This is a genomic window from Pseudomonas putida S13.1.2, assembly GCF_000498395.2.
GTDB classification, from domain to species: Bacteria; Pseudomonadota; Gammaproteobacteria; order Pseudomonadales; family Pseudomonadaceae; genus Aquipseudomonas; species Aquipseudomonas putida_Q.
The window spans coordinates 1,761,478-1,875,970 of the sequence record NZ_CP010979.1; the positions used below are offsets into that span (position 1 = coordinate 1,761,478).

A 114,493-nucleotide genomic window follows, 5' to 3' on the forward strand; every position below is an offset into this window, starting at 1 on the left:
GGCGCCAGCAAGCACTGACCTCAGGGACGAACAACCATGTCGGGTAAAACAACAACAATGAACCGCACGCACATCATGTCAGCTGCCTGGCTGGCCACACTCGCCTTGCCAGTGCCGGCGATGGCCGATTTCATCGGCGACAGCCACGCACGCCTGGAGCTGCGCAACCACTACATCAACCGCGACTTTCGCCAGAGCAACGCCCCGCAGGCCAAGGCAGAGGAATGGGGCCAGGGCTTCACCGCCAAGCTGGAATCGGGCTTCACCGAGGGCCCGGTCGGCTTTGGCGTTGACGCCATGGGCCAGTTGGGTATCAAGCTCGACTCCAGCCGCGACCGCCGCAATACCGGGCTGCTGCCCTTCGGCCCGAATAGCCACGAACCGGTTGATGATTACAGCGAACTGGGCCTGACCGGCAAAATCCGCGTGTCCAAAAGCACCCTGCGCCTGGGCACGCTGCAACCGATCCTGCCGGTGGTGGTCTACAACGACACCCGCCTGCTGGCGTCCACCTTCCAGGGCGGCCTGCTGACCAGCCAGGATCTCGATGGCCTTACCGTCAACGCCGGCCGCCTGACCAAGGCCAACCTGCGCGACTCCTCGGGCCGCGACGACATCGGCTATGGCGCTGCCAGCAGTGACCACCTGGACTTTGGCGGTGGCAGCTACGCCATCACCCCGCAAACCAGCGTCAGCTACTACTACGCCAAGCTCGAGGATATCTACCGCCAGCAGTTCGTCGGCCTGATCGATACCCGCCCCTTGAGCGAAGGCGTGAGCCTGCGCAGCGACCTGCGCTACTTCGACAGCCGCAACGACGGCGCCGAGCGCGCTGGCAACATCGACAACCGCAACTTCAACGCCATGTTCACCCTCGGCGTGCGGGCGCACAAGTTCACCGCCACCTGGCAACAGATGTCGGGCGACAGTGCCTTCCCGTTCGTCAACGGCGGCGACCCGTTCACCGTCAACCTGGTGACCTACAACACCTTCACCCGTGCCGGGCTGGACTCCTGGCAAGTGCGCTATGACTACGACTTTGTCGCCATGGGCATCCCCGGCCTGAGTTTCATGACGCGCTACACCGACGGCCGTCACGCCGAAACCGCCACTGTCAGCAATGGCCGCGAGCGCGAGCGCGACACCGACATCACCTACGTCATCCAGAGCGGCCCGTTCAAGGACGTGAGCCTGCGCTGGCGCAACGTCACCTTCCGTTCCGGCAATGGCCTGACCAACGCCGTGGACGAAAACCGCCTGATCATCGGCTACACCCTGGCGCTGTGGTAACAGCGCCCCCCTACATTTGAACAGCATGGAGAACAGCATGTCTGCCGCCCCTACTCTGCAAAGCTTCATCGCCGGCCGCTGGCTCGGCCAGCACGGCGCCCAGGCCCTGCGCAGCGCCCTCGACGGCCACGTACTGGCCTACAGCCACGAAGAGCGCCCGGACTTCGCCGAAGCCGTCGACTTTGCCCGTGCTCGCGGCCTGGCCAGCCTGACGGCCATGGATTTCCAGCAACGCGCTGCACGCCTGAAAGCGCTGGCCCTGTACCTGGCCGAACGCAAGGAACAGCTGTACACCCTGTCGCACCATAGCGGCGCCACCCGTGCCGACAGCTGGATCGACATCGAAGGCGGCAACGCCACGTTGTTCGCCTACGCCGGCATCGGCAGCCGCGAGCTGCCGTCGGGCAACCTGGTGCATGAGGGCCCGGCCATCGCGCTGGGCAAGCAAGGCCATTTCGCCGGCAGCCACATCCTGGTGCCGCGCGCAGGGGTGGCGGTGCACATCAACGCCTTCAACTTCCCCATCTGGGGCATGCTGGAGAAGTTCGCCCCGACCTTCCTGGCGGGCATGCCGTGCATCGTCAAGCCGGCCACTTCCACCAGCTACCTGACCGAAGCCGTCGTACGCCTGATGAACGCCTCCGGCCTGCTGCCAGAGGGCAGCCTGCAACTGGTGATCGGCAGCACCGGCGACTTGCTCGACCGCCTGCAAGGCCAGGACGTGGTGACCTTCACCGGTTCCGCCGATACCGCCGCCAAATTGCGCGTCACGCCCAACCTGATACGTAATTCGGTACCGTTCACCGCCGAAGCCGACTCGCTGAACTGCGCCATCCTCGGCCCGGACGTCACCCCGGACAGCGAGGAGTTCGACCTGTACATCAAGGAGGTGGTGCGTGAAATGACCACCAAAGCCGGGCAGAAGTGCACCGCCATCCGCCGCGCCATCGTGCCGGCCAAACACATCGACGCCGTTGCCACGCGCTTGCGCGAGCGTTTGAGCAAGGTGGTAGTGGGTGACCCGTCGCTGGAAGGCGTACGCATGGGCGCCCTGGCCTCTCACGACCAGCAGCACGACGTAGCCGAGCGGGTGCGCAGCCTGCTGCAAAGCTGTGATCAGCTGTTCGGCGCCAGCGATGGCTTCGCCCCGCGGGGCGATGGTGTGGCCGAGGGCGCATTCTTTGCCCCGACCCTGCTGCAGGCCCGCGACCCGCATGCCGAAGGCGGCGCCCACGATATCGAAGCGTTCGGCCCGGTCAGCACGCTGATGGCCTACGACGACCTCGACGAAGCCTTGGCACTGGCCGCACGGGGCAAAGGCAGCCTGGTGGCGACCTTGGTCACCGCCGACCGCAGCATCGCCGCCAAGGCCATTCCGGTGGCGGCGGCCTGGCATGGCCGCCTGCTGGTACTCGACAGTGAAGCCGCCAAGGAATCCACCGGCCACGGCTCGCCGCTGCCGCAGCTCAAGCACGGCGGCCCGGGCCGCGCCGGCGGCGGTGAAGAGCTGGGTGGCTTGCGCGCGGTCAAGCACTACCTGCAACGCGCTGCCGTACAAGGCTCGCCGAGCATGCTCACGGCGGTTACCGGCGAATACGTGCGCGGTGGCGAAGTGATCGAGAGCGAAGTGCACCCGTTCCGCCGCTACTTCGAGCAGTTGCGCATCGGTGAATCGCTGCTCACCCACCGCCGCACCGTGACCGAAGCCGACCTGGTGAACTTCGGCTGCCTGTCGGGCGACCATTTCTACATGCACTTTGACGAAATCGCGGCCAAGCAATCGCAGTTCGGTAAACGCATCGCCCACGGTTACTTCGTGCTGTCGGCTGCAGCCGGGCTGTTCGTGTCGCCCGGTGCCGGGCCGGTGCTGGCCAACTATGGCCTGGATACGCTGCGCTTCATCAACCCGGTGGGCATCGGCGATACCATCCAGGCGCGCCTGACCTGCAAGCGCAAGATCGACCAGGGCAAGACCAGCCCGCTGGGCCAGCCGCAGGGGGTGGTGGCGTGGGATGTCGAGGTGACCAACCAGCTGGGTGAGCTGGTGGCCAGCTATGACATCCTGACCCTGGTGTTGAAACAGCCGGAGTGATCTGTTGACCTTGCGGGCCGCTCGCGGGTAACCCCCTCCTACAGGAACGTCACACATTTCAAAGGTTGTGCTGTCCCTGTGGGAGCGGGTTCACCCGCGAAGAGGCCCGCAAAAGTTACCCAAGACTAGACCACCGTTGGTCAGCGACTGCCGGCATTCAAAGGACTTCTGTCATAGATCTGTCGCTCTTAACCCATGAGGATCAGAGACGAGGATTGCACGATGGATTACTTACTGCGGATGGGTGGCGGCAATGTGCAGGATGACTGGCCGGAGCTTGAACCGGATCGCCGCAACGACCAAGCGGATGACCCGGATGCCGACCCCAATGTGACCGACGACGAGGACAATCGCCCCGGCGTCCCGGCCAGTGACCCCGAGTCCGGCGCCTGACAAAGCGTTTATCGACGCACCATGCTGCAGCTGGTCAGCCCGCTGCAGCATGGTTGCATGCCCGGCTGAGGTGGTATTACACCATCGCCGCCGGGTCTCCCACCGACTGGCTCGGCTTGCTCCCCGAAATCCGCCAGCTCACGCCGGTAATCCCGTAGCGCTCAGCCATTGGCCGGCTGATCTTCTTGATCTTCTCACGCCCGAATTTGGGAATGATGCCGATGCCCGCATCGCAACTTGCCCAATGCCAGGCTTCGGCATTATCCAGGCGTTCCAGGCGAATGATGAAACTGCGCGGTTGGCCATGCAGTTGGTAATCGATGATGTAAAGCTGTGGGCTAGGCATCGCAGGGGGCCTCCTCTTCTCCATGGATGACAACCTGATTGATCGGGCCATGGCCAGAAGATTCAAAATTTTGTCGAACAATTGGCACAAGCGGCCATTTCAGCGTGCTACGGCATTTTAGTAGCGCGGGTCCGGGGCCGCACCAGGCACCAGAATCACCTTGCGACAGCGCTCCTGTTGTTCATCGAACAGCTCGTAGGCACGCGCGGCATCCTCCAGCGCCATGCGGTGGGTGACGATGGCCTGCGGGTCCAGCCGCCCGGCTTCGATATGTGCCAGCAACTCCGGCAGGTAGCGTTGCACGTGGGTTTGCCCCATGCGAAAGGTCAGGCCCTTGTCGAAGGCGTCGCCAAACAGAAAACCATGAATAAACCCCGCATACACCCCCGGTACACTCACCACACCACCTCTGCGCACTGCCGCGATGCTCTGGCGCAGGGCCTTGCCGCTGCTGCCTTCGAGCTTCAGCGCTGTCAGGACCGTTTCAGTCGTGCTGCCCTTGGCTTCGAAGCCCACGGCATCGATCACCGCATCTACCCCACGCATGCCGGCGGTCTGGCGCACGATGGTATCGGCCGGGTCGTCGTCATGGGCAAAATTGACCGGAATCACCCCATAGGCCTGGTGGGCATAGTCCAGGCGGTAGCCGCATTCATCGACCATGAAGATCTGCTCCACCCCCAGCATGCGTGCGCAGGCGGCAGACAGCAGCCCGACCGGGCCGGCGCCATAGATTGCCAGTGACGAGCCCTTGCCAACTTCGGCATTGAGCACTGCCTGCCAGGCTGTGGGCAGAATGTCCGAAAGAAACAGCACCTGATCGTCGGCCAGGTGCCCCGGTACCTTGAACGGCCCCACATTGCCCTTGGGCACCCGCACATAGTCAGCCTGCCCGCCAGGTATGCCGCCATACAGGTGGCTGTAGCCGAACAGCGCTGCGCCAGACGGGATGGCCTTCTTGTTCAGCAGCGCGCCGCGCCCCGTGTTGGTCGTTTCGCAGGCGGCAAACAGGTCGTGCTGGCAGAAAAAGCAGTCACCGCAGGCGATGACAAACGGAATCACCACTCGGTCACCCGGGCGCACAGCGGTTACCGCGCTGCCCACCTCTTCGACGATGCCCATGAATTCGTGGCCAAGGATATCGCCTTGCTCGACCATGGGGATCTTGCCCCGGTACAGGTGCAGGTCGGAACCGCAGATGGCGGTGGCCGTTACCCGCAGCAGGATATCGTCGTCTTCCTGCAGGTCGGGCTCGGCAACGTTGTCGACGCGGACATCCCCTGCGCCGTGGTAGGTCAATGCGCGCATGCTCGTTTCTCCTGGCAAGTCATGGCGCGATTCCGGGTCGGCAAACCCGAAATCGCTGCCGGGTACCTGGTGGGTACTGGGCATTCAGTGAGTGGATTCACTCAGGGGGTGCGGCCCCCGCCGTGGCTGTTCTGGCCACCCTTGCGGCCGGCTTCCGAGGCACGCTGTCGGTCGTTGGCGAAATTGCCGCCAGACGCCTGGCCCCCCTTGTGACCCGCACGCGAAGCCCTTTCCCGGTCATTGGCGAAGTTGCCCGGGTTGGTTTCCTTGGTACCGCCGCGCTGGCTTGTCCGCTCTTGATCCTGCGCCATGTGGGTTCTCCTTGCGATGGATTGGCTAAGTGGCATCAATCTGTGCCATGCCTAGTTTCCGAGCCGCCGTTGCCCGGCTCTGCTCAATGCGTTTACCGGCAACTGACCAGCGGCACGAAACTTACGCCGGCAAAATGTTTGCGTGGCGGGCCCAAGGCGGTAGTGACAGGTTAGGTGCCTTGACCGTTCGTCGGGTTAAACGCAACGTTTATTGCCGCCAACGGCCGAATCTTCATGCAATACGCTCATCGTCAAGGAGCCTGAATGAAGCTGAACAAGGACCGCGCCACCATCATCTGCCGCCATGGCAAGCAAACTCATAAATGGTTATGGGTGAGAAAATCCAACGGCGCCTGGACTCTACCCGGTGGCAAGATCGAGCCTGGCGAGACGCCTGTGCAGGCTGCGGAGCGTGAGTTGCTGGAAGAGACCGGGTTGCGCGCCGAGTCGCTAACCTTGTTGATGCGCCACGAGGCCCCCGAGCGTATGCATTACGTGTTCGAAGCAGAGTTTGCCGACGCGCCCCAGCCCAAGGCGCGGCATGAAATTGCCGATTGCCGCTTTGCCCACCTGGACCAGGCGCCTGGGCTCAAGGGCGAGATCAAAATGCTGATCCGCTCGCTGTTGGCCTGCGACAGGGCCACCGCCGCGTCAGTTCGGTGAGCCTGGTGATCCCTTGCGGGCGTTTTCGCAGCTGCGAAGAGGCCGGCAAAGGCAAACCCTAGGCATGCACGCTCCACTGAACTGACTGCGCCTCGATCGGCATCTCGTCGATGGCATGAATCATCCCGCTATCCAGCGCCTCATGTGGCCCCAGAATCCGCGGGTAGGCCATCAGGTACCGCGGTACATCCAGCACTTCCGTCGCCCCCTGGGTTCGTTCGGCAACGATCTGCGCATATAACCGCAAATCATAATCCAAACTCATCGCATACTCTGCCATGCGCGAATGGTCCACTGACCCGTGCAGGGTCCAGTGAAACGGGTGGAACAGGAACTTGCTGAAACTGCACGCCGTGCGCCGTTCCCCGGCCAGGAACAGGATATTGCCCATGGACTCCACCGTGCCCAGGTTGTGGGTATGCACCTCGACCGGCAATGCCCGCAGGAAGTTGTACAGGGTAAAGCCATAACTGCACTCGCCACCCATGGTGGCGATGTTCAGTTGCAGGATCTCGGCGCCCTGTTGCAACGCCCGCGAACAGGTGTTGATCAGGTTGCCACAGGTCGAAGAGTTGATCGGCCCGGTGAAGTGGATGATATGTCTGGCCATGCTTGCCTCCAGGGGTGGCAGGTCATTCCTTGGTCTGCTGCGCATCGTCACCCACGCTCAGCGGGCGGGCGGCCCGATTGGCCAGCCAGGGGGCAAAACCGTCGGATTTCATGCTCGCACCCTTCCACAAAGCGGGTATGCGGTGGAAACGCAAGGCGCCGCAAAGTTCAACTCGGCCTGAGTCTTACCCGTTGGTCAAGCGTGATGAACCCTGACCGGTCTTTTCCAGTCGCACCTTAGAGCGACCGAACTAGAACCGGCATGAGGACGGCAGCGTGAGCGATATCCGCATCGGTATCTCCGGGTGGCGCTATGGCCCCTGGCGCAAGGACTTCTACCCCAAGGGCCTGAGGCAGGATGACGAACTGGCATTCGCTTCGCGGGCGCTTAACAGCATCGAGATAAATGGCTCGTTCTACAGCCTGCAAACTCCCGAACGTTATCAGGGCTGGCGTGACGAGACGCCGGAAGACTTCGTGTTTGCGGTCAAGGGGCCGCGCTATATCACGCATGTACGGCGGCTGAAGGAGATCGAAGAGCCGGTGGCCAACTTTTTCGCCTCTGGGCCACTTTTGCTAGGCAAAAAGCTCGGCCCGATCCTTTGGCAGTTTCCGCCCAACATGAAGTTCGATGAAGAGCGGTTTGCCCGTTTTCTCGAACTGCTGCCGCGTAATCACAAGGCGGCTCGTGAATGTGCCGAACACTGCGCGGCCCGCCTGCAAGGCAACGGCAGCCTGAACATTCGAGGCAATGCACGCTTGCGTCATGCTGTGGAGATCCGTAATGAGAGCTTCCTGTGTGAGGCCTTCATCAAGCTGTTGCGCAAGCATCGGGTCGCTTTGGTGGTTGCCGACAGCGCAGGTAAATGGCCCTACGTAGAAGACGTTACCGCCGACTTTGTGTACATGCGCCTGCATGGCGATGTCGAGCTCTACAGCAGTGGGTATACCGCAAACGCACTCAGGCGCTGGAAGCAGCGCATCCAGCGCTGGAGCCAGGGTAGCCAGGCCGATGATGCGCAATTGATCGTCCAGGGCTCCCCGCCACGCCGGGCGACGCGCGATGTCTATTGCTATTTCGACAACGACCAGAAAGTTCACGCCCCCTACGATGCGCGCCGCCTGCTGCAGAAGCTGTCGCTGGACCATGAACTGATGACCGAACCGGGCGTACTGCCGGAGGTGGCCTTGTGAACAAGACCCTGCCCGCCCCACGCTGCATCATCGACAAGGTCACTGCGGTACGCCGGCTCAACGTGCTGACACTGAACGTGCACAAGGGCTTCACCTTCTTCAACCGGCGCTTCATCCTGCCCGAGTTGCGCGAGGCCGTGCGTGCCACTGGCGCCGACCTGGTGTTTCTCCAGGAGGTGCACGGCAGCCACCAACAGCACGCCCTGCGCCACCCGGCCTGGCCAGAAACGCCGCAGTATGAATTTCTCGCCGACAGCATGTGGCCGCAGTTCGCCTACGGCCGCAATGCGGTGTACCCGCATGGCGACCACGGCAACGCGCTGCTGTCGAAATTCCCCATCAGTCACTTCAACAACCTGGATGTGTCAGTCCAGGGCAATGAGCAGCGCGGCCTGCTGCACTGCCAGCTGGACGTGCCGGGCCATGACCAGGTGCATGCGGTGTGCGTGCACCTGGGGCTGCGCGAAGCCCACCGGCAACGCCAGGTAAAGCTGATGCTCGACCTGCTGGCCAGCCTGCCGCCGAAAGCACCGGTCATCATCGCTGGCGATTTCAACGACTGGCGGCTGAAAGCGGATGCTGTGCTGTGCGAACACCTGATAGAGGTTTTCGGCGAGCACTTCGGCACCCCGGCGCGCAGTTTCCCCGCGCGCCTGCCACTGCTGCGCCTGGACCGCATCTATTTGCGCAACGCCATGCCCAGCACTGCGAAGGTGTTGTCGAATTACCCGTGGTCGCACCTGTCCGACCACGCCCCACTGGCTGCGGAGATCAACCTGTGAATCGACCTTGGGTGGACGGCAACAGCGTGCAGTTGCTGATCAATGGTGAGCAATACTACCCCCGCGTATTCGAGGCCATGGCCCAGGCGCGCGAAGAAATACTGCTGGAGACCTTCATCATCTTTGACGACAAGGTCGGCCAGCAATTGCAACAGGTGCTGATCGACGCTGCCCGGCGCGGTGTGCGGGTTGAAGTGGCGGTGGATGGCTACGGTACTGCCGACCTGCCCGCCGGTTTTATCTCGGCCATGACCGATGCGGGCGTGAGCTTCCACGCATTCGACCCACAGCCCCGACTGGTGGGCATGCGCACCAACCTGTTCCGGCGCCTGCACCGCAAGATCGTGGTAGTCGATGGTGAGCGGGCCTTCATCGGCGGCATCAACTACAGCGCCGACCATCTGGGCGATTTTGGCGCCATGGCCAAGCAGGACTATGCCGTGGAGGTCACCGGCCCGGTGGTGGCGCAGGTGCATGCCGCCAGCAAGCGCCTGATGTCGCCGGTGCTGCAGCCACCCAGCGCGGTACGCCCGGTTACCCAACCTGCCGGGGCCAGCACCGCCGTGCTGGTCGAACGCGACAACGGGCTGCGCAGTACCGATATAGAAAACCACTACCTCCAGGCATTTCGTGGCGCCAAGCAGCGCATCGTGGTTGCCAATGCGTACTTCTTCCCGGGCTACCGGCTGATGCGTGAGCTGCGCAACGCGGCCAGGCGTGGCGTGGAGGTGCGGTTGATCTTGCAGGGCCAGCCCGACATGCGCTGGGTCCGCGCACTTTCACGGCTGCTGTACAACTACCTGCTGCGCGACGGCGTGATGATTCACGAGTACTGCCAGCGGCCCCTGCACGGCAAGGTTGCACTGGTGGACGACGAGTGGGCCACCGTGGGCTCCAGCAACCTCGACCCGCTGAGCCTGTCGTTCAACCTGGAGGCCAACCTGTTCATCCGTGACCGCGCCTTCAACCAGCAACTGAACCAGCACCTGCAGGCCCTGGCCAGCGAGCAATGCAAGCCGGTGACCCTGGAGCGCATGATCCGAGGTTACTGGTGGCGCGCACCGCTGATTTTCATGTGTTTCCACGTCATCCGGAATTTTCCGCGCATTGCTGGCTGGTTCCCCGCGCACCGCCAGCGCCTGCGCTCGGTGCAGCCGGAAGTCGAAGCCCAGGGCGACCTGCACGAGGGCAATACGTGATGGCGCGCAAAGGCTGGCAAACCTGGGGCAAACGCCTGTTCACGCTGGCGTTCCTGATTCTCATACCTGTGCTGCTGTTCGTCTTGGCACGCAACCTGGACTGGAACGAAGTGCGCCAGTCATTGCTGGCCTACAAGCCTGGCACCCTGGCCATCGGCCTGGCGCTTGCGCTGTGCAGCTACCTGACATTTGCCAGCTACGACCTGCTGGCACGGGCTTACACCGGTCACCACCTACCCGCCCGGCAGGTGCTGCCAGTGGCTTTCGTGTGCTACGCCTTCAACCTCAACTTCACCACCTGGGTAGGCGGCGTTGCGTTGCGCTACCGGCTTTATGGCCGCCTGGGCCTGGATACCGCGACCATTACACGTATCCTCACCTTGGGCCTGTTGACCAACTGGATGGGTTACATGCTGTTGGCCGGCACTGTATTTGCCCTGGGCCTGGTCGAGCTGCCCAGCAACTGGGCGGTGGGCGCTACAGGCCTGCGCCTGATCGGCCTGCTGCTGTTGGCGATCGCAGGGGGTTACCTGCTGGCCTGTGGTTTTGCCAGCAAGCGCACCTGGCGCTGGCGCGAACACGAGGTGACGCTCCCGTCGCTGCGCCTGGCCCTGTGCCAGGTGGCGCTGGGCGCCAGCAACTGGGCGCTGATGGCGCTGCTGATCTTCTGGTTGCTGCCGGGTGAAGCGTTCTACCCGTCAATTCTCGGCATCCTGCTGATCAGCTGCGTGGCGGGTGTGGTTGCGCATATCCCAGCGGGGTTGGGCGTGCTTGAAGCGGTGTTCCTGGCACTGCTGCACGGGCAGATGGCCCAGGGCACGCTGGTGGCTGCCCTGCTCGGCTACCGCACGCTGTACTACCTGATACCGCTGCTGCTGGCAGTGGTGACCTACCTGATCCTGGAAAAGCGCGCCAAGGCCATGCGCCAGGGCGACAAGCCCGCCCAGACCTGACAAGGGCCGTTGGCCCTGGAGGTGGAAAATGCGTATACATGTCTTGATATTGATGGTTGCCAGCCTGGCCGGTGGCCAGGCCATGGCCGAAGGCTGCGACGTGCTGACCCGCTCGTCCAGCGACGCGGTAACGCCGGTGGAGCGGCACACCTGCTACAGCTACAGCAACCTCCCAGCCGAAGCCATCAACTGGTCGTGCAGCAACGAGAGCAAGGACATGCTCAATAGCGAAAAGAGCAAGGTAGCGCGCTGTGCCGATGGCAGCGTTGGCAGCTGCATTGCGCCTTTGACCCAGGAAACGCTGGCCAATCCCAAATCCATCGGTGGCGACAAACCGGCTTTGCCCAAGGATGCGCGGGTGATCACCTATTACTACGACACCCCCAGCCTGGGCCAGGCCCGCACCGATTGCGAGCGTAATAACGGCATCTGGCAGACCCATTGAATCCTGGGGGAAATAATCTCGCTCAGATTTTGTAAGTCGGTGCAGTCATTGTGGGAGCGGCTTTAGCCGCGAACACCGGCAACGCCGGTGCCATCCACCGCGTTGTAGCCTTCGCGGGTAAACCCGCTCCCACAGGTGCAGTGCCTGCATCAGCCCCGCATTGTTTCATTCACCGGATTGTCTGTCGCACTCTCCCCCGGCTTGTCGCCACAATGGCAGCCCTGCATCCGGCACGCATCACCACCGCGGTGCCCGCTGGCGCAGGCTTCGCAGCAATAGGCCTTGCCGTCGCGCCGCAAGGCAGTAGCATCCACGGTGCAGGAACAATGCGCGCAGGCACAGCGTTGTTCGTTCATGGCTTGCTCTCCTCGTCGTCAATCACAGCGTCGGTCCAGGGCACGCCATCCAGCGGTGCAGATCGCGCCAGCTCGGCCTCGTCCAGGCCTATGCCGCCACCGATCTCGTCGGCGTCCACCTGCCGCAAGCTCTGGTCTGCCGGGCCACCGCTGCCACCCGGCTCGTGCGGGTCGCGGGCACCGGTTTCGTCCAGCAAAGTATCCGGGCTCAGGTCGTCATAGGTGACATTGTCCTCATGCAGGCTGTCGCTCAGCGCCTCGCCGCCGGTCATGCCGCTTTCGGCCACGCGCCGAGGTGGAAACTCCCGGGCGACTTCATCGGCCGGTCGCTCGTCGCCTACACGCCCTTCACGTTCGTCCAGGCGTTCATCGAAGTCGAGCTCATGGACGCTGCCCATGCGGTCTTCGGTGTCGTCGATTTCTGGGGGGGTATACGGCTTTGGTTCATCTGCGCGTGCCATGTGCGTTCTCCGTCAGGTGGCTTCATTAAGTCGACTGCGCCGGCTTGTGGAAGATTCAGAGTTTTTTGAACTACCACCCCGCGCGGCGCCTCCCACCTTAGAGACTGCGAACTGCCCGGAAACCGCCATGGCCAAGCCCCTGCAGGAATATGCGCGCAAGCGCGACTTCAACGCCACGCCCGAGCCCAGCGGCAAGCGCAGCCGTGGCAAACGGGGGCATGCGCTGCAGTTCTGCATCCAGAAACACGACGCCAGCCACCTGCACTATGACTTCCGCCTGGAACTGGATGGCACCCTGAAAAGCTGGGCGCTGCCCAAGGGCCCGTCGCTGGACCCCAAGGTGCGCCGCCTGGCCGTACACGTCGAGGACCACCCGCTGGATTACGCCGACTTCGAGGGGCATATCCCCGAAGGCCACTATGGCGCCGGTGATGTAATTGTGTGGGATCGCGGCATATGGGAGCCCGAAGGCGATGCGCAGGAGGCCTACGCCAAAGGCAAACTGCGTTTCCGCCTGCAGGGCGAAAAGCTCAGCGGCGTGTGGAACCTGTTTCGTACCCGCCTGGACGGCAAGAAAGAGCAATGGATGCTAGTGAAATCGCACGATGACCAGGCACGCAGCGAGGCCGACTACAGTATCGTCGAGGCCCAGCCCGACAGCGTACTCAGCGACCGTACCCTGGTACCGCGCAAGGCCGCTGCGAAAAAGGCTGCCGCACCGCGCGCCAGCCGTAAACGCACCGGTAAAGGCCCGAAAGTGCCCTTGCCTGCACAGCTGCAGCCGCAGCTGGCCACCTTGGTCGACACGCCACCCAGTGGCGACTGGCGCTACGAGGTCAAGTTCGACGGCTACCGTATCCTGGCCCGTATCGACGGCAAGGACATTCGCCTGTTCACCCGCAATCGCCATGACTGGAGCAGCAAGATGCCCCGGCAGGTCGCCGCCTTGCGCGAGCTGGGCATCGATTCGGCCTGGCTCGATGGTGAAATGGTGGTGGCTGACGAGAATGGCGCAGCCGATTTCCAGGCGTTGCAGAATGCCTTCGACACCGAGCACGACGAAAACATCACCTATTACCTGTTCGACTTGCCGTTCCTGGGTGGGCAGGACTTGCGCCAGGTAGCGCTGCAGGGCCGGCGCGACACCTTGCGCCAACTGCTTGAGCACGATGAATCAGGTGTACTCAAGTTCTCCGCAGACTTTGACCAGCCCGTCGAGTCCCTGCTCGACAGCGCCTGCCGGCTTGAGCTGGAAGGCCTGATCGGCAAGCGGGCCGACAGCCTGTACAGCGGCCGTCGCAGCCCGGACTGGGTCAAGCTCAAGTGCAAGCAACGCCAGGAGTTCGTGATCGTCGGCTACACCGACCCCAAAGGCAGCCGCAGCGGCTTCGGGGCCCTGCTGCTGGCCTTGCACGACAACGAAAGCGGTGAGTTGCGCTACGCCGGCAAGGTCGGTACCGGCTTCAGCACCACCACCCTGGCCAGCATTCATGCACGGCTCAAACCCCTGCAAATCGCCAAGCCAGCCTTGGCCAAGCCGCCTACCGGTGCCGAAGCGCGAGGTGTGCACTGGTTGCAACCGCAGCTGCTGGCCGAAGTCGCCTATGCCCAGATGACCCGTGACGGCATTGTGCGTCACTCGGTGTTCCATGGCCTGCGCGATGACAAGGCGGCCACTGCCATTGACCTGGAGCGCGCCATGCCCGCCAAGACCGTGCCCAAACGCAACAAGCAGGCGAAGGCGCCTGAAAACCTGGGTGAGCTGCGCCTGACCCACCCCGACCGGGTGATCGACGCCACCACCGGCGTGACCAAGCGCGAGGTCGCCGAGTATTACGCCAGCGTCAGCCAGTGGATCCTGCCCCAACTCAAGCAACGCCCGGTGGCGCTGGTGCGGGCCCCGGACGGCCTGGCCGGCGAGCTGTTCTTCCAGAAAAACGCAGGCCAGCTGCACATACCTAACGTCGTCAGCTACGAAAAGGCCGAGGCCGGCCAGGCGGCGATGGTCATCAATCGCCCGGACACCCTGCTGGGTGCCGTGCAGATGAACATGCTCGAACTGCACACCTGGAACGCCACCGACAAGGACTTCGACAAACCAGACCGCTTCGTACTCGACCTCGACCCTGACCCCGCGCTGCCCTGGAAGGCCATGCTGGAGGCCACCCAGCTCACCCTCACCCTGCTCGACGAGCTGGGCCTGAAGGTGTTCCTGAAAACCAGTGGTGGCAAGGGCATTCACCTGGTCGTGCCGTTGACTCGGCGGGCGGGCTGGGACGAGGTCAAGGACTTTAGCCACGCCATTGTCGATTACCTGGCAAAACTGTTCCCGGACCGCCTGAGTGCGGTGTCGGGGCCGAAAAACCGCGTGGGGCGGATCTTCATCGACTACCTGCGCAACGGTAAAGGCGCCACCACGGCCTGCGCCTACTCGTTGCGCGCCCGTGAGGGGCTACCGGTATCGGTACCGATCTGGCGCGAGGAACTGGCGCAAATCAAGGCTGCCAACCAATGGAACATCGCCAACCTGCGCGAGCGCCTGGCGGAGGTCGATGACCCGTGGGCCGACATGGGCAAGGTACGCCAGACCATTACCGCGCACATGCGCAAGCAACTGGGGCTGAAGTGATGGCGCAACGGCGATTGGACATGAACCTGGAGACACACCCATGAGCATCATTCAGGATTTCAACCTGACCACCCTTGACCGCCTGTTACGTACCTTTGGCGAGCGCCAGCAACCGCTCAACCTCGATACCCAGCTGCCGCAGCTGATCCAGGCGCTGCAAGCCGACCATCTCGACCTGCTGCCACTGCCGGGGCAAGGCAACACGTTGCGCCGCTGGCAGACCCTGGCACGGGTGGCGGGCTGCGACCTGGCGCTGGCCAAGCTTTATGAGGGCCACACCGATGCCCTGGCGATCCTGGCTGAGTGCGGCGCGGCGCACCACGCCGCCGACGGCATCTGGGGCGTGTGGGCCGCCGAGCCGCCCGATGCCCGCGCGCAGATCACGGCGCGCGAAGGTGACCAGGTGCGCCTGCAGGGCCGCAAGGCCTGGTGTTCCGGGGCTTTGCAGATCGACCGGGCGTTGATTACCGCCTGGGATGAGTCGGACCAGCCGCAACTGGTGGCGATCGAGCTATCGCATCCGAGCCAGGGCCTGTCCATCGAAGATTGGCAAGCGGTGGGCATGGCTACTACCGCCAGCGTCGAGGTGACATTCGACGACACGCCAGGCACCCTCATCGGAATGCCAGGCCAATACCTTGCCCGCCCTGGTTTCTGGCACGGCGGCGCCGGCATCGCTGCCTGCTGGTACGGTGCGGCCGAGGCGCTGGCAGACTACCTGCGCGAGCATTGCCGCAAGCCTCGCCCCGACCCCCATGCCGATGCGCACCTGGGCGCAGTGGATGCTGCGTTGTACGGTGCCCGGGCTGCGCTGCGCGAATGCGCCGCCTGGATCGACCGGCAGCCAGGGGTAGATGCCAGTTTCGAAGTACGCCGCACGCGTGCCCAGGTGGAACAGGCCGTGGAACGCGTGATCAGCCACGTCGGGCGTGCGCTGGGGGCCACGCCGTTCTGCCGCAGCAGCCATTTTGCCCGGCTGATCGCTGATTTGCCGGTATTCATGCGCCAGAGCCACGCCGAGCGTGATCTGGCAGTGCTGGGCCAGCAGTTGGCCCAACTGCCGGCGGGGGTATGGCAGCTATGAGCCAGAACCTGATCCAGTCCGCCACTGGCACCCCGTGGGCCGCCTGGCAGCAAGGTGCCCACCTGGCGCGCGCTACCTGGCTCGATCCCCTGCAACTGTGCCCACCGGGGCGCCGGCTGGTGTTGATTGCACCGCATCCGGATGACGAAATTCTCATGGCAGGCGGCCTGCTGGCTGGCTTCAAGGGCCGTGAGGATGAACTGGTGCTGATTTCCGCCACCGACGGTGAAGGCAGCCACCCCGGCTCCAGCCACTGGACCGAACACCGCTTGCGCCGGCAGCGTCCGCAGGAAAGCCGCCAGGCCCTGTTGCAGCTTGACCTGGACCTTGCCCATCTGGACTGGCGCAGGCTGCACCTGAAGGACGGCCAGTTACCGCGCGAAGAGGCATTCCTGGTCAGTCACCTCACCCAGTTGCTGCGGCCCGATGACCTGTTGATGGCCACTTGGCGTAACGATGGCCATTGCGATCACGAGGCCGTTGGCCGTGCGGCGGCACACGCGGCCGCCGCCCGCCAGGTGCAATTGGCCGAGGTGCCGGTCTGGGCCTGGCACTGGGCGGCCCCCGATGACCCGCGCCTGCCATGGCCCCGTGCGCACCGCCTGCAACTTGATGAAAGCCGCCTGGCCCGCAAGCGCAAGGCCTTGGCCGCCCACGTCAGCCAGCTGGAGCCGGACGCTGAGCAACCGCCAGTACTGCCACCCCGGCTGATGGAATGTCTGCTGCAACCTTTCGAACTGGTGTTCCTGTGAATGGAGCTGTCATGAGCCTCGATCCGCAATATTTCGCCGAGCTGTATGCCACTAACGAAGACCCTTGGGCTTTTCGCACCCGCTGGTACGAGAAGCGCAAACGCGAGCTGGTGATGGCCAGCCTGCCACGCCAGTGCTATCAGCGCGTGTTCGAGCCAGCCTGTGCCAATGGCGAGCTCAGTGCGCTGCTGGCTGACCGCTGCGCCGACCTGCTGTGCCAGGACCTGGACCCCACGGCCGTAGCGCTGGCCCGCGAGCGCCTTGCCGATGTGCCCAACGCCTCGGTGGAAATGGCCCGGCTACCGGCGGACTGGCCGGGCGGGCGCTTCGACCTGATCGTGCTCAGCGAAGTCGGTTACTACCTCGACCCAACAGACTGGCTGCAGGTCCTCGAGCAATCGGTGGCCAGCCTGACCTACGACGGCGGCCTTCTGGCCTGCCACTGGAAACACCCCATAGTAGGTTGCCCACAGGACGGCCGGGAGGTGCACCGCATGCTGGCCCGGCACCTGCCGCTGCATCAGCAGCTCCGGCATGAGGAGGCAGATTTCGTGCTGGAATACTGGTCCTGCCAGCCCAGCGTGGTCGACCTGGATGAGACCTGCCCATGATTGCCGTGGTCATCCCGGCGCACAACGAAGCCCGCCGCCTGGGGCGCTGCCTGCGGGCGGTGCTGATCGCTGCCACGCAAGCGCAGCAGTTGGGGCACCAGGTGGAAGTGCTGGTGGTGCTGGACCGTTGCAGCGATGGCAGCGCCGCCGTGGCGCGGCGGTTTGGCGTGAAGGTTTTGGAGGTTGATGCCGGTAATGTCGGCATGGCTCGCCGGGTAGGAGCGGCGTACATGGTCGAATGTGGTGCGCAGTGGCTGGCGTGCACAGATGCCGACAGCCAGGTGCCGTCGCACTGGCTGGTGTCGCAGCTGGCCTGCAGCGCCGAGGTGGTGTGCGGTACCGTGCATGTCGAGTATTGGCAACCCTGGCAGAAAGCTGCCCTGCGCAAGCTGTACCAGAGCCGCTATGAAGCGCGGGAAGGCCATCGGCATGTACACGGCGCCAACTTGGGTGTGTGTGCTGCTGCCTATCAACGCGTGGGTGGCTTCCAGCCCCTCGCGGCGCATGAAGATGTGCAGCTGGTCAGCGACCTTCAGGCCAGTGGCGCGCAGATTGTCTGGACCGCCAGGCACAGCGTGGCCACCAGCAGCCGCCTCGACAGCCGCGCCCGCGAGGGGTTTGGTGATTATCTGGCGGGGTTGCAGGCACAGGTGTGATCAGCCTTGGTCACACCTGGCTGAACAGCACCCGCTTGAACGCCTCGGCCGCCAGGTGCACCTGCACCGCCCAATCCCCGGCGGCATCGCTGCCGGCATCATCGGAAATGTACTTCAGGCACACAAACGGAATGCCTTCGCCGCGTGCGATCAACGCCAGCACATAGGCTTCCATGTCGACCACGTCATAAGGCGCGTCGCCATGGTTGATTTCGAAGCTGTCACCGCTGCCACAGGTTTCCAGCGGCAGGCCGGGGATTGCTGCGCCATGCTCCAGGACTACCGGGATATCCGACAAGGGGGTTTCGTAACGGGCAAAGCCCAGCGGTGTCACGTCCATATCGCGTTGTACGAAACGGTTACAGCACACCACCTGGCCCTTGCCATGACGCTGGCTGCCAGCCGAGCCAAGGTTGACGATAAGTCTGGGCCTGCGGGTTGCAATCGCCTTGGTCAGTGCGATCGCCGCATTGACCTTGCCAATGCCGGTGAACACGGTGTTCACCTCGGTGAACACATCGCCAGCTTCGGCCTCGAGGGCGAAGACGAACAGCGTGTCATCCAGGGAAATGTCGGGGAATTGCTTGATCAGCATCATGGAGCAGGTGTTTCCGCGTGGCTGCAAGGGGCGCGGCCATTGTCGGCCAACCCAGGCTAATTGCAAGTCCCAGCCGCTACCACGGCTTGTAGCGCCTGTGCCTTGCCGAGCCCGTTAGCGATGGCCTGTGCCAGGCAGTGCAACTGCTGGTCGGCATGGGTGCCGTCGCGCAGCAGGTGCCGGGCATGCTGGCAGGCCCGTTCGGCATCCACGCTGTCGACCGGCACCTGCTCCTGCAACTGGCCAAGCCAGCCCTCGGCCGTGACTGGCTGTTGCTCGTGCATACCAATGAATTGTGCATGGCGCCCATAGCGCATGGCGCGCCAGTAGTTCTCCTGGGCGATCCAGCGCAGTTCGCGGTTGCAGGGCAACGGGTCATGGCGCCCAGTAATGGCGTGCTCCACCAAATGGCGAAACAGCGCGGCGATGCACAGTGCATCCTCCAACTGCGGACAGCCATCGCAGATGCGCAACTCCACGGTCGGGAAGCGCCGCGAAGGCCGAATGGCCCACCAGAAGTCGCCATCCACAGCCAGCGCACCGGTTCGCTGCAACAGGGCGCGATAGCGTTCATAGGCAGCCCAGTCTGGCAAGGCCTCGGGCAACCCCATGTGCGGCCATTCCCCGCAAATCACTCGGCGGTAGCTCATGTAGCCGGTACGCTGGCCAGCCCACATGGGCGATGAGGTGCTCAGCACCAGCAACAACGGCAGCCAGACCAGCAAACGGTTGATCAGCTGCATGCGGTCACAACCTGGCGGAACCCCAACGTGCACATGCAGGCCGTTGAGCAGGCTTCGCTGGGCTACATGCCGGTAATCGTCGAACAGTTGCTGGTAATGCGCCGGGGCAGCGGCCTTCTGCCGCAGCCAGGCGGCGCTAGGGTGGCTGGCTGCGCCGTAAATTCCCATCCCCTCCTCTGCCAGCGCCATGCTCAGCCGCTGCCGCCTGTGCTGGAAGAACTCACGCGCTTCGTGAAGATGGGTAAACACCGGCGAGGCCAGCTCGATCTGGCTGCGGAACATTTCCTGGGCAAAATATTGGCCCAGCGCTTCGCGACAACGCCCTATCACCGCAGGTGGCGGTGTTGCCGGAACCTGCCCCGAGCCCAGCCTCACAAGCAGGTATTCCTCCTCGATGCCGAACGTGCAGGCCCGGGCCATGTTGCCTCAGCGATGACGGGTTACCGTGAGCGCCACGGCGGCGATGCGTTCGACCTGCTCGTAGCCGGGTTCGGCCAGTTGCTCGCCAAACACGTCAGGGTCGATCTCCCGGTACACCCAGGCCCATTGTGGCCCGGCCAGGCGCAAGCGGATAGCTTCGAGCAAGGCGTCGCGGCCATCGACAATGGCCACGCCGGTGTATAGCAGCAGGGTGCCGTGGCGGGTCAGGCGTTCGCATGCCTGCTCAACAATGCGCAGCGACAGTTCGGCGCCCAGCGCGCCACCGCCGTGGCGATAGGTGCGGGCGCTGCGGTCGAGCATGTAAGGCGGGTTGGCGACAATCAGGTCGAACGTACCGCTGATGCCGGCCAGCACGTCGCTGGGCGCTACCGATACGTTGCTCACCCCCGCCAACGCTGCGTTGATCGTGGCGTAGCGCAACGCCAACGGGTTGATGTCCACGGCGCTGACCTGCGCATGCTGGGCGGCGCGAGCGATCAGCAACGCGCCCACCCCGGTGCCGCAGCCGATATCGACTGCATGCTCGACCGGCCTGGGGTTGTGCTGCAGGTGCTGGTGGATGACCTGGGTAAAGCGGTAGCTGTCCGGGCCGAAGAACACCGCATCGCTGGTGTCGGTGGGGAACGCTGAATGCACCAGCAGCAGGTCGTCCAGGCTGGACCAGCGCACCGCACTGCCCAGCAGTTCGCCCCTGGGGACCAGTACCTGCGCGCGTTCGAGCAACTGGAGTTCATCATTTGATACAAGGCCTGGGGCGAAAGGTCGGCTCCAGCCGAACACGTCGCGCAAGCTGCTGGCCTGTCCGGATCCCTCGCGGGCATTGACGCGGCTGTGGGTCGCGGGTGTCACGCAGGTAAATCGGTAGCCGTCGGCGCGTAACCGCTGGCCCAGTTGCAGCAACGCCTGGTCGGCCTCGACGTGTGTGGCATCAAGCATCATCAGCGGGGTTCCTCCTGAAGCAGCCCGGTGGTGCGAATGTATGCCCGGGTCGCCGCCAGGCCCTCAGGTGTGGCATGGCGGTTGCCGGCCATGCGCCCTATCAACGCGGCGGGTGCTTCACTGGGCATTTCGCCTTGTGATTCGCCCGGGGATTCGGGCAGGCCCCAGCTACCGGGCGCTACGCGGCGGATCGTGGGGCGCCAGGTGTCGGCGATCCAGTCGTGCCACAGTTGTTTCTCGTAACTGTTGAACACGCCGAACATCACCGCCGCGGGCCCTTCGATCAGCTTCCACCAGCGGCTGTTGGCCGGGTCCTGGCCCCGCACAATCCAACCTTGGGCCTGCAACGCGGCAACGAACTCGGGCATGGCGCCAGGTGTGGCCAGCCACTGATTGATGGTGCGCTGTTGCAGGCGGCAGCGGTCGGCATGCATGAACTGGCCGTAAACACGCTTGCGTTCCAGGGCTGCGAACAGTTCATCCTGCAGGTCGAACTGGTGGATCAGGTCAGCTGCCGCAATACCCAGCTCGTTCAGGCGATAACCGTTGCGCACTCTGTCGTAGAACGCTTGCTGGTCGTGCTGGGGGCTGAGCTGGCGCAGGGCCTGAAGCGATAGCTGAGCGTGGCCGCTGGCGGCATTGTCGATCGTCACATGCAACTGGAAGTAGTGGCCGTCGATGCCCAGTTCTGCCAGCTCGTTGGTGGTGATCAGCAGGTGCAGCGGTGGTTGTTCATAACCGAGGTTGTAACCAATGACCTCGGGCAGGTGCGTGTCGCAATGCTGCCCCAGGGCCAGCTGCAGGCTGCCTTGGAGATACCGTGAATCGTCCAGTGGCATCGCCTCTACACACCCCAGGCCGCCTAGCAGACGCTGGTAGATCAGCACATGGTTGCAACGCGGGTCGCCGTTGCCAAGCTCTTCCAGGTAAGTCCGGATCAAACCGTGGAAACGTGGGTCCCCCCAGTGATGCAGCGTGCCGTGCAGCCAGGCCCCATCCACCGCTTTGGTCGGTGCAACCTGTTGCAGAAACCACAACGCATGGGCGCGGCTGGTAAAGAAGCGACGTGGTGCGCCTTGCCGGCGTTGCTCCAGGTAGTCGGCATAGCCGGCGGCGACATCGGCAGCGCACCTCGCGCTCCAGGCTGGCAACTTCGAAGGTGAATCAGGCAGGTCATCCGGCAAGCGTGCAGCACGTGAAAGTTGTTCGTCGAGCCATGCGGCGCTGCCGTCATCGTGGCCTGTCAGCATTGCCTGATAGCGCTGTTGCAGGCTGGACCGCTCGGCGGCCATTGGCAAAATTGGAGCGGTGTCGCGGTTCATCACCCTCATGCCGTGCTCCTTGTGGGCCTACCGGCTCGGTTTCTGCCCCGGCATCGGTTCTGGGTCGGGTGCAGGCTGCGGTGCCGGTTTGGTATCGGGTTGCTGCATCTGCAGCGATGGCTTGCTTGGGTCCGAATCCTTGCCCGGGTGGTCGTTGTCGCGGTCGAAACAGCCGCCGACCAACGTCAGCGAGCCCATGAGGATGATGAGTGGAGTCAGTCGCATGGGTACTCCCCTTTGGCTGATTGCAGTGCCAGGTAGCCCCGGCACTGCGCGTCGGTCATTTACGAACGGCCGCCCTTGCGGCCCGACTCGCGATCGTTTGGCGTATTGCTGCCCGAGGACTGGCCGCCCTTGCGCCCTGCTTCGGAAGCCTTCTCACGATCGTTGGCGAAGTTGCCTGGGTTCTTGTTACCGCCCTGGCTGCCTTGTTGATTGCCGGTACGGCTGTTGTCTTTAGTGGCCATGGTGTTCAAACCTCGTATGACTTCGGAATGCACGGCAGGCTGCCGTACACAGATTCGGAGTTCGGCGATATCGCGGGATTCGTTTTATTGCGAAGGGTTCGGACCGGTGGCGTTAAATAAGCGGCGAGCCCATATTTGGTGCACCTGTCAGTCGTGCGGCGGGCTATCCATGCGGGCCTGCTGGCGGCCCAGCCAGCGACCGGTGGCAGCCCAGCCCAGGGCCAGCACTGCGCCAATCAGCATCGCCAGTTGCGGGTGGTCGGCCATCACGTCCAGCACACGCTTGACCCAGCCGCTCAGGGCATCGCCGCCACGGTAGATCACGGTATCGATGAAGTTCTTGGCTTTGTACTTGTCCTCGGCCGGCAGCACGGTGAACAGCATCTCCCGCCCTGGCCGCACCAACGCGTATTCGCCGGCTCGGCGTACCACCATTACCACCACGAAAACCGCGAACACCGGGGCCAGGGCCAGCCACAGGAAGCCTGCGGCCATCACCAGCGGCACGGCCACCAGCAACACCCCCACGCCCAAGCGCCGGGCCAGGCGCCCGGTGAACAATACCTGGGTAAGAATCGCCAAGGCCTGCACCACTGCATCGATCAGGCCGAATACCTGGGTTTGCCGGGTACGGTCGGTAAAAGTTTCACTGACGATGCGCGCTTGCTCGAAATACAGGAAGGTGCTGACGCTGGCCAGCAACACCACGAACAGGGCAATGCCCAGCAGATACGGGGAACGCAGCACGGCGGTAGCGCCGGCAAACGGGTTGCCGCCCAAGGGCCGCGAGCCCGCGCGCTCGGCCTGTTCTGGTAGTGGGTGGCGCAGTCGCCAGCGTTGCAAGAACAGCGCGGCACCGATACTGCCCAGCAGAAACACTGCCGCCAGCACCAGCAGCCCGGCATGGCCCAACGGTGCTACCAGCAAGGCGCCAAGGATCGGGCCGCTAAGCCCGCCCAGGCTCGCCCCGGCTGCCAGCAGGCCGAACAGCCGCTTGCCTTGCGCGGTGGAAAACAGGTCGGCGAGCACGCTCCAGGCCAGCGAGATCGTCAGCAGATTGAACACCGATAACCAGATGTAGAAGGCCCTGGCTGCCCATAGACCGTCCGGGTTACCGGCAAACAGCGCCGCGAACAACAACAGGTTGCTGGCAAAGAAACCGTAGGTCCAAGGCAGGATGTGCCTGCGTTGCACCCTGGATGCCAGCCAGCCGAACAGCGGCAGGCACGCCAAGGTGGCGATGAAGGTGCCGGTGAACAACCATTGCAGGTTGTCCACGCCGCCAGCAACACCCATGGTTTCACGCACCGGGCGCAGCATGAAGTAGCCAGTGAACAGCAGGTAGAACAGCAGCAAGCCGGCGATTACCGCCGGCCCTTCGCCGGGCTGAATGTTCAGCCCTTGGTCAAGGCGCCGCCGCCAGCCTTGCATGACGTCAGGCAAACTGCTTGATCAGCGCCTGTTGCTGCGCCTGGGTGAGCAGGGGTTCATGCCCGGCCTTGAGCTGGTCGAGCTGGCGATCGGGCCGGCCGGTGGCAGGGATGACCGTGGTCACTGCCGGGTGGCTGATGGCAAACTTGAGAAACAGCTGGGCCCAGCTGCCGATGCCCGCTTCGGCGGCCCAGCCCGGCAAGGCCTGGTCCTTGACCTTGGCAAACAGGCGACCATCATCGAAGGCCCGGTTGATCAGCACCGCAACGCCCTTGTCCTGGCACAGCGGCAGCAGTTCGCGGGCGGCGTCGGGGGCATTGACCGAGTAGTTGATCTGGATGAAGTCCAGCGGCTCGCTGCGCACGATACGGGCAACTTCGTCCTGGCCACTGTTCAGGTAGTGGGTGATGCCCACATAACGGGTCAGGCCCTGCTGCTTCAATTCGCGTGCATAAGGCAGTTGGGTCTGCCAGTCACGCAGGTTGTGAATCTGCAGCAAGTCGACCTTGTCGGTACGCAGGCTCTTCAGGCTACCGGCCCATTGCGCTTCGGCGTCGGCCCGGCTGTCGGCGGCGATCTTGGTGGCAATGAAGCATTGCCGGTGCCAACCGCCCTCTTCCAGCAACTGGCCAAGAATGCTGTCGGCACCGCCGTAGTTGGGGGACGTGTCGATCACCCGGCCGCCCCCTTCGAAAAACGCCTTGAGCACCGACTTCAACTGCTGATACTGGGCCGAGTCGGGTTCGACCTCGAAACTGCCAGAGGTACCGGCACCGATCACGGGCAACGCCTCACCGGTGGACGGCACTTTGCGGGTCAGCAAACCCGCCGGGGTGGTGGCGTGCAGCCAGGGGCTGACGGCGGCCAGCAACCCCAGCGTGGCACCCGCGCGTAGGACATCACGACGTGCGTACATGGAAAAGCTCCCGTCATGAAGCGGAAACTTTCAAGGCTAGTCGCACTATCTCGTGCCGGCAGGTGTTTCTGTATCTGGATGTTTAGTGATCAGGCCAGCAGCAGGCTCAGGTCAACACCCGTCTCGCCCATCGGCGGGCACCAGTAATAGCCACCGGTCAGGGGCCGGCTGAAGCGGTACAACCCGTCGATGATGCCGTCTTCGAGGCCGCTCATGCGCCGCAACTGTACTTCAAATGCATCGAAGCTGTGGCCCAGGGCAACGAAGGCAAGGCCGGCGCCGCGCTGGTCCGTCCAGGCCACCGAGCGACGGACCATGAACGCCTCGGGGTCAAAGCTTTCCTGGGCGGTGCGTTTGACGTGCGCGGACTCGGGGGCATCGTCGAGCTCTTCGTTATCGCTCAGGCGGCGGCCGATGATGTTGTCCTGGTCAGCCTGGGGCAGCGACTTGAAGTACTCCAGGTCGTGCTTCCACAGCTGGAACGCGGCAAAGCTGGACCCATCGGCAGCAATGGCCGCCTGCACGGCGTCTTCATCCACCGGGTTTTCGGTGCCGTCTTCGTAGCCCGTCAGGTCATGCCCGCCACGGTGCAGGAAGCCATCGACACTGTCGGCCAGGCGCAAGGCCGGTGCCAATGCCTGCTCCAGGGCCTGGGCACGCAGCAGCAGGTCGCCGCGCTCGTTACCGCGCAGCCATAGCCACAGGGCGTGCTGGGTGCTCGGGTTCTCCACGGCGGCGTCCAGCAGGGGGAAAGCTCGCAGGCCAGGCACAGCACGGCCCAGGGCCTTGGCCAGCGGTGCACCGACACCCAGGATCAGCTGGTCGCCATCGACCTGTGGCAGCAAGGTGTCCAGAGCGGCAGGCAGCGCCTCGGGCGATTGCAGGGTGAAAAACAGGTGACGGGCATGGGCCGGCACCGGGGTGGCAAGCAGCCCTTTCTGGAACGGCATGACAGGCTAATCCTCGGATAAAAGCGGAATGCTACTGCGCCGGCAGGCCTGCTGCAATGCGGCATGCAGCCTCGCCAATTGCCGCAGTTGGTAACAAACGGTTACCAATAGCTGGCCCTTTGCGATTAGCTATCAATCAGGGCCGACCTACACTGCTCGAGATCCTTCGCCCGAGAGACTGCCCATGACTGCCTCGCCCCTGCTCACCGCCTTTCTGCCGCTTGCCTTGGGCATCATCATGCTCGGCCTTGGGCTGTCGCTGACCCTGGCCGACTTCGCTCGCGTGGTGAAGTACCCCAAGCCAGTGGTGGTGGGCCTGGCCTGCCAGATTCTGCTGCTTCCGCTGGTGTGCTTCCTGATCGCCAACGGCTTTGGCCTGGAGTCGGCCCTGGCGGTGGGGCTGATGCTGCTGGCCGCTTCGCCGGGTGGCACCACGGCCAACCTGTTCAGCCATCTGGCCCATGGCGATGTGGCGTTGAACATCACGCTCACGGCCGTCAACTCGCTGATCGCGATCCTGACCATGCCGTTGCTGGTGAACTTGTCGCTGAGCTGGTTCATGGCCTCGGACCAGGCCATTCCACTTCAGTTTGCCAAGGTCTTGCAGGTATTTGCCATTGTCCTGCTGCCGGTCGCCCTGGGTATGCTGATTCGCCGTTACGCCCCTGCTTTTGCCGCACGCATGCAGAAACCGATGAAACTGGTGGCGGCACTGTTCCTGGCCTTTACCATTGTCCTGGCGCTGGCCAAGGATTGGCAGACCGTGGTCGAGTACGCTCCGGTGGTGGGCCTGGCTGCGCTGTTGTTCAACCTGCTGAGCCTGGCCGTGGGCTATTGGGTACCGCGCCTGTTGAACATCCCCAAGCGTCAGGCAATTGCCATCGGCATGGAAATCGGCATTCACAACGGCACGTTGGCGATTGCCTTGGCGCTGAGCCCCTCATTGTTGAACAACGCAACCATGGCGGTGCCGGCGGCGCTGTACAGCCTGATCATGTTCTTCACGGCGGCGGGGTTTGGCTGGTGGGTCAGCCGCGGGCACGTGGCCGCGCAGCCCGAGGGTGAAACCGCAAATTGATGGCGTCAGACCTGCACTGCCCTTTGTAGGAGCGGCCTTGTGTCGCGATGGGTTGCGAAGCAGCCCCAGGATTTCTGCACAGATGCACAGAGGGCCGGGGCTGCTTCGCAGCCCATCGCGACACAAGGCCGCTCCTACAAGGGACCGAGTCAACCCGCCCGGGTCGTTATGGCTGACCGCGCTCGCGCCGAAGCTGCTGCTTCAACACCTTCAACGGCGGCGCATAGAAAAACCCGAACGACACACTCCCCGTGCGCCCCTTCACCGCGTGGTGCAACCGGTGCGCACGGTGCAGGCGCTTGAGGTAGCGGTTGAGCGGCCGTGGTTTGCGCGGCCAATGCCGGTGAAAGAAGCCGTCGTGGGCCACGACATACAACATGCCGTACCCCGCCACGCCGCCACCCACCCACTGCAACGGTGCATAACCACTTTTGCCCAAGGCGACCAGCGCTGTGGCGATGAGCCCCAAAGCCACCAGGTACAGGTCGTTGGTTTCGAGCATGCCCAGGTGTGGCTCATGGTGCGAGCGGTGCAGCCACCAGCCCCAGCCATGCATGATGTACTTGTGAGCCAGCGTGCCAACGCCCTCCATGGCCACCAGGGTGCCGAACAATACGGCGAGATTGAACAGCATGGAACGGTCCGGTGGATGGCAAAGGGAGGCGCAAGGGTACCGGCTGCCTGGTTTTTTTTCCATGCGAGCGTGACGGGTTGCAGGCCACCCACGGATGAAGCCATCGTCATGTTTTCACCCTTGACCTGCTCTGCCACGCGGCGTATGGTCCGCGACGCAATTTTGCCTTCCTCAACAGGAGACCTGCCTTGGACAGTAGCCCCAGTCGCTTGCGACAGGCCCACGTGGCGCGCTAGCCCGGCAGTGACCTGTACTGTCTGGCCGCTCTGGCAAGACGGTGGTTTTCTGTAACCCCCGCTTCTCCTCCCCTCCTCGTGGTCCTGCGCATTTTTCTGGTTTTTCAACCGCGCCAACTGATGGCGTTCATGCGGGCGTGTGCCTGCGGAAGAGGTTTGCTATGGATTGGAAAGTATTTCTGCTGCGCGTCAGCATTGCCCTGCTGCTGGGGGCACTGATCGGTGCCGAACGGCAATTGCGCCAACGCCTGACCGGGCTGCGCACCAATGCGCTGGTGAGTACCGGTGCCTGCCTGTTCGTGCTGATGACCCAGGCGGTGCCAGGCATGGCACCTGCCGATGCGTCGCGCGTCGCCGCGTATGTGGTATCAGGCATCGGCTTTCTCGGTGGCGGCGTGATCATGCGCGATGGTTTCAACGTGCGTGGCCTGAACACTGCGGCCACCTTGTGGTGCACCGCTGCAGTAGGCGTGCTGTGCAGCCTTGGGCTGCTGCTGGAGGCGGCACTGGGTAGCCTGGTGGTGCTGTGCGCCAATATCCTGTTGCGTGACATCGCCCAGCGCCTGGATCGTCAGGACGTGGTGCCGGCCAGCGAAGTGGAACAACACTTCGAAGTGCGCATCGTCTGCCGCGCCGAGGACGAGATCCAGGTGCGCAGCCTGATGCTGCACAGCCTGGGCGATCCGCAATTGCGGTTGCAGTCACTGCAGAGCGCAGACCTGGACAGCCCTGCGCGCCTGGAAGTACGCGCCGAACTGCTGGGCACCGCGCAGGCACCGGCTCAACTGGAGCGGCTGGTCAGCCGGGTCAGCCTGGAAAAAGGCGTAAGCTCGGTGCGCTGGCAATTGCAGCCGCAGGAGTTGGCGGCGGACTAGACCCACAGGAGAGATTCTGGGTGGCAGAGGATCCGGCTGGGCGCATTGTGGGGTTTGCGTGCGCCCGGCTTGCGGGCCGAACGACTCCGGGGCATGCTTGCCAGTGAGCACGTTCACGGTCTGCAAGGGCGATGTGCAATGCGCCGCTGCCTTGCTCATTAGCCGTTGGGGGCGCAAAGCCAGATCACGAATCCACACCCAGCACCACACTCCCCGCCACGCTATACCGGTCCCGCCCCTGCTGTTTGGCCTGGTACAACGCCCGATCTGCCGCCGCGACCAGCGCCTCGGCAGTCACGCCCTCCCGCGCCAGGTCGCCCACTGCGATCCCCGCACTGAACGATACCCGTCCCAATGGGCTGGCCGCATGCTCCAGCATCTGCCGGCGTAACAGTTGCTGCAGCTCCTGCACCAACGCCTCTGCCCCACGGCCATCGGTGTCGGGCAACAACAGCGTGAACTCCTCGCCGCCATAGCGCACAGCCAGGTCGGCGGGCCGCTTCAAGGCCTGTTGCAGCACCTCGGCAAAGCGCCGCAGGCACTGGTCGCCTGCCGGGTGCCCGTAGTGGTCGTTATAGGCTTTGAAGTAATCCAGGTCGAGCATGACCAGCGCCAGCGAATACCCTTGGCGGCGTGCCCGGCGCAGCTCTGACTCGAACACCGCATCCAGCCGGCGACGGTTACCCAGCCCGGTCAGGCTGTCGGTCAAGGCCAGCGCTTTCAGAGTCTGATGTGCCTGGAGCAGCGCCCGCTCTATGGCAATGCGCTCGCGCAACTGGCGCAGCACCACACCTGCGAACGCGGCCAGCCCGACCAGTAACAGCAACAGTACCGCCACCGATTTGATTGCATCATGCCGCCAAGGCGCGACGATCGACTCACGCGACAAGCCCGCCTCCACTACCAGCGGGTAGCTCGATAACGCGCGATAGCCATACAGCCGCGGCGTGCCATCGATCACCGCGACCGCCTCGGCTACCCCTTCTGCGGCATACGGCAGGTGGTTACGGAAAATCTCGCTGTTGGCCAGGCTGCGGCCTACCACCTGTGCCACGAACGGGCGCCGTACCAGGATGGTACCGTCACGCTTGGCCAGCACCAGCGCACCGCGTTCGTCGATCTTGAAGTCGCCGTAATAGCGCACGAACCATTCCACTTTGATGGTGCCCAGCAATACACCGGCGAAGCTGCCGTCGGCATATTCCAGGCGCCTGGAAATAGGAATGATCAGATCGCCTGTCGAACGGCTGCGTACCACCGAACCGATACGTACCCCCCGGTCGGTGTGGTTGCGATGGTAAGCAAAGTAGTCGCGGTCGGCGTTATTGGCGTTGGGCGGGATTGCCGGCTGATCGGTAACGATCCAGCTACCGTCCGGACCGTATACGAACAGCCCGTGCAGTTGCGGCATGATGCTTTTGTGCTGCACCAGCAAGGCATGCAGGCGCGGCCGGTCGATGCGCTCGAAACCGTCGCCTTCCAGGCGTTCGGCCAAGGCAGCGGTAATGGCGTCGACCTGGCGGATAGCGTCCTCGGCATGCTGCGCCGTGGCCCGGGCCAGGTTGCTGACCATGTTCTCGGCATTGCTGTAGGCGTATCGGTAGTCACGCCAGATGCGCCAGCCTTCCACCAGCACAAATGCCAGCATCACGACCAACATGAAAGCCAGTACCAGGCGGAACAGCGCCACGGCGCGGCCCTCGCCTGTTAGCGTGAAAAGTCCGTCGTCATCCTGTTTCCTGGCTGCGCACATTGAAGTCCCTGGCCATACCGCGTTCGCCGCCCTTCACTATAGTTCAGCGTCGTACAGACGAAACCGGCGGCGAAAAAGATTAAACCTTTGCCTCACCCTCACCCTCAACTGTAAGCGACACTGAGGTCGCGCCACGGTTTAAGGAGTGAAGCATGAGCAATCTCTTCATCAAGCGCGTTGGTTTCTCCATGGTGTTGGGCCTGGCATCGGTGCACGCACTGGCGGCGAGCTCCGACGACTTCGTCGATGCGGCCACCGAGGCTGGCATTGCCGAAGTGGTCACCGGCAACCTGGCCAAGGAAAAAAGCCAGAATGCCGAAATCAAGACCTTCGCCCAGCAAATGGTCACTGACCACACCCAGGCAAACCAGAAACTCGGCGACATCGCCCGCAAGCTGGACATTTCCGTTCCGGACGAGGCAGCCATGACCGACAAGGTCAAGAAAATGATCCTGGAATGGCGTGATGAATCGTTCGACAAGTCGTACCTCAACAACCAGGTCGACGCTCACGAAAAAGCGGTGGAACTGTTCAAGAAAGAGGCTGCATCGTCCGACAAGGCCGAGCTGAAGGCCTTTGCCAGCGAAACCCTGCCCAAACTCGAACAGCACCTGGAGCATGCCAAGGCGCTTCAGGCCAAGCACGCCAAGTGAGGCCCCCCATGAGTAACGATGCATTGAAAACCGAAGTGCTTACCCGCCTGCTGCATGCGCACCCTGAAGGGCTGGGCAAGGAAGTGCTGGACAACTACCGCGGTGAGAAAGCGGTGGCTGGCATGCTCAAGACACTGCAGGAAGCCGGCCTGATTCACGACGGCAGCGTGGTGGTGGGGAGTGACCACCAGATCAGCGTGCACTACCCGATCAAGCTGTCGGCGTCGGGTGTTGAAGCTGCGCGACAAGCCGAATCCTGAATACTTGCCCATCGGGCCATAAGGCCGCTTTCATGGAAAACCTGCTAGCTCATTTGAGCTAGCAGGTGCTCTGTTGAAGTGAGCTGGGCGATCTCCCGCACTGACCGCACTCACTTGTCCTTTTCAATGTCCCTGGGCGCCTTGGCCGGACCTTGCGGATCCACCTGCGGGTCGTCGACATCCGGGGAATCAGGGTCGAAACCAAGGTCGTCCGGTTTATCCGCCTGCTCCGTCGAGTGAGGCCCCTCTTTGCGTACTGGCTCTGAATCATGCATGGCGTTTTCTCCCGTGAGTGTCAAAGGAAGAACGCGCCAGCCACGGAAAGTTTGATTAATCTGCAACCGGGGCCAGTTGCGCGCGACATTGCGCCAGTGCCTGGTCACGTTCCTTCAGCTGCTCCTCAAACCGCTGCAACTGCCGCGCCTGTTCAGCGCACACATCGCGCCTGTTCTCCAGGCTTTGCGCTTGCACATCCAGCTGCCGGCGCATTTCCTCACTGGCGCCCTGGGCCTGGGCCAGGATCGTGCGCAAACCCTGAATCTGCGCATCGCGTTGTTCCAGCAACTCGTCCTGCGCCCGGCACTCACTGGCCGCCTGGCGGTGCTCACCTAGCAAGCGCTCGTTATCCCGGTGCAGGCGGGTCAGTTCGTCCTGCTTGACGATCATGCCCTGCTGCAACTGACGTACTTCCACCTGCATCTGCTGCAACTGCGCTTCGTGGCGGCGCTGTTCCTGCTCGCGCTGTTCACGGCTGGCATTGCGATAGTGCTCCAGGGCATCACGGGCATGGCGGTGCTTGTCTTCCAGCGACTTGACCTGTTCGTCCTTGTCGGCCAGGCGCACCTGCAACTCACCCAGCGATTGGTTAAGGCTGGCACTGCGTAGCTGTTCGGCTTGCAGCGTGCTTTGTGTGGACAACAGTTTTTCTGTCTCGGCGGCCAATGCCGCTGCATCGATCTTGTGCTGCTGATGCGCAGCAGCCAGAGCTTGCTGGGCGATTTCCAACTGCGCTTCAAGCTTTTCCCGCTGTTGAGTGAACGTGCTCTCGGCTTGCTCGATCTTCAGGTCGGCTTCGTCCTGCAGCTGGGTTGCCAATTGCCCGACCAGGCGGCTCAGCACATCGCTCAGCGCCACGCCGCCTTCAGAAGCCACCGGTTGCTGGCCGTTCAACTCCTTCAAGTAGCGGTGGATCGTGGTTTTGGAGCCGGTATTGCCCAGCTCGATACGTATGGCATCGATGCTGGGGTTCTCGCCCCGGGCAATCAGCGCCTGACGCGCCTGCTGCACTACCACCTTGTTGATACCGCCCCGGGCCATGCTTGCTCCTACGATTTTGTACTGTGTTATGTACCATGTAATTACGTACTAATTATGGCGATAATTCACCATGCCTGCAAACATTTCCTCAGGCGGAATAATCACGGCTTATCGCATGTGAGAAGCAAAATGCTGTTGTTTTTGACGCAGGCAGCCGTACGGAAGCCGCAGGCGCACGACCTTGTGCCGGTTACGCTTTGCCGCCACCATGGGCGTCCAGCACTGATTACCGACAGAAAATGAACCTGGAAAACTACAAGGCAATCGCCGACAGCATCGCCCTGCTGCTGTACCCGCACGCTGAAGTCATCGTCCATGACCTGCGCAGCCAGACGGTGGTGCACATCGCCAACAACTTCTCCCAACGCAAACTGGGCGATGATTCGGCGATCGACCACGAATTGGGCGATGTGCTTGACGGCGCCAACCTGGGCCCGTACGAGAAGCTCAACTGGAACGGCCAGAAGGTCCGGTCTATCAGTACCGTCCTGCGCAACGCAGAGGGCGAAGCCGAGCACCTGATGTGCATCAATCTGAACGTGTCGGTACTGGAGCAAGCCCGTGTCGCGCTCGATGCGTTCTTCCAGATGGGCCGGCTGGTACCGCAACCTGACTCGCTGTTCCGCAACGACTGGCAGGAACGTATCAACACCTTCCTGCATGCGTGGCTGCAAGCGCGCAACCTCTCGCTACAGACACTGCAGATGAAGGACAAGCGCAGCCTCGTGCAGGCACTGCACGCCGAAGGCGCGTTCGAAGGGCGAAGTGGTGCTGACTATGTCGCCAACGTGCTGAGCATGGGCCGGGCCACCGTGTACAAGTACCTGAAAGAGCTGAAGACCTAGCGCGCCCTTGACCGACAGAACGCCGCCACCGGCTGTGCTCGCGCACTTGTCTACCATGGATAATTATTCTACCGTAGACAGATATTCCATATGGAGCGCAGCATGCCAGTCTTTACAGCTTCACCGACCTTTGCCGACAGCCTTTACCTCGATGCACTGTACGAATCCATCAAGGAAGCACACAGCGCACTGCGCCCAGCCGTCAGCATCACACCGCTCACCTACAGCGCCCGGTTGTCGGCTTTGACCGGCTGCGAAGTCTTGTTGAAATGCGAACACCTGCAGCACACGGGGTCGTTCAAGTTCCGTGGCGCCAGCAACAAGATCCGCCTGCTGCCGACCGAAGCACGCAAGCATGGGGTAATCGCTGCTTCTTCCGGCAACCATGGGCAGGCACTCGCATTGGCCGGCAAAACGGCTGGCGTGCCAGTGACTGTCTACACCGCCACTTCCGCCTCGCCATACAAACTGGAGGCGATGCGTGCGCTGGGCGCCGAAGTGCTTTGCCTGCCCACGGACCCGCTAAGTGCAGAGCTGGAGGCAGGCAGGCAAGCCAAGGCTCAGGGTGTACCGTTCGTGTCCCCCTACAACGACCTGCAAGTCATTGCCGGCCAGGGCACCATCGGCATGGAGTTGTTCGAGCAGGCACCCGACCTGGACGCGGTGTTTGTTGCCGTCGGCGGTGGCGGGATGATTGCCGGCATCGCTGCCGCCTTGCGCGTGCTCAAGCCGGGTACCGAGATAATCGGCTGCTGGCCGGCGAATGACCCGGCACTGGAGCAATCCCTCAAGGCCGGAGAGATTGTCGAGGTGGACGCCCGCGAAACGCTGTCGGACGGCACAGCTGGCGGCGTTGAGCCCGGCGCCATCACCTTGCCACTGTGCCAGGCGTTGCTCACCGATACCGTACTGGTCAGCGAAGACGAAATTCGCGCCGCCATGCGCGATATCGCCAGCAATGAACGCTGGATCATCGAAGGCGCTGCAGCGGTTGCGGTCGCCGGCATGAAAAAGCTCGCCGAGCGCTATCAGGGCAAGCGTGTCGCAGTGATCCTGTGCGGCCGTAACATCGTGCTGGAAAAATTCCTCGAGGCCGTTCAATGAAAGTCTTCAGCAAGGCGCAGATCACCGCCAGCTTCAACCCGGAGCTGGCAGTTAGCCTGCTGGAATAAGGCTTCATCGCCTACTCCAGCGGCAAGGTCCAGGTACCGCCCGTGCAGGCCTTCGCATTTCAAGCGGCGAACGGTGACTGCTGCGTGAAATCGGCCTACATCGAAGGCAGCCCTACCTTCACCGTCAAGCTTTCAACCGGTTTTTATGACAACCCTTCCAAGGGCCTGCCGAGCAACGATGGCCTGATGCTGGTCCTCTCGGCGCTCACCGGGCAGCCGCTGGCACTGCTGCAGGACCAAGGCTGGCTGACCGCCATGCGCACCGCGCTGGCCGGGCGTATCGCTGCCCGGCACTGAGCACCTGAACCCATAGCGAAGTCAGAGCAAACGCTGCACCTGCGCCGGCGTACGCTGCATCAGCATCTTGCCATTGCGTACCGACACCAGTGCATGCCCCTGGGTGCGCACCATTTCGTAATCGTCAGGCGCCGACAACAGCAACAGGTTTGCCGGCCGCCCCACCTCGATGCCGTAGCGCTCGCCCAGGTTCAAGGTGCGGGCGCTGTTATCGGTGATCAGGTCAAGGCAACGCTGAAGGTCTTCGTAGCCGAGCATGTGGCAGATGTGCAGGCCGGCCTCAAGAATGCGCAGGATATTGCCATTGCCCAACGGGTACCACGGGTCGACGATGGAGTCCTGGCCAAAGCACACGTTCATCCCGGCACGGTCGATCTCGGCAACACGGGTGACGCCACGGCGTTTGGGGTAGTTGTCGAAACGCCCCTGCAGGTGAATGCTCTCCGTCGGGCACGACACGAAGTTGATGCCCGACAGCTTGAGCAGGCGGAACAGCTTGTAGCAGTAGGCATTGTCATACGAGCCCATGGCCACGGTATGGCTGGCCGTCACCCGGGCACCCATGCCGCGCACCCGGGCCTCTTCGGCCAACACTTCAAGAAAACGTGATTGCGGGTCATCGGTCTCGTCGCAGTGCACGTCCACCAGGCAACCGGTACGCTCGGCCAGGTCCATCAGAAACTTCACCGATGACACGCCCTGCTCGCGGGTGTTCTCGAAATGCGGAATGCCGCCGACCACATCGGCGCCGATGGCCACCGCTTCGGTCATCAGCGCCCGGCCGTTGGCGTACGACTCGATCCCCTCCTGCGGGAAGGCGACAATCTGCAGGTCGACTAGCTCGCGTACTTCGTCACGCACCTCGACCATAGCCTTGAGCGCGGTGAGTTTCGGGTCGGTCACATCGACGTGGGTGCGCACATGCTGGATTCCGTGGTCCACCAGCATGCCGATGGTCCTTTTCGCGCGTGTCTTGATGTCTTCATGGGTGGTGATTTCCTTGCGCTCGGCCCAGCATTCGATGCCTTCGAACAGGGTCCCGCTCATGTTCCACCGGGGTTCGCCGGCAGTCAGTGTGGCGTCGAGGTGGATATGCGGCTCGACAAAGGGCGCCACCACCAGGTTTTGCCCTGCGTCCTGGTCATGGGCGGCAACGGGCGCTACCACCTCGGTCTGCGGCACGATGGCGGCAATGCGCTCGCCGTTCAGTTCGATGCGGAACAGACCAGGCTTGCCGCGCAGCCGTGCGTTGATGATGTTCATGCTGTTACTCCTTGTCGTGGGCTTCGCTCATGCGCCATACCAGCATGGCGACCGAAGCATTCATGCGAAAAAGCGGGTCATCAATGGACTGCCCGCTCAGTTGTTCGATGCGCTGGATGCGCTGATTGATGGTGTTGCGGTGCAGCCCCAGGCGCTGTGCGGCCTTTTGCCCGTTGCCGTTTTCCATAAGCAGGGCGTCGAGGGTGTGCACCAAGGCATTGGCCTGCTTGCGCCCAGGGGCGATCAACGGGCCGAGCGTACGGCTGACAAAATCGTCGATCAGCGAGCGGTCGATGATGCCTTGTAGTAGGCGCAGCACGCCAAGTTCACTGAAGTTGCAATAGCCGTTGGCTGGGCGCAGGTGCTGCGCGACGTCCAGGGCCTGACGAGCCTCGTTGAGGGCCTGGCGATAGTGCGCGCAATCGTCGGCGACGCTCGACAAACCCATGTGCAAACTCAGTTCACACGTCGTGGCCTGCAACTGCCGGTAAAGCACAGCCAACGCCTCAGGCAAGTCGTGCGTATCTGCCAGCAGTACCACGAACAGATCACCCGGCAGCTGCGCCATCACGCTGCCTGCCCGTTGGCGGCACCAGGCTTCAAGCTGGTCTTCCAGGGCCTGACGGGTAGCTTGCCAGGTACGCTCGCCGTGGGTCAGCCCATAGCGCTCGAACAAGCCATCCACGCCCGCTAGGCGCAAAGCCAGCAACCGCCGCGGTTCGTCCAGTGCCAGTTGCAGGTGCGCTGCCCGCTGCCGGGCAATGGCCAGGCTCGGGTAGTCACCCGTGAGCAGCTGGCCAAGGATATCGTGACGCGAGCGGCGTACCTGGCTCATCTGCACCAGCGCCGTGCCGATCAGGTGGGTCACCACCACCATCTTCAGCGCATAGGGCTGCTCGATCAGCGGCAGGCCAAGTTGCTCGGCTCGCGCAATGACAGACGCAGGCACGCTCTGGATAAAGCTGCCGCCAGTGAGAATCACCATGCCGGCGATGCCCACTGCGTCGCCGTCTTCCACCAGGCTCAGCAGGTTGGCCTCACCGCGCGGGTGGTTGATGCCGGTGACGAACACCAGTTCACCGCCCATTACCCATTCGGCAATGCCTTCGTTTTCCGCCACATACGGCCAGCGCACCCGCCGCTGAAGGTTACGTGCCCCGGCCAGCACACGCATCTCGTGCAGGCCAGGCAAATGCAGGATTTCGTCCAGTGCCAGGCTCACGGCTCGACACCCGCCTGGCCTGGTGCCCTGTGGCGTGCGCCCAGTTCGAGCAGGGCGATGTAGCACAGGGCCGAGGCGCCGATACCCACCAGCGGCGCGACCCACGGCGAGGCATACGCCAGCACCGCGCCCACGGCATAGGCAAACAGCCCGATAAGGTTGTAGCGTGGCAGGCGTACCGTGGCCAGTGCCGGGTACTTGCCGCGGTGGCGATACCAGAAGTCAGCCATGATCACCCCGCCCACTGGTGGAATGATCGAGCCCAGCAGCACCAGGAACGGGATCAGCATTTCGTACATGCCACCGATCGCCAGCACTATGCCAACCCCGGCCGCCAGCAGGGTTGCCGTGCGCCTGCGCTCGCTGCGCAGCAAATGGCAGGCGGCGGCCGACACGTTGTAGATGGTCGGCCCCTGGATGGTCCACAGGTTCAGGCACAGCATCACCACCGCCGCGAACGACAAGCCCTGCAACATCATCACTTCGACGATGTCGGCCTGCTGGTAAACCATCGCGCACCAGGCACCGGCCACCACCATCAGGCCGTTACCCACAAGAAACGCGACCACGCTGGCGATCACCGCCACCCGGCCGCTACGCGACAAGCGTGTCCAGTTGGTGGCTTGGGTGGCGCCACTGGCGAAGGTGCCGAAGACCATGGTCACTGCTGCCGAAAAGGTCATGGTTTCGTGCGGTACTACTGCGGCCAGGCCGGCAAAGCCACCGACATCGCGGGTGGCAATGTACATCGAGACCAACAGCAGCACGAACATCAACGGCACCGAGACTCGCGACAGCACGTCCAGGCCCTTGAAGCCGATGATGGCAGTAATGCTGAAGCCCAGGCCAAACAAAACCATCAACGGCACGCTGAAACCTTCTGCCAACCCCAGCAGCTTGACCAGCACGATGGCCACGGTGGCTGTGCCCCAGGCGTACCAGCCCAGTTCAGCAAAACCCAGCAGAAAGTCCGAAAGCCGACTGCCCGCTTCACCAAAACAGAAACGCCCCATCAACACAGTGTTCAGCCCGCTACGCGCGGCGATGAATGCCAGCGCAGCGGCATACAAGGCCAGCAGGCTGTTGCCAAGGGTGGCCACCCACAACATGTCGACAAAATTGAAGGCCATGCCCAGCTTGCCGCCGGCGAACATGGTGCCCGTGAAAAAGGTAAAGCTGAACAGCACCATCGCAATCGGCAGCAGGCCCTTGCGGGCGGATTGCGGGGCTTCGCTGAGGGGGAATTCGCTGGGTGAGCTCATTGCACGGGGCTCCGGGTGGTAGTTGGGAGCTGGAAGAGCAATATGCGGGCCGCTTTTTCGAGCGCCGTCACCCGGAATCAAATCGGGCAGGCAGCCCAGGTGGTGATGTGCACTGTGAACATTAAAGTCGCATTTCGGCGTTATGAAGGTGTGCTGAACGACTTATTTTGAGGCATTCATGCACCAAAGCGGGCTTGGGCTGGGTAGGATTCACCCAGTCGACCAAGCACTTTGGGCCTGCTGCGCAGCCCATCGCCGGCAAGCCGGGCTCCCACAGGTACGGTGCAACCCTTCAAGCATTGCGCGGTCCCTGTGGGAGCCCGGCTTGCCGGCGATGGGCTGCGCAAAGCGGCCCCCGGGGGCTATGCCACCCCGTCCAGGCCCATCTGCCAGAAGTCCGCCTCCAGGCTGGATGCCTGGCCAAAGATCCCCACCAACTCGGCAAACCGCTGCTCGGTCATGCTCCGCGCCGCCAGCTCATCCAGGTGCTTGCGCGCAGCTGCCGCCACACCCTGATAGCCTGCCCCGGCATATTCGCCAATCCACTCGCGGTACGGGTGGTTGCTCAAATCGCCAATCCGGTCGGCCAGGGTCCGGCCGATCTCGGCATAGCCGATCACGCAGGGTGCCAGTGCCACATGCAGCTCCAGCAGGTCGCCGGCAGCGCCGCAGTCCAGCACGTAGCGGGTGTATGCCACCGTGGCCTGATGCTCTGGCGCGGCCTCGATATCGGCCTGGGTCAGCCCCCAGCGGGCGCACAGGCGCAAGTGCAGTTCGGTTTCATCCAGAATCGCCGCCAGCCCGGCCTGTGCCGCGCGGATGTCGGCCGGGCGACGGCTCTTATAGGCCGCCAGTGCCCAGGCACGGGCGAACTGGATGAGGAACAGGTAGTCCTGTACCAGGTAAGTGCGGAACGCTGCCTCACTCAGCGTGCCCTCACCCATCTGCCGCACAAAGTTATGGTCTACGTAGCTGCGCCACTGTTGGGTGGCTGCGCCCTTGAGGCGCTCGAAGATATCCATGCTCATTTGCCCTCCGGGTAAACGGCATCGAAGAAGGCCAGCTCCAGCGCAACAGTGCGCTGGTAGAAGTCACTGGCCAGTGCGGCGTGCTGCGGGCCGACACGGTCCAGCTCGGTCTGCAGGAATGCAACGAAGCTCTGGAATGCCGGGTTGTCGTGCAGGGTGATCCACTCGGCATGGACAAAGTTGTCCGGCATCGGTTTTGGCGCCTTCAGGGCCCAGTCCAGATACAGGCCTTCGGCAACGTTGAGTACCGCCAAGGCTGCGGCGTATGAGCGGGTGGCTGCCGCTTCGCGCATGATCGCCTTGAAACCTGCGGTTGGCGCGGTATCAGCCGGCTCAATGCGTTGCGCCGGGCTTACATCCAGGGCTTCGAAAGCGCGCAGGAAGTAGGTGTTCTCATCGCTTGAAATCATCCCGGCAAAGCGGCCAAAGCGCAGGCGCGCCTCGAACGTATCGGCGGTGGCGATGGCCGCGCCGAGCAGGGTCAGGAAACTGTCGAGAAAGCGATGGTCCTGCACCAGATAGTCGACCATGATCGGGTCCGGCAGGCTGCCGTCGCACAATTGGGTCACGAAACGGTGGCCAACGGCCGCCGACCAGGTCGGCTCGCTTTGGCGGCGCAGGGACTGGCTGAAACGTTCGGTCATGTTGCTGTCCTTGATGAAGGTGACAGCGAGACCTTGGCAGTTGACATGGATGGGCCTCGCAGTGAGGCCGGCAAAAAGGCAGGTAACAAGCCCCATCCCTTCGCCGGCATGATCCGGATCAGGTTCGAAGGGTCACCGCGCTGCAGCCTTCAGCGGTTTCTCAGCCCTTTGCCGGGCTCCCCTTGGTGACCAACAGATATACCCCAGCGCGCCAGGGGTGTCACGCCCCAATCCCCCCAACCAATGGGCATTGGGTACCCGCTAGTGGGGACTTAGACCCATTTTTGACGCCCCGTCATTTCACGGGCATCAGGCGCCACAAGGATTTGTTTAACAAAGCATTACCGAAATAACTGTTGGCACAGCCGTTGCTCAGGGCCTTTTAACGGGCAAAACGCCATTGATGGCTTAGAGCCATAGAGCCGCGAGCGAGGCACAAGGCAATGAAAACACCTGCCGTGATCCACCCTACAGGGCACGCATGGATGCTGTCTTCCGTCACTGCGCTAATGGTCAGCCTCGGACTGATCACGGCCATGGCCTCACCCATGGACGACAACAGCCAACCGTCGCCGACCGACCCATCGGCCTACACCGATCAGCCTGCCGACCCGACCCCGGCCTTGCTCAACCTCAACACCTTGCCAGAAGCCAACCAGGGCTCGCTTGAACTGATCAATGGCGCATACGGCGACCGCAATACGGTGCGTATAGACAACGTGCTGCCGCCCGCCCTGCAAACCTCGGACAGGTACCCCACCAACGGCAAGCCCAGCCCGTTGTTCGGTGCGCAGCCCTTCACCCAGCAATTGCTGCTGTTCGAAGAATTCGGGCCAGAAAAGCTGGACCCGACCACGCCGGCGCCCGAGCTGACCTTCCCCGTACCCACGCTCGGCGCGGCCCCCGCCCAAGACCCCAACGTAGTCGCGCGCAGCGGGCCAAGTGGCACGGCACTTGAGGCGTTTCTCAAGCAACCCGGCCTTTACCCGTTCCCGGCCCAGTACGCCAATGTGCTGGACCGCAACCCCTGGAAGGCGCAGATCGAGATGTTCCTCAACCGCCAGCCGGTCGGCTCGCCTGCCGAAGGCCGGCCGCCAGGAAAAGCCTGGTCGCACCAGCGCTGGAACGAATTCTACCCACAGGCGGCGTTCAAGACCGCCCAGGCCGGTGCGCGCATCAACCTGGGCCTGCGTGACCGCAAACAGCTGCACAACTATGCGGTTGGCGAGTTCGCACCCGGCGGCCTTTACTACCAGACCTCCGACATCCCGACCACGCTGGGCACCACCAAGGGCATCGACACGCGGTTTCACCCGAACATGCCCTTGCAGAACCATAAATCACTGTGGACATTCGACGGCACCTTCCCGGCCAAGCTGCTGATGGTGCGCTATGGTCAGCCGATCCTGATGCGCCATTACAACGCCTTGCCTATCGACCCCTCTGCCAACGGCGGCTTTGGCCTGCACACCATCTCGACCCACGAGCATAATGGCCACTCCCCGGCTGAGAGCGATGGTTTTGCCAACGCTTACTTCTTCCCCGGCCAGTACTACGACTACAGGTGGCCGGTGCAACTGGCCGGCTACGACACCATCAACACCCGTGCCCAGGATCCGCGTGCGGCCTTCCCCTGCTCGCCGGGTGAAACCTTGTTCGTCAACGACGCCACGCCGGGCCTCAAAACCTGCCAGAACGGCAGTATCAAGATCCGCGGTGACTGGCGTGAAACCATGAGCACGCACTGGTTCCACGACCACATGATGGATTTCACGGCGCAGAACGTCTACAAGGGCAACGCCGTGATGATGAACTACTACAGTGCGCTGGACCGCGGTAACGAGGCCCTGCAGGATGGCGTAAACCTGCGTTTCCCCAGCGGCTCGGGCATGCCGTGGGGCAACCGTGACTACGACGTCAACCTGGTGATTGCCGACAAGGCCTGGGATGCCAACGGCCAGCTGTGGTTCAACCCGTTCAACACCGATGGCTTCCTCGGCGACCAGATTCTGGTCAACTGGCAGTATCAGCCCAAGCTCAAGGTACGTGCGCGCAGCTACCGCTTCCGTATCCTCAACGGCTCGGTATCGCGCTACTTCAAGTTTGCCGTGGTGCGGGAAATTGCCGGGACCAGCGGTGAGTTCAAAGGCCCGTCCGGTTCCAACCTGTCGTATGCGCGGGTGCCGTTCCACATGATTGCCAACGACGGCAACATCATGGAACACGCCGTGCCATTCGACGGCACCCTGGACCTCAACGGCGACGGCAACCTGCAGGACAACAATGGCATCCTGCCGCTGCAAGCCATCGCCGAGCGCTACGACATCATCATCAACTTTGCCAAGAACGGCATCAAGGCCGGCGACAAGTTGTACTTCGTCAACCTCCAGGAGCACCGCACCGGCAAGGGCCCGGAAGCTGCCATTTCACTGGCCGATGTGCTGTCGGGCAAATACAAGGCGGTGATCAAGCAGACCAGCAAAGGCCCGCAGTGGGACAACGGCGACCCAGCAGTCGGCAAGTTCCTGCAATTGCTGGTGCAGCCTTACACCGGCCAGGACCTGAGCATGGACCCGGTGGCCTACGAGCCAGCCAAGCCAGGCAAGGCCGCAGGCCTGAAAATGCTGCCGCTGCCCATTGACCGCAACTCCGCCGCCGACCTGGCCAAGATCAAGGATGCCCGCCACCGCGAATTCATCTTTGGCCGCTCCGACGGTACCGACACCACCCCGTGGACCATCAAGACCGATGGCAGCTTTGGCTACAGCATGGACCCACGACGCATCAGTGCGGCCCCGCAGCTGGCCAACCAGTCCACCGACGGTGGTTTCAGTGGCGACGGCACGCTGGAAGTGTGGAAAATCGTCAACGGCGGTAATGGCTGGAGCCATCCGGTGCACGTGCACTTCGAGGAAGGCGTGATTCTGAGCCGCGACGGCAAGGCACCACCTGAATGGGAAAAATGGGCGCGTAAAGACGTGTACCGCATCGGGCCGGAGGCCGATTCTTCGGAAGAGGTGGAAATGGCCATCCGCTTCCGCGAGTTCGCCGGTACCTACATGGAGCACTGCCACAACACCCAGCATGAGGACTCGTCGATGCTGCTGCGCTGGGACATTGAGCACCCGGGGCAGTTCCAGGTAATGCCGACCCCGCTGCCAGGGTGGGATGGCGTGCAATACATGGCTTCGGTGGGCCTGCCAACCTTCCGTACCAAAGGCCATGACGACAACGACGACCCGGCCAACAAGCCTCCCGTCGCAGCCAATGACAGTGCAGCAACGACTGCTGGCAAGGCAATTACGCTGAACGTGCTCGCCAACGACACCGACCCGGACGGCAACGTACCGCTAACCGTGACCGGCCTCAGCCAGCCGGACTCCGGCCTGGGTAGCGTCAGCACGGACGGCACCACGGTGACTTACACCCCACCTGCCACGGTCGCCACGCCGTTCGCTGCCAGCTTCAACTACACGGCGCGTGATGCCAAGGGTGCCGAGTCGCTGACCCCGGCCACGGTCAGCATCGCCGTAACCGCAGCGGCAGCGGTCGACCAGATCCAGGTCACCAGTGCCACGGTGCAGGTGCGCAGCGGCAACCGCTTCACCTGGGATGTGCAGGGGACGACCACGGTGGCCACCGGCAACAGCATCAGTGTGACTGCGGCAACTACCGGCGGCCCGGTAAGCCTGGGGAACGCCACGCTGACTGCCGCTACCACAGGTGCCCGCTGGCGGGTCTCGGTGACCACCACCGGCTTCGGCCCGGCCACGCCAGCCACGGTCACGGTGAAATCGACGCTGGGGCAGACGGTGACAGCGCCAGTCAGATATCAGTGAGTGCACCGCTCCCACAGAAGTCGCGCAGCTGCGAGCTCTGTGAAGTTCCTGTGGGAGCGGGCGTGCCCGCGAAGGGCTGCACACCATCGAGGACCCTATCATGCCCGGCTCATGGCGTTTCCTGCTGGTACTCGCGGTATTTGCCGCCAGCATCCCGTTCTGGCCACTGCAGCCGCAACAACCGGTGGCCGAAAAAACCGCAAGCCCATGGGGCGCCGACTACTTTCCCAACATCCCCCTGCTCACCCAGGACGGCGAGAAGGTGCATTTCTTCGACGACCTGATCAAGGACAAGGTGGTCGCCATCAACTTCATCTTTACCGGCTGCTCCGACTCCTGCCCGGTGGAAACCGCGCGCTTGCGCCAGGTGCAGAAGATTCTGGGGGACCGGGTCGGCAAGGATATCTTCCTCTATTCCATCAGCATCGACCCCTATAACGACACCCCGGCCACCCTCAAGCACTACGCCGAAAAGTTTGGCATCGGCCCTGGCTGGACGCTGCTCACCGGCGAGCCCGACGACATCGAGCAATTGCGCCGTAGCCTGGGGCTGTGGATCGAAGGCCTGGAAAACGGCCGCTCCAAAGACCACAACCTGAGCCTGATCATCGGCAACCAGGCCACCGGCCGCTGGATGAAGGCCTCGCCCTTCGAAAGCCCATACATCCTCGCGGACCGGCTGGGCAACAGCCTGCACAACTGGAAGCAGGCCAGCGCCATGAGCAATGACTACGCCCAGGCCCCTGAGATACGCGCGCCCAGCAGTGGTGAGCAGATCTTCCGCACACGCTGCTCATCCTGCCACACCCTGGGCGATCACGCGCCAGGGCAGCCCGGCATCGGCCCGGACCTGCTGGGTGTGACCCGACAGCGTGACGCTAACTGGCTGGCCCGCTGGTTGAAAGAGCCCGACCGGATGCTGGCAGAGAAAGACCCGTTGGCCATGCTGCTGTACGAGCAGTACAACCGCCTGGCCATGCCCAACATGCGCCTGGGCGATGCCGAAGTCAGCGCACTGATCAGCTACATCGAGGAAGAAACCGCACGCCTTCAGGCGCCCCTGGCGGATACAGGAGCCCCTTAAAGGCAATTAGCCATCAGTCATCAGCCTGTCATCTGTTTGTCGTATTTTTTGAGCATCGCCCAGGGTCGGGAACTATCAGCAGTGATACGCCGTTCGCTTTCATCCGCCAGCCTTCTGCGGCTGCTGATCCTGATGCTGTGTGCAGCCACCCTGACCTTTCTCTGGGGGCTGCACATGACGCAGAAATCCGCCGCCCGCCAGGACGCGTTGTCGGCCAAGGCCGCCGAGCACCTGAACCTGGCCAGCATCGTCGGCGAAAGCCTGCGCCAGCTGGTCGACCGCGCCCAGGCTGTTGGCCGGGTCACCCAGGACGACATGAAGGTGCTGCGCCAAGGCAACTTCAGCCTGGCGCGGATACTGGCCGAAGACCCGGTGTTCAAGCGCATGAGCCTGTACGACCGGCAAGGCCGGCTGTTGTCGGCCAGCCATGCCGACGAGGCCAGCGCACTGCCCGAGGACTGGTTACGCCAGCTGCAAAGGCACGTTGCCCGCTATGGTTTCAAGCCCTTTTTGCCCAGCGTGCAGCCGCCTGGCCAGGACGCCACCCTGCCCAACTGGCGCCTGCCCTTTATGCTGCCGTTGACCGACCTGCCGGGCCGCGAGATTGAAAACATCCTCGTGGTGCAACTGGATATCGGCTACCTGGCGGTGCTGTTTCAGCATATCGACCTAGGGCGCAGCGGGCTGGTGCGCCTGCTGCAGGATGACGGCCTGGAGCGGCTGCGCATAGACACCAGTGGCGTGGTGGTCGCCGGCGATGCGTTGCAGCCCAAACTGCCGGATACCGGTAGCGAAACGGGCATGCTGGCCCAATACGCAGCCGGCGAAGCGTACCAGAGCCTTTACCGCCATGTACCCGAGCGCGGGTTCAGCGTAGTGGTCAGCCAGCGCCAGGATGAAATCCTCGCGCCTTCGACCCTGGCCTATGCCCGACAATTCTGGTTGAACCTGAGCATGACGCTGATGATCATCGCCAGCCTGCTGTGGACCTTGCGCCTTTTGCGCAAGCGACAGGAGGCCTTTAGCGCACTGGAACAGGCCCAGCAGGAAAACCAGCAGCTTATCGGCCGTCTTGAGGACGAACACCGGCGCAGCAGCCACGCCGCTGCCACCGACCACCTCAGCGGGCTGCACAACCGCCGCCAGTTCGTCGAGGTGGCCGGCCAGGCGCTGACCCGCCAGCGTGGCAAGCGCCGGTTGATGGCAATCCTGTTCATCGACATGGACCGCTTCAAGTCGATCAACGATTCGCTCGGGCACAAGATCGGCGACCTGCTGCTGCAGGCTGTGGCCGGGCGCATCCAGCGTTTGCTGGAGCCCGGTGACGAGGCTTCGCGCTTTGGCGGCGACGAATTCGTGGTATTGCTGGCCGGCGAGCGCAGCGAAGACCAGATCAATGCCTGGGTCCGTGAATTGGTCCAGCGGTTGTCGGCCACCTATGCCCTTGACGGTCAGGAGGTCAACACCAGCCCAAGCGTGGGCGTGAGCATCTGCCCGCGCGATGGCCAGGACATCGACAGCCTGATCCGTAGTGCCGACGCCGCAATGTACTCTGCCAAGCAGGCCGGTCGGGCCCAGTACCGCTTCTTCGACCCCTCGCTGAACCTTGCCGACATCCAGGCCTTCACCCTCGAACAGGCGTTCGGCAGCGCCTTGGCCGAGCGCCAGTTCGTGCTGCACTACCAGCCGCAGATCCGCCTCGACACCCAGCAGGTGCTGGGCTACGAAGCGCTGGTGCGTTGGGACCACCCCGATTTCGGCCTGCTGTACCCGGACCGCTTCATCGACCTGGCGGAGCGCAGCGGCTTTATAGTCGACCTGGGCTGGGAGGTGTTGCGCCTGGCCTGTGAGGCTTTGGCGGGCTGGGCTGCCCAGGGCTGCGGAACGCGGCTGGCCGTCAATGTGTCCGCCCTGCAACTGCGCCAGGGCGACTTCGCTGCGCGGTTGCTCAGCCAACTGCAACGGTATGCCATTGCCCCGCAGCAGCTAGAGCTGGAAATTACTGAAACCACCATCCTCGACCCCGAAGGTCCGGCAGTGGCGCACCTTCACACACTGCGCGGCGCCGGCCTGGGCATCAGCCTGGATGATTTCGGCCGCGGCTACGCCGGCTTCGCCCATCTGCATTCGCTGCCATTGAGCAAGCTCAAGATCGACCGCTCGTTGATAGCGCCGCTGTCCAACAGCCCCGATGACAGCCCGATCGTGACCTCCACCATTATCCTGGCCAAGCGCCTGGGCCTGGAAGTGGTCGCCGAAGGCGTGGAAACCCGCGAACAGGTGGTGTGCCTGAAGCTCGCCGGCTGTGATATCGCCCAGGGTTACCACTTCAGCCGGCCACTGTCGCCGGCGCAGTTGCGCGAGTACCCGCCGTTCAATGGTGTCGAGGAGAGGGCATGCGTGTAATGCGAACCTTGGCGCTGCCCCACTGACCCCAGCTGACGCGTTACCCCTGCAGGAGCGGCCTTGTGTCGCGATGGGCCGCAAAGCGGCCCCGACGATATCTGCTGCGAAGCTGACAATCTGGGCCCGCTTCGCGCGCCATCGCGACACAAGGCCGCTCCTACAGGCACCGCGCTGGCATGCAATATCTCTTGATTCGGTTTATCGTGTGCTCATTACCCACCGACACCCGCACCATGACCGATATCGAGCGCTACCTCCGCGCCGCCACCCGTGACAACACCCGGCGCAGCTACCAGGCTGCCATCGAGCACTTCGAAACCCACTGGGGCGGTTTTCTCCCGGCCACCGCCGAGAGCATTGCCCGCTACCTGGCCGACCACGCCGACCAGCATGCCGTCAGCACCCTGCGCCAGCGCCTGGCTGCGCTCAGCCAATGGCACGTCGCCCAAGGCTTCCCCGACCCGACCAAGGCGCCGCTGGTGCGCCAGTTGCTTCGCGGTATCCGCACCCTGCACCCGACGCCGCCCAAGCAGGCAGCCCCGCTGTTGTTGCAGCACCTGCAAACTGCGGTGACCTGTTTTGAAGAGGAAGCCCGGCAGGCACGTGAACATCACGACCTGGCCGCCCTGCGCCGGGCCCGGCGCGACAGTGCGCTACTGTTGCTGGGTTTCTGGCGTGGTTTTCGTGGTGATGAACTGGCGCGCCTGCGCATCGAGCATATCCAGGCCGAAGCCGGTGTCGGTATCACGTTGTTCCTGCCGCGCAGCAAGGGCGACCGTGAAGCCCTGGGCGTGCAACACCGCACCCCTGCTCTCAAGGCCTTGTGCCCGGTCACGGCCTACCTGCAATGGCTGGAGGTCGCCGGCATTGCCCATGGGCCGGTGTTCCGCAAGCTCGACCGCTGGGGCAACCTTGGGGACAGCGCGCTCAACAGCAACAGCCTGGTCGGCCTGCTGCGGCGCATGCTGGAGCGTGCCGGGGTACCGGCCGCGCTGTATACGGGCCACTCGTTACGGCGTGGCTTCGCCACCTGGGCAACCGCCAATGGCTGGGAACTGAAGTCGCTGATGAGCTATGTGGGTTGGAAAGACGCCAAGTCGGCCTTGCGCTATATCGACTCGGCGCAGCGTTTTGGCGAATTGGCCGTTTTACCGGCCAGCCAGACGCCACGGCTTATTCCTTGAAGCTGTGCCGGGCGACGCCGCCAGTTTCCGGCCGGATGGCATACAGGTCGCCAGCATCGGGGTAATGGTGCAGTTCTTCGGGGCTCATGTCGAAACGCGCGGTGCTGATGTACAAGGTGTTCAAGCCCGGCCCGCCAAAGCAGCAGCTGGTGGGGCACGGCACCGGCATCAAGACCTGGTCGGTCAGGTGGCCGTGGCGGTCGTAGCGCAACAGACAGCTGCCATGGTACTGGCACACCCACAGCCCGCCTTCGCGGTCCAGCGCCAGGCCATCCGGCCGCCCCAGTTCAGCGGGGGTTTCGGCAAACAGCGTTACCGCGCCCAGCCGGCCTTCGGCGAGGTATTCGGCACGGTAGATGGCGCGCGCCGCCGAATCGACGAAGTACACCGTATGGCCATCCTGCGACCAGGCGAGGCCGGTGGGCAAGGCCATGTCGTCGTGGATCACCTGGTCGTTCAACTGCCCGTCGAAGCGGAACAGCGCCCCGGTATTGCCGCTCAAGGCTTCGTCCATCAGCCCGGTCACGAAGCGTCCTTGCGGGTCGCAGGCTCCGTCGTTGAAGCGGTAGGTCGAACGCGGGTGGACAGATGCAGAATGCTGAAGCACCTTGCGCGCCGGCACATCGAAGATGGCCACGCTAGCATCTTCTGTGAAAATCAGGTTGCCCCGGTCGGTCAGCGCCAAGGCGCCAATGCGCGCGGCTGACGCGTAAAGGCTGTGAAATTCGCCATCCGGTGTCAGGCAGTTGATGCGCCCGCCAGAAATATCGACGAAGTACAACGCGCCGCTGCGCTCATCCCAGACCAGGCTTTCACCCAGGTCCGCGCGCGTGTTGGCGACTTTGACTGGCACGTAGTTGCATTCCTTGATGCGGTTCCAGCGCTCTGCCACCTGCGCCAGGTCGTCGGCCTGCACACGGCCCAGGTCCCGGGGGTAGCTGACGCCGCTGTTTTCGTTGAAGCGTGTGGCGGTGAACTGGCCGTTGCTGGCGCGCAAGATGTAGCCGGTGTCATGGCACAGCGCACTGGCCAGGTACAGCACGCCAGGCGTCACCCACTCGGGCTTTAGCTCTTCTGGCGGTTGGCTGATACCCCACATGCGGGTCTTGGCCACCGGCGATATGGCATTGACCAGGATACCGTGCTCCTGGCCCTCCATGCTCAGGGCGTTCATGATGCCGACCTGGGCCATCTTGCCGGCGGCGTAGGCCACCAGGCCAGGCTGCGCATAGCGCTGGTACATGGCGCGGTCCGAGGTGGTCAGCACTACCCGTGGCGCTGCGGAACGCTTGAGGTGGGCCCAGGCATGCTTGGCTAGCCACACGGGGGCCTGCACGTTGATGCCCAGCGCACGGTCCAGAAAGGCGGCTTCCTGATCCTCGATACGCTGGTAATCAACCCAGCCGGCATTGTGGATGAGGATATCCAGGGCACCGAAATGCTCGAGGGCCAGCTCAACCAGTTGCTTGCAAGTGTCCTCGTTCTCCAGCTGGCCGGCGTGCCCAACCACAGCAAAGCCTTTGCCACGCATGACCGCCAGTGCGTGATTGAGCGCCGAGGCGTCGCGCCCTTGCCCGGATCGGTCGGTACCCAGATCGCTGATGACTACCCGCGCGCCGCGTTCGGCCAACGCCATGGCATAGGCCAAGCCAAGGCCCTGTGCGGCACCGGTGATGACCGCAACTTTGTTGTGAAAAGGGTTTGTAACGGGCATTTCAGGTTACCTTCAATTCTCCTTTTTACGATATCAACAAACAAATCCATGACTTAATATTAAAAGCATGCACGTTTGATATCTGATGGATATCACCGCCGAGTAGCCACGCTGTAGGAATATTGGATGATCGAAACACGTTTGCTCAGGCAGTTCATCGCTGTGGCCGAAGAATTGCACTTTCACAAGGCCGCCGAACGCCTGCACATGGCGCAGCCGCCGCTGAGTCAGGCGATCAACCGCCTTGAAGAAAAATTGGGCTTCAGCCTGCTGCTGCGTAACAAGCGCGGAGTGCGCTTGACCGCAGCGGGGGCGGCGTTTCTCGACACGGCCTACCGCACGCTGGCTGAGCTGGAACAAGGGATCGAGTACGCCCGCAATGTGTCTTCAGGGGTCAGCGGCAAGCTGACCATCACCGCCATTTCCATTGCCTATTACGACTCGCTACTGAGTAGCTTGCGGCGTTTTCGCGAGACTTACCCGAACGTGCAGTTGACCATTCGCGAAATGCCATCCGCCTCGCAGGCCAAGGCTCTGCTGGCCGGTGAGGCGGACATCGGCTTCATGCGCAGGCTGCCGCTGCCGACCGGCGCCCTTGAAGCACGTTTGTTGCTTGACGAGCAGATCGTCATGGCCTTGCCCGCCAGCCACCCCAAGGCGCAGCAGGGAGAAGTCGACCTGTGCGAGTTTGCCGATGAGGATTTCGTATTCACCCCGCAAGCCTTGGGCGGTGGCTATCACGCGCAGCTGCTGGCGCTGTGCGAGGCGGCGGGTTTTTATCCCAAGGTCGTGCAGGAGGCGGCGCAGATCCATACACTGCTGGGCCTGGTAGCCTGCGGTTTTGGCGTGGCCCTGGTGCCGGCCTCGTTCGTCGGTTCCACTGCGCGTGAGCGCGTGCAGTTCTGCGCGATCCGGCCGCTCAATGAGCAACCCGCGCCCGGGATCGGCCTGTACATGAAATGGAACGCCCAGAACGCTTCGCCAGCATTGGCCAACTTCATTGCCATGTTCGATTGCCAGCCCATCATCAAGTAGTCCTGTGGGAGCGGGCATGCCCGCGAACACCGGCGAAGCCGGTGCCATGGGTTCGCAGCGGCTGCTTCGCGGGCATGCCCGCTCCCACAGGGTTCAGCGCAGGTCATGTTCGCTTTGCAACGCGCCACAGCCGACCAATGTCACAAGCCCGCGCCTGCAGCAACTGCGCAGCATTGGCACAAGCCTGCTCCAGGCTCATCGGCCCGCTGGCCAACGCAAATGCAGCATCGACCCCATGGGCATACAACTGCTGATAACCTTCACCCAACGTCCCGGCCAGCACCACCACTGGCACGCCATGACGCTTGGCTACCCGGGACACACCCATCGGCGTCTTGCCGCGCAATGTCTGGGCATCGAAACGGCCTTCGCCTGTCACCACCATATCTGCCCCCTGCACCAGGGCATCGAGGCCAGCCAGCTCAGCCACCACCTCCACTCCCGGGCGGAACTGTGCGCCCATGAACGCACGGGCGGCGAAACCCATGCCACCGGCAGCGCCACAACCTGGGTAATCCCGTACATCCTCACCCAGCAGCTGGGCGCAATGGTCGGCAAAATGGCCTAGCGCCTGGTCCAGCGCCTGCACCTGCTGCGGGCTGGCCCCCTTCTGCGGGCCAAAGATTGCAGAAGCACCGTTGGTGCCGCACAGCGGGTTGTCGACATCGGCCGCCACTTCGAATTGCACTTCGGCGAGCCGTGGGTCGAGATCGCTGGCGTCAATGCGGGCCAGCTTGGCCAGGGCCAGGCCGCCCTCTTCCAGCGCTTGCCCGTCAGCGTCCAGCAGGCGCAGGCCGAGTGCACGCAACATGCCGCTGCCGGCATCGTTCGTGGCGCTGCCGCCGATGGCCAGTACCACCCGTTGCGCGCCGGCGGCCAAGGCTGCGGCGATGAGTTCGCCAGTGCCCCAGGTGCTGCTGCGGCAAGCGTCGCGCTGGCCGGTTGGCACCAGTTGCAGGCCACTGGCCTGGGCCATTTCAATGATCGCGGTACGGCTATGCGGCATCCAGCCCCAGCCGGCCTCCACGCTTTGCCCCAGTGGCCCACGCACGGTCTGGCGGCGCAGTTCGCCGTGGCTGGCGGCCAGGATCGCCTCCATGGTGCCTTCGCCACCGTCAGCCATCGGGCACTCGACCAGTTCTGCGTGCGGCCACGCCTCGCGCAGGCCTGCGGCGATAGCGCGGGCAACACCGGCAGCGTCAAGGCTGTCCTTGAACGAGTCGGGGGCAATGACGATTTTCATGGGGATTCTCCTGTCCTGATGAGCGGCATGCTGACAGCTGTTCGCCAAGGGGGCCTCAGTCAAATGCACAAAACGCTGGACGGGTTGTTTGGGCGGATGCCTTTTTGCCTGCACTGGCCCTATCGCCGGCAAGCCAGCTCCCACAGGTTTGATACAGCCCTGAGGGCAGCATGCATCCTGTGGGAGCTGGCTTGCCGGCGATAGGGCCAGTGCAGGTCAATACTTCAGGCTGCTGGCAACAGCTGCAACCCCAAGTACAAACTAAGCATCCCTTCCATGCGTAGCGGGTCGACCTCGCCCAGTTCGGCAATCCGCTCCAGCCGGTAGCGCAGGCTGTTGCGGTGGATGCCCAGGGCATCGGCGCAGGCCTGGCTCTGGCCGTCATGGGCACACCAGGCACGCAGGGTGGTGAGCAACTGGCCGCTGTTGTCCCTGGCGCGAATGCGCTGCAGTGGCTCCAGCAGTTCATCCAGCGCGTCATCGTTGCGGTGGCGCCACAGCAGCGCCGGCAGCCGGTAGCGCTGCAGGCTGAGCAAGCGTTCGGTGGGCAATACCTCGCGGCCGTAGGCCAGCAAGTCACGTACCCGGCGGTACCCACGGCGCAACTGCTCCAGGCTCTGCGCGGCACTGCCCAGGGCCAGCCGCTCCACGTCCCAGCCGTGACGTTGCAGGCGCTCCAGCAGGCGCGGCTCATCCAGTGCCACGCTGGCCGGCCGGCACCACAGTAATGACTGGCGGGCCGGGCTGACACACCAGCTGTCCGGGTAGCGGCTCATCAACCACGCCGACAACGCCTCGGCGGGTGGCCCCGAGGCCAGTTCGAACAGGCAAGGTACCCGCGGCAGCTGAGGCTTCAGGCCCAATTGCCGGGCTTCGTCGAGCAGCCGGGGTGAATCACCGCTGCCGCCCAGCAACAGCGCCAGCAAATCATCACAGCGCTGCCGTCGCCATTGCTGGTCGGCCTGTAGATGGCGCTGGGCCAACAGCATCTCGGCGGTCATGCGTACCAGCTCACCATAGGTGCGTACCTGCTGTGGGTCTCCGGTCAGGCCCAGTACACCCATCAGCCGGCCATCAAGCATCAGTGGCAGGTTCACCCCGGGCTGCACACCCTTCAGGCACTTGGCCGCGTCAGTATCCAGTTCGACGATTCGGCCGTTGGCCAAAACCAGTTGCGCCCCCTCGTGACGGGTGTTGATGCGCTCCGGCTCGCCGCTGCCCAGGATCAAGCCCTGGCTGTCCATGACATTGACGTTGCACGGGAGAATGGCCATTGCCCGGTCAACGATATCCTGTGCCAGGTCATGGTCGAGTTCGAACATTGCGTGGTCCTTTAGGTGTTAGGCTTTTGGGCTCGGGCACAGCAGCCTGGGCCAAGCACTGTGCAAAAGCACAAAGACAGGCTAGCCGCAGTCCCCGAGACTCGTCAGGGCGAGCGCCGGAACAGGCGACGCGGCGAAAACCATAACAACAGAGAACCCGATCATGGCACACAGCCCCGCCCCTGACCAAGGCACGGACACCACCCGCAACGCGCTGTACCGGCGCATCACCCTGCGGCTGATTCCGTTCATTTTCATCTGCTACCTGTTCAACTACCTGGACCGCGTCAACGTCGGCTTCGCCAAGCTGCAGATGCTCGACGCCCTGAAATTCAGCGAAACGGTGTACGGCCTTGGCGCCGGCATCTTCTTCATCGGTTACGTGCTCTGCGGCCTGCCAAGCAACCTGGCACTCAACCGCTTCGGCCCGCGGCGCTGGATTGCGCTGATGATGATTGCCTGGGGCAGCCTGTCCACCTGCCTGCTGTTCGTCACCACCCCCACCGAATTCTACGCCCTGCGTCTGCTCACCGGCGCTGCCGAAGCAGGCTTCTTCCCGGGCGTGGTGCTGTACCTTTCGCGCTGGTTCCCGGCCGCCCGTCGCGGGCGCATCATGGCCCTGTTCATGTCGGCGATCCCGGTATCGGGCCTGCTCGGCGGGCCGTTTTCCGGCTGGATCCTCCAGCACTTCGCCGCCGGCCAACACGGCCTGGCCGGCTGGCAATGGATGTTCCTGATCCAGGGCCTGCCCACCGTCGCCCTGGGTGTACTGGCGGTGTTCCTGCTCAGCGATAGCTACCAGAAAGCTGCCTGGCTTAGCCCGGCCGAACGCCAGCTGGTCGCCAGCGACCTCGAAGCCGACGCTGCGGGTAAGCCGAAAACCACGGGCGATGGCGTGCTCGCCGTGTCGACCAACCCGCTTATCTGGACCTTTGGCTTCGTCTATTTCTGCATCCAGAGTGGCGTGTACGCGATCAACTTCTGGTTGCCGTCGATCATCAAGAACATGGGCTTCGACAACCCACTGCTGATCGGCTGGCTCAGCGCCATCCCTTACCTGCTGGCCGGTGTGTTCATGATCCTTTGCGGCCGCTCGGCGGACCTGCGCAACGAGCGCCGCTGGCACCTTGTGGTGCCGATGCTGATGGGCGCCGTCGGCCTGCTGATTGCGGTGAACTTCGCCGGTAACCCGGCCATTGCCATTCTGGGCCTGTCGATCGCCACCATGGGCGCGCTGACCGGGCTGCCGATGTTCTGGCCGATGCCAACCGCCCTACTCAGCGCCGGTACAGCAGTTGCCGGCCTGGCGATCATCAACTCCGTGGGGCAGATGGCAGGCTTCCTCAGCCCGTACCTGGTGGGGTTCATCAAGGACCAGACCGGTTCCACCGATGCCGCGCTGTATTCGCTGGCGGCATTGATCGTGCTGGGTAGCCTGGTGGCCCTGCGTGTCACGCGGTCGGGTGCGCTGAGTTCTGCACGGGCCAGTTGAGCCTGTTCGCGGGTAAACCCGCTCCCACAGGCATGCCACAGCCTTCGAGTCTGTGGTAATCCTGTGGGGGGCCACAGAGAAGCCGCAATATGCTGGCCTGTGATGATCCTGTGGGAGCAGGTTCACTCGCGAAGAGGCCCGCCAGGCCACCCAACATCTCCCTCCTCCACCGATCGTCGGTTCAACGCACCCCCTCCCTACCCCAGGCGTCAAATGGTTCCAAAGGCCCTTTGGAGAACCCCATGACCCAGCACGCCGTGGCCCCTCAGGCCCAACTCGACGAACGCAGGCCCTTGCGCGTTCAGGCCGGCAATGAAGAGCTCATCATCATTCGTCAGGGCGATCAGGTTCATGCCTACCAGGGCAACTGCCCCCACGCAGGTGCTCCACTGGACGAAGGCGTGGTCTGCGGCGGCTTGCTGGTCTGCCCTTGGCACAAGGCTGCATTCGCCGTCGATGACGGGGTTGTCTGCGAACCACCAGCGCTGGCTGACCTGCGCCGCTACAAGGCTTGGGTGAAGGACGATGAAGTCTGGGTAGACGACCAGCCTCTGCCAGCCATCGAGCCACCCAGGCACAGCGACGCCCGCTGCTTCGTTGTGGTCGGTGCCGGTGCGGCTGGCAGCGCCGCGGTTGCCACCCTGCTGGCCCATGGCTTCGCTGGCCGGCTGGTATGGATCGACCAGGAACGCCAACCGGCGTACGACCGCACCGCGCTGAGCAAATTCGTGATTGCCGGACAGATGACGCCGGATGAAGTGCCGCTGTTGCTCGAAGCCGATGCCCTGCGCAAGGGGCAGTTGGAGCGCAAGCACGGTAAGGTGCGCACCTTGAACAGTCACAAACGCCAACTGATGCTGGCCGATGGCCAACAGATCGGTTACGACGCCTGCCTGCTCGCCAGCGGCGGCAAAGCACTGCGCCCCGCCATCCCCGGCGTCGACTTGCCCGGCGTATTCACCTTGCGCTCGCGTGAGGATGCCGCACAGTTGCTCGACGCAGCCGAACCCGGCCAGCCGGCGGTGATCGTGGGTGACGGCTTCATCGGCCTGGAAGCAGCCTCGGCCCTGAGCAAGTACGGGGTTCAGGTGCACGTGGTGACTCGCCATGAGGTCCCGCTTGCCAAGCAGCTAGGTGATCGCATCGGGCGCAGTATCCGCGAACTGCATGAGCGCAAAGGGGTCACCTTTCATGGCCCCACTGAGGTCCAGCGGTTCGAAGGTCAGGACAAAGTCGAAGCGGTGCTGCTGGCCAACGGTGAACGCCTGCAGACGCCACTGGTACTGCTCGGCACCGGCGTGAAACCGGCCACCGCCTTCCTTCAGGGCGTGCAGCTGAACGAGGACAACTCGTTGCGGGTCGATGCCGAACTGCGCGCCGCTGACGGTTTGTGGGCCGCAGGTGACATCGCTACTTTCCCGCTCTCAGGGCGCCCGGTACGCATCGAGCACTGGCGCCTGGCCCAGCAACACGGGGTGATCGCCGCCGCCAACATGCTCGGCGAGCAGCGCCGCTACGCCGACGTGCCATTCTTCTGGACCTACCAGCACGGCCGCACATATGAAGTGCTCGGCCATGCGCGGGAGTGGAACCGGATCGAGTTCGTCGGTGAGCCGGAACACGGCGATTTCATTGCCCTTCAGTGTGTGGATGAACAGGTCGAGGCCGTAATCGCCAAGGGTTACTCCGATGCCATGGCGACGCTGTCGCAGCGCCTGAAGCGCCCCTTGAGCCTGCAGGAGGCGATCGCGCTGATTGGCTGAAAGCCGCCTTTCAAAGCGCCCCGGTTGTGTGTAAAACAGGTGGATCAGCCGACTGCAAAAGGACCAACGCGCATGATCTACCGCCCTCTCGGCCACAGTGGCCTGCAGGTTTCCGCCCTTACCTTGGGCAGCATGATGTTCGGCGAGCAGACCAGCACCGAGGACGCCCTGCGCATCATCGACAAGGCTTGGGACCAGGGCGTCAACTTCATCGACACCGCCGACGTTTACAACGCCGGGCGTTCGGAAGAAGTCGTCGGTGAAGCAGTGGCGCGCCATCGCCAGGACTGGATCGTCGCCAGCAAGGTTGGTTTCGGCCCGGCCGACGGCCTGCCAAACCGCAGCGGGTTGTCCCGCAAGCACATCTTCAACGCGCTGGAAGCCACACTGACGCGCACGGGCATGGACTACCTGGATATCTACTACCTGCACCGCGAAGACCACAAGGTGCTGCTGGAAGAGACCGTACAGGCCATTGGCGACCTGCTGCGCCAGGGCAAGATCCGCTACTGGGGCGTGTCCAACTTCCGTGGCTGGCGCATTGCCGAGGTCTGCCACATTGCCGAGCGACTGGGCGTGCCCAAGCCCGTGGTCAGCCAGCCGCTGTACAACATCGTCAACCGCCAGGCCGAGCCGGAGCAGCTTGCTGCAGCCGCCGCACACGGGCTGGGCGTGGTGCCATTCAGCCCATTGGCCCGAGGCGTACTCAGTGGCAAGTATGCGCCGGGGGCTGTGCCCGATGCCGGCAGCCGCGCCGGGCGCCAGGACAAGCGCATCATGGAGGTGGAATGGCGCCAGGAGTCGCTGGCTATCGCCCGGCAGATCCAGGCTTATGTAGGGGCCAAGGGCGTGGGAATTGTCGAGTTTGCCATTGCCTGGGTGCTGAACAACCAATCGGTGAGTTCGGCGATTGTCGGGCCGCGTACCGAGGAACAGTGGGATACCTATGGTGGTGCATTGGCGGTGAAGATCACGGCGGAGGATGAAGCGTTCATCGACTCGCTGGTGACGCCGGGGCATGCCTCGACGCCGGGGTTCAATGATGTGGCCCACTATGTGAGCGGGCGGTTGGCCCGTAGCTGATTATTTCCTGTACCGGCCTCTTCGCGGGTAAACCCGCTCCCACAGGATCTGCGTTGATTTCAAGGCAACCACAAGTGGTGCAGGAGCAGTTGCTCCCACAGGAGCATCACAAGCTTGAGGGCTTTGCAGTACCTGTGGGAGCGGGTTTACCCGCGAAGAGGCCGGTACAGGCAACCGCCATTGGGGAGCCCTGCGCCGGGCTTCCGGTCCCCCCTTTCCCCAATCATCTCGGTATCGTGCGCACCATTGGTTGTTACCTCTGGAGCTGCAATGAAACTCTTCCAACCCCTGCAAGTCGGCCCGCTCACCTTGGCCAACCGTGTGTTCATGGCACCCCTCACCCGCCTGCGCAGCCTCGAGCCGGGCGATGTGCCAACCACCATGATGGCCGAGTATTACCGCCAGCGTGCCAGCGCCGGGCTGATCATCACCGAAGCCACCCAGATCTCCTTCCAGGCCAAGGGCTATTCCGGCTCGCCCGGCATTCATAGTGCCGAGCAGATCGCTGCCTGGAGGCACATCAACGAAGGCATTCACGCCGAAGGGGGGCACAGCGCCGTGCAGGTGTGGCACACCGGCCGGGTGTCGCACACCTCGTTGCAACCCGGCGGCGAAGCGCCTGTCGCACCCTCGGCGCTACCGGCCGAGGCCCGCACCACCCTGCGTGACGAGCAAGGCAACCTGGTACGTGTAGAAACTTCCGCACCGCGTGCACTGAGCGAGGACGAAATCGCTGGCATCGTGGCCGACTTCGGCCTGGCAGCGGTCAACGCGCGCGAAGCCGGCTTCGACTTCATCGAACTGCACGCTGCCCACGGGTATTTGCTGCACCAGTTCCTTACCCCGAGCGCCAACCAGCGCGAGGACCGCTACGGCGGTAGCGTCGAAAACAGGGCGCGCATCGTGCTTGAAGCAGTGGACGCGGCGATTGCCAACTGGAGTGCCGAGCGCGTGGGTATCCGCGTGTTCCCGCTGGGCGGCTTCAATGGCGTGGACAATGGCGAAGACCAAGAGGCCGCAGGGCTATACCTGATCCGGGAACTGGCCAAGCGCAACCTCGCCTACCTGCACCTGTCCGAGCCGGACTGGGCCGGTGGCAAGCCGCTGCGTGACGAGTTCCGCCAGGCGATCCGCGCTGCCTATCCGGGGGTTATCATTGCTGCGGGTGCCTACACCGCCGAGAAAGGCGAAGACTTGATTGGACGCGGTTTGATCGATGCCGTAGCGTTCGGGCGCAGTTACATTGCCAACCCGGACCTGGTACAGCGGCTGCGGGTGCAGGCGCCTCTGAACGAACATCGGGCACAGTTCGACTACGCCAATGGGCCCGAAGGCTATACAGATTATCCGTTCCTGCACCAGGCTATGGGCGCCGGTGAAGGTTGGGGTCACCGATAATCAGGGTATTCACCGGGTACAGACGGCCATCCTGCTCCTGGATCTGAAAGGCAAAAAAACGGAGCCCCTTCAAGGGCTCCGTTTTCCAGTGGCCGGGCACGCCTTAGCGTACCGGTCACTCAGGCACCTTACTCGGCGCGCACTTGCGCAGCCTGCATGCCCTTCTGTCCCTTCTCGGCAACGAAAGACACCTTCTGGCCCTCTTTCAGCGACTTGAAGCCGTCCGATTCAATGGCTTTGAAGTGGACGAAAAGGTCGTCGCCACCCCCATCGGGAGTGATGAAGCCGAACCCCTTCTCATCGTTGAACCACTTGACCGTTCCTGATTGTCTGTTGGACATACTCTAAACCCTCGAATGCTGGCTGGTGCGTTTGCGTGGATAGGTGAGCCGCCAGTCGATCGACTGGCATCTTCATACTCCATCTTGGGCGATCTGAAGCCAACTGGCCACTCACACTTTTATCAGTACGCAAAAAAGTCCCTGAAATTACTCGCGCACTACACCAGATCAGCCATGGCCTGAGCAGCAAAAGCGTATGAACGTTGCCGCGCCAACGGGTCATGAATACGGCAGTCGATCATCAACTCATCTGCCCCGGTCTGCTCGATCAGCGCGTGCAGCCCTTCTCGTACCCGCTGTGGCCCACCCGCCACGGTGCAGGCCATAACCTGTTCAAGCACCGCACGTTCATGCCCAGGCAGACGCTCGACATAGCCCTCCTGCGGCTTGGGCAACAAACCCAGGCGCCCTACGTGCAGGTCCAGCATCCACTTGCGGTGAGAGCTGGCCAGGTAGTCTGCCTCGGCATCACTGGCGGCAGCGAACAGGTTCATGCCCACCATCACGTAAGGTTTGGCCAATTGCGCCGACGGTTGGAAATTGACGCGGTAATGGGCAATCGCCTGCAGCAGGTAACGCGGGGCAAAGTGCGAGGCGAAGGCATAGGGCAGGCCCAGCTTCGCCGCCAGGTCGGCGCCGAACAAACTGGAGCCGAGGATCCATACCGGCACATCGTGGCTGCCAGGTACGCCACGCACCCGGCGTTGGCCGTTGTCGGCCAGGTAATCGCGCAGCTCGGCGATATCCTCGCCGAAATCACGCTCTGGCGCGGCACCGCGCAAGGCACGCACGGTCGGCCCGGAAGTACCTGGCGCGCGGCCCAGGCCCAGGTCGATACGGCCCGGGTGCAAGGTATCGAGGGTGCCGAACTGCTCGGCTATGACCAGCGGTGCATGGTTGGGCAACATGATGCCACCGGCGCCGATACGGATGTGCCGGGTGGCATTGGCAATTTCATTGATCACCAGCGAAGTGGCAGCCGAGCCGATGCCGGGCATGTCGTGGTGCTCGGCGATCCAGTAGCGGCTGTAGCCCTGTTGCTCGACATGGCGCGCCAGCTGGCGGGATTCTTCGATCGCGTCGGCGAAAGTCTTGCCTTCGCCGATCATGACCAGATCCAGTACGGACAGTGCAGTCATGGGGTCTCCAGAGGAATTATCAGTGGTTGACAGTTTCCCTGCTGCGCTGCCAGCGATAAACCCAGGTACAGGCCCGGCATAGGGGCCTGGTATTCCCCAATCAGTATTCCCAGGGCACGCCCGATTCCCAACTGGCCACCAACAGGTCGATGAAACCGCGTACCCGAGGGGAAAGGTGGCGCTTGCTCGGGTACACGATACGAATCGGGTCCGCCGGTGGCCGGTAGGCGTGCAGGACTTCCACCAAGGTACCGGCGCGCAGGTCGTCACCGGTGATGTAGGTGGGCAGGTGAATCAGCCCGAAGCCGGCCCGGGCGCCGTCGAGCATCGCCTCCGAGCTGTCGATGTTCAACCGCCCAGGGTCTTCGCACAAGTGCAGGCCTGCTTCAGTGTCAAAGCGCCAAGGCATGGCTTTTTCGCCCGCGAGGAAGGCGATCTTGTCGTGGCCATAAAGGTCTGAAGGCACCAAGGGAATACCTCGCGCTTCGAGGTACGCGGGCGAAGCGCAAGTTACAAACTGCTGCCAGGCCACCGTGCGGGTCAACAGCTGCGAGTCTTCCTTGGGTGCGCCAATACGCACCGCAACGTCTACGCCCTCCTCGACCAGGTCGACGAAGCGGTCTGTGAAGCGGATGTCTGCGCGCAGTTCCGGCCACTGCTTGAGGTACTGGTCCAGCACCGGCAGCACATGGCGCTGGCCGAGCGACAGCGGCGCAGTCAGGCGCAAGGTGCCTGTGGGCTTACCGCGGCGCTGGGCCATGGCGCTTTCCACCTCGTCCAGGTCGTCCAGGATCTGCCGCCAGCGCTCGAATGCCACCAGGCCTTCGTCGGTCAGGCTCAGCTTGCGCGTGGTGCGATTGAGCAAACGCACCGCCATGCGGGCCTCCAGGCGAGCAATGCTCTTGCCCACCGCCGACCGGGTCAGGCCCAGGCTGGCAGCGGCGGCCGTGAAGCTGCCGGCCTTGGCGGCGCTGACGAAGGCGGCGATATCGCCGAAGCGGTTGGGTTCCATGGACGGTTCCTGAGTGTGGTGCGGCCGGTTTAGATGGGTCTGAATCTGTGAATTGCAAGCGCCAGGAACGGCAGGCCTCAAGACAAGCCTTTGATCACGAGCAGATGCACGGGATAGAACAGGTAACCCCACCGCCCTACCGCAGGTACCCGCCAAGCATCATGACGCAACAACAGCCACCCGACAGGGACTGCCAGCGCAGCTGCAACCAGCGTCAGCAGGGTAATTGGCGCCAGAAGATGCTCGCGCAGCCAGCTGTTGGTCAGGTTGCCGCCAATGGCCATCAGGCAAGGCAGCAACCAGGCTAGCCCACCCTGCCTGCGTGCTGTCAGCCAGGCACCAGGTAGCAACACCCCGGGCAGCCCGTACATCAATCGCTCACTGAACAACCACCCCGCCAGCAGGCCTGCAAGGCCAAGCACTCGCGCCGACCGCAGTGGGTGCTGCACACCCCAGGCAACCAGCAACCCCAGCACCAGTGTCGGCATTACACTGAACGTCTGCGAACCACTGTCCAGCCAACGATAGGCAGGCTCCGAGAGCACCGCGAACAGCAGCATCAGCACCAGATAGCGCAGGTTGGCGCGGGTATGGAACACCTCTGCCCTGGCACGCCCCACATTCACGGCAATGGCCAGGCAAAACAGCGGAAACGCCAGCCGACCGAGCACGAACAAGCCATCGGCCTCAGGCCATATGAAGCGCAGGTGGTCGGCAACCATGGTCAGCATCGCTGTCCATTTGACCAGGTCCAGCCCGGCCGAACGCATGCCTCAGTGCCCGCGCTCGACCGCACCTGCCCCCAGGTACCGGTCGGTCCAGGCAGCCAGCGGCAAAGGCGGCTGTTGGTCGACGATACGACGCCAGATCAGCACCAGGTCATGGCCATTGAACATCGACCCAGGCCCGGCGCCGTCCCACGCCGAAGGCACATCGGCAATCCAGTGGCCCTGGGTGTCGCGGTGCGCCATGTTGAAACGGAAGGTGTAGTTGCCCGGGATGCCCATGCGCAGGTCGGTTACCACCAGCGCATCGCCTATCTGGTCATACCGCAGCCAGTCGCCGGTGAACCAGCGCAAGCGCTGGTGCAAAGGGTCGCCTGCCAGCGCTTTTGCCAGTTCCAGGTTACGCGGCAAGCGTTGCATTTCCGGCGCCTGCCGGTCGAACCCGCTGCTGATGCCTTCGTAGTAGTCGCCATTTTGGGTCTTGGCCATTACCCGCCAGACCAGGCTGTTGAACGCGATCGGCACGGCGCGAACCTCGCTCACGACAATGCCTTGCTGGTCCAGTGCCGCCTGAAAGCGTTGCTCAGCTGCCATGCGCCCGGCAAGGCCGAAACCCAGGTAACCGGTACTGAACACCAGTGCCAGGGTCAACAGGCGAGTAGCGCTACCGGTAACGCCCTTGATGATTGCGTAGATGACTACCGCCAGCAGGGGCAAGGTATAGACCGGATCGATAATGAACACTGCGGCCCAGCTTTGGGGGGTGGGTTGCAGTGGCCAGAACAGTTGCGTGCCATACACCGTGAAGGCATCCAGCAACGGGTGGGTGATGAGTACCAGCCAGAAGGCAAGGAAGAGCCTGGGCAAGGTGTAGCCTTTGCCGGGCCAGCATTTGTTGACCAGCCAGGCCAGCAGCAGGGCCAGCCCGGTGAGCACGAACAGCGAGTGCGAGAAGCCGCGATGGTAGGTCATCTGCGACACCGGGTCGGCATAGCGGATGATTACATCGAGGTCGGGCAGCGTGCCCAGGGCTGCGCCATACAGCAGCGAGCGGCGGCCCTGGATACGGCCAAGCACGGTGCCTTGCAGGGCTGCGCCGAGTACGGCCTGGGTGATGGAGTCCAAGGGTAGCATCCTGAAAAGGTGGTTTCCGGAAGCTACCTCTATCTGGTGCCGATGCGCAAATCCCCTCCGGTTGCCCCTAGGTGATTCAGAACAACTGCCAACTGTACACCAGGGTCAGCCGGTTCTCGTCGATATCGCTGCGGTAGTTGGAACGGGCCATCGCGTTCCTTACCCGAATCCCCAGCCCTTTCAGTGCCCCGCTCTGTACCGCATAACCGATGTCCAGGTCGCGTTCGCGATCACGGCCTTCATAGCCCAGCCCGGTATCGACATTGTTACCGGTTATGTAGCGCACGGTCGCCGTCAGGCCCGGCACACCCATGGCGGCAAAGTTGTAGTCGTAGCGCACCTGGTACGAGCGCTCGTCGGTGTAAGCAAACTCATAGGTCGGCACCTCGTTACCCAGCGGCGAAATATTGGCGAACACCCGTGGGAACGGGCTGTCGCCATAGATGCCCTGGTAGCCCGCATGGAAGCTGTGCCCGCCATGCCGGGCGGTGAACATGGAGAAGAACGCCTGGTTGTCGATGTTGCCGAGCAACGCATTGCCATCCTCACGCGCGGTGAAGTAGCCCAGATTGGCGCTGAGCACCCAGTCGCCCACAGGCTTGCTGTGCTTGAGGCCGACAAAACCCTGTTCGTAGATATCTTCCAGTTGCCCGTACCACAGGCTGACGCTGCTCTGGTTGGCATTGAACGCATAATCCCCGCCCACATAGTTGAAGGCATCGCTCTCGGCCTGGCGCATCGGCACATGGCCGAGCATCGCGTTCATCTTGCCGTCGCCGCCTTCGTTGCGCAGGTGGGTGCCTTTCAGATGCCCGGCCTGCACGGTCAGCCCGTCAATTTCCGACGAACTCAAGCTGGCGCCCTGGTAGGTCGGCGGCAGCAGGCGGATGTCGCTAAATGTCAGTACCGGAAGGTTCGGTTGCAGTTCACCGACGCGCAGTTCGGTCTTCGACAGGCGAGCCTTGAAAGTGGGCGCAAGGCGGCTGTACTCGTCGGCAGCACGGCCGTCGCCATGTACCGGTAGCAGGCCGGTGTTGATGCGGTCGGGGCTGCTGTCCAGCTTTATGCCCAACAGGCCGAGGGCATCGACGCCAAAGCCGACCGTACCTGGGGTGTAGCCGCTCTTGAAGTCGAGGATGAAGCCTTGGGCCCACTCCTCGGCCTTGGACTGCCTGTTGGCCCCGACAATATCGGAGAAATCGCGGCTGAAGTAATAGTTGCGGGCACTCAGGGTGGCCTTCGAATCCTCGAAGAAACCGCCTTCGGCGGCCAGCAATGGTTGGCTGAGCAAAGTCAGGCCCAGGGCAACGCAAGGGGTGTGATTCATTCCGAAGCTCTCTTGATCTTGTTTTTATGGATAAAGCGTTGGGAACACGACGGCTCATGGGGTACGGCGCAGCACCTCCCGGGTACGTGGCTGGCGCAACCTGAGCAGCGCATGGGCCAGCAGGCCGAACAGCAGCCCCCAGAACGCCGCCGACAGGCCAAGAAAGGCCACCCCCGAAGCAGTGACCAGGAAAGTGAACAGGCCTGCATCGCGCTCGCCTGGCTCGGCCAGGCTGCGGGCCAGGGCTTCGCTGATGGCGCCATACAGGGCAAGCCCGGCCAGGGCAGCGATCAGCGCAGCGGGAAAGGCTGCGAACAGTGACATCAACGTGGCACCGGCGATGCCCAGCAGCAGGTACAGCGCGCTGCCAGCCACCGCCGCCACATAGCGCCGCCGAGGGTTTTCATGGGCCTCATGGCCGGTGCACAGGCTGGCGGTAACCGCCGCCAGGTTCAGCCCGTGGCAGCCGAACGGCGCCAGCACGGCACCGGCCAGGGCACTGGCGCTGATCAACGGGCTGGCCGGTGTGGGGTAACCCGCATTGCGCAGCACCGCCATGCCCGGCATGAACTGCCCGGTCAGCGCCACCAGCACCATCGGCAGCGCCAGGCTGAATACCGCCGGCAGGCTGAACTGCGGCGTGATCCACTGCGGTGAGGCCAGCTCCAGCACCAGTGCCTCGCTACGGAATGCACCGCTGGCAACAGCCACCAGGGTGCCCACGCACAGCACCGCAGCCACCGCATAACGCGGCTGTACCCGGCGCATCAGCACGTAGGTGACAAACATCGCCAACACCAGCAACGGCTGCACTGGCAAGGCGCGGAACACCTCGATACCGAAACTGAACAGGATGCCGGCCTGCATGCCAGCGGCGATAGACCCCGGCAGCCGCGCGATGATGCGGTCGAAGGCCCCGCTGATGCCGATCAGCAGCAGGACCAGGTTGGCCACCAGGTAGGCACCCACGGCCTGTTCCAGGCCGAGTTGCGGCAAAGCCGTGACCAGCAGCGCCGAGCCCGGGATCGACCAGGCGATTACTACCGGCACACGGTAGCGCAGGCTGAGCAGCGCACCGAGCACGGCACTGCCCATGGACACCGCCCACACCCAGGATGACAACTGCTTGTGGGACAGCCCGGCAGCTTCGGCGGCGTGGAAAATGATCACCAGCGGGCCGGCGTAAGAGATCATCGTGGCGATGCAGCCAGCGACGATGGCGGACAGGGAGCTGTCCTTGATCAGGGTTTTCATGGCGCATCTCGCAAGGCATCGGCCGGCCTTTGTGGCTGGCTCTTGTTCTGGTGTTGGCGTCTTCGCGGGCTTGCCCGCTCCCACAGGTCCGGTGCACTGCCCCGGGTTCCCGCGCCCCCTGTGGGGGCGGGCAAGCCCGCGAAGAAGCCAACTCGGTGTATCAGGCCTCCTGCAAAGCCCGTGGCCGTGCACTGCGCTGCTCATCTGTGCTGCCCTGGGCCTGCTGCAGCTGGAAATCGAACTTCAGCTGCGCATGCCGCCCCGCCGGCCCTTCGACAAACACCACCTCCCCCACCAGCCCATCGCGCGTGGCATAGGCAAAGTCATCCCACAGGTACGTGTCCCCCGACAGGTTGATCTGCGTGGTCAGGTGCCGATGCCCCGGTGCCGAGATGAAGAAGTGCACGTGCGCCGGGCGCTGGCCATGGCGGCCCAGCAGGTCCAGGCACTCTTGGGTCGGCCCCTGTGGGTCGCATCCGTAACCCGACGGCACGATGGAGCGTGCGCGGTAACGCCCTTCGGCATCGGTGACGATGCGACGGCGCAGGTTGTAATCGGACTGGCTCTGGTCGAAGAACGAATAGGTGCCACGGGTATTGGCATGCCACAGGTCGACGGTGGCCCCTGCCAGCGGTTGCCCTAGCGGGTCGAATACCTGGCCTTCCAGATGCATCAGCGTGGCCACGCCGTCTTCACTGCCATCGTCCATGCGCACTTCGCCGTGGGCGATGGGCGCGCCCGCCACATACAGCGGGCCTTCGATGGTGCGTGGCGTACCGCCGGCAAGCCCTGCCTGCTGGTCCTTGGCGTCCTGCAACAGGTCAAGGAAGTGCTCGATGCCCAGGCCCGCCACCAGCAGCCCGGCCTCGCCGCGCCCGCCCAGGCGATTGAGGTAGTCGACGGCATGCCAGAACTCGTCCTCGCTGACTTCCAGGTCTTCGATCAACCGCGCGGTGTCTTGCAGCACGCGTTGCACAATACGCTTCAGGCGTGGGTTGCCATCATTGTTGGCAAAGCCTGCGGCCTCCTCGAAAAACCGCTGGACCTCGGCAGTGTGAGAAATTTTCACGGTCATGCGGGGTTACCTCATCTTGTTATTTTCGGGTTACGCCTGCGCCGTCATGGCCTGGGCTTGCCGACGGCCGCTGGCCAGGTGCACGGCCATGGCCAGGGCGGCAATCGCGCCAGGGACGGCGAAGGCGATGAAGTTGAGTTGCAGGGGCAGGTTGATGCCCATCAGTGCGCCGCCCAGCAAGGGGCCGACGATGGCGCCGTTGCGGCCGATACCCGAGGCCCAGCCAAGCCCCGTGGAACGCACCGACAGCCCATACATTTGCGCAGCGCCGGCATACAGCAGGATCTGCGTACCAATGGTGGTGGCGCCGGCAATGAAGATCAGCAGGTACAACACCGGCATCGGGCTGTTGACGCCCAGCAAACTGATCGACAATGCGGCGGCAATGAAGAACGCCACCTTGACCTTGACCAGGTTGTAACGGTCGCCCAGCCAGCCACCGAGGATCGCCCCGGCCATGCCGCCAAAGTTCAACGCCAGCAGGAACGACAGGCTGGACCCAAGGCTGTAGCCAGCATTGGCCATCAGTTTCGGCAGCCACGAGCTGAGTGCGTAAACCATCAGCAGGCAGCAGAAGAACGCCAGCCACAACGCCAGGGTGCGAACGGCCAGGCCGTTGCGGAACAGCTCCAGTACCGAGGCCCCGCTGCCTTTGCGGTCAGCCGCCTGCAGTACGTCATCGGCCTGCACATCGCAGTCCGGGTCCAACCGCTTGAGCAGTTTGCGCGCTTCATCGCTGCGGCCCTGGCGCACCAGAAAGCCGATGGATTCCGGCAGGTAGTAGAGGATCACCGGCAACAGCAACAGTGGCACTGCAGCTGCGAAGAACATCGACTCCCAACCGAAGCGCGGCAGCATGAAGATGCCAACGCCCGCCGAAAGCATGCCGCCCACCGAATAACCGCTGAACATGATCGCCACCAGCGTACTGCGCAGGCGCTTGGGCGCGTACTCGTTCATCAGCGCCACAGCGTTGGGCATCAGGCCGCCACAGCCCAGGCCGGCAATGAAGCGGTAGATGCCAAACTCGCTCGGGCTAGTGGCGAAGCCATTGAGGATGGTCGCCCCCGAGAACAAGGCGAAACAGATGGCAATGCCCTTCTTGCGCCCGATGCGATCGGCCAAACTGCCGAAAGCCAGGGCGCCGAACATCATGCCGAACAGCGCGTAACTGCCCAGCGCACCGGCCTGCAGCGGGGTCAGGCCCCATTCTTTCATGATGACCGGCAGTACCACGCCGTAGATGAACAGGTCATACCCGTCGAAGATCAGCAGCAGGCCGCACCAGGCCATGACCATCCAGTGGAACGGGGTGAAACGCGCGTTATCGATGATCGGGTGTACGTCAAGGGTTCGCATGGCATCTGTCGCTCTTGTTTTTGTTGTGGAGGAAAGCTGTTGCCGTGAGGTTGCTGCTCAACCGAGGTCGCCGCCCCCTACCGGCAGGGTCACGCCGGTGATGTACGAGGCCTCGTCCGACGCCAGGAACAGGATCGCGCCCACTTGCTCGTCGATGCTGCCGTAGCGGTGCATCAGGCTGCTGTCGAGGGTCTGGTCGACGATCTGCTGGTACCAGTGTTTTTCCTGCTCGCTCTGCTCTGCACTGTTGCGTGGTACGCGCCGGGGCGGCGCTTCGGTGCCGCCGGGCGCGGTGGCGTTGACACGGATGCCACGGCCAGCAGTTTCGAAGGCCAGGCAGGCGGTAAGTGCATTGACGCCGCCTTTGGCAGCGCCATAGGGCACACGGTTAACGCCACGGGTGGCGATGGACGAAACGTTGACGATGGCGCCGCTGCCGCGTTCAAGCATGTAGGGCAGCGCGGCGTGGCAGCACCACAGGGTGGGGAACAGCGAACGGCGCACTTCGGCCTCGATCTGCTCGACCTCGTAGTGTTCGAAAGGCTTGGCCCAGATAGTGCCGCCTACGTTATTGACCAGGATGTCGAGGCGGCCAAAGGTTTCCACCGCACTGGCCATGACCCGGGCGCAGTCGGTGTGTTGCTCCAGGTCGGCGGTGAGGGTGAGCATGCCTTCGCCAGCCAGCTCGTGGACCAGTTCGGAACGGTCGACCGCCACCACTTGCGCGCCTTCGGCCTTGAGCCGCCAGCACACGCCCCGGCCGATGCCTTGCGCGGCACCGGTGACCAGGGCGACCTTGCCTTGGAATCTGTTGTTCATATGTTTTTCCTGCTTGACCCGGTTAATGGCAATTGGGAGGGCTGCGCCCTCCATCGCGACGCAAGGCCGCTCCTACATGGATCGTGTTTCCCTGTAGGAGCGGCCTTGCGTCGCGAAAGGGCCGCAGCGCGGCCCCGGCGATCTGTCAGGCCGCTGCCGCGAACTTCTCGTAGTAGAAGTTGGCCGGGGTAATGCCCTGCTCGCGCACGTACTGGCTGACCGCCTCGACCATCGGCGGCGGCCCGCACAGGTACACATCCACATCACCGTCGTTGAGGTGGCGTGGCTCGATGTGCTGGGTCACGTAGCCCTTTTGTGGGTACTGGCTGTCCGGGTTGGCCACACAAGCGCTGTAGGTAAAGTTGGGGATGCGCGCCGCCAGTGCTTGCAGGCGGTCGAGCTCGACCAGGTCGAAGTCGTTGGTCACGCCATAGATCAGGTGCAGCGGGTGCTCACTGCCCTGCTCGGCGATTTTCTCCAGCATCGCGGTGAACGGTGCCAGGCCGGTACCGCCGGCCAACAGCAACAGCGGGCGCTGGATCGGCCGCAGGTAGAAGCTGCCCAGCGGCCCGGCCAGGCTCATGCTGTCGCCGGCTTTCGCCAGGTTGGTCAGGAAGCTGCTCATCAACCCGCCCGGTACGTTGCGGATCAGGAAGCTGACTTCGCCGCCCTTCTGCAACGAACTGAACGAATAGGCGCGGCTCTGCTCGCTGCCCGGCACCTTGAGGTTGACGTACTGCCCCGGCAGGAAGGCAAGGCGGCTTAACGCTTCACCCTTGATAGACAGGGCAATGGTGCTGGCCGACAGTTGGCGCACATCGCTGATGGCGGCCTCGAAGCTGGCCTGTTCGGTCTTGCACAGCTGCGACGAAGCAGGGATGCGGATGACGCAGTCGCTTTCAGCGCGCATCTGGCAGGTCAGTACGTAGCCTTCGGCAATTTCGTCTTCGTTCAGGGCATCTTCGATGAAGTTGTCGCCCAGGTCATAGCGGCCGGATTCGGCCTTGCACTTGCAGGTCCCACAGGCGCCGTCGCGGCAGTCCAGCGGGATGTTGATGCCCTGGCGGTAGGCAGCGTCAGCCACGGTTTCATGGCCGGCAGCTTCGATGAAGCGGGTGACCCCGTCTTCGAAATTCAGTGCGATCTGGTAGCTCATGTTGCACCTCGCAGGCGAGCCGGCCCGCAGCGCGTCGCATGACGCACCGGGCAGTGCTCGCAAAACCCTGTATCAGATGTGGTAGATGTCGATGACCTGGCGCACGTAATCGTTCTTCAGCACCACTTTCTTGGCCTTGATCAACGGCTGTTCGCCGCGCAGGTCGAGGGTGTAGAAACTGGTGCCGAAGTAACTGTCCGTGGTCTTGTAGCGGAAGCTCAGGGTGTGCCAGTTGAAACGCACCTGGCAGCTGCCCTCGCCCTGCTCGACGATCTCGATGTTGCTGATGTTGTGCGAAGTGCGGGTATCAGGCACGGTCGCACTGGAGCGCTCGGTCTTGATACGGAACACGCGGTCTTCCAGGCCGCCACGGTTGCCGTACCAGATCAGCGAGATTTCGCTTTGCGGGTCTTCGGTGAGGGTGTCGTCATCGTCCCAGCTCGGCATCCAGAAGCTGGCATCGCTGGCGTACAGTTCCAGCCACTGGTCCCACTGGGCGTCGTCCAGGTAGCGCGCTTCGCGGTAGAGGAAGTCGCGCACGGTCTCATAAAGGCTCATTGCACGGCCTCCACAGGGATCAGTTGCTGGTCGTCCTTCAGCGCCTGGATCATGGTGTCTTGCCAGTACTTGTGCTGCAGCACGAACAGGCCTTCGTCTTCGGTGCGCACGCCGGACAACAACGGCTTGAGGTCGATTTCCCTGGCCGCTTCATCGGCGCCGTCCACCCAGTGGGCTGCACCACGGGACATGTCGTTCCAGCCGGTACCACCGCCGTAGCCGGTCTGGCACGAGCGGAACTCTTCCAGGTCGTCCGGGGTGGCCATGCCGCTGACGTTGAAGAAGTCTTCGTACTGGCGGATGCGCTTGGCGCGGGCATCGGCGCTCTCGCCTTTGGGGGCGATGCAGTAGATGGTGATTTCAGTCTTGTTCACCGAAATCGGCCGGGCAACGCGGATCTGCGAGCTGAACTGGTCCATCAGGTACACGTTCGGGTACAGGCACAGGTTGCGCGAGTTCTCGATCATCCAGTCGGCACGCGCCTGGCCGAAGTCGGCGGCCAGCTGGTCGCGGCGCTCATAGGCCGGGCGGTCTTCCGGGTTGGCCCAGCGGGTCCACAGCAGCAAGTGGCCGTGGTCGAAGGAGTAGAAGCCGCCGCCTTGCTTGGCCCAGGCACCGGCGCTCATGGTCTTGATCTCGTCGCCCGCCTCGCGCTGCTTGCGCTGGTTCTGGGTAGCGGCGTAGTTCCAGTGCACGGAGCTGACGTGGTAGCCGTCGGCGCCGTTCTCGGCAGTGAGTTTCCAGTTGCCTTCGTAGATGTACGAGCTGGCGCCGCGCAGCACTTCCAGGCCTTCCGGCGACTGGTCGACGATCATGTCAATGATCTTGGCCGATTCACCCAAGTGCTCCACCAGCGGTTTCACATCGGCATTCAGGCTGCCGAACAAAAAGCCCCGGTACGACTCGAAGCGCGCCACCTTGGTCAGGTCGTGGGAGCCGTCGCAGTTGAAGCTGTCGGGGTAGCCGGCGTTGCTCGGGTCTTTCACCTTCAGCAGTTTGCCGCTGTTGTTGAACGTCCAGCCGTGGAACGGGCAGGTATAGCTGGAGCGGTTCCCACGCTTGTGCCGGCACAGCATGGCACCGCGGTGGCTGCAGGCGTTGAGGAAGGCATTGAGCTCACCGTCCTTGTTGCGCGCGATGAAAATCGGCTGGCGCCCCATGGTCAGGGTGAGGAAGTCGTTTTTCTCGGGGATCTGGCTTTCGTGGGCCAGGTAGATCCAGTTGCCCTCGAAGATGTGTTTCATTTCCAGGTCGAACAGGCGTGGGTCAGTGAACATCTCGCGCTTGCAGCGGTAGATGCCCTTTTCACGGTCGTCCTCGAGCATGGCATTGAGGTAGTCGAATCCCAGGGACATGGCCAGGGTCTCCATTGTTATTGTTTAGACCTGGTCAGGTTAGGGAGACGACTGGCGGGGGACTATCCGGATTGTGCAGAGTGCTATCCAGTTTTTATGTTGCTGCTGCACGAGCTTTGCATGTTCTTGCAACCTGCAAGCGCGTCTTACCCCCGGCGCTTGAATGTCTGCGACGGCAGCTCGCCAAATTGCTGCCGATACACCTCGGAGAACCGGCCTAGATGAAGGAAGCCGTAATCCAGGGCAAGCTCGGTCACACTGCGCACACCGCAAGTCGGGTCGTTCAGGCACGCATGCACCCGTTCCAGTTTGCGCTGGCGCACGTAATGCTTGGGTGTAGTGCCCAGGTGCTGGTCGAACAACGCATACAGCGAACGCAAACTCATGCACGCCTGCTCTGCCAGCACTTCAGCTGACAGCTCCAGTTTCAGGTTGCGCTCGATGTAATCAAGAATGCGCTCAAGGCCGGCCTGCGGTGCGCTCAGGCTCTCGCGACGAATGTTGGTGCTCATCAGGGTGAGCAACTTGCTGGCGACAATCTGGCTATAGTGGCCCTGCACCCTGGGCAGCGAATCGCTCACCTCCGCTTCATGGCAAACCATGGCCAGCAGGTTCACGAACCCGTCCAGTTCATCCAGGCGGTAATGATTGCGCAAGAACCGCACGCCCCCGTCGGGCCGGTGCCAGCGCTGTTCATCACAGATCGAATCCAGCAGCCGGGTTGGCACCTTGAGGATGAACTTCTCGCAGTCTTCCGAATAGGTCAGGTCAACCGGATCATCCGGGTTGATCAGCAGCAGCTCGCCCGGCACCAGGTGCTGCTCGCGTTTGTGCCCGCGCCACAGGCAGTTGCCGTTGAGCAACACTTGCAGGTGATAGATGGTTTCCAGCGCCGGCGAGGTCACGCGCACGCTGCCGCCGTAGCTGATGCGGCACAGGTCGAGTTCGGCGAACTTGCGGTGGCTGAGGCTAGCCTGGGGATGAGTGGTACGGGACAGACCGATGCAGTGCTGCCCTACATGCTGGTTCACATAATCGGACACAGCATAAGGGTCGGCGTGGTGAAACACGCTACTGCGCTCGCTCAGCAGGCGACTTTCCATAGGCAAGGCACTCGGTATCGTTATTGTTCTGGTCGCCGCTTCCTACGGCCTTGTGGGCGGTGGTTGCGGTCGTCACGGTCATTCTATCGGGCCGGTTGCGGATAGCGGGGGCAGGCGACAACCGGTGGATGGGCACACTACAGCAAAATGGCGGGGGTTGAGCAATGCGGCGATGGGATTGGATGGGCGGATAGCGGGCAAGCCAGATGGAGCTGGCGTTCGTTTATCGAACAGTATTTTCCTGTACCGGCCGCTTCGGGAGTAAACCCGCGCGAGACCGGTAATATTCCGGGTCTACCAGAAACAGCTTGCAACCAAACCACCCTGCCATTCGGTCACTTTTTCAACACCCGGCGCAGTGCTTCTGCTAGAAAGCGCACATGTCTACCCTCTTCCTTACCCACCTGCGCCGCCGCTGGCTCACCTGTTTGTGCGCCACCTTGCTGGTCATTGGCCTACCCTCCAGCTGCGCCATGCTGCAGCACAAGGAGCGCGAGCTGGTGTTCCGTATCGAGCCTGGCCAAGCCAGCTGGTTCCGCGGTTTGCCCAGCGACGTGCAGGAACTCGACCTGCGCCCGCGCAGCTTCAGCGATAACCAGAGCCTGCACGCCTGGTGGTGGCCGGCCAAACGCGCCAATGCCCCGGCGGTGCTCTACCTGCACGGCGTGCGCTGGAACCTTACCGGCCAATTGTTCCGCATCGAGCAGCTGCATGCCATGGGCTACTCGGTGCTGGCCGTGGATTACCGTGGCTTTGGCCAGAGCCGGGGCGACCTGCCATCCGAGGCCACGGTGTACGAAGATGCCCGCATTGCGTGGGAGCGCTTCGCCCAGCTGCAGCCGGATGCCGGCAAGCGCCTGATATTCGGTCATTCGCTGGGCGGCGCGGTGGCGGTGGAACTGGCCAGTGAACTGGCCCGTGAAGCGCAGCAAAGCGGCGTTGGGGCGCCGGCACGCGGGTTGATCCTTGAGTCGACCTTCACCTCCCTGGGCGATGTCGCGGCAGCGGTGGCCAATACCTCCCTGCCGGTGCGCTGGTTGATGTCGCAGAAGTTCGACTCGCTGGACAAGATCAGCGACATCGGCCTGCCGGTGCTGCTGGTGCATGGGATGGATGACCGGTTCGTACCGCCGCGCTTCAGCCAGCAACTGTTCGACGCAGCCCGGCAGCCCAAGACATTGCTGCTGGTGCCGGGGGCGACCCATAACAACAGTATGAGCCTGGCCGGGCAGCGTTACAGGCAGGCAATACAGGCGCTGCTCTGAACCGTCCAGTGGCCCTTGGTGGCTGACATCCTGGGGGCGTTGCGCGCCCCTTTCGCGACACAAGGCCGCTCCCGCAAGGGTCTGCGCAACGGCTAAGGCTCACTGCACCGGCAAAAAGTTCATCAGCAACAGGCTTTGCGCGTAATTCAAGCCAATCCGCCGATAACGCTCATCCAGCAACTCGGCCAGCAAGTCCAGCCGCGCCACGATCTTGCCGAACTCCACGGCAAAGCTGAGGTTGCTGCCCTCCTCCGAGATCTCATTGGAGAACAGCAGCAACACCCCATTGGCATCCTGCCGCTGGCTGAGCATCCATGTCGCCTTCTCGATATTGCGCGCTGCGTTGTTGACGAACAGCGGGTCGATGGTATCGGTCATGTAGAACTCGGTACGCCCGCCATGTGCAGTGATCAGCATGCTGCCGATGGCGTAGATGAATGCACCCACCCGATCACCGCGAAACTCCGGGCTCAGGGCGTAGCTCAACGCAGCCAGGTCGCGGCGGTTGCCCAGTTGCGGCAGCGGCAGGCGTTGTTCGATGGCCATGCGTATCTGGCGCTCGGCCGTGGCGGCATCCACGTAGCCCGACATCTTCCACTGGTTGGGGTTGCGCAGGTACAGCTTGTTCATCAGCACGTACAGGCTTTGCAAGTTGTCGCGCATCGACAGCGTGGCCAGGCGGTCGACGCTGGTCTGGAACAACTCACTGGGTTTGCCGTTGCCAAACTGGCTGACAATATCGCGGCCCTGCTCCTGGGTGCAGGCGCACAGGCATGTGAGCGCGCCTGCCAAAAGCAGGCGCGGGAGGAAATTCGGGTAGCTTGCAACCATCGGCACCGGGTCGATATTCGGCGGCCGCACCGGGGGTTAGTGCAGCCTGGCCAAGCATAGAGCCCGGAAATCGTAAAAAGTGCAGTGATCGGGGATTTGTGGCTCACATGGCGTGTCGCAACAGCTCCACTACCTGCGCATGCAGCACTGGGTCCCCGCATGCCACCACGCACCCGCCATTTTGCGCAGAGCTGCCATCCCAGGCCGTAATCACCCCGCCCGCCCCTTCGATGATCGGCATCAGCGCCTGTACGTCATACGGCTGCAGGCTGGCCTCGATGATCACGTCGACAAAGCCCGACGCCAGCATGCAGTAGGCATAGCAATCGCCACCATAGCGCATCAAGCGCGCCTTACCGGCAGCCGCCTCGAACGCGGCTTTGCGCTCGGCGGTGTCAAACATGTCCGGCGTGGTGCACATCAGCGTGGCTGAAGCCAGGTCGGCACAGGCACGGGTTTTCAGTGGCGTACCGCTGCGCCAGGCACCGTCAGGGGTACCGACAAAGCGTTCACCGGTGAATGGCTGATTCATCACGCCAACCACTGGGCGCGTGCCATCGTTCAGGGCAATCAACGTGCCCCACAACGGCAGGCCGGTGATGAAGGCACGGGTACCGTCGATCGGGTCGAGCACCCAGGTCAACGGGCTGCTGCCGACAGCCACGCCTGCCTCTTCACCAAGAATACCGTGGTCAGGGTAGCGGGCCTGGATCAGCTCGCGCATGGCGTCCTCGGCCGCCTTGTCAGCCACCGTTACCGGGTCGTACAGGCGCCCGCCCTTGTCCTCCACATCCAGGCTGGCGCGAAAGTATGGCTTGATCGCCACTGCGGCAGCATCGGCCAACTGCTCGGCGAAGGCGCGAAATTCGTCGATCTGTTCAGCACTCAGGGACATGGGACAGGCCTCGTGACAATGATGGGGCGCGCATCATACCCGACACGCGGCGCCAGCCGCACTCAAGCAGACGCCAGGTAAAAAAACCTGATTGGTTTTATCGGGTGCACACGGGTCTAGACTCAACAGAACCAGCTAACCGGGGGGCTGCCACACGTGGAGGTGTGAGATGAGCCAGTTCAAGCGCTTGTTTGTCATGCTCGGCCCGCAGATGCGCCATACGCCCGCGCTGCAACGCGCGGCGGCGCTGGCGGAGTCCAGCGGTGCACTGCTGGATATCAATGTGTTCGTCGACGATGTCGACACCTTTGGCTTGATGGGCGATGGCCGCGAACGTGAGCGGCTGCTCAGTGACAACCGCCAGTGGCTGGCCGATGAGGCCGAGCAGTTGGGCAATGCGGGCCTGGACGTGTCCACCGAACTGTTATTGACCCGTGACCCGCTGGGCAGCGTGCTGGAACGCGTCGAACGGCAAGGCTGTGACCTGCTGGTCAAGGACGTGCAGCACGAACCGGTGCTCAAACGCCTGCTGGTCACGCCACTGGATTGGCAGCTGCTCAAGGACAGCCCGGTTGCCGTGCACCTGGTCAGCGACATCCGCCTGCCCCTGCCCCGGCAGATTGCCGCCGCCGTGGACCTCAACAGCCACGGTGCTGGCGAGCACCTGGATGAGCAGGTAATCAACTGCGCCCGTGCCCTGGCCCTGCAATGCAACGCCGAGCTTCACCTGCTGCATGTGTGCGACGCGGCCAAGACTCACATCGCCGACTTCGGCGCCGGCACCGTGACCATGCCCGGCTTCGATGGCAGCGTGCGTACTGCGCAGCGTGCGGCGTTCAATCGCCTGGGTGACCATCACCAGATCCCGCTGGAGCGACGGCACTTCCTGGAAGGCGCAGCGATCAGGGCCATTGCCCAGTTTGTCGGCCACAGCCGGGCGGATGTGATCGTGATGGGCAGCCACCGGCATGACGCCATGCAGACCTACCTGGGCGGCACCACAGCGCATGTACTGGAGCACCCGCTGTGCAATGTGCTGGCAATCAAGGCCGTTGGTTGAGTGCTGGTATGCCTGCGCCGGCCTCTGCGCGGTTTGGCCCGCGAGGAGGCTGGCACGGCTTCCACCCGCTGGTATCTGGTACACCAGTGCCACTTAAAAATAATGCATCTGATAATGATTCGTAGTAGTTTCGCGGCGCTTGCCCACCCTTCCTTCAGCGCCCTACTTCAGGATCGTACCGTCGATGCGTCGCACATTCGTTTCGCTTTGTGTGCTCCATGCTGTCTCCCCACTGGCCTCGGCCGAGCCTGAACCGCTCAGCGAACCCGCCCGGATCGAACTTCAGGCCCTCAGCATCACCGACACCGCCGACAGCGAACGCGCCGATGGCCCGGTCCAAGGCTACAAGGCCAGCCGCTCGGCCAGTGCCACCCGTACCGACACGGCGCTGCACGAAACGCCGCAATCGGTCAGCGTGGTGCCCAAGGATGTGCTGCAGGACACCGGCGCCACGCGCCTGCAGGACGGGCTGGACTACGCCGGCGGTGTCGGCCGCGCCAACAACTTCGGCGGCCAGGGCCTGACCACCTTCACTGTGCGTGGTTTCACTACCGGCGAGTTCTACCGCAATGGCTTCCCGATCAACCGCGGCTACCCCAACGCCCCGGACGCCAATACCGTCGAGCGCCTGGAAGTGATCCGTGGCCCGGCCACCAGCCTGTATGGCCGCGGCGATCCCGGCGGCACGTTCAACGTGGTCAGCAAACAGCCACTGCCAGCGTCCAAGGTCACCCTGGGCAGTCAGTTCGATGACCAAGGCATGCACCGGGCAACCCTTGATGCGACCGGGCCTCTGAACCAGGACGGCTCGCTGGCCTACCGCCTGAACCTGCTGGGCGAAGGTGGCGACAGCTTCCGCGATGACGTGCAAAGCGAGCGATATGATGTGGCACCGGTCATCAGCTGGCAGGTCAATGACGCCACGAAGATCATCTTCGAAGGCGACTTCATGCGTAACAACCACCCGCTGGACCGCGGCCTGACACGGCTGCCCGGGCAGCTCGGAACAGCCTCACGCGATACCAACATCTGGGAAAAAGGCAGCGACAACCTGCTGCACAACGACAACAACATGGCCCAGTTACGCTTCGAGCACCTGCTTAACGACAACTGGTCCCTGGGCGGCGGCATGCAGTGGCTGGACGGCTCGCTCAAAGGCAATGCCGTGGAAGCCAATGGCTTGCAGCCCGACGGCCGTACCCTGGGGCGCAACTTCAACTACCGCAAGCTGGAGTGGACCGACCGGGATTACCAGCTCAACCTTACCGGGCACTTCGACACCGCTGGCTTCGCCCATACGCTGCTGACCGGCATCGAGTACGAAGACTACGATTACAACTCGATTATCCAGCGCTCCGCGGCAGGCGCCACCGCCTACCCGATTGATATCTTCGACCCGGTGCTGGGCCAGGCGCGCCCTGCCCTGACCCGTACCACCACCCACGACAAGGAAAACCTCAAGACCTGGGCTTTCTTCGTCCAGGACCAGGTGGCCCTGACCGAGCGTCTGAAGGCCTTGGCAGGCGTGCGTTTCGAACGCTTCGAGCACGACTACGTCAACAAGCTCAGCGCAGCGGGTGACTTCAGCAAGGGCGAAAACGGTGTCACTCCGCGTTTCGGCCTGCTGTATGACCTGACCGACACCGTGGCGGTGTATGCCAACACCGCACGTTCATTCAAGCCCAACAGCGGTGCGCCTGCAGGTGCGACGGGGCGTGGTTTTGACCCTGAGAAGGGCAAATCCTACGAACTGGGCGTGAAATGGGAAGCGCCTGATCGCCAGTTGAGCGTGGACGCAGCGATCTACCATATCGTCAAGGAAAACGTACTGACGCGCGACCCGGCGGACCCCAACTACAGCGTCGCCGCTGGCCAGGTGCGCAGCCGCGGCCTGGACATCAACATTGCTGGCAACATCACCCCAGAGTGGCGGGTGATCGGCGGCTACGCTTATGTCGATGCCGAAGTTACCAAGGACAACCGCTTGCCCACCGGCACCCGCCTGGCAAACATTCCACGTAACAGCTTCAGCCTGCTCAACACCTATGAATTCCAGGATGGCTTCGTCAAAGGCCTGGGCCTGGGGGTCGGCGTGAAATACGTGGATGACCGTAATGGCCAGACCGAGGCGGTCACCTACAACATGGACCAGTACACCGTGGTTGACCTGCTAGGCTTCTACCAGCTCAATGAGCACGTACGCCTGAACCTGGACGTGAAAAACCTGTTCAACAAGGAATATGACGAAGGCGCATTCAACACCTACGCCTACCCGGGAGCACCTCGGACGGTGCAGGCCGGGGTTTCCTATACGTTCTGAAAGGCTGGGGCCGCACAGCGGCCCCCTGCTTCAGAAACCTTTGCTGTAGAACAGCGAGTAGGACTCGATCCCGTCGTTAGGCTGCTTGATCCCCGCATTGGAATAATGCATCGCGCGAATCCCGACTTTCTGCTCCCCAGGCAGCTTCAGGCCGAAACCGATACGGTCTTCGAAGTTGACCGCCGACCCCATGCGCTGGTCACCCACGTCTGTCTTGGAAAACGCCGCCAGGCCGATGCCGGCCTCGATGTACGGCGTGTAGGTGAAGCCACTGAATTCATAGGTGAACACCGGGCTGAAGGACAGCGAGTGCGCGCCACTGGCGTCACCGCCTTCCCAGTAGGTGTAGGCTGCATCCCAGTAACCAGTCACATAGCCGGTGTTGCTTTCCAGCCATTTCTTGTCCCAGTCGAACGACAGGCCGATACGGTAGGTCATGTCACCTTGGCTAGTGGCGCCCACGGCGCCTGACACCTGCGCGGCCTGGGCCAGGTTGGCCCCTGCAAAGGCCAGCACTGCAGCGGCCAGCGAAGCTGCGAAAAGGGTTTTCATCAACGACTCTCCTGATGGTCTACACGGCAAGCGGGGGCTTCGGCCCCTCGATCTTTTTTAAAGGGTGACCGACCGATCCAGAGCGGTCACACGAAGTAATAGTTTTGGATTATTGTCCAGATAATCAGAAAGTTGAAAGTGAATTGCCACTATTGGCGAAATCACTGTTCAAGATGTGCCTTGCCGTGCGCAGGGCTTCATGCGATTGACCCCCATTTACAGTGTTCAGATAGCCCCTTCCAGGCGGGGGTACATCTGTACTCCCGCCTGTTTGTCCATCAACGCCAGTTCAGGTTCACGTTCGTGGGGGCCTTGCCGTTCACGGTCACCCATTGCTGCACCGTCTCACCCTGGGCATTGCCAGTGACTTTGTACTTGCCGGGAGGCAGTTGCACATACAGCAGCGGCCCGGCATCCGTGACGCTGAGTACGGGCTGGCCTTGGGCATTCTGGATGTCGACTGTGGCACCGCTCTGGAACTTGCCTTCCGGGCCGGTCGAAAGCTCCACGTGCAGGTCATAGCCAGTGGTCTTGCGCAGCGCATTGGCTTCGTCCTGGCCAATACCACCTTGCAAGTAGCGCACGCCGTTCTGCTCCTGCGGTTGCAACTGCACGGCCTGCATGTCGATGGGGGCATTGAGGTCGGCAGCGGCAGCCAGGGTCCATGGCATGGCCAGGGTGACCAGCAACGCCGCGCCGAGGGCATAGTGGTGGTTACGCATGGGACAACCCTCCTTCAAAGGATGGCTTACTTACTATCTGATCCTCTCGGGTTGAGGGTGTTCTGGCTGATGCACGGTTGTGCTCGTGACATTCGGCACTAAACCATCAAACCACTATGAATTTGCATATTTATCAGGAGGCTGAGCGACCTTCTTCAAGCAGTTTCACGAACATGCTGAGACTTCGCGATACCGCGCCCCGCCGCCAGACCAGCCAGGTTTTCAGGTAGCGGAAATCTTCCGACATCGGCCAGGCGCTGACCGTGCTGCACCCGGGCATATTGTCGAGCATGCTGCGCGGCATCATGGCCAGGCCTGCGCCAGCGCTGACGCAGGCCAACATGCCATGGTACGACTCCATCTCGTGAATCTTGCCCGGCACTGCCTGGTCCTTGACGAACCAGTTTTCGAAGTGATGGCGATACGAACAGTTGGCGCGGAAGGCGTAGATGCTTTCACCGTTCACATCCTGGGCGCGGGTAACTGGCGCGTGGTTGAGCGGTGCAATGACCATCATCTCTTCCTCGAACACCGGCATGCCTTCCAGTGTCGGGTGCAGCACCGGGCCGTCGACAAAGGCCGCCACCAGGCGGCCAGACAACACGCCTTCGAGCATGGTCCCAGATGGCCCGGTGGACAGGTCCAGGTCGACCTTGGGGTAGCGCTGGTTGTACGCCGCCAGCAAAGCCGGAATGCGCACCGCTGCGGTGCTTTCCAGCGAACCGAGGGCGAAGGTGCCCTGGGGGTCTTCACCGGCCACGGTCAGGCGGGCCTCGTGCACCAGGTCGAGGATGCGCCGGGTGTATTCGAGAAAATTCCAGCCTGCTGGCGACAGGCGCAGGCGGCTCTTCTCGCGAATGAACAGCTCAACGCCCAAGTCTTCTTCCAGCTGTTTGATGCGCGTGGTCAGGTTGGATGGCACCCGATGGATGTGCTGCGCGGCGGCACTGATGCTGCCCTGCTCTGCCACGGCCTTGAAAATCTCCAGTTGCACCAGGTCCACAGCCTTTCTCCAAACGTGAATGTTTCGCTCATTATTATTCAGTTTTCATTAAAGCCATAGCCCACTAGTCTGGCGTCACTGATTAACAACAACGAGAGTGTCCGCCATGAGTGCGATCAGCAGCCTGACCCACGCCATCTCCCTCGACCCGTACACCGGCGAGCAGATCGGCGCCTACCCGTTCGACACCGACGCCGCACTGGAAGCGGCGCTGCAACGTGCCAAGGTCGGCTACCGCCAGTGGCGCCAAGTGTCGCTGGGTCAGCGCAGCGAGTACCTGTTGGCGCTGGCCAGCACCCTCGAAGCCAAGGCCGAAGCCTTTGCCCAGATGATCAGCCGCGAAATCGGCAAGCCGATTGCCCAGGCCCGTGGCGAAGTCAGCAAGTGCGTCGGCCTGTGCCGCTGGTACGCCGAACACGGCCCGGCCATGCTTGCGCCGGAACCGACCCAGGTTGAAAAAGCCCGAATCGAATACCGCCCACTGGGTCCGATCCTGGCCGTGATGCCGTGGAACTTCCCTGTCTGGCAGGTACTGCGCGGCGCCGTGCCGGCGGTCCTGGCAGGTAATACCTACGTGCTCAAGCATGCGCCAAACGTGATGGGCAGCGCGTACTTGCTAGGCGAGCTGTTCAAGGATGCCGGCCTGCCGGAAGGCGTGTTCGAAGTGCTGAACGTAACCCCGGACGGCGTCACCCGCGCCATCAACGATTCGCGTATCGCCGCCGTGACCCTGACCGGCAGCGTGCGTGCCGGCATGGCGATTGGTGCCCAGGCCGGTGCCGCACTGAAGAAGTGTGTACTGGAGCTCGGTGGCTCCGACCCGTTCATCGTGCTGGCTGACGCCGACCTGGATGCCGCCGTCAAGGCCGCGGTCATTGGCCGTTACCAGAACACTGGCCAAGTCTGCGCAGCGGCCAAACGCCTGATCGTGGAAGACAGCATTGTCGAGGAATTCACGCGCAAGTTCGTTGAAGCAACCCGCGAACTGAAAGTCGGCAACCCACTGGAAGACGGCACCTATATCGGCCCGATGGCCCGTTACGACCTGCGCGACGAGCTGGACGGCCAGGTTCAGGCGACCCTCGCCGAAGGCGCCACCCTGTTGCTGGGCGGCAACAAGGTCGAAGGCGTGGCCAACTTCTACGCGCCGACCGTGTTCGCCAACGTCACCCCGCAAATGACCGCATTCAAGCAGGAGCTGTTCGGGCCGGTGGCCGCGATCATCACGGCACGTGATGCTGACCATGCGGTGGAGCTGGCCAACGACAGCGAGTTTGGCCTGGCCGCGACCATCTACACCGCCGACTATGCACTGGCCGAGCGCATGACTGCGGCACTGGATACCGGTGGCGTGTTCATCAACGGCTACTGCGCTTCCGACCCCCGCGTGGCGTTTGGCGGCGTGAAGAAGAGCGGGTTCGGGCGTGAGCTGTCGCACTTTGGGGTGCGCGAGTTCACCAATGCCCAGACAGTGTGGCTGGACCGTAACTGATTCACGACCCTGGGGCCGCAGAGCGGCCCCAGATGCCTCAGTCCCGAACCTGGTCCTTGACCCAGTCCAGCATCCCCCCCGGCACGATCAGTTCATGCCGCGCCCGCGAACAGGCGGTATACAGCCCCGCCAGCATCCGCGCCCGCTCATTGCGGTTACCCGCCACCTGCGGCGGCACCATCAGCTCCGGCGACACCATCACCCGGGCGAACTCCATGTTTTTCACATCCCGTACCCGCCCCAGGAACAGCTTGGGCGCCTTGTCCCAGCGGTAACGGCTCTTGGCTTTGGCAAAATGCTCCGGCGTATAGCCTTTGCGCAGCATGTTGGCCACGGCATTGAACGCCTTGTCATCGCCCTTGTCCTGCTCCAGCGCCTGCCAACTGGCGTAGCGGAACAACATCGGGTGACGCGGTCGAGTGCCAAAGCGGTACAGCTCGATGCAGTCCTCGACGAACAGTTCGAAGTCCTTGCGCGCGCTTTTCAGCAATACGAACGGCACACTTTGGTGCGTAAGGCGCTGGAACCAGCCAAACAGCCCCCATTCGTCATCGACGATCAGCGCCGTAGGCTGTTCCGGCACCGTCACCGTATCGAAGAAACTGACCCGGGTGTAATGCTCGGCGCTGCCACTAAAGGCCGCCTGGATCGCCGCCGGGTGCGCCTGGATCAGCGGGTTGAGCACATTGTCCATCGCCGGCCCGGCACGCAGCGAATGGTCGATGCAGCGCTGGCGGATAAAGCTGCCATGGTGCGGGCTGAGGCCGTTGAGGTTCTGCAATTCGTCGCCCAGGGCAATGATCGACTGCGGGCTGCGATCCAGCACGTCAAGCATCGGTGCCGACAGCTCGTGGGCCTCGTCGACGATCACGTGGGTGTAGCGGCTATCGATCACATGACCGGTCAACGACAGCAGCTTGACCCGGTGGTAGTCGCGCACAGGCAACTGGACGTCCCGCGCGGACGGGCGAATCAGCTCTTGCCAGTACAGGCGGGCTTTTTCCAGCAGCACCTCCTGGTCCAGCGGTGAAGTGCCAGGCCCGGCCCAGGGCAAGTGGTGCAGTTGAAGCTGGGTGTCGGCACTGTGGCAGAACGTGCGCACGGCGCGGATGCACAAGGCAACCACATCGCGCGCGGCGAGCGGGCCGATGTCAGGGATGGCCAGCCAACGTACAACCTGCTCATTCTGCGGGCGCCATGACAGTTTGGTGCGATACGGGTCGCGCAGACGCCAGCCGTTGCTGGTGAGGTCGCGGTTGAGAAGTTCGTCAGCCAACTGGCCGAAGGTCAGCGCCGTGTAGGCGGCAGCGTCCTTTACCCGCGCCTGCAGCGCGCGCAACTGGCCTTCGGTCATTGCCAGCAGCAACGTGCGCTGTGGCTCCAGCAGGCGGGCGAACTGGTGAATCAGGAAGGTCTTGCCAGTGCCAGCAAATCCCTGCACCGCCACTGACTCGTCGATACCACTGAGAAACTCGCGCAGCAGGCGGTTCTGCTGGTCGCTGAGCATCAGGTCGCTGGCCAGCGACGGCAGGTACACCGGATGCAGCGGTGTGGCTCGCTGGCGATAGATGTCGGCGAACTGGAAATTCCACTGGCCTTCGCTATCCAGCAGTTCGTCTACGGTGTACTTCACCTCGCCTGAAAGCAGGGCAATGCCGTTTTCGCCCAGCATGCCCAGGCCCATGGCAAAGGCTTCACGATCAAAGTGTTGCGCTACCTGGCTTTGAAAGCGCCCGGGGGCGGCGGTTTCAACTTCGTTGGCGATGCGCACGATTTCGGCGAAACGGCGTTCTTGTGCATCGGCCGAGGCGGTGGCGGGCTGGCGCGGCAGGTTTTGCACGAACAGCACTGCGGCGGCTTCGAGGACGCTGGCAGTGCTGAAAAAGTCGGTGTTGGGTTCGCTGGCGAGGCGGTCGGCCTGGTCGCTGGGCAAAGGCAGGTAGAACATCGGCACCTCGGGTTGGATCAGGGCGGCACGATAGCAACTTTCGGCGTGAGATGCTGAGTTCAGTGTTGGCTGGGCCGGCCTGTTCGCGGGCGCGCCCGCTCCCACGGGATCGCCTCAGGTCCCTGTGGGAGCGGGCAAGCCCGCGAAGAGGCCAGCAGCTATTTCGCTACCTTAGCCCCTGCCCCGCTTCAAGGTCTCGCTCGGAAACTCCTTGAACAATTGCCGGTAACTCTCTGAAAACCTTCCCAAATGCCAGAATGACCAGCGCATCGCGACCTCGGCCACGGTCGCCCTGCCATCGCGTAACAAATCGCGCCGGGCGCCGTTAAGCCGGCGCAAGCGCAGCCACTGCGCTGGCGGCATGCCGGTAAATGCCTTGAATGCCTGCTGCAACTGGCGCAACGAGACCCCGGCAACATCTGCCAGCTCCATCAGGTTCAACGTCTCCTCGGGGCAATCGGCCGCCCATTCGCTGACCCGACGCATGATCGCCCGTTCTTCACCGCGCCGCCCCAACGCTACGCCCTGCAGGCGCTGGCTGGCGTTATCGAGGATGAACAGGCAATCCTCCAGCAGCTGCTCCGCCAGAGCCTGCCCCTGCAATGGGCAATCGGCCTGCCCCAGGCGCGTCAGCGTGGCACTCAGCCAACTGCCAAACAAGGCGTTCTGCCCACTGCCCAGGGGCACCATGAACAACCCTTCGAGGCGCTGCGGGTCCAGCCCATGGCGGGCCAGGAAGGCCTGGTCGAACACCACTGCCACTTCCTGGTAGTTCTCCGGGGTTATCCAGATATTGCGGCTTTGCTCGTTCAGCAAGTACAGGCTGTTTTCGCTGCGGTCGAAGCAAAACGCCAGTGAACCGCTCGGTGCCCGGAAAAACTGCTCTACGCGGGTATTCAGTCGCTCCTCGTACACCTCCACGCCCTCCATGCCCAGCCAGCGCAGCTCACCGCTGAAATGCCCCGGCGACATCTGCCGGTACTGCTGCTGCCAGCCGGGGGTAGCGCGCACTTGCTCGGAGACGTCGGTGGTATGGAAGGCCTGGACTTGCAGCGCATTGGGCGTTGTCACGCGAGATCCTAGTTGCACTCTTTTGGTGCATTGCTTGCCGAAGAAAATGGATAGATCGGCCCCGGGGGCTGCGACCAAGATAGTCTCCAGTGCGTCACCTGGGAAGTGCAACACCTAGCAAGCCGCGTTGCTCCCACACTAAAACCCAACCAAGAGGTCTGTATGAACGCCCCCTTCGATCAGCTGTACACCTGGCTGAAAGAACACCGCATCACCGAAGTCGAATGCGTGATCAGCGACCTGACCGGCATCGCCCGCGGCAAGATCGCGCCCACCGCCAAGTTTCTCCACGAGCGTGGCATGCGCCTGCCCGAAAGCGTGCTGCTGCAGACGGTCACCGGCGACTACGTTGACGATGACATCTACTACAACCTCCTCGATGCCGCCGACATCGACATGGTCTGCCGCCCCGACCCCTCCGCCGTGTACCAGATCCCGTGGGCGATCGAGCCAACGGCGATCGTGATCCACGACACCTTCGACAAGCAAGGCAACCCCATCGAGCTGTCGCCGCGCAACGTTCTCAAGAAAGTGCTCAAGCTATACGCCGACAAGGGCTGGCAGCCCATCGTCGCCCCCGAGATGGAGTTCTACCTCACCAAGCGCTGTGAAGACCCGGACTTGCCATTGCAAGTACCGCTGGGGCGTTCTGGCCGTGCCGAAAGCGGCCGCCAGTCGTTCTCGATCGATGCCGCCAACGAATTCGACCCGCTGTTCGAGGACGTCTACGACTGGTGCGAGATCCAGGGCCTGGACCTGGACACGCTGATCCACGAAGACGGCCCTGCGCAAATGGAAATCAACTTCCGCCACGGCGACGCCCTGGACCTGGCCGACCAGATCACCGTGTTCAAGCGCACCATGCGCGAAGCTGCGCTCAAGCACAACGTGGCCGCAACCTTCATGGCCAAACCGATCACCGACGAGCCAGGCAGTGCCATGCACTTGCACCAGAGCGTGGTCGACATCGCCACCGGCAAGCCAATCTTCGCCAATGAAGACGGCAGCATGAGCCAGCTGTTTTTGCACCACATCGGCGGTTTGCAGAAGTACATCCCCAAGCTGCTGCCGATGTTCGCGCCCAACGTCAACTCGTTCCGCCGCTTCCTGCCGGACACCTCGGCCCCGGTGAACGTCGAGTGGGGTGAAGAAAACCGCACCGCCGGGCTGCGCGTGCCCACCTCCAGCCCGGAGGCAATGCGGGTGGAAAACCGCCTGCCGGGCGCCGATGCCAACCCCTACCTGGCCATCGCCGCCAGCCTCCTGTGCGGCTACCTGGGCATGGTCGAAAAGCTTGATCCCAGCGCGCCAGTGAAGGGCCGTGCCTACGAACGGCGCAACCTGCGCCTGCCGATCACCATCGAAGACGCGCTGCAGCACATGGAAGACTGCGAGACCGTGCAGCAGTACCTGGGCAAGCAGTTCGTCCAGGGCTATGTGGCCGTCAAGCGTGCCGAGCACGAGAACTACAAGCGGGTCATCAGCTCCTGGGAGCGTGAGTTCCTGATGATGAGCGTCTGACCCACCCCGGGGCGCTCTGCGCCCCCGTACACCGCACTCAAAGAACAAGACCAACGAGGTGTCCCCATGCGTCATCTGCAAGCCCTGATCCCCGCTGCGTTCACCCTGCTGTTCGCCACCACCACCCAGGCCACGCCCTCGGTCAGTGTGTACAACTGGACCGACTACATCGGTGACACCACCCTGGCCGACTTCCAGGCCAGCAGCGGGATCAAGGTGGTCTATGACGTGTTCGACTCCAACGAAACCCTGGAAGGCAAGCTGCTGGCCGGGCGCACCGGCTATGACGTGGTGGTGCCGTCCAACCACTTCCTCGCCCGCCAGGCCCAGGCCGGTGCCTTTCTGCCACTGGACCGCAGCAAGCTGCCCAACTGGCAACACCTGGACCCCAAGCTGCTCAAGCAGCTTGAACAGAACGACCCCGGCAACCAGTACGCAGTGCCTTACCTGTGGGGCACCAACGGCATCGGCTACAACGTCGACAAGGTCAAGGCTGCACTGGGCGTCGACCATATCGACTCGTGGGCGGTGCTGTTCGAGCCCGAAAACCTGAAAAAGCTCAAGCAGTGCGGCGTGGCTTTCATGGACTCGCCCGATGAACTGTTCCCGGCGATGCTCAACTACCTGGGCCTGGACCCGCGCAGCGAAAAGCCGGCCGACTACGCCAAGGCTGAAGCACGCCTACTCGAATTGCGCCCCTACATCACCTACTTCCATTCATCCAAATACGTTTCCGACCTGGCCAATGGCGATGTCTGCGTGGCCTTCGGCTACTCCGGTGACGTGTTCCAGGCCGCCAACCGCGCTGTCGAAGCGAAGAACGGCGTAAAAGTCGCCTACAGCATTCCCAAGGAAGGCAGCAACCTGTGGTTCGACCTGCTGGCCATCCCCAAGGACGCCAGCAACCCCGACCAGGCCCTGGCCTTCATCAATTACCTGCTCGACCCGAAAGTGATCGCCAAAGTCAGTGCCACGGTCGGCTATGCCAACGCCAATCCGGACGCCAAGGCCTACATGGATGCATCGCTGGTGCACAACCCCGAGATCTACCCACCCCAGGACGTGCTGGACAAACTGTACATCTCCAGCACCCCGAGCCCGAAGATCATGCGCGTCATGACCCGCTCCTGGAGCAAGATCAAGTCCAACCGCTGAGCCGAGAACGCCCATGTCTTTCGATTCCCAACACACTGCTTCGTACTACGCTGCCACGGCACGCAACGCGGCGCCCTACCCCAGCCTGGACGATGAACTGACGGCCGATGTGTGCGTGGTCGGCGGCGGGCTGACCGGCGTCAACACCGCCTTGGAGCTGGCTGAACGTGGCTTGTCGGTGGTGCTGCTGGAAGGCCGGCGCATCGGCTGGGGCGCCAGCGGACGCAATGGCGGCCAGCTGATTCGCGGCATCGGCCATGACGTCAGCGGTTTCACCCGGCATGTCGGCCAGGACGGCGTGCGTTACCTGAAACAGGCCGGCATCGATTCGGTGGCGCTGGTGGCCAGCCGCATCGCCCAGTACGGCATTGCCTGCGACCTGCGCTGGGGTTTCTGCGAACTGGCCAACACACCCGACCAGTTCGCCGCCTTCAAGGACGAGCAGGATGACCTGGCAGCGCTTGGCTACCGCCCCGAAACCCGCCTTGTAGGCCCTGGGCAGTTGCATGAAATCGTCGCCAGCGACCAGTACGCGGGCGGCCTGGTAGACATGGGCTCGGGGCACCTGCACCCACTCGACCTCGTTCAGGGCGAAGCCCGTGCCGCCTATAGCCTGGGCGTGCGCATCTTCGAACAAAGCCCCGTGCTGCGTATCGAGCACGGCCCCCGCGTGACCTTGCACACGGCCCGTGGCAAGGTGCGGGCAGACAGCCTGGTGCTGGGCTGCAACGCCCACCTCGATGAGCTGGAACCGCGGCTGAGCGGCAAGGTGCTACCGGCCGGCAGTTACGTAGTCGCCACCGAACCCTTGCCCGAAGCACTGGCTACTGCCCTGATCCCGCAGAACATGGCGCTGTGCGACCAGAAGGTCGGCCTGGACTATTATCGCCTCACCGCAGACCGCCGCCTGCTGTTCGGCGGTGCCTGCCACTACTCCGGCCGCGACCCCAAGGATATTGCCGCCTACATGCGGCCCAAGGTGCTGAAGGTGTTCCCGCAGCTGGCCAACGTGCGCATCCAGTACCAGTGGGGCGGCATGATCGGCATCACCGCCAACCGCTTCCCCCAGGTCGGGCGCCTGAGCCAGCACCCGAACGTCTATTACGCCCAGGGCTATTCCGGGCATGGGCTGAACGTGACGCACTGGACGGCGAAATTGCTGGCCGAAAGCATCGCCCTCGGCCACAGCCAAGGCCTGGATGTGTTCAGCGCTGTGCCCCACCTGACGTTCCCTGGCGGCAAGGCTTTGCGCTCGCCGCTATTGGCACTGGGCATGCTGTGGTACCGGCTGCGCGAAGCGCTGGGTTGAGCTGGCCGCAAGCCACGCGGTGCATCTACCACCACTTTTCGCCTTTCCACCGGGGATTGAACTCGCCCACTGGCCAACTGCGGCGCAGCTGCTAGCGTTGTTCAGGCCGACCTCTCATGGATACGCCTTTATTATGAAATCACTGCCTCGCATTACCCTGTTGTGCGCCGCACTGCTTGCCGTGGCTGCCTGCTCCAGCAATCGCGTGGACCCCAAGGATTACTCCGGCTTCCTCAAGGATTACAGCCGGTTGCAAGAAGCCAAGAGCCCGTCGGGTGCCTCGGTGATGCGCTGGATCGACCCCAAGGTCAATATCAACCAGTACAGCCAGGTATTCATCGAGCCCAGCCAGTTCTACCCCAAGCCGCAGCCCACCCCGGTCATCTCCGCGCAGACACTGGGGGAAATCACCCGCTACTTCAACGAAGCGCTGCGGCGTGAAATCGGTGGTGTCCTGCCGCTGGCCAATGGACCTGGCCCGGGCGTGATCGTGGTGCGGCCGGCGATCACGGCAGTGTCTACCAGCAACGAGGGCCTCAGACCCTATGAGGTGATCCCCATCGCGCTGATCGCCGCAGGCGTGAACACCGCCACGGGCGGCCGTGACCAGGACGTGGATGTCGGCGTGGAGGCGGCGTTCCTGGACGGTGCCAGCCAGAAAGTGCTGGCCCAGGTGGTACGCAAAGGCGCGGGTCAGGAGCTGGAGAACGATACCCAGAAGCTGACCCTGAATGACGTCAAGCCGGTACTGGATGGCTGGGCCAAGGACATGCGGGCGAGCTTCATTGAAGCCAAGCAGAAAGCCCGCTAAGGGGCCGCTCCCACAAAAGACCGCATTGCCCGATGCGGTTTTTTAGCACTCGACAAAAGCAACTGCCAAGCCGCCGCGCGAGGTCTCTTTGTAGTTGGCATGCATGTCTGCCCCGGTATCACGCATGGTGCGGATCACCCGGTCGAGCGAAATGAAGTGCTCGCCATCGCCACGCAACGCCATCTGCACCGCGTTGATCGCTTTCACTGCAGCAATGGCGTTGCGCTCGATGCACGGCACCTGCACCAGGCCGCCAACCGGGTCGCACGTCAGCCCCAGGTTGTGTTCTAGGGCAATTTCGGCCGCGTTCTCCAGCTGCGGCGGCGTGGCGCTCAGCACCTGCGCAAGGCCGGCAGCGGCCATCGAACACGCTGAGCCTACCTCACCCTGGCAACCAACCTCGGCACCGGAAATCGATGCGTTTTTCTTGCACAGGATGCCAACGGCCGCTGCAGCCAGCAGGAAGTCCACCACATCCGCATCGCAGGCGAGCGGGTTGAACTTCATGTAATAGTGCAACACCGCCGGGATGATACCGGCCGCGCCGTTGGTGGGTGCGGTGACCATGCGCCCGCCGGCGGCATTCTCTTCATTCACCGCCAGGGCGAACAGGTTGACCCATTCCATGGCGCTGAGCGTCGAACCAATCACGTTGGGCTTGCCCAGTTCCTGCAAGCTGCGGTGCAGCCGGGCAGCGCGGCGCTTGACGTGCAGCCCCCCAGGCAGGATGCCTTCGTTGCGCAGCCCGTTATCCACGCACTCACGCATGGCCGCCCAGATGCGCAGCAGGCCTTCACGTATTTCCGCTTCCGGGCGCCAGGCCTGTTCGTTGGCCATCATCAATTGCGCCACGCTCAAGCCGTGGGCTTTGCACAAGGCCAGCAACTGGGCAGCACTGTCGAACTCATAAGGCAGCACAACGTCATTGGCTTTGGCAGCGGGGGCATCAATTTCGGCTTGCTCGACGATAAAGCCGCCGCCAACCGAATAATAGGTCTGCAGCAGCAGGCTGCCCTCCCCGTCCATTGCTTCCAGGCTCATGGCATTGGGGTGGTAAGGCAGGCTCTCGTCGAGCAGCAACATGTCACGGCCATACTCGAAGGCAAGCGGGTGGCTGCCATCCAGCATCAGGCAATGCTCCTGCAACACCTGGCCAATGCGCGAGTCAATGGTGGCCGGGTCGATACGGTCTGGCCACTGGCCCATCAGCCCCAGCAGGCAGGCGCGATCGGTAGCGTGGCCAACCCCGGTGGCCGACAGCGAGCCATACAGCCGCACTTCGACGCGCGTCACCCGCGCCAGCAGGCCCTGCTCACGCAGGGCCTGGGCAAACGTCGCCGCGGCCCGCATGGGGCCGACGGTGTGGGAACTGGACGGGCCGATGCCGATTTTGAAAAGGTCGAAAACACTGATAGCCATGCTAATGCCTGACCGTACCCTGATTTGAATCCACAGCACGGTTATCTGATGAAATTGAGCGGTAGTGCGATTTTGCGCGATACTGACGCGCTGGCTCACGGATGACCAACGAATCTTTCTAAGCAAGCCTTTAGTGGTGCTAAACAATGCGACGACAACTGAATGGCCAAGTGTTTGTCTGGCTGCATGTATTCGCCTGTGCAGCCCGGCACCTGTCCTTTACCCGCTGTGCCGAAGAGCTGCACATCACCCCAGGCGCGGTCAGCCAGCAAATGCGCCAGCTGGAAGAACGCCTGGGTTACCGGCTGTTTCTGCGGCGGGCGCGTGGCGTGGAGCTGAGCGCCGAAGGGCAACGCCTGGCCCAGACGGTGACCGAGGCCTACGGCAGTATCGAGGCTGAACTGCTGCGCCTGGACGCTGGTGAGATTCGCGGCACCTTGCGCGTGCGTTCGATCCCGTCGTTCCTGGCCAAATGGCTCACCCCACGCCTGCCGCGCTTTCAGCAGCGTTACCCGGACATCGAGCTGCGCCTTGTGGCCGAAGACAGCGCCCAGGCATTGACCCCAGGCGACTTCGACCTGGCTATCGACCTGAACGACGGCAGCTACCCTGGCATGCTCTCGACACCGCTGCTGGACGAACAGATCTTCCCGGTGTGCTCACCCACCCTGCTGCGCGGCCGCCCGCCACTGCATGGGCCGGCGGACCTGGCGCATTACCCGCTGCTGCATGACATCACCGCCTGGCGTGGCAGTTCGGAGTATGCGGAGTGGGAGTTCTACCTGGAGGGGATTGGCGCCCCCGGCCTGGATGTACGGCGCGGACATACCTTCAACCGCAACCACCTGACCATCGAGGCGGCAATTGCCGGTATTGGTGTAGCCATCGCCCGGCGCACACTGCTAAATGACGAACTGGAGCGCGGCGCGCTGATCGTGCCGTTTGGCGTGCCAATCGCTAACCACAAACGCTACATGGTGCATTACCCGCCAGGCGGGTTGAATCAGCCGGGAGCGCGAGCGGTGCATGACTGGCTGGTGGAGGAAGCGCGGGGGTTCAGGGAACTGCATCCACTGAACAAGGACTAGCCCGCCTGTAAGCGGTCGCTTTCTTCGAATAACATATAACTATCTGATTCAGATCGGGCCCTGTGGGAGCGGGCGTGCCCGCGAACACCGGCACAGCCGGTGCCATACAGCGCGTCGCATTCTTCGCGGGCACGCCCGCTCCCACAGAGTATGTGTTGTGCTTTCGATGGCTAGTAAGCCTGCTTACCGGTAAACGCATTGAGGGTGCGCACCAGAATCACAAAGTCCAGCCACAGCGACCAGTTGTTGATGTACTCGATGTCCGAGTCCACCCGCTGGATCATCTGTTCGATGTCCTTGGTCTCCCCCCTGAAACCGCGCACTTGCGCCAGGCCGGTCATGCCCGGCTTGATGTTGTGGCGGGCAAAGTAATCGACGATGTCTTGGGAATATAACGTGTCATGTTGCAACGCATGTGGCCTTGGCCCCACCAGCGACATTTCGCCCGTTAACACGTTGAACAACTGTGGCAGTTCATCGAGGCTGGTGCGGCGGATGAAAGCGCCAATCTTGGTCAACCGCGGGTCATTCTTCTGGGCCTGTTTGACCACGCCATTGTCCGGCTGATGAACATGCATGCTTCTGAACTTCCAGATACGGAACGACTCGCCCGTCCAACCCGTGCGTTCCTGACGGAAGAACACGGGCCCGCGACTGGTAAGTTTGATGGCCAGTGCAACGCCCAGCAAGACAGGCGATGCACACAGCAGTATCAATGCCGCCAATACCCGGTCCTCGATATTCTTCAGGAACAGGCTCATACCCGTTAGCGGCGTTTCAGAAAGGGTCAGCACGGGAATACCAGCAATTTCCCGCACGCTGTGGTTGATCAGGCGCAACGAGAAGATATCCGGCACCCAGTTCACAGCGATGCATTTGTCGAGCAACTTGAAGTACACATCGTTGATGACCTCTGAGCCCCCCAGCGGGGTCACCAGGTACACGGTGCGAATGCCATGCTGGGCAACGATTTCATCCAGGTCTGCAATGTGCCCAAGCACGGGCAGGCGTTGCTTGCCCTCAGCACTTTCCTGCCCCTGCTCACCATTTTTGTCAGTCACCACACACCCCAGCACCCGCTCGCCAAACCAGGGGTTGCTGCTGATTTTTTGATACAGAAAATTGGCCAGGTCACCGTTGCCGATAATCAGTGCATTGTCCAGACGTGCATGCGCGGTAAAGCGCTTTTGCAGTTCACGAACAGCAAAGTGCAAGAACAACTGGGCAATATAACCAATGATGAACAACTGCACGACCAACAGCCGTGAATACGTTTCACTTTGCTTGGTCAAAAAGGCCATGACCACAAGAAAACAGAACGTTGCCGACCAGGCCTTGAACAGGCGGAAGGCCTTGATAGAAAGACCGACGTTAGTGCGATAGATTGCATAATGGTCGTAGATGACGGCCAGTGCGCCGACCAGCAACAGTAACATGATCACATAATCGGAGGTAATGTAACCAAACTGGTCATAGATGAGATACCAGGCAATACCGGTTACTGCAATACCATCGAGCCCCGCCTGAATGGCGTTACTTACGCTGCTTCTTCTTTGGAGTAAGGAACGACTGCTTCTGGGTTCGAAAACCATTTCAGACCTCATCTATTTGAGCGTAGCAAGTGCCGTCCATCAAACATCAAGTCTTGAATACAGCGTGTTCAACGCCAGTGAAGCCGGATCGCGCAGCCCCCAAGCCACTGATCTCACTGTAGCAGCCACCTGCCATCGGCGCGGACTTTGGCCGAATCATACGGTGCCCCTGGCCGAATCGGCGGCCTTGCGGCACAGCAGGGTGCGCAGCAGGAACAACGGATTGCCCACCACATAACGCATGAACAGGCGTTTCGGCTCGCGTAGCAACCGGTAGGCCCATTCGCCACCCAAATGCCGTAGCCAGTGCGGTGCCCGGCTGACCTTGCCACCGAGGAAATCCAGAATCGCCCCGCCGCACACGATCAGGCACGGCCCACCGACGGCTGCCAGCCTGGCTGCTACTGCTTCCTGCTTGGGCATGCCCATGCCCAGCACGATCAGTTCCGGCTGCTGTTCCCTGGCCAGTTGCAGGTAGGTGTCGATGCTGGCGAAGCCATCGTGGACCGAGACAGGCACTACGCCAAACAAGGCTACGCTGTGTTGCACAGCCTGGTTCAGGTAAGGTTGTTGCGTGCCCCAGAACGCTACCCGTCGCCCACTGTATGCCGCCATGAGACTGGGAATGAAGTCGGTGCCATTCATGTTGAGCCCAGGCTCCAGCCCCAACCGGCGATAAAGGATCGCCATGCCAGAGCCGTCGCGCAATAGCACATCGGCCGCCGACAACGCCTTACAATACGCACCGTCGCGCACCACCAGGTTCATTGCATGTGCATTGACGAAGCCCAGCACGGTTGCAGATTCCGGGGCGGCAAGCCTGTCGAGCAGGTGCTGAGCCGCAGCGCTGTCAGGCACCACCTCAAGCGTGTCGATAATACCCTTCCAGCGTTTCTGCCATTGCCACTGGGCCATCAGTCATCATCCCGTTTGGAGCGCACCCATTCGACCTGGCGCTTGATCAGGAACCCCAGGTACAGGGGGATCTTCCTTGCGGCGTAAAAAGGCGCGTACAGCAGCACGGAAAACGGGATCAGTTCACGGCAGAAGCGTGCCCACGCCAGCACAACGGCAAGGCCGAGCATGACCAGCGCAGCCAGTGCGATCCACGCAGGCGTCGCATGGCCTGACAGCCAGTACGCCAACCAGGTCACCAGGTTGAGCCCCAGCAACGCCAGCACCAGCAACGCCAGAGGTGGCACCAACAGGTCCAGGGTCATGGCCAGCAGGCTGCCGTTGCGCTGGCTGACAGCGGCCAGCGCACGCTTGGGTGCATCGGCCAGCATCAAACCCAGATGGCCATGCTCCCAGCGGGTGCGCTGGCTGTTCATGCCTTGCTGGCTGGCCGGAAACTGGCTGGTGACCAGCGCTTCGGGGCAGAACACCGGCGGCTTGCCCTGCTGGCACAGATCCAGCCCCAGCTTTACATCCTCTACCAAGTGCCCATTGGCCAGGTTGATCAAGGCCAGGTCGTGCCAACCGAATGCCATGCCTGCCCCCATCAGCTGGCACGGCAGCCCCAGCCGGGCCCAACCACGCGGACGCACCAGGTTCTTGACCCGCCAGGCGAATTCGGCGACCTGTACCTTCAGCCCGCTACCGGCGGGTGCGCGCATCAGATACAGCGCCTGCACCGGGCGCTTGACCTGGTGATAACGACGCGCCAGGCAGTCAATCGCCCCCTCGCCTACCTGGCAGTCAGCATCCACCACAATCACCACCTCGGGCGGCTGTTCGGCCAGGTGGCGTACGCCGAAGTCCAGGGCGTAGCCTTTGCCACGTCGCAACGTATCAAAGCGCTCCACCACCTCGGCGCCGCCCTCGCGGGCCAGCCGCGCCGTGTCGTCAATGCAGTTGTCGGCCACCACAAGCAAGCGGTCGCCTGCGAGTAATTGCGGGGTAATGCTCGCCAGCGTTGCCCGAATGATCGCAGCCTCATCATGGGCCGGTACCAACACTGCCACCCGCGGACGCACGCTGATGCCCAGGGGCCGCGAGCGCGGCGGCAGGCAAGCCAGCAGCATCTGCAGGAAAAACACCGACACAGGCACAAGGGCGATGGCCGCCAGCAGGCCCAGTAACCAACTCAATACACTCATCATGCGGATGCCTTGAAGTAGCCGGCCAGTTTGGCCGCCTCGGTGTCGATATCATGCCGTTGCAGCACGCGCTGGTAAGCCGCCTCACCCATGCGCTGCAGCACGTCGGCGGGTTGCGCAAGGCATTCGGCCATGGCCTGCGCCAGTTCGTCCACCGCGCCAGCAGGGAACAGCCAGCCGTTCTCGCCCGGGCGCACCAGCTCAGGGATACCCGCCACGTAGGTGGTCAGTACTGGCCGGCGCAAGGCCATGGCCTCCATGATCACCACCGGCAAGCCTTCGGCGAAGCTGGGCAATACCAGCGCGCGAGCGGCAAGGATTTCGTCGCGTACCTGTGTGCTGCTGATCCAGCCGGTGATGCGTACGTGCTGCTGCAAGCCGTGGCGGGTAATCAGCGCCTCGATCTGCTCGCGCATCTCACCGTCACCCGCCAGGACCAGTTCGAAGGCGATCGACTGTGCCGCAAGCTGACGGGCCGCCTCAAGCAACAACAGCTGGCCTTTCTGTTCACAGAGCCGGCCGACGCACACCAGCCGTGGCACCGCCGGAACATTCACCGGCAGCACCTCATGGAAAGCCCGCTCCAGGCCGCAATGCACCACTTTCACTTTGGCCCAATGCTCGTGCGCCACCCAGCGAAACAGCTGGCTGCGCCCGTAAGAACTCACCGCTGCAACAAAGGCGGCACGCCGCACCTTCTCGCCCATGTGCAAGAACTGCGGCTTGTCGAACTCTTCCGGCCCATGCACGGTAAAGCTATAGGCCGGGCCGCCCAGCAGGTTGGCCAGCATCACCACCTCGGTAGAGTTGGTGCCAAAATGGGCATGCACGTGTTTGGCCTCACCGGCCTGCAGCCAGTGCAACACCTGGCAGGCCTCGGCCAGGTAGACCAGGTGGTAGGGCCACGCGCGGTCAGCGCGCAAGCCAAGGCGCATCGCCAGCCTCAAGGCCTGGAAAAAACGCCACGGTTGTGCGCGCAGCACCTGCAACGCAGGCGTCAGCAACCCTTTTATGCCGCCTTGCAACACATAACGGGTCTTGGCCCGCTCGGCCGTGTCCTCGGCGTCCTGCAACTCAGCGTCCCACCCCCGCAGAGCAATGCGTTGCACCTCTACGCCCTGGCGCTCCAGCGCCAGTATCTCGCGGCGGATGAAACTGTGGCTGACCTTCGGGTACTGATTGATGAAGTAAGCGATGCGCATACGAATCCAGATCCAAACCCGCTTGATGACCTACCTCCCCTGGCAACCTTCACTTCAGGCTGTCGACTATGGGCGGTCTGTCTACTGCCGATGCACTCACAACAAATGCATCCCCCTGTTTTCCTTGTAGTCCAAGGTTGTGACCGCTGCTTGGCAATGCTGCCTGCAACCGCGCGAAAACATCGTCGAGCATCGCCTGGCGGCGGCGGTACATCGCCCGTTTTTTCGCCGGAATGTCGGTTTCCGCCCGCTGCGCCGGGGCCAGCGGGAGGGTGTAGAAGTCCGCCTGATTCGAGGCGCTGGCGCCGTGTTCCTGCCAGATGACGTCATAGTTCGCTGCAAGGTCCTGGCCCTTGTCGCGGCCAAAATACGGATGCCGATGGTGCCGGCAAGCATCGCTGACCGCGTACAGGTGCGCGACACCCAGCGTTCGGGCCAGGCACTTCAGCGCTTCGAGTACCAGGCTGCGCGGGCGCAGGCCTTCGAAGTCCTTGGTCAGGTCGCGGTAGATGGCCAGCGAGGTTTCGCTGTCGATGCCTTTGTGGATGCCCTGCACGGCGCCGATGAACAGGTACAGCTCACCCTGGCTGCGGCACAGGGTGAACGCCAGTGAAGCCACGCGCAGGTCGCCCTGGAACAGGTTCAGGACCAACTCGCCTTCGCGTTTGAACCAGATCGGCCGGTCCAGCACCAGGCGGCAGCCCGGCGAATGGCTGGCCAGATCGCACAGCGTCAAGCTTTCGTCCCGCCCCAGCAGCAACAGCGCCGGAAACTGACCGGCCAGCACTTCAAAGTGCGAAGCGACCACCGCCAGGCGCTGCGGGGCTTCCCAGCATTTGCTGAGATAAGGCCACTGCACCACACCGATGCAGTCCACGCCAAGCCGCTGCACACCTTGCTTGCCGAGTGCCGCCGTCATGCGCTGCATGAAACCATTGAGCTCAGGCCATTGCCTGGCAATCTGCAGCATCAACTTGTACTTGTTGTTCAACGCCCGCAACGAGTAGCCCGGTTGCAAGGTAAACACGCTTTTCACGAGGGTGCCGAGCATCATGGTTATCTCTCACTTGTACTCGATCAAAGCCGATTTGCCGGCCGCGAAACGGTGGCGCATGAACTTCAGCTGGCCGAGCATTTCCGGGAACTTGCCCAACACCAGGAACACCGCCTGCAGCCAGTTTTCGCGCGCCGACTTGCCACCGCGGCGCGCCAGGCGCACGGCCTGCAGCGGGTAGGTCAACAGCAGCAGCAGGCCCCAGCCACCCAGCAGCAGGCAGGCCAGCACGATCACCACGGGTATGCCCAGGCCCCATAACCACGCCCGACGCGACTCGCGCAACCAGTGCTGCTCGGGCGGCTGGCCATGCAGGTGGGCCCCTTCGGCATAGGCATGCCCGGCACGCAGGCTGCGTCGCCACCACTGGCTGAAACGGGTCATGGCGGCGTCGTGCAGGGTCATCTCGGCGGCCAGGCGCCAGACCTTCCAGCCCTTGGCCCGCAAGCGCACGCACAGCTCAGGCTCCTCACCGGCAATCAGCTCGGCGCGAAAGCCTCCGACAGCGGCAAAAGCGTCTGCGCGCATCAGCGCATCGCCACCGCACGCCTTGGCTTCACCGATTGGGGTGTCCCATTCCAGGTCGCACAACAGGTTGTACACCGACCGTTCCGGGAAGCGCTCGCGCCGCCGGCCACACACTACTGCCACCTCGGGGTGGTGGTCGAGAAACTGCTGTGCCGTGGCCAACCAGTGGGCATCCACCTCGCAATCGCCATCAACAAACTGCACCAGCTGCATCGACGGCAGTAGCCGCTGCAAGGCGCTAAAGCCTTCGTTGCGCGCGCGCGCTGCGGTGAACGGGATAGCCAGGTCCAGCGCCAGTACCTCCACCCCCAGGCTGCGGGCCAGCTGCAGCGAGCCGTCGGTGGAGCCTGAGTCGACATACATGACCTTGCCCGCACCCTTTACCAGCGAACGCAGGCAACGCTCCAGACGCGGGCCCTCGTTGCGGCCGATGACCACCACCCCGATTGCTGTCGCCATGGGCCTCACTCGACGGGCGCCGTGGCGGCGGGCTGCCTGGCCTTGATGGTGGCCGGCACCCCTACCGCCAGGCAATTGTCCGGCACATCCACCAGCACCACGGCGTTGGCGCCGATGATCACGTTGTTGCCAATACGGATGCTGCCCAGCACCTTGGCGCCGGTACCAATATCGACGTTATTGCCAAACACCGGGGCAATCGGCTCGTCGACATTCTTCAAGCCCACCACCACGCCGTTGCGGATACGGCAGTCATCGCCAAACCGGGCATAGCCACTGATGACGATGCCGCCAAAATGGTCGATGACGAAGTTGCGGCCGATCACCACTTCGCACGGCAGTTCGATGCCGGTGATGATCTGCACGAACTTGAACAGCACCTTGTAGATCAGCGAGAAGAGTTTGCGCAGCAGTGCCGGGCGCACGGTGTAGCGCCACCGACCAAAGCGGTATACCAGCAACACCCAGAAACCCTGAGCGCCCCAATCTCCGCCATGGGCCCGCAGGTCGGCACGAATATTCTCGAACATGGCTCTAGCTACCTTGTCGGTTGGCTGGCGTACCGGGTCTTGAACAACAGTGACCAGGTTGCCCGGCAATGACGCCAGCAGGCCTGAATCGCGCCCCAGCCGCGTCGTTTCAACAGCGCCTTGAGTGCCAGCACCAGGTCACCCAGGGTGACCAGCAGCATGTGCAGGGCAAGCCCCGCCAGCCCGTGATGCTTGCGGAAATACAACAGCTCGCTCTCGATCTGGTAGGAGGAGATTTGCCGGCTGGCCGCCTCCAGCTCCGCCACGGACTTGGAGCTTTCTCCCCCGATGTGCACCACTGTGGTATGCGGGTAGAACACCACCTTCCAGCCGGCCTCCTTCACCCGCTTGCAGTGGTCCACCTCCTCGTAGTACAGGAAGTAACGCGGGTCGAACAGGCCCACCTTGTCAAGCACTTCGCGGCGTACCAGGTAGAAGCAACCCGGCAACCAGTCGCACTCGCGCACCGAGGCGTGGTCCCAGGTCATTTCATCGACCATCTTCAACCCCGGGAAGAAGCGCCCCAACCCGGTACGCCCGACAAACACGTTAAGCGGTGTAGGGAAGTAGCGGCAACTGGGCTGCAAATCGCCGTCGCGCCCCTCCAGGCGCACCCCCAGCACGCCGCACTCAGGGTGTGCGTCCATGTAGTCGAGGGTTTTTTGCAGGGAGTCGGTGGCAACGAAGGCATCGGTATTGAGCAACAAGGCGTACTTGCCTTTCAGGTGCGCCAGCAACTGGTTGTTTGCCCGGCCAAAACCCACGTTTTGCTTGTTGCTCAGCAGCAATGCCTCGGGGCACACCTGGGCCATGCGCTGCACCGAGTCATCGCGCGATGCGTTGTCCACCACCAGGTAACTGGCCAGCCGCTCGCTGTCGGCCCGGCGCAGCGCATCGAACATCGGCTGCAGCAGTCCGGCGGTATTGAAGTTGACCACCATGACATCCACAGGTTTGCTAGCCATTTTTGCTGTCCCCGAAGAAGTACTGGCGCCTTTGTGCCATCAGCTGTGGTTCCACTTCCGGGTCGTAGGCGCCATTGCGCTGCTTGACCAGGTCGATCCATGGGTAGGCTTCGCAACGTGCCTCGACCCGTTGGATCAACTGTTCGGTAGTGCAGATGAACTCGGCCGGGTTGCCACCATAGACAGTACCTGGCGGCACGTCCTTGGTCACCACCGCCCCTGCGGCCACGATGGATTCAGGCCCGATGGTCACGCGGGGCATCACGATCGCACCATGGCCGATGAAGCAGTTGTCCTTGATATCGATGAAGCCGACCGAATCCAGGTGCTTGCCAAAACGATGCTCGATCAGCAATACCACCCCGTCATGACCGATCAACGTGCAGTCGGACAAGCCCACGCTGTTACCGATACGTACCAGCGAAGGGTCGAGAAACTTGCAGCCTGTATTGACGAAGAAGTTGCTGCCGACAGAGTGAAAGTTGCCCCATCGGGCGAGGTAGGCACCCCATTCAAGGCCAGAAGGGTTGCAGAATCTCCTGTAGAACTTGCCCCCTCGCCCGGTTGCATGGGCGTAGTGCGCCACTGCCTTGCGTATCCATCCCTTCATACTGCCTGGCCTCGCGATCTTAACAATCTGGAGTGTCCTGAGGCGTTCCGGTCTCATTTTTCTAGGTGCTGACCGCAGCGCACTCAACCGATGTACAACCTGCATCACGCAGCGGCGCCGCTGGCCGCTCTCATCCTGGTATCGAGGTGATCGGCCAGCCGCACGGCAAACTGCAACAACGGCATGGTCGGGTTGGAGGCGCCCCCCTTGGCGAAGATACTGCTGCCGGCGACATACAGGTTCTCGGTACCGAACACCTTGCAATTGGCATCCACAACACCGAACTGCGGCGAAGCTGCCATGCGCGTGGTACCCATGTGGTGGGCATGCGGCGCCATTGTCAGCGGTATCGAGGTGTCGTAAACGAAATCGTTGAGCTTGACGAAGCCCAGGTCCATGTCGGCGAACTGCTTGGCCAGTTCGCTGCCAATGCACTTGATGGTGTGCCGGTCATCAGCGCTCAGCGCCCAGTTGACATTGACCTTGGCCACCCCCAGTGCGTCCTTCTCGTCCAGCAGCGAAATACGGCTGTGCAGGTTGGGGAACTGCTCGATCATGGTGCTGATCACACCGTCGCCGGGGCAGCTGAACTTGGCGACGAAGGCGACCTTGCTGGCAACCCCCATGTCGCAGGCCAGGTTCTCCAGAAAATGCTTGACCTCGGCGGTGCGGCCATAGGTCTGCACATCGGCCAGCAAGGCGGCGGTGACATTGCCCTTGCCGGCCTTGTACTCGTCCACGAAGGCATCGGTGGTGTAGTACTGGCGCGGCTCCGGGTCCTGCCCGGACTTCAGGATGAACGTACCCAGGTCGATGTTCAGGTGCTCCATGAAGCATCCGCCGACCAGCCCTTCCTTGCTCACCACGCCGGCCGCCACCAACGTCTGGCTGTTAAGCAACTGCCGGGCATTCTCGATGGCGCCCGTGGCCAGGATGAAATTTCTTGCCACCAGGCGCTGCCGATTGCGTTCGTAGTCGGATAAAACCACTGCAGCCAGATGGCCGGAGCCCTTGTCGAATTCCAGGTCTACGCAATTGCAGTTGATGAATACGTCCAGGCCTTTGGTCTGCTCCAGCGCCGTGGCGTACTTTTGCGCAAAGCGTGTCGGCGTGCTGAGCAAAAAGCGGTCTGCCTCGAAGTCACCGCCATCCAGGCCGGTATTCATGGTACGAAAATTCGAACCGGGTGGCAGGTCGACAATGTCCATGGCTGCCGGCAGGTAGCCTTCGATCTCCGAATAGGGAATAGGCCAACCCGGCAAATCACCTGGCGGGGCGACGGTAAAGTCTGACGGCGTGAATGGCCGGCAACGGCCGGCCCAGTGGTTGGAGGTGCCCCCCAGATAACGCAGGCGGGTCTCCTCGGCATACAGCTCCAGGCCCGTGGATGCACAGGCGTACAAGCCTTGCGAGTGCGGCGCATATTCGCGCCCCCCGCCTTCGGCGAGCAGTACGTTCCAGCCGGCGGCGGCCAGCCGCAAGCCCAAGGTGATACCCGCCGGGCCGGCACCGATGATGCAGAAATCGTAGTCGTCTCGCAGCGCCTTCTGCTGCTGAAAGTCCTTGATCATGCTGGCGGGTTCCGCAAGTAACGGGACGGCAATACCCAACCGTTGATTACCACGAACGCGGGCTGTTCGACAGGTTTGCCAGCACCGGACGCCGAGGCGCCAAACACCGCGCCACCCACACCTAGCAAGACACAACTCTGGAGAAAGCCTCTACGGCCCAACTGCGCAGTACAAAAAGTGAGCTTCCCCATAATCCCGTGACCTGTACCCATGAAAGTTGCACCCAGCACGCTGCTTCAAAGCCAGTTGAAAAAGGCCGTCAGCAGCGCTCCGCACAGCGCCCCGACCAGCAGCATCGGCAGCACCACCAGCTCACGTTTCAGGCTGAACATACCCAGTTTGCAGTTCACATACACAACCAGCACCATAGTTGGCACGGCATGCAGGGCAACGCCCCAGATCGCCCATTCCACACCACCAATCGCCAGCAATAGCGGTAGCAGCCCCCATAGCGAGACCAGGCGGATGATGTTGTCCATGGCCTGGTATTTGGTCAGGCCCAAGGCAATCCACACCTGATGAGCCAATGTATAGCGCATTACGATGAACGACAGCGAAAGAATTGCTAGCATCGGGCCAGCTTCACGGTAGCGATCGTCATACATCCAGCCGATCAGCAACGGGCTGGCGGTCAGGAAGCCACCACAGATGAACAGCACAAGCAGGTCCACGAGCAGGCGGAACCGGTGATACAGCGCTGTGAGGCGCTCCTTGTCATCAGCCCGGGCTGCTTCACTGAAGGCGGGAAGCGCCACGGCACCGACAATTTTCATCAGCGCGGTCTGCACTGCGCCAAGGATCAGCACGGCAATCGAATACACCCCCAGTTGGGCCGCCGACATGCTGGCGCCAAACCAGATGCGGTCACCGTACATGGCCAGCACGCCGACCATCGACGACAACAGGATCCAGCGGCCAAACACGATCAACTCGGTCAGCGCCGTACGGTCCCAGCGCAGGTGATTGTTCGGCCCCTCCAGGGCGGTATGCCCCAGCACAGTCCAGGCCACCGCCGAAACCAGGCCTGAAACCACCAGTGCCCAGATCGAATGGGTCAGCAAGCCCAGCACCAGCATCACCACCAGGCCGGCCACCTGTGAGGCCAGGTCAACCAGCACCACGCGCTTTTGTTGGAAAGTTCTGACAGCCACATCTATCTTGGTGGACTGGAACCCCCAGATGGCTGCCGACAGGCCGGTTACCGCCAGCACCATCGGCAGCACCGGGGCAGCATAGGTAGAGTCGGCCGGCCACAGTTCTGCCAGCTGGGCCAACCAGGCGCCCATCGCCAGCAGCAGGGTCAGGGCGAACAACAGGAAGCCGCGGATGATCTGCACGGTCCAGGCGGTGTTGAGAAAATCCGGGTCGTCACCACGGTGACTCTGAATGATGTTCTGGCGCAGGCCGACATCGGAAAGCAGATGCAGGAGCACCGAAACGGTGGTGGCGATGACCATCACCCCGAACATTTCCGGCAGCAGCAAGCGGGCCATGATCAGATTGCCGCCCAGGCGCATTACCTGAGAAGCCACCTGCGAGACCAGGTTCCACGACCCGGCCCTCAGGGCCCGGTTGCGCAGGCTCGCAGCGGCTGACACATCAATCGACGGCATGACTTCAATCTCTGACTGATTAGCTAAAAGTCACTATAGTTTCAATTAGCCACGATGCTAGCCGTTGCCCACCAAGGGAAAGGTGTACATAGCCGATGCCTGAACATTTTCGTGCGTTGATCGTCATCCTGTTTTTGGCGAGCGTGGTCTTCTTGATGGCGCGGCGGCCTGCCACCGACCTTATTCCGCTCAGCGACTACAAGCGCCGGCGCAATCTCTGGTTCCTGCTGACTGTGCTGGCCTTTGTCTCGCACAGCTTCTGGCTGTACCTGGGTGCAGGCGCGGTCATCCTGTTGCTTGCAGGGCGCCGCGAGCACAACCCCATGGCGTTGTTCTACATGCTGCTGTTCCTGATCCCGCCGGCATCGGTGCAGGTACCGGGGTTTGGCGTGGTCAACTACCTGGTCGACCTCAACCATATCCGCCTGCTCACCCTGTGCGTGCTGCTGCCGGCCGCGCTGCAGCTGCGCCGGCAGGCGGACACGTTGCGCTTCGGCCGTACCTGGGCCGACAGGCTGCTGGCGGCCGGGCTGCTGCTGATGAGCGTTTTGTATCTGCGCGAAACCACCCTCACCGATACCCTGCGCCAGGCGCTGTACCTGTATGTCGACGTATTCCTGCCGTATTACGTGGCCAGCCGTGGCCTGCGCCAGATCAGCGACTTCAAGGACACCCTGCTGGCCTTCGTGCTCACCGCGTTCGTCATGGCGCTGATCGCCGTGGCCGAATATGTGCGCCACTGGCTGCTGTACAGCGCCCTGATCGACGCCATGGGCGTGCCTTGGAGCATGTCCGGTTACCTGAGCCGTGGCGGCGCACTGCGGGCCAGCGTCACCACCGGCCAGGCGATTGCCTTGGGTTACGTAATGAGCGTGGCGATCGGCCTGTTCCTGTTCGTGCAGGGTTATGTGCAACGCCCGCTGCACAGGGCGATGGGCGCCCTGCTGCTGGCCGCCGGGCTGTTCGCGCCGTTGTCACGTGGGCCGTGGATCGGCGTCGTGGTCATCGTCGTGGTCTTCATTGCCATGGGCAAAGGCGCGGTCAGGCGCCTGGCGCTGCTAGGCGCGGCCGGCATGCTGGCGCTGCCCTTGCTGACCGTCGTACCGGGCGGTGACAAGGTGCTGGACCTGCTGCCGTACATCGGCAACATCGAAAAAGAGAACATCACCTACCGCGAGCGGCTGATGGACAACTCCTGGATCGTCATCCAGCGCAACCCGCTGTTCGGCTCGTTCGACTTCCGCAACACCCCGGAAATGCAGTCGATGATCCAGGGCGAAGGCATCATCGACATCGTCAACACCTACATCAACCTGGCGCTGCGGGTCGGGCTGGTCGGGCTCGGGCTGTTCGTTGCGTTCTTTGCCGTGGTGTTGAGGGGTATCCGCAGGGCCATGCTCAGTTTTCCCGACAAGGATGACGAACGGCGACAGCTGGGGCGGGTGCTGCTGGCAACGCTGATCGGCATTCTGGTGATCATCTTCACCGTCAGCAGCATCACCTTCATCCCGGTGGTGTACTGGTCAATCGCGGGGCTTGGCGTGGCCTACATCCAGATGGTCCGCCGGCTGAACAGCAGCCCGGTCATGGAACTGGCCGAACCCGACCTACAACCCAGGTAATGTCAATGAACGTGCTCACCCTGCATCATCTCGTGCGCCTTTCGGCCATTGCCGGCCTGGCCTTGCTACCGGTGGCCGGCTGGGGGTCAGACTGGCAGGTCAGTGTCGATGAGCAGAATGGCTTGCCCACCGTGACACACGGCGGCGGCCCGGTGATGAAAGCCAAGTTCGACTTCTGGGCGGCCAACTGGAGCTGGACCGGCTTTTACACCGACTTCAAGGTCAATGGCCCCTACCAGTACACGCTGCTGGGCAAGAACAAGGAACTGGACTTTGACCTGAAGGCGGATATCCGCAAGGACCAGGCACAAACCCTGAGCTGGGCATTCGACCTCAACGCCCACAGCCGCCAGGCCGGGGTGATGGGCGGCGGTATGGTGTTCCAGTTCGACCCGGCGCAAATCGCGGGCGACATGGGCGCCCCGCAACTGTTGCCCGACAACCGCGGCTGGTCGTGGGGCAAGGCCGACCAGGGGCGGCGGGTCGAGATGCGCTTCGATCCGCCACTGGCCAAGGTCTATTTCGAGCGCGGCAACCCGTCCGAGCTGCGTGCGTTTCTCTACAAAGACCCGATCAGCGCCGGCCGCCAGCAGCTCAAGGCGGTGCTCAACGTGACCGGCGACATCGAACTGGGCCCCACGCCCACCGAGCGTTTCGGCCTGGCCGACCCTGCCAGCTGGCCCGATGACCAGCTGGACTGGCGCACCTCACCGGTGGACCTGTCGTTCCTCAATGCCGCTGAAAAGCCCGCCGGCAAACGCGGCTTCGTCAAGGCGGTCGGCGAACAGTTGATGTTTGAGGACAACTCCCCAGTGCGCTTCTGGGGTACCAACCTGTCTGCCTATTCGCTGTTCAAGAGCCCCGACGAAGAAATCCGCCAACAGGCCAAGCGCCTGTCGGCACTGGGCTTCAACCTGGTACGCCTGCACCATCACGATTCGCCGTGGGTGAGCCCGAACGTGTTTGGCGACGGCACCTTGCTGCGCGACACCCAGCAGCTCAGCGCCGAGTCGCTGCGCAAGCTCGACCTGTGGATCAAGGCACTCAAGGACGAAGGCATCTACATCTGGCTGGACATGCACGTGCAACGTGCGTTTACCGCCGGCGACAATATTGAAGACTTCGATGAGCTGCCCGAGAAGGAAGGTCGCGTCGACCTGAAGGGTTACGCCTACGTGAACGACAGTATCCAGAAAGCGATGAAACGGTTCGCCGAGCAGTACCTGACCCATGTGAATGAATACACCGGCCTGGCTTACAAGGACGACCCAGCCATCGCCGCGGTGCTGATCACCAACGAAAACGACCTCACCCAGCACTACGGTAACGCGCTGATGCCGGACAAGGATGTACCGCGCCATAGCGAGCGCTACATGGCCGCAGCCAAAGCCTTCGCCAGGCAGCATGATCTGCCCGCCGACCTTACCTGGCGCGCCTGGGAGCACGGCCCGTCGAAGCTGTTCCTCAACGACCTGGAGCAGCGCTTCAACACCGCCATGATCACCCAACTGCGCGGCCTGGGCGTGAAAGTGCCGATCGCCACCACCAGCACCTGGGGCGGCAATGGCCTGAGCGCACTGCCGGCGCTGACCGCAGGCGATGTAGTCGACGCCCACAGCTACGGCGCCATCGGCCAGCTGGAGAAGAACCCGTTGACCAGCGATGGCATGATCGACTGGCTCGCCGCCGCCCAAGTGGTGGGCAAACCGCTGACCGTCACCGAGTGGAACACCGAGCCGTTCCCGCTGCCTGACCGCCACTCGTTGCCGCTGTATATAGCCGGCACCGCCAGCCACCAGGGCTGGGACGCCATGATGCAGTACGCCTACAGCCAACAAGGCTTCAACCCGGGCTGGCGCACGGCGGACAACTGGCACGCGTACAACGACCCGGCGATGATCGCCACCCTGCCCGCTGCCGCCCTGCTCTATCGCCGTGCGGACGTGAAGCCGGCATCTACCCGCTACGTATTCGCGCCGACGCCCGCCACCCTCTACAACCAGGAGATTACCCCGCGCAATTCGGTACTGTTGCGTACAGCCATGGAAAAGGGCCAGCTGCAGATCGCACTGCCGCCGACCCCGGAACTGCCCTGGCTGAAACCTGCCGCCATCCCGGCTGGCGCGCAAGTGCTGCAGGACCCGGGGCAATCGCTGCTGGCCGCCGATGCCATGGAGTCGGTTACCGACACCGCCGAACTCAAGCGCAACTGGCAACAAGGCGTCTACACCATCGACACGCCACTGACCCAGGCCGCCACCGGCTGGCTGGGTGGCCGCTCGATCAGCCTGGGTGCCGTTCAGGTACAGACGAAAACCCCTTACGCCAGCGTGGCGGTACAGAGCCTGGACGGAAAGCCCTTGGGCCAGTCGCGCGACCTGCTGCTGTCACTGGGCACGCGTGCCATGCCCAAGGCCGATGACAAGACGCCCTTCAACGTCGAACCTCTTGAAGGCAGCTTGACCATCAAGGCACCCGCCGGTCTGAAACTGTTCGCCCGCGATGCACAGGCACAGCTGAAGGCACTGCCGGTGGCCTACAAGGATGGGTATTACAGCATTACGCTCGATGGCAGCTACATGTCCAACTGGCTGTTCTTGAAATAGGGTATAGGGCCATCTACGCTCAGGTCACCTGTAGCTGATCATCCCACCTGCACGTTTCAGGGACGGTTCACTGCGTCTGTAAACAGCAGATTCCAGGAGGTGCGGATGAAATATCTGGTAGTGGGTGGCGCGGGCTACATTGGCTCGCACATGGTCAAGCACCTGCTCGGTGCCGGCCATGAGGTAGTGGTGGCGGACCTGGTTTCGCCTGGCCCCGGCATCCAGTGGGCCAAGCTCGATATTGCCGACGAAGCTGCGCTGGATGTGCTGTTCAGCGTTTGCCATTTCGATGCGGTGTTCCACTTTGCCTCGTTCATCCAGGTGGGCGAGTCAGTCAGCGCACCCGGCAAGTACTACCAGAACAACGTCGCTGCCACCCTTGCCCTGTTGCAGGCCATGGTGAATGCGGGCATCCGGCATCTGGTGTTTTCGTCCAGTGCCGCCGTTTATGGCAACCCGCAGTACGTGCCGATCGATGAAGCGCATGTCAAAGGGCCGATCAACCCCTATGGGCTGAGCAAATGGATGGTCGAGCAGATTCTTGAAGACTTCGACCGGGCATATGGTTTGAAGTCTGTATGCCTGCGTTATTTCAATGCCGCCGGTGCTGACCCCGATGGCCAGCTCGGTGAACGCCACGAGCCGGAGACCCACCTGATCCCGCTGATCTTGCAGGCCGCATCAGGCCGCCGCGAGGCGGTGACGGTGTTTGGCCGGGATTACGATACGCCGGATGGCACCTGTATCCGCGACTACGTGCATGTGGCCGATCTGGCGACGGCGCATGCGTTGGCGGTGGATTATTTACTGGCAGGTGGCGAGCGCACCGCGTTCAACCTGGGCAATGGCCTGGGCTTTTCGGTGCAGCAAGTGATCGATACAGCCCGGGCAGTGACCGGGCGGCAGATCAATGCCCTTGACGCCCCGCGCCGCGCTGGCGACCCGCCACGGCTGGTGGCAGATGCAAGCAAGGCGCTGCAGGTGCTGGGCTGGCGGCCGGAGTTTGCTTCGCTGGAGCAGATTGTGCGGCATGCGTGGCAGTGGGAGTTGCAGTATCCCTGGAGCCTGCATCAGGGCTGAGAGCTTTGGGGGCTGCTTCGCAGCCCATCGCGACGCAAGGCCGCTCCTACAGGTACAGCGCAAAATTCGACCATTGCGCTGTACCTGTAGGAGCGGCCTTGTGTCGCGATGGGCTGCAAAGCAGCCCCAAAATTTCGAACCTTAATAATAGGTTCGCGGCTGCTCGTCAGCCTTGTTCAGCACCGTGCCGATCAGGTTAACCGTGGCCAGGTGATGCAAGCAGTCCTCGATTTCCTTCTTGTTGTTCATCCCGTTGGCCACCACCAGCAGCACACAGTCAAACTTGGGTATCACGGTGATCGCATCGTCAGAGCTAAGCAACGGCGGCAAATCGAAAATGCAGATGCGCGACTCGTAGCGGTTGCGCAAATCACTGATCAGGTTGTTCACCTTGGGCGACGACAGCATCTCGGTCGACATCGGCACCGGCACCCGCGTCGGCAGCACCACGAAACGTGGCAGGGTCGGGTTGACCAGGCACTCCTGCAATTCGGCCTTGTCCGTCAAAAACTCGTTCAGCGCCTGCTCCATGGGCAGGCCCAGACAGCTGCCGACCTTGGGCCGGCGCAGGTCGAAATCCACCAGCAAGGCGGTTTTGGTGGTGTAGTGGGCGATACTCATGGCCAGGTTGATCGCCAGCACCGTCTTGCCTGCCTCAGGCGTTGGCGAGGTGATGCCCAGCGTGCGCCAGCCGTTCTCCTCCATGGCCCTGAGCACCTGCGTGCGCAGCAGGTCGATCGGCCCGTTCATGTTGGAGTTCTTGTTGTACGCCACGATGCGGTGGCGCTCCAGATGGTCCGCCCGCAGCGGCACCACTTTGGTGTTCACATAGTCGAACAGCCCAGGCACTTCTGCCAGCGCCGTGCCGGGTGCGGGTGACAATGCCTGGGGGGTACCCGGGGTAACCTGGTGAAGATTATTGCCAACAGACGGCTTGGTCCTGTCCATCACTGCTTTCCCTATGCAAACCGAGATATGACTTTGAACAGCAGCACATCCAGTGGCATGTAGAAGACGTGCACCAGCACTACCATGATAGCCGCCAACGCCAGTGCTGCCAGCATCAGCCAGTTACGCCAGCGTTTGCGCCTGGCCACGTCGGCCCTGGTATCGATGTAGGGCAGAGCCACCAGCACCCGTTTGCCCAGCAGGCTTTCCAGCGCGCCGACCCCGCGCACACGCTGGTTGAGCATTTCCAGCAGCATCACCAGGGCGCCACCGCCTGCCGGCGCCAACACCAGGCCCAACGCAGCGATCTTCTTGCGATTAGGCTTGATCGGTTTCTCAGGCATCAGCGGTGGCTCCAGCAGCACAAAGCGCTCGGCCTTGTTCTCCTGCTCCAGGCTTTCGGTAATTTTCGCGCCCATTTCCTTGGCACGGATTTCTTCATATTTTTTGCGCGCATTATCGTGGTCACGCATCAAGGTCACCAGGCCACGCTCGACTTGCGGCGCCTCGAGGATCTCGGCCTCGTAACCTTCCATCTTCCTGGTCAGCTCACGCTTCTGATCGGCCAGCGATCTGATACGTTCCTGGGCCGCGCTCATCTTGGCCCGAACGCGCGCCACCTCGAGGCTGACCGTGGACGTGGTGGCCGTGCGCCCGCCGCTGGCTTCCAGCGCCTGGATCTTGCGCTTGGCCGCCACTACATCCGGGTGGGCATCCTTGTAGCGGGTCAGCAACCGGGCGTACTCGGCTTTCAGGCTTGGCAGGTCCTGAGCCTGGTCGGGACTGGTCGGTTTGCTGCCTTCGGTAACCTTGGTTGCAAGGCCGGCATTGGCCGCAGACAGCTCCAGCTCCAGGTAGCGCAGTTCTTCCTGGGCGGCCTTGTAGTCACGGTCGACCTCGCGGAACTCCAGCTCCGAACGCGAGAGCATGTTCATGCGCAGGGTTTGGTGCTCGGGCAAGGCATTGGCGTGGGCTTGCTTGAAGTCGGCAAGCTGGTTTTCCAGGCTGGCCAGCTCGGCGCCCAGCTTGTTGGCCTCCTGGGTAAGAAACTCGGTGGTTTCGTTGGCCCGCTCGGTGCGCTGCTTGAGGTTTTCGTTAAGGAACAGAGTGACCAGTTCGTCGGCCACTTCCTTGGCGACTTGCGCCTGCTTG

The 114,493-nt window shown here is 62.8% G+C and carries 102 protein-coding genes, 4 pseudogenes and 1 riboswitch (2 of these 107 running past the window's edge); of the genes and pseudogenes, 43 read left to right on the forward strand and 63 right to left on the reverse strand.

Annotation, left to right across the window (positions count from 1 at the left end):
• The 4 genes and pseudogenes from N805_RS08005 to N805_RS30485 form a co-directional block, all read left to right on the forward strand.
• Positions 1-18, forward strand: a pseudogene (locus N805_RS08005) (cation acetate symporter); its annotated part reaches 1,545 nt to the left of the window's first position; the annotation flags it as partial.
• A gap of 39 nt (positions 19-57) precedes the next feature.
• On the forward strand, positions 58-1,290 hold the full coding sequence (locus N805_RS08010) for an OprD family porin (protein WP_019470774.1): 1,233 nt from the start codon (positions 58-60) through the stop codon (positions 1,288-1,290).
• Between the two features lie 37 nt (positions 1,291-1,327).
• Positions 1,328-3,382, forward strand: a complete 2,055-nt coding sequence (gene paaZ / locus N805_RS08015) for a phenylacetic acid degradation bifunctional protein PaaZ (RefSeq protein WP_019470773.1) — start codon at positions 1,328-1,330, stop codon at positions 3,380-3,382.
• Between the two features lie 222 nt (positions 3,383-3,604).
• Positions 3,605-3,775 carry a hypothetical protein gene (locus N805_RS30485; RefSeq protein ID WP_019470772.1) on the forward strand — a complete coding sequence of 57 codons (171 nt, stop codon included), beginning with the start codon at positions 3,605-3,607 and terminating at the stop codon, positions 3,773-3,775.
• Between the two features lie 76 nt (positions 3,776-3,851).
• Here N805_RS30485 and N805_RS08020 read toward each other — a convergent pair whose 3' ends face one another.
• The 3 genes from N805_RS08020 to N805_RS08030 form a co-directional block, all read right to left on the reverse strand.
• Positions 3,852-4,121 (reverse strand): DUF6555 family protein, encoded by a 270-nt coding sequence (locus tag N805_RS08020; RefSeq protein WP_016487162.1) that lies wholly within the window; start codon positions 4,119-4,121, stop codon positions 3,852-3,854.
• Positions 4,122-4,238: 117 nt separating this feature from the next.
• A complete protein-coding gene (locus N805_RS08025; protein ID WP_019470771.1) occupies positions 4,239-5,429 on the reverse strand; it encodes a zinc-dependent alcohol dehydrogenase in 1,191 nt (396 codons plus the stop codon).
• Positions 5,430-5,530: 101 nt separating this feature from the next.
• Entirely contained in the window at positions 5,531-5,740 is a 210-nt protein-coding gene (locus N805_RS08030) for a general stress protein (protein WP_019470770.1), read from the reverse strand.
• A 264-nt stretch (positions 5,741-6,004) separates the two neighbouring features.
• Between N805_RS08030 and N805_RS08035 the strand changes: the two genes are divergently transcribed.
• Complete coding sequence (locus tag N805_RS08035; RefSeq protein WP_019470769.1) at positions 6,005-6,403, forward strand: NUDIX hydrolase; 399 nt, start codon at positions 6,005-6,007, stop codon at positions 6,401-6,403.
• 58 nt (positions 6,404-6,461) lie between these two features.
• On the opposite strand, the gene N805_RS08040 is transcribed toward N805_RS08035, so the two are convergent.
• Positions 6,462-7,013 (reverse strand): ATP-dependent Clp protease proteolytic subunit, encoded by a 552-nt coding sequence (locus N805_RS08040; RefSeq protein WP_019470768.1) that lies wholly within the window; start codon positions 7,011-7,013, stop codon positions 6,462-6,464.
• Between the two features lie 275 nt (positions 7,014-7,288).
• Here N805_RS08040 and N805_RS08045 point away from each other — a divergent pair, with 275 nt between their 5' ends.
• Genes N805_RS08045 through N805_RS08065 form a run of 5 tightly spaced genes read left to right on the forward strand, consistent with a single transcriptional unit; the run spans position 7,289 to position 11,585 of the window.
• Positions 7,289-8,206: a DUF72 domain-containing protein gene (locus N805_RS08045; RefSeq protein ID WP_019470766.1), complete on the forward strand. Its 918-nt coding sequence runs from the start codon at positions 7,289-7,291 to the stop codon at positions 8,204-8,206.
• Positions 8,203-8,988, forward strand: a complete 786-nt coding sequence (locus tag N805_RS08050) for an endonuclease/exonuclease/phosphatase family protein (protein ID WP_019470765.1) — start codon at positions 8,203-8,205, stop codon at positions 8,986-8,988. Before N805_RS08045 ends, N805_RS08050 begins: the two co-directional genes overlap by 4 nt.
• On the forward strand, positions 8,985-10,187 hold the full coding sequence (clsB, locus tag N805_RS08055; protein ID WP_019470764.1) for a cardiolipin synthase ClsB: 1,203 nt from the start codon (positions 8,985-8,987) through the stop codon (positions 10,185-10,187). The genes N805_RS08050 and clsB overlap by 4 nt, the downstream gene beginning before the upstream one ends.
• The gene (locus tag N805_RS08060; RefSeq protein ID WP_019470763.1) at positions 10,187-11,140 is read left to right on the forward strand and encodes a lysylphosphatidylglycerol synthase domain-containing protein; all 954 of its coding nucleotides are present in this window, start codon (positions 10,187-10,189) and stop codon (positions 11,138-11,140) included. The genes clsB and N805_RS08060 overlap by 1 nt, the downstream gene beginning before the upstream one ends.
• Positions 11,141-11,168: 28 nt before the next feature.
• Positions 11,169-11,585 (forward strand): hypothetical protein, encoded by a 417-nt coding sequence (locus N805_RS08065; RefSeq protein ID WP_026034382.1) that lies wholly within the window; start codon positions 11,169-11,171, stop codon positions 11,583-11,585.
• Between the two features lie 149 nt (positions 11,586-11,734).
• Here N805_RS08065 and N805_RS29730 read toward each other — a convergent pair whose 3' ends face one another.
• Both N805_RS29730 and N805_RS08070 read right to left on the reverse strand, forming a co-directional pair.
• On the reverse strand, positions 11,735-11,941 hold the full coding sequence (locus tag N805_RS29730; RefSeq protein ID WP_019470761.1) for a metallothionein: 207 nt from the start codon (positions 11,939-11,941) through the stop codon (positions 11,735-11,737).
• Positions 11,938-12,402 carry a hypothetical protein gene (locus tag N805_RS08070; protein WP_019470760.1) on the reverse strand — a complete coding sequence of 155 codons (465 nt, stop codon included), beginning with the start codon at positions 12,400-12,402 and terminating at the stop codon, positions 11,938-11,940. The genes N805_RS29730 and N805_RS08070 overlap by 4 nt, the downstream gene beginning before the upstream one ends.
• 127 nt (positions 12,403-12,529) lie before the next feature.
• On the opposite strand from N805_RS08070, the gene ligD reads away from it, so the two are divergent.
• The 5 genes from ligD to N805_RS08095 are packed head-to-tail and all read left to right on the forward strand — an operon-like array spanning position 12,530 to position 18,134.
• Entirely contained in the window at positions 12,530-15,031 is a 2,502-nt protein-coding gene (ligD, locus tag N805_RS08075; protein ID WP_019470759.1) for a DNA ligase D, read from the forward strand.
• A 40-nt stretch (positions 15,032-15,071) separates the two neighbouring features.
• Positions 15,072-16,115 (forward strand): acyl-CoA dehydrogenase family protein, encoded by a 1,044-nt coding sequence (locus tag N805_RS08080; protein ID WP_019470758.1) that lies wholly within the window; start codon positions 15,072-15,074, stop codon positions 16,113-16,115.
• Entirely contained in the window at positions 16,112-16,867 is a 756-nt protein-coding gene (locus tag N805_RS08085) for a PIG-L deacetylase family protein (RefSeq protein ID WP_019470757.1), read from the forward strand. The genes N805_RS08080 and N805_RS08085 overlap by 4 nt, the downstream gene beginning before the upstream one ends.
• An 11-nt stretch (positions 16,868-16,878) precedes the next feature.
• A complete protein-coding gene (locus N805_RS08090) occupies positions 16,879-17,478 on the forward strand; it encodes a class I SAM-dependent methyltransferase (RefSeq protein ID WP_019470756.1) in 600 nt (199 codons plus the stop codon).
• The gene (locus N805_RS08095) at positions 17,475-18,134 is read left to right on the forward strand and encodes a glycosyltransferase (protein WP_019470755.1); all 660 of its coding nucleotides are present in this window, start codon (positions 17,475-17,477) and stop codon (positions 18,132-18,134) included. The genes N805_RS08090 and N805_RS08095 overlap by 4 nt, the downstream gene beginning before the upstream one ends.
• A 10-nt stretch (positions 18,135-18,144) precedes the next feature.
• Here the strand turns inward: N805_RS08095 and N805_RS08100 are convergent, their stop codons facing one another.
• The 9 genes and pseudogenes from N805_RS08100 to N805_RS08140 form a co-directional block, all read right to left on the reverse strand.
• Positions 18,145-18,732 (reverse strand): nucleosidase, encoded by a 588-nt coding sequence (locus N805_RS08100; RefSeq protein WP_019470754.1) that lies wholly within the window; start codon positions 18,730-18,732, stop codon positions 18,145-18,147.
• Between the two features lie 56 nt (positions 18,733-18,788).
• Positions 18,789-19,895: a carboxylate-amine ligase gene (locus tag N805_RS08105; RefSeq protein ID WP_019470753.1), complete on the reverse strand. Its 1,107-nt coding sequence runs from the start codon at positions 19,893-19,895 to the stop codon at positions 18,789-18,791.
• Between the two features lie 6 nt (positions 19,896-19,901).
• Positions 19,902-20,855 (reverse strand): methyltransferase, encoded by a 954-nt coding sequence (locus tag N805_RS08110; RefSeq protein WP_019470752.1) that lies wholly within the window; start codon positions 20,853-20,855, stop codon positions 19,902-19,904.
• Complete coding sequence (locus N805_RS08115; protein WP_019470751.1) at positions 20,855-22,186, reverse strand: iron-containing redox enzyme family protein; 1,332 nt, start codon at positions 22,184-22,186, stop codon at positions 20,855-20,857. The genes N805_RS08110 and N805_RS08115 overlap by 1 nt, the downstream gene beginning before the upstream one ends.
• A gap of 18 nt (positions 22,187-22,204) precedes the next feature.
• Positions 22,205-22,402 (reverse strand): hypothetical protein, encoded by a 198-nt coding sequence (locus N805_RS08120; RefSeq protein WP_019470750.1) that lies wholly within the window; start codon positions 22,400-22,402, stop codon positions 22,205-22,207.
• Between the two features lie 59 nt (positions 22,403-22,461).
• A pseudogene (locus N805_RS08125) lies at positions 22,462-22,587 on the reverse strand (general stress protein); the annotation flags it as partial.
• A gap of 204 nt (positions 22,588-22,791) precedes the next feature.
• A complete protein-coding gene (locus N805_RS08130) occupies positions 22,792-24,075 on the reverse strand; it encodes an NTP/NDP exchange transporter (RefSeq protein ID WP_019470748.1) in 1,284 nt (427 codons plus the stop codon).
• Positions 24,076-24,079: 4 nt separating this feature from the next.
• Positions 24,080-24,991: an aldo/keto reductase gene (locus tag N805_RS08135; RefSeq protein WP_019470747.1), complete on the reverse strand. Its 912-nt coding sequence runs from the start codon at positions 24,989-24,991 to the stop codon at positions 24,080-24,082.
• A gap of 89 nt (positions 24,992-25,080) precedes the next feature.
• The gene (locus N805_RS08140; RefSeq protein ID WP_019470746.1) at positions 25,081-25,941 is read right to left on the reverse strand and encodes a Dyp-type peroxidase; all 861 of its coding nucleotides are present in this window, start codon (positions 25,939-25,941) and stop codon (positions 25,081-25,083) included.
• A gap of 184 nt (positions 25,942-26,125) precedes the next feature.
• On the opposite strand from N805_RS08140, the gene N805_RS08145 reads away from it, so the two are divergent.
• Entirely contained in the window at positions 26,126-27,019 is an 894-nt protein-coding gene (locus N805_RS08145; RefSeq protein ID WP_019470745.1) for a bile acid:sodium symporter family protein, read from the forward strand.
• 166 nt (positions 27,020-27,185) lie between these two features.
• Here the strand turns inward: N805_RS08145 and N805_RS08150 are convergent, their stop codons facing one another.
• Positions 27,186-27,653, reverse strand: coding sequence for a sterol desaturase family protein (locus tag N805_RS08150; RefSeq protein ID WP_028614008.1), 468 nt, complete (start codon positions 27,651-27,653; stop codon positions 27,186-27,188).
• 397 nt (positions 27,654-28,050) lie between these two features.
• Here N805_RS08150 and N805_RS08155 point away from each other — a divergent pair, with 397 nt between their 5' ends.
• On the forward strand, positions 28,051-28,764 hold the full coding sequence (locus N805_RS08155) for an MgtC/SapB family protein (RefSeq protein WP_028614007.1): 714 nt from the start codon (positions 28,051-28,053) through the stop codon (positions 28,762-28,764).
• Positions 28,765-28,948: 184 nt separating this feature from the next.
• Here the strand turns inward: N805_RS08155 and N805_RS08160 are convergent, their stop codons facing one another.
• Positions 28,949-30,517, reverse strand: a complete 1,569-nt coding sequence (locus tag N805_RS08160; RefSeq protein WP_028614006.1) for a sensor domain-containing diguanylate cyclase — start codon at positions 30,515-30,517, stop codon at positions 28,949-28,951.
• Positions 30,518-30,669: 152 nt separating this feature from the next.
• Between N805_RS08160 and N805_RS08165 the strand changes: the two genes are divergently transcribed.
• Positions 30,670-31,170, forward strand: coding sequence for a DUF4142 domain-containing protein (locus tag N805_RS08165; protein WP_028614005.1), 501 nt, complete (start codon positions 30,670-30,672; stop codon positions 31,168-31,170).
• 8 nt (positions 31,171-31,178) lie between these two features.
• Positions 31,179-31,430 carry a hypothetical protein gene (locus N805_RS08170; protein WP_028614004.1) on the forward strand — a complete coding sequence of 84 codons (252 nt, stop codon included), beginning with the start codon at positions 31,179-31,181 and terminating at the stop codon, positions 31,428-31,430.
• A 110-nt stretch (positions 31,431-31,540) separates the two neighbouring features.
• Here the strand turns inward: N805_RS08170 and N805_RS30730 are convergent, their stop codons facing one another.
• Both N805_RS30730 and N805_RS08175 read right to left on the reverse strand, forming a co-directional pair.
• Positions 31,541-31,705 carry a DUF6021 family protein gene (locus N805_RS30730; RefSeq protein WP_196305297.1) on the reverse strand — a complete coding sequence of 55 codons (165 nt, stop codon included), beginning with the start codon at positions 31,703-31,705 and terminating at the stop codon, positions 31,541-31,543.
• A 55-nt stretch (positions 31,706-31,760) separates the two neighbouring features.
• The gene (locus N805_RS08175) at positions 31,761-32,747 is read right to left on the reverse strand and encodes a DNA-binding protein (protein ID WP_028614003.1); all 987 of its coding nucleotides are present in this window, start codon (positions 32,745-32,747) and stop codon (positions 31,761-31,763) included.
• Positions 32,748-32,986: 239 nt separating this feature from the next.
• On the opposite strand from N805_RS08175, the gene N805_RS08180 reads away from it, so the two are divergent.
• The 3 genes and pseudogenes from N805_RS08180 to N805_RS08190 form a co-directional block, all read left to right on the forward strand.
• Positions 32,987-33,592 carry a helix-turn-helix transcriptional regulator gene (locus N805_RS08180; protein WP_028614002.1) on the forward strand — a complete coding sequence of 202 codons (606 nt, stop codon included), beginning with the start codon at positions 32,987-32,989 and terminating at the stop codon, positions 33,590-33,592.
• Positions 33,593-33,694: 102 nt separating this feature from the next.
• Positions 33,695-34,696, forward strand: coding sequence for a threonine/serine dehydratase (locus N805_RS08185; RefSeq protein WP_028614001.1), 1,002 nt, complete (start codon positions 33,695-33,697; stop codon positions 34,694-34,696).
• Positions 34,693-35,055: pseudogene (locus N805_RS08190) on the forward strand (ornithine cyclodeaminase family protein); the annotation flags it as partial. The gene N805_RS08185 and the pseudogene N805_RS08190, both read left to right, overlap by 4 nt.
• Before the next feature lie 27 nt (positions 35,056-35,082).
• Here N805_RS08190 and codA read toward each other — a convergent pair.
• From codA to N805_RS08215, 5 genes are all read right to left on the reverse strand, one after another.
• Complete coding sequence (gene codA / locus N805_RS08195; RefSeq protein ID WP_028613999.1) at positions 35,083-36,324, reverse strand: cytosine deaminase; 1,242 nt, start codon at positions 36,322-36,324, stop codon at positions 35,083-35,085.
• 4 nt (positions 36,325-36,328) lie between these two features.
• Complete coding sequence (locus tag N805_RS08200) at positions 36,329-37,546, reverse strand: PucR family transcriptional regulator (protein WP_028613998.1); 1,218 nt, start codon at positions 37,544-37,546, stop codon at positions 36,329-36,331.
• Positions 37,543-38,808 carry a cytosine permease gene (codB, locus tag N805_RS08205; RefSeq protein WP_028613997.1) on the reverse strand — a complete coding sequence of 422 codons (1,266 nt, stop codon included), beginning with the start codon at positions 38,806-38,808 and terminating at the stop codon, positions 37,543-37,545. The genes N805_RS08200 and codB overlap by 4 nt, the downstream gene beginning before the upstream one ends.
• A gap of 362 nt (positions 38,809-39,170) precedes the next feature.
• Positions 39,171-39,836 (reverse strand): TenA family protein, encoded by a 666-nt coding sequence (locus tag N805_RS08210; RefSeq protein ID WP_033742512.1) that lies wholly within the window; start codon positions 39,834-39,836, stop codon positions 39,171-39,173.
• Positions 39,833-40,480 carry a TenA family protein gene (locus tag N805_RS08215; RefSeq protein ID WP_028613995.1) on the reverse strand — a complete coding sequence of 216 codons (648 nt, stop codon included), beginning with the start codon at positions 40,478-40,480 and terminating at the stop codon, positions 39,833-39,835. The genes N805_RS08210 and N805_RS08215 overlap by 4 nt, the downstream gene beginning before the upstream one ends.
• 78 nt (positions 40,481-40,558) lie before the next feature.
• A riboswitch (TPP riboswitch) is annotated at positions 40,559-40,673 on the reverse strand.
• A 250-nt stretch (positions 40,674-40,923) separates the two neighbouring features.
• Between N805_RS08215 and N805_RS08220 the strand changes: the two genes are divergently transcribed.
• The 4 genes from N805_RS08220 to N805_RS08235 all read left to right on the forward strand — a co-directional run bounded on the left by N805_RS08220 (position 40,924) and on the right by N805_RS08235 (position 48,993).
• Positions 40,924-44,319: an Ig-like domain-containing protein gene (locus tag N805_RS08220; protein ID WP_028613994.1), complete on the forward strand. Its 3,396-nt coding sequence runs from the start codon at positions 40,924-40,926 to the stop codon at positions 44,317-44,319.
• Between the two features lie 100 nt (positions 44,320-44,419).
• Positions 44,420-45,403 carry an SCO family protein gene (locus N805_RS08225; RefSeq protein ID WP_028613993.1) on the forward strand — a complete coding sequence of 328 codons (984 nt, stop codon included), beginning with the start codon at positions 44,420-44,422 and terminating at the stop codon, positions 45,401-45,403.
• 81 nt (positions 45,404-45,484) lie between these two features.
• Positions 45,485-47,809 carry a putative bifunctional diguanylate cyclase/phosphodiesterase gene (locus N805_RS08230; RefSeq protein WP_028613992.1) on the forward strand — a complete coding sequence of 775 codons (2,325 nt, stop codon included), beginning with the start codon at positions 45,485-45,487 and terminating at the stop codon, positions 47,807-47,809.
• Between the two features lie 176 nt (positions 47,810-47,985).
• Complete coding sequence (locus N805_RS08235) at positions 47,986-48,993, forward strand: site-specific integrase (protein ID WP_080956788.1); 1,008 nt, start codon at positions 47,986-47,988, stop codon at positions 48,991-48,993.
• On the opposite strand, the gene N805_RS30955 is transcribed toward N805_RS08235, so the two are convergent.
• Both N805_RS30955 and N805_RS30960 read right to left on the reverse strand, forming a co-directional pair.
• The gene (locus tag N805_RS30955) at positions 48,983-50,092 is read right to left on the reverse strand and encodes an SMP-30/gluconolactonase/LRE family protein (protein WP_230685729.1); all 1,110 of its coding nucleotides are present in this window, start codon (positions 50,090-50,092) and stop codon (positions 48,983-48,985) included. The two genes, N805_RS08235 and N805_RS30955, sit on opposite strands and share 11 nt — an antisense overlap.
• A gap of 54 nt (positions 50,093-50,146) precedes the next feature.
• Positions 50,147-50,707: pseudogene (locus tag N805_RS30960) on the reverse strand (SDR family NAD(P)-dependent oxidoreductase); the annotation flags it as partial.
• 126 nt (positions 50,708-50,833) lie between these two features.
• Between N805_RS30960 and N805_RS08245 the strand changes: the two are divergent.
• Positions 50,834-51,742: a LysR family transcriptional regulator gene (locus N805_RS08245; RefSeq protein WP_028613989.1), complete on the forward strand. Its 909-nt coding sequence runs from the start codon at positions 50,834-50,836 to the stop codon at positions 51,740-51,742.
• Between the two features lie 103 nt (positions 51,743-51,845).
• Here the strand turns inward: N805_RS08245 and N805_RS08250 are convergent, their stop codons facing one another.
• On the reverse strand, positions 51,846-52,985 hold the full coding sequence (locus N805_RS08250) for a glycerate kinase (RefSeq protein WP_028613988.1): 1,140 nt from the start codon (positions 52,983-52,985) through the stop codon (positions 51,846-51,848).
• A gap of 224 nt (positions 52,986-53,209) precedes the next feature.
• Complete coding sequence (locus N805_RS08255; RefSeq protein ID WP_028613987.1) at positions 53,210-54,307, reverse strand: sugar diacid recognition domain-containing protein; 1,098 nt, start codon at positions 54,305-54,307, stop codon at positions 53,210-53,212.
• 163 nt (positions 54,308-54,470) lie between these two features.
• On the opposite strand from N805_RS08255, the gene N805_RS08260 reads away from it, so the two are divergent.
• The 4 genes from N805_RS08260 (at position 54,471) to N805_RS08275 (ending at position 60,043) form a co-directional block, all read left to right on the forward strand.
• Positions 54,471-55,799, forward strand: a complete 1,329-nt coding sequence (locus tag N805_RS08260) for an MFS transporter (RefSeq protein WP_028613986.1) — start codon at positions 54,471-54,473, stop codon at positions 55,797-55,799.
• Positions 55,800-56,041: 242 nt separating this feature from the next.
• Positions 56,042-57,562: an FAD-dependent oxidoreductase gene (locus N805_RS08265; RefSeq protein WP_028613985.1), complete on the forward strand. Its 1,521-nt coding sequence runs from the start codon at positions 56,042-56,044 to the stop codon at positions 57,560-57,562.
• Between the two features lie 72 nt (positions 57,563-57,634).
• The gene (locus tag N805_RS08270) at positions 57,635-58,645 is read left to right on the forward strand and encodes an aldo/keto reductase (protein WP_028613984.1); all 1,011 of its coding nucleotides are present in this window, start codon (positions 57,635-57,637) and stop codon (positions 58,643-58,645) included.
• A 270-nt stretch (positions 58,646-58,915) separates the two neighbouring features.
• Complete coding sequence (locus tag N805_RS08275) at positions 58,916-60,043, forward strand: alkene reductase (RefSeq protein ID WP_028613983.1); 1,128 nt, start codon at positions 58,916-58,918, stop codon at positions 60,041-60,043.
• A gap of 128 nt (positions 60,044-60,171) precedes the next feature.
• Here the strand turns inward: N805_RS08275 and N805_RS08280 are convergent, their stop codons facing one another.
• From N805_RS08280 to benR, 14 genes are all read right to left on the reverse strand, one after another.
• A complete protein-coding gene (locus N805_RS08280; protein ID WP_016499620.1) occupies positions 60,172-60,384 on the reverse strand; it encodes a cold-shock protein in 213 nt (70 codons plus the stop codon).
• Between the two features lie 158 nt (positions 60,385-60,542).
• Positions 60,543-61,523 carry an LLM class flavin-dependent oxidoreductase gene (locus N805_RS08285; RefSeq protein ID WP_028613982.1) on the reverse strand — a complete coding sequence of 327 codons (981 nt, stop codon included), beginning with the start codon at positions 61,521-61,523 and terminating at the stop codon, positions 60,543-60,545.
• Between the two features lie 100 nt (positions 61,524-61,623).
• Positions 61,624-62,535 (reverse strand): LysR family transcriptional regulator, encoded by a 912-nt coding sequence (locus N805_RS08290; protein WP_028613981.1) that lies wholly within the window; start codon positions 62,533-62,535, stop codon positions 61,624-61,626.
• A 77-nt stretch (positions 62,536-62,612) separates the two neighbouring features.
• Complete coding sequence (locus tag N805_RS08295) at positions 62,613-63,305, reverse strand: TraX family protein (RefSeq protein WP_028613980.1); 693 nt, start codon at positions 63,303-63,305, stop codon at positions 62,613-62,615.
• Positions 63,306-63,308: 3 nt separating this feature from the next.
• Entirely contained in the window at positions 63,309-64,385 is a 1,077-nt protein-coding gene (locus N805_RS08300; RefSeq protein WP_028613979.1) for a metal-dependent hydrolase, read from the reverse strand.
• 85 nt (positions 64,386-64,470) lie between these two features.
• Positions 64,471-65,721, reverse strand: coding sequence for an OprD family porin (locus tag N805_RS08305; RefSeq protein WP_028613978.1), 1,251 nt, complete (start codon positions 65,719-65,721; stop codon positions 64,471-64,473).
• A 54-nt stretch (positions 65,722-65,775) separates the two neighbouring features.
• The gene (locus tag N805_RS08310; RefSeq protein WP_028613977.1) at positions 65,776-66,975 is read right to left on the reverse strand and encodes a benzoate/H(+) symporter BenE family transporter; all 1,200 of its coding nucleotides are present in this window, start codon (positions 66,973-66,975) and stop codon (positions 65,776-65,778) included.
• Between the two features lie 160 nt (positions 66,976-67,135).
• Positions 67,136-68,050 carry a catechol 1,2-dioxygenase gene (catA, locus tag N805_RS08315; protein ID WP_028613976.1) on the reverse strand — a complete coding sequence of 305 codons (915 nt, stop codon included), beginning with the start codon at positions 68,048-68,050 and terminating at the stop codon, positions 67,136-67,138.
• A gap of 30 nt (positions 68,051-68,080) precedes the next feature.
• Positions 68,081-69,409: an MFS transporter gene (locus tag N805_RS08320; protein WP_028613975.1), complete on the reverse strand. Its 1,329-nt coding sequence runs from the start codon at positions 69,407-69,409 to the stop codon at positions 68,081-68,083.
• A gap of 57 nt (positions 69,410-69,466) precedes the next feature.
• A complete protein-coding gene (locus N805_RS08325) occupies positions 69,467-70,228 on the reverse strand; it encodes a 1,6-dihydroxycyclohexa-2,4-diene-1-carboxylate dehydrogenase (RefSeq protein ID WP_028613974.1) in 762 nt (253 codons plus the stop codon).
• Positions 70,229-70,373: 145 nt separating this feature from the next.
• A complete protein-coding gene (benC, locus tag N805_RS08330) occupies positions 70,374-71,384 on the reverse strand; it encodes a benzoate 1,2-dioxygenase electron transfer component BenC (RefSeq protein WP_028613973.1) in 1,011 nt (336 codons plus the stop codon).
• Between the two features lie 72 nt (positions 71,385-71,456).
• On the reverse strand, positions 71,457-71,942 hold the full coding sequence (gene benB / locus N805_RS08335; protein WP_004374327.1) for a benzoate 1,2-dioxygenase small subunit: 486 nt from the start codon (positions 71,940-71,942) through the stop codon (positions 71,457-71,459).
• Positions 71,939-73,297 carry a benzoate 1,2-dioxygenase large subunit gene (gene benA / locus N805_RS08340; RefSeq protein WP_016487229.1) on the reverse strand — a complete coding sequence of 453 codons (1,359 nt, stop codon included), beginning with the start codon at positions 73,295-73,297 and terminating at the stop codon, positions 71,939-71,941. Before benA ends, benB begins: the two co-directional genes overlap by 4 nt.
• Before the next feature lie 146 nt (positions 73,298-73,443).
• The gene (benR, locus tag N805_RS08345) at positions 73,444-74,400 is read right to left on the reverse strand and encodes a benABC operon transcriptional activator BenR (RefSeq protein WP_028613972.1); all 957 of its coding nucleotides are present in this window, start codon (positions 74,398-74,400) and stop codon (positions 73,444-73,446) included.
• 380 nt (positions 74,401-74,780) lie between these two features.
• On the opposite strand from benR, the gene N805_RS08350 reads away from it, so the two are divergent.
• Positions 74,781-75,665, forward strand: coding sequence for an alpha/beta hydrolase (locus tag N805_RS08350; protein WP_028613971.1), 885 nt, complete (start codon positions 74,781-74,783; stop codon positions 75,663-75,665).
• 99 nt (positions 75,666-75,764) lie between these two features.
• Here the strand turns inward: N805_RS08350 and N805_RS08355 are convergent, their stop codons facing one another.
• Together N805_RS08355 and hisN are read right to left on the reverse strand one after the other, a co-directional pair.
• Positions 75,765-76,496, reverse strand: coding sequence for a hypothetical protein (locus N805_RS08355; protein ID WP_028613970.1), 732 nt, complete (start codon positions 76,494-76,496; stop codon positions 75,765-75,767).
• Positions 76,497-76,599: 103 nt separating this feature from the next.
• Positions 76,600-77,391, reverse strand: coding sequence for a histidinol-phosphatase (gene hisN, locus N805_RS08360; protein ID WP_028613969.1), 792 nt, complete (start codon positions 77,389-77,391; stop codon positions 76,600-76,602).
• A gap of 169 nt (positions 77,392-77,560) precedes the next feature.
• On the opposite strand from hisN, the gene N805_RS08365 reads away from it, so the two are divergent.
• The gene (locus N805_RS08365; protein ID WP_028613968.1) at positions 77,561-78,451 is read left to right on the forward strand and encodes a universal stress protein; all 891 of its coding nucleotides are present in this window, start codon (positions 77,561-77,563) and stop codon (positions 78,449-78,451) included.
• A gap of 184 nt (positions 78,452-78,635) precedes the next feature.
• Positions 78,636-80,771 carry a TonB-dependent siderophore receptor gene (locus N805_RS08370; RefSeq protein WP_028613967.1) on the forward strand — a complete coding sequence of 712 codons (2,136 nt, stop codon included), beginning with the start codon at positions 78,636-78,638 and terminating at the stop codon, positions 80,769-80,771.
• Positions 80,772-80,801: 30 nt separating this feature from the next.
• On the opposite strand, the gene N805_RS08375 is transcribed toward N805_RS08370, so the two are convergent.
• The 3 genes from N805_RS08375 to ptrR all read right to left on the reverse strand — a co-directional run bounded on the left by N805_RS08375 (position 80,802) and on the right by ptrR (position 83,048).
• A complete protein-coding gene (locus N805_RS08375; RefSeq protein ID WP_028613966.1) occupies positions 80,802-81,323 on the reverse strand; it encodes an acyloxyacyl hydrolase in 522 nt (173 codons plus the stop codon).
• A gap of 278 nt (positions 81,324-81,601) precedes the next feature.
• Positions 81,602-82,045: a hypothetical protein gene (locus N805_RS08380; protein WP_028613965.1), complete on the reverse strand. Its 444-nt coding sequence runs from the start codon at positions 82,043-82,045 to the stop codon at positions 81,602-81,604.
• 133 nt (positions 82,046-82,178) lie between these two features.
• Complete coding sequence (gene ptrR / locus N805_RS08385; protein ID WP_028613964.1) at positions 82,179-83,048, reverse strand: putrescine utilization regulator PtrR; 870 nt, start codon at positions 83,046-83,048, stop codon at positions 82,179-82,181.
• A 106-nt stretch (positions 83,049-83,154) separates the two neighbouring features.
• Here ptrR and N805_RS08390 point away from each other — a divergent pair, with 106 nt between their 5' ends.
• Positions 83,155-84,540, forward strand: coding sequence for an aldehyde dehydrogenase family protein (locus N805_RS08390; RefSeq protein ID WP_028613963.1), 1,386 nt, complete (start codon positions 83,155-83,157; stop codon positions 84,538-84,540).
• Between the two features lie 37 nt (positions 84,541-84,577).
• Here the strand turns inward: N805_RS08390 and N805_RS08395 are convergent, their stop codons facing one another.
• Entirely contained in the window at positions 84,578-86,488 is a 1,911-nt protein-coding gene (locus N805_RS08395) for an AAA family ATPase (protein WP_028613962.1), read from the reverse strand.
• 171 nt (positions 86,489-86,659) lie between these two features.
• Positions 86,660-87,559, reverse strand: coding sequence for a helix-turn-helix domain-containing protein (locus N805_RS08400; RefSeq protein WP_028613961.1), 900 nt, complete (start codon positions 87,557-87,559; stop codon positions 86,660-86,662).
• Positions 87,560-87,721: 162 nt separating this feature from the next.
• On the opposite strand from N805_RS08400, the gene N805_RS08405 reads away from it, so the two are divergent.
• From N805_RS08405 to N805_RS08420, 4 genes are all read left to right on the forward strand, one after another.
• Entirely contained in the window at positions 87,722-89,080 is a 1,359-nt protein-coding gene (locus tag N805_RS08405; protein WP_028613960.1) for a glutamine synthetase family protein, read from the forward strand.
• A gap of 66 nt (positions 89,081-89,146) precedes the next feature.
• Positions 89,147-90,235: a polyamine ABC transporter substrate-binding protein gene (locus tag N805_RS08410; RefSeq protein ID WP_028613959.1), complete on the forward strand. Its 1,089-nt coding sequence runs from the start codon at positions 89,147-89,149 to the stop codon at positions 90,233-90,235.
• A gap of 13 nt (positions 90,236-90,248) precedes the next feature.
• Complete coding sequence (locus tag N805_RS08415) at positions 90,249-91,544, forward strand: NAD(P)/FAD-dependent oxidoreductase (protein WP_028613958.1); 1,296 nt, start codon at positions 90,249-90,251, stop codon at positions 91,542-91,544.
• Between the two features lie 133 nt (positions 91,545-91,677).
• Complete coding sequence (locus N805_RS08420) at positions 91,678-92,355, forward strand: DUF3313 domain-containing protein (RefSeq protein ID WP_028613957.1); 678 nt, start codon at positions 91,678-91,680, stop codon at positions 92,353-92,355.
• Between the two features lie 42 nt (positions 92,356-92,397).
• Here N805_RS08420 and N805_RS08425 read toward each other — a convergent pair whose 3' ends face one another.
• Positions 92,398-93,774, reverse strand: a complete 1,377-nt coding sequence (locus tag N805_RS08425; RefSeq protein WP_028613956.1) for an L-serine ammonia-lyase — start codon at positions 93,772-93,774, stop codon at positions 92,398-92,400.
• Between the two features lie 146 nt (positions 93,775-93,920).
• On the opposite strand from N805_RS08425, the gene N805_RS08430 reads away from it, so the two are divergent.
• Complete coding sequence (locus N805_RS08430) at positions 93,921-94,862, forward strand: LysR substrate-binding domain-containing protein (RefSeq protein WP_028613955.1); 942 nt, start codon at positions 93,921-93,923, stop codon at positions 94,860-94,862.
• 170 nt (positions 94,863-95,032) lie between these two features.
• On the opposite strand, the gene N805_RS08435 is transcribed toward N805_RS08430, so the two are convergent.
• The 11 genes from N805_RS08435 to N805_RS08485 form a co-directional block, all read right to left on the reverse strand.
• Positions 95,033-96,454 carry an undecaprenyl-phosphate glucose phosphotransferase gene (locus N805_RS08435; protein WP_028613954.1) on the reverse strand — a complete coding sequence of 474 codons (1,422 nt, stop codon included), beginning with the start codon at positions 96,452-96,454 and terminating at the stop codon, positions 95,033-95,035.
• A 156-nt stretch (positions 96,455-96,610) separates the two neighbouring features.
• On the reverse strand, positions 96,611-97,369 hold the full coding sequence (locus N805_RS08440; RefSeq protein ID WP_028613953.1) for a WecB/TagA/CpsF family glycosyltransferase: 759 nt from the start codon (positions 97,367-97,369) through the stop codon (positions 96,611-96,613).
• A complete protein-coding gene (locus N805_RS08445) occupies positions 97,369-98,556 on the reverse strand; it encodes a glycosyltransferase family 2 protein (protein WP_028613952.1) in 1,188 nt (395 codons plus the stop codon). The genes N805_RS08440 and N805_RS08445 overlap by 1 nt, the downstream gene beginning before the upstream one ends.
• On the reverse strand, positions 98,553-99,755 hold the full coding sequence (locus N805_RS08450) for a glycosyltransferase (RefSeq protein WP_028613951.1): 1,203 nt from the start codon (positions 99,753-99,755) through the stop codon (positions 98,553-98,555). The genes N805_RS08445 and N805_RS08450 overlap by 4 nt, the downstream gene beginning before the upstream one ends.
• Positions 99,756-99,804: 49 nt before the next feature.
• The gene (locus N805_RS08455) at positions 99,805-100,809 is read right to left on the reverse strand and encodes a VirK/YbjX family protein (RefSeq protein WP_028613950.1); all 1,005 of its coding nucleotides are present in this window, start codon (positions 100,807-100,809) and stop codon (positions 99,805-99,807) included.
• Between the two features lie 9 nt (positions 100,810-100,818).
• Positions 100,819-101,796, reverse strand: a complete 978-nt coding sequence (locus N805_RS08460) for a glycosyltransferase family 2 protein (protein WP_028613949.1) — start codon at positions 101,794-101,796, stop codon at positions 100,819-100,821.
• Between the two features lie 5 nt (positions 101,797-101,801).
• On the reverse strand, positions 101,802-102,326 hold the full coding sequence (locus N805_RS08465) for a serine O-acetyltransferase (RefSeq protein ID WP_028613948.1): 525 nt from the start codon (positions 102,324-102,326) through the stop codon (positions 101,802-101,804).
• An 8-nt stretch (positions 102,327-102,334) separates the two neighbouring features.
• Positions 102,335-103,291, reverse strand: a complete 957-nt coding sequence (locus N805_RS08470) for a glycosyltransferase family 2 protein (RefSeq protein WP_028613947.1) — start codon at positions 103,289-103,291, stop codon at positions 102,335-102,337.
• Positions 103,284-103,901 (reverse strand): acyltransferase, encoded by a 618-nt coding sequence (locus tag N805_RS08475; protein ID WP_028613946.1) that lies wholly within the window; start codon positions 103,899-103,901, stop codon positions 103,284-103,286. The genes N805_RS08470 and N805_RS08475 overlap by 8 nt, the downstream gene beginning before the upstream one ends.
• A 104-nt stretch (positions 103,902-104,005) precedes the next feature.
• On the reverse strand, positions 104,006-105,472 hold the full coding sequence (locus N805_RS08480) for an FAD-dependent oxidoreductase (protein WP_028613945.1): 1,467 nt from the start codon (positions 105,470-105,472) through the stop codon (positions 104,006-104,008).
• Between the two features lie 236 nt (positions 105,473-105,708).
• Positions 105,709-107,085, reverse strand: a complete 1,377-nt coding sequence (locus N805_RS08485) for an oligosaccharide flippase family protein (protein WP_028613944.1) — start codon at positions 107,083-107,085, stop codon at positions 105,709-105,711.
• 95 nt (positions 107,086-107,180) lie between these two features.
• On the opposite strand from N805_RS08485, the gene N805_RS08490 reads away from it, so the two are divergent.
• From N805_RS08490 to galE, 3 genes are all read left to right on the forward strand, one after another.
• Positions 107,181-108,707: an O-antigen ligase family protein gene (locus N805_RS08490; protein ID WP_028613943.1), complete on the forward strand. Its 1,527-nt coding sequence runs from the start codon at positions 107,181-107,183 to the stop codon at positions 108,705-108,707.
• 5 nt (positions 108,708-108,712) lie between these two features.
• Positions 108,713-111,313, forward strand: a complete 2,601-nt coding sequence (locus N805_RS08495; protein WP_028613942.1) for a cellulase family glycosylhydrolase — start codon at positions 108,713-108,715, stop codon at positions 111,311-111,313.
• A 105-nt stretch (positions 111,314-111,418) separates the two neighbouring features.
• A complete protein-coding gene (galE, locus tag N805_RS08500) occupies positions 111,419-112,393 on the forward strand; it encodes a UDP-glucose 4-epimerase GalE (protein WP_028613941.1) in 975 nt (324 codons plus the stop codon).
• Between the two features lie 141 nt (positions 112,394-112,534).
• On the opposite strand, the gene N805_RS08505 is transcribed toward galE, so the two are convergent.
• The gene (locus tag N805_RS08505) at positions 112,535-113,341 is read right to left on the reverse strand and encodes a CpsD/CapB family tyrosine-protein kinase (protein ID WP_028613940.1); all 807 of its coding nucleotides are present in this window, start codon (positions 113,339-113,341) and stop codon (positions 112,535-112,537) included.
• A gap of 11 nt (positions 113,342-113,352) precedes the next feature.
• Positions 113,353-114,493: the 3' portion of a GumC family protein gene (locus tag N805_RS08510; protein WP_028613939.1), read on the reverse strand. The gene runs 422 nt beyond the window's last position; only the last 1,141 of its 1,563 coding nucleotides appear in the window; the start codon falls outside the window, past its right edge; its stop codon occupies positions 113,353-113,355.

Excerpts from the sequence above, each read along its gene's own strand:
- N805_RS08010 (WP_019470774.1), top strand. The coding sequence starts at position 58 with ATGAACCGCACGCACATCATGTCAGCTGCCTGGCTGGCCACACTCGCC.
- paaZ (WP_019470773.1), top strand. The coding sequence starts at position 1,328 with ATGTCTGCCGCCCCTACTCTGCAAAGCTTCATCGCCGGCCGCTGGCTC.
- N805_RS30485 (WP_019470772.1), top strand. The coding sequence starts at position 3,605 with ATGGATTACTTACTGCGGATGGGTGGCGGCAATGTGCAGGATGACTGG.
- N805_RS08020 (WP_016487162.1), bottom strand. The coding sequence starts at position 4,121 with ATGCCTAGCCCACAGCTTTACATCATCGATTACCAACTGCATGGCCAA.
- N805_RS08025 (WP_019470771.1), bottom strand. The coding sequence starts at position 5,429 with ATGCGCGCATTGACCTACCACGGCGCAGGGGATGTCCGCGTCGACAAC.
- N805_RS08030 (WP_019470770.1), bottom strand. The coding sequence starts at position 5,740 with ATGGCGCAGGATCAAGAGCGGACAAGCCAGCGCGGCGGTACCAAGGAA.
- N805_RS08035 (WP_019470769.1), top strand. The coding sequence starts at position 6,005 with ATGAAGCTGAACAAGGACCGCGCCACCATCATCTGCCGCCATGGCAAG.
- N805_RS08040 (WP_019470768.1), bottom strand. The coding sequence starts at position 7,013 with ATGGCCAGACATATCATCCACTTCACCGGGCCGATCAACTCTTCGACC.
- N805_RS08060 (WP_019470763.1), top strand. The coding sequence starts at position 10,187 with ATGGCGCGCAAAGGCTGGCAAACCTGGGGCAAACGCCTGTTCACGCTG.
- N805_RS08065 (WP_026034382.1), top strand. The coding sequence starts at position 11,169 with ATGCGTATACATGTCTTGATATTGATGGTTGCCAGCCTGGCCGGTGGC.
- N805_RS29730 (WP_019470761.1), bottom strand. The coding sequence starts at position 11,941 with ATGAACGAACAACGCTGTGCCTGCGCGCATTGTTCCTGCACCGTGGAT.
- N805_RS08070 (WP_019470760.1), bottom strand. The coding sequence starts at position 12,402 with ATGGCACGCGCAGATGAACCAAAGCCGTATACCCCCCCAGAAATCGAC.
- ligD (WP_019470759.1), top strand. The coding sequence starts at position 12,530 with ATGGCCAAGCCCCTGCAGGAATATGCGCGCAAGCGCGACTTCAACGCC.
- N805_RS08080 (WP_019470758.1), top strand. The coding sequence starts at position 15,072 with ATGAGCATCATTCAGGATTTCAACCTGACCACCCTTGACCGCCTGTTA.
- N805_RS08085 (WP_019470757.1), top strand. The coding sequence starts at position 16,112 with ATGAGCCAGAACCTGATCCAGTCCGCCACTGGCACCCCGTGGGCCGCC.
- N805_RS08090 (WP_019470756.1), top strand. The coding sequence starts at position 16,879 with ATGAGCCTCGATCCGCAATATTTCGCCGAGCTGTATGCCACTAACGAA.
- N805_RS08095 (WP_019470755.1), top strand. The coding sequence starts at position 17,475 with ATGATTGCCGTGGTCATCCCGGCGCACAACGAAGCCCGCCGCCTGGGG.
- N805_RS08100 (WP_019470754.1), bottom strand. The coding sequence starts at position 18,732 with ATGATGCTGATCAAGCAATTCCCCGACATTTCCCTGGATGACACGCTG.
- N805_RS08105 (WP_019470753.1), bottom strand. The coding sequence starts at position 19,895 with ATGGCCCGGGCCTGCACGTTCGGCATCGAGGAGGAATACCTGCTTGTG.
- N805_RS08110 (WP_019470752.1), bottom strand. The coding sequence starts at position 20,855 with ATGATGCTTGATGCCACACACGTCGAGGCCGACCAGGCGTTGCTGCAA.
- N805_RS08115 (WP_019470751.1), bottom strand. The coding sequence starts at position 22,186 with ATGAGGGTGATGAACCGCGACACCGCTCCAATTTTGCCAATGGCCGCC.
- N805_RS08120 (WP_019470750.1), bottom strand. The coding sequence starts at position 22,402 with ATGCGACTGACTCCACTCATCATCCTCATGGGCTCGCTGACGTTGGTC.
- N805_RS08130 (WP_019470748.1), bottom strand. The coding sequence starts at position 24,075 with ATGCAAGGCTGGCGGCGGCGCCTTGACCAAGGGCTGAACATTCAGCCC.
- N805_RS08135 (WP_019470747.1), bottom strand. The coding sequence starts at position 24,991 with ATGTACGCACGTCGTGATGTCCTACGCGCGGGTGCCACGCTGGGGTTG.
- N805_RS08140 (WP_019470746.1), bottom strand. The coding sequence starts at position 25,941 with ATGCCGTTCCAGAAAGGGCTGCTTGCCACCCCGGTGCCGGCCCATGCC.
- N805_RS08145 (WP_019470745.1), top strand. The coding sequence starts at position 26,126 with ATGACTGCCTCGCCCCTGCTCACCGCCTTTCTGCCGCTTGCCTTGGGC.
- N805_RS08150 (WP_028614008.1), bottom strand. The coding sequence starts at position 27,653 with ATGCTGTTCAATCTCGCCGTATTGTTCGGCACCCTGGTGGCCATGGAG.
- N805_RS08155 (WP_028614007.1), top strand. The coding sequence starts at position 28,051 with ATGGATTGGAAAGTATTTCTGCTGCGCGTCAGCATTGCCCTGCTGCTG.
- N805_RS08160 (WP_028614006.1), bottom strand. The coding sequence starts at position 30,517 with ATGTGCGCAGCCAGGAAACAGGATGACGACGGACTTTTCACGCTAACA.
- N805_RS08165 (WP_028614005.1), top strand. The coding sequence starts at position 30,670 with ATGAGCAATCTCTTCATCAAGCGCGTTGGTTTCTCCATGGTGTTGGGC.
- N805_RS08170 (WP_028614004.1), top strand. The coding sequence starts at position 31,179 with ATGAGTAACGATGCATTGAAAACCGAAGTGCTTACCCGCCTGCTGCAT.
- N805_RS30730 (WP_196305297.1), bottom strand. The coding sequence starts at position 31,705 with ATGCATGATTCAGAGCCAGTACGCAAAGAGGGGCCTCACTCGACGGAG.
- N805_RS08175 (WP_028614003.1), bottom strand. The coding sequence starts at position 32,747 with ATGGCCCGGGGCGGTATCAACAAGGTGGTAGTGCAGCAGGCGCGTCAG.
- N805_RS08180 (WP_028614002.1), top strand. The coding sequence starts at position 32,987 with ATGAACCTGGAAAACTACAAGGCAATCGCCGACAGCATCGCCCTGCTG.
- N805_RS08185 (WP_028614001.1), top strand. The coding sequence starts at position 33,695 with ATGCCAGTCTTTACAGCTTCACCGACCTTTGCCGACAGCCTTTACCTC.
- codA (WP_028613999.1), bottom strand. The coding sequence starts at position 36,324 with ATGAACATCATCAACGCACGGCTGCGCGGCAAGCCTGGTCTGTTCCGC.
- codB (WP_028613997.1), bottom strand. The coding sequence starts at position 38,808 with ATGAGCTCACCCAGCGAATTCCCCCTCAGCGAAGCCCCGCAATCCGCC.
- N805_RS08210 (WP_033742512.1), bottom strand. The coding sequence starts at position 39,836 with ATGAGCATGGATATCTTCGAGCGCCTCAAGGGCGCAGCCACCCAACAG.
- N805_RS08215 (WP_028613995.1), bottom strand. The coding sequence starts at position 40,480 with ATGACCGAACGTTTCAGCCAGTCCCTGCGCCGCCAAAGCGAGCCGACC.
- N805_RS08220 (WP_028613994.1), top strand. The coding sequence starts at position 40,924 with ATGAAAACACCTGCCGTGATCCACCCTACAGGGCACGCATGGATGCTG.
- N805_RS08225 (WP_028613993.1), top strand. The coding sequence starts at position 44,420 with ATGCCCGGCTCATGGCGTTTCCTGCTGGTACTCGCGGTATTTGCCGCC.
- N805_RS08235 (WP_080956788.1), top strand. The coding sequence starts at position 47,986 with ATGCAATATCTCTTGATTCGGTTTATCGTGTGCTCATTACCCACCGAC.
- N805_RS30955 (WP_230685729.1), bottom strand. The coding sequence starts at position 50,092 with ATGTGGGGTATCAGCCAACCGCCAGAAGAGCTAAAGCCCGAGTGGGTG.
- N805_RS08245 (WP_028613989.1), top strand. The coding sequence starts at position 50,834 with ATGATCGAAACACGTTTGCTCAGGCAGTTCATCGCTGTGGCCGAAGAA.
- N805_RS08250 (WP_028613988.1), bottom strand. The coding sequence starts at position 52,985 with ATGAAAATCGTCATTGCCCCCGACTCGTTCAAGGACAGCCTTGACGCT.
- N805_RS08255 (WP_028613987.1), bottom strand. The coding sequence starts at position 54,307 with ATGTTCGAACTCGACCATGACCTGGCACAGGATATCGTTGACCGGGCA.
- N805_RS08260 (WP_028613986.1), top strand. The coding sequence starts at position 54,471 with ATGGCACACAGCCCCGCCCCTGACCAAGGCACGGACACCACCCGCAAC.
- N805_RS08265 (WP_028613985.1), top strand. The coding sequence starts at position 56,042 with ATGACCCAGCACGCCGTGGCCCCTCAGGCCCAACTCGACGAACGCAGG.
- N805_RS08270 (WP_028613984.1), top strand. The coding sequence starts at position 57,635 with ATGATCTACCGCCCTCTCGGCCACAGTGGCCTGCAGGTTTCCGCCCTT.
- N805_RS08275 (WP_028613983.1), top strand. The coding sequence starts at position 58,916 with ATGAAACTCTTCCAACCCCTGCAAGTCGGCCCGCTCACCTTGGCCAAC.
- N805_RS08280 (WP_016499620.1), bottom strand. The coding sequence starts at position 60,384 with ATGTCCAACAGACAATCAGGAACGGTCAAGTGGTTCAACGATGAGAAG.
- N805_RS08285 (WP_028613982.1), bottom strand. The coding sequence starts at position 61,523 with ATGACTGCACTGTCCGTACTGGATCTGGTCATGATCGGCGAAGGCAAG.
- N805_RS08290 (WP_028613981.1), bottom strand. The coding sequence starts at position 62,535 with ATGGAACCCAACCGCTTCGGCGATATCGCCGCCTTCGTCAGCGCCGCC.
- N805_RS08295 (WP_028613980.1), bottom strand. The coding sequence starts at position 63,305 with ATGCGTTCGGCCGGGCTGGACCTGGTCAAATGGACAGCGATGCTGACC.
- N805_RS08305 (WP_028613978.1), bottom strand. The coding sequence starts at position 65,721 with ATGAATCACACCCCTTGCGTTGCCCTGGGCCTGACTTTGCTCAGCCAA.
- N805_RS08310 (WP_028613977.1), bottom strand. The coding sequence starts at position 66,975 with ATGAAAACCCTGATCAAGGACAGCTCCCTGTCCGCCATCGTCGCTGGC.
- catA (WP_028613976.1), bottom strand. The coding sequence starts at position 68,050 with ATGACCGTGAAAATTTCTCACACTGCCGAGGTCCAGCGGTTTTTCGAG.
- N805_RS08320 (WP_028613975.1), bottom strand. The coding sequence starts at position 69,409 with ATGCGAACCCTTGACGTACACCCGATCATCGATAACGCGCGTTTCACC.
- N805_RS08325 (WP_028613974.1), bottom strand. The coding sequence starts at position 70,228 with ATGAACAACAGATTCCAAGGCAAGGTCGCCCTGGTCACCGGTGCCGCG.
- benC (WP_028613973.1), bottom strand. The coding sequence starts at position 71,384 with ATGAGCTACCAGATCGCACTGAATTTCGAAGACGGGGTCACCCGCTTC.
- benB (WP_004374327.1), bottom strand. The coding sequence starts at position 71,942 with ATGAGCCTTTATGAGACCGTGCGCGACTTCCTCTACCGCGAAGCGCGC.
- benA (WP_016487229.1), bottom strand. The coding sequence starts at position 73,297 with ATGTCCCTGGGATTCGACTACCTCAATGCCATGCTCGAGGACGACCGT.
- benR (WP_028613972.1), bottom strand. The coding sequence starts at position 74,400 with ATGGAAAGTCGCCTGCTGAGCGAGCGCAGTAGCGTGTTTCACCACGCC.
- N805_RS08350 (WP_028613971.1), top strand. The coding sequence starts at position 74,781 with ATGTCTACCCTCTTCCTTACCCACCTGCGCCGCCGCTGGCTCACCTGT.
- N805_RS08355 (WP_028613970.1), bottom strand. The coding sequence starts at position 76,496 with ATGGTTGCAAGCTACCCGAATTTCCTCCCGCGCCTGCTTTTGGCAGGC.
- hisN (WP_028613969.1), bottom strand. The coding sequence starts at position 77,391 with ATGTCCCTGAGTGCTGAACAGATCGACGAATTTCGCGCCTTCGCCGAG.
- N805_RS08365 (WP_028613968.1), top strand. The coding sequence starts at position 77,561 with ATGAGCCAGTTCAAGCGCTTGTTTGTCATGCTCGGCCCGCAGATGCGC.
- N805_RS08370 (WP_028613967.1), top strand. The coding sequence starts at position 78,636 with ATGCGTCGCACATTCGTTTCGCTTTGTGTGCTCCATGCTGTCTCCCCA.
- N805_RS08375 (WP_028613966.1), bottom strand. The coding sequence starts at position 81,323 with ATGAAAACCCTTTTCGCAGCTTCGCTGGCCGCTGCAGTGCTGGCCTTT.
- N805_RS08380 (WP_028613965.1), bottom strand. The coding sequence starts at position 82,045 with ATGCGTAACCACCACTATGCCCTCGGCGCGGCGTTGCTGGTCACCCTG.
- N805_RS08390 (WP_028613963.1), top strand. The coding sequence starts at position 83,155 with ATGAGTGCGATCAGCAGCCTGACCCACGCCATCTCCCTCGACCCGTAC.
- N805_RS08395 (WP_028613962.1), bottom strand. The coding sequence starts at position 86,488 with ATGTTCTACCTGCCTTTGCCCAGCGACCAGGCCGACCGCCTCGCCAGC.
- N805_RS08405 (WP_028613960.1), top strand. The coding sequence starts at position 87,722 with ATGAACGCCCCCTTCGATCAGCTGTACACCTGGCTGAAAGAACACCGC.
- N805_RS08410 (WP_028613959.1), top strand. The coding sequence starts at position 89,147 with ATGCGTCATCTGCAAGCCCTGATCCCCGCTGCGTTCACCCTGCTGTTC.
- N805_RS08415 (WP_028613958.1), top strand. The coding sequence starts at position 90,249 with ATGTCTTTCGATTCCCAACACACTGCTTCGTACTACGCTGCCACGGCA.
- N805_RS08420 (WP_028613957.1), top strand. The coding sequence starts at position 91,678 with ATGAAATCACTGCCTCGCATTACCCTGTTGTGCGCCGCACTGCTTGCC.
- N805_RS08425 (WP_028613956.1), bottom strand. The coding sequence starts at position 93,774 with ATGGCTATCAGTGTTTTCGACCTTTTCAAAATCGGCATCGGCCCGTCC.
- N805_RS08430 (WP_028613955.1), top strand. The coding sequence starts at position 93,921 with ATGCGACGACAACTGAATGGCCAAGTGTTTGTCTGGCTGCATGTATTC.
- N805_RS08435 (WP_028613954.1), bottom strand. The coding sequence starts at position 96,454 with ATGGTTTTCGAACCCAGAAGCAGTCGTTCCTTACTCCAAAGAAGAAGC.
- N805_RS08440 (WP_028613953.1), bottom strand. The coding sequence starts at position 97,369 with ATGGCCCAGTGGCAATGGCAGAAACGCTGGAAGGGTATTATCGACACG.
- N805_RS08445 (WP_028613952.1), bottom strand. The coding sequence starts at position 98,556 with ATGATGAGTGTATTGAGTTGGTTACTGGGCCTGCTGGCGGCCATCGCC.
- N805_RS08450 (WP_028613951.1), bottom strand. The coding sequence starts at position 99,755 with ATGCGCATCGCTTACTTCATCAATCAGTACCCGAAGGTCAGCCACAGT.
- N805_RS08455 (WP_028613950.1), bottom strand. The coding sequence starts at position 100,809 with ATGATGCTCGGCACCCTCGTGAAAAGCGTGTTTACCTTGCAACCGGGC.
- N805_RS08460 (WP_028613949.1), bottom strand. The coding sequence starts at position 101,796 with ATGGCGACAGCAATCGGGGTGGTGGTCATCGGCCGCAACGAGGGCCCG.
- N805_RS08465 (WP_028613948.1), bottom strand. The coding sequence starts at position 102,326 with ATGTTCGAGAATATTCGTGCCGACCTGCGGGCCCATGGCGGAGATTGG.
- N805_RS08470 (WP_028613947.1), bottom strand. The coding sequence starts at position 103,291 with ATGGCTAGCAAACCTGTGGATGTCATGGTGGTCAACTTCAATACCGCC.
- N805_RS08475 (WP_028613946.1), bottom strand. The coding sequence starts at position 103,901 with ATGAAGGGATGGATACGCAAGGCAGTGGCGCACTACGCCCATGCAACC.
- N805_RS08480 (WP_028613945.1), bottom strand. The coding sequence starts at position 105,472 with ATGATCAAGGACTTTCAGCAGCAGAAGGCGCTGCGAGACGACTACGAT.
- N805_RS08485 (WP_028613944.1), bottom strand. The coding sequence starts at position 107,085 with ATGCCGTCGATTGATGTGTCAGCCGCTGCGAGCCTGCGCAACCGGGCC.
- N805_RS08490 (WP_028613943.1), top strand. The coding sequence starts at position 107,181 with ATGCCTGAACATTTTCGTGCGTTGATCGTCATCCTGTTTTTGGCGAGC.
- N805_RS08495 (WP_028613942.1), top strand. The coding sequence starts at position 108,713 with ATGAACGTGCTCACCCTGCATCATCTCGTGCGCCTTTCGGCCATTGCC.
- galE (WP_028613941.1), top strand. The coding sequence starts at position 111,419 with ATGAAATATCTGGTAGTGGGTGGCGCGGGCTACATTGGCTCGCACATG.
- N805_RS08505 (WP_028613940.1), bottom strand. The coding sequence starts at position 113,341 with ATGGACAGGACCAAGCCGTCTGTTGGCAATAATCTTCACCAGGTTACC.